Source organism: Microcoleus sp. B3-D2 (assembly GCF_036705345.1).
In the GTDB taxonomy this organism is placed as follows: Bacteria; Cyanobacteriota; Cyanobacteriia; order Cyanobacteriales; family Microcoleaceae; genus Microcoleus.
In genome coordinates this window covers 19,695-114,044 of record NZ_JAUBUG010000012.1, presented here as the reverse complement: position 1 = coordinate 114,044, position 94,350 = coordinate 19,695, and the positions used below count along the sequence as shown (strand labels likewise).

Below are 94,350 nucleotides of genomic sequence, written 5' to 3'. Positions count from 1 at the left end.
TTCTTCCTTCTTCCCTCTTCCTTCTTCCTTCTTCCCTCTTCCTTCTTCCTTCTTCCCTCTTCCTTCTTCCTTCTTCCTTCTCCCCACTTCCAAAACCTCAATAATATTAGCAGCTTGCGAGGTGCTACCGCTCGCATTCTCAGTATAAAATTGTGCAGTATCTCTACCTTGCGGCAAGTGGTTAATAAAAGGCGAAATATCAACTCCTGCAACACTTCTGCCATCTTCCGCTCTAATTTTAACCGCCGCCGGATTAGTCACCACAAATTCCCTACCATCTCCGGGGATTCGGTTGTAAACTCCCAACTCAATCGCCCTGAGTAAAGTTGATTTGCCGTGATAGCCGCCCCCAACAATCAAAGTAATGCCAGCGGGAATACCCATACCGGAAATCCAACCTCGATTCGGACAATTAAACTCAACTTTTAACGACTGCGGCGATTGAAAAGCCACAGCATTATTTAACAAAGGGCGATGGTCAACACCGCTGCGGCGGGGCAAAATAGAACCGTCCGCAACAAACGCAACTAATCCGTTTTCAGCTAACTGTTTCCGCAGCCAGTCAGCATCTTCTACAGTTTCAACGTGACGGCGACATTCCGCAGCATTTAAGTTAGCATACTTCAGAGATTGACTGACAATTTGCGGGATATCTTCGCACAGCATTTCAGCAGCTTGTCGCCCTAAAATACTGCGCCCGCCCGCTGGAAGTCCGACGGCAAATCGCAGTTCAACTCCTCCTAAATCTTCGATATCGGATGTATTTGAGGAAATGATAAATGCGGAAGTTCGCTCTAAAACTTCTTGTCCGAAGCGAGTCACTGCAATCATACCGCTTTTGCCAGTGCCGCGTTTGCTGCTGATGCTGTATGCGGCTTTGTCAAACTCGCGAATTAGGTAATCTCGCAAGGCTATTTCTCGACTGCGAGAATTGAAAAGTTCGCGGGGAATTTGAGCAATGTTTGGCGGAACTATGACTCTAAATTTACTGGGAGAAGCAAACGGATCTCCCTGAACGTAATCAATAATTAATGTGAATTCAGAAAAGTCGTAATTACCTTTAATGTCTTTGTAGGCTTTGTAGCCTCGATTGTCTAGTTGCAGTAAATGCCGTTGCAGGCTTTCTTTGTTAGTCATTAGTCATTAGTTATTAGTTGGCAGTTGGCAGTTGGCAGTATCAATAACAGTCATCATGCCCAATGCCCGATGCCCGATGTCCCATCCCCAATTCCCAATGCCCATGCTCAATTCCCAATTATTAATTACCTAATTCCAATAATTTAGCCACGGCATTGACAACAATTTGAGCAGAACCGGCGAAAAAAGGTCGATCGATAGTTGCTACTGTATCGCTAGATTGGTGATAGTGGGGCGATCGCAAATTTGCAGTATCCGTCACCAACACAGCACCAATTCCTTTATACCAGAAAGGCGCGTGGTCGCTCCGCAAAACATCGGGAGTCAGCAACCCTTTCAGGGGAACCGGCAGCGCCACCACCGGCGGCAAATCGGCTTTTCCAGACTCCGCAAAACTTTTCAATAGCAGCGGATGTTCCGCATCCCCAATCACAGCGATAAACTCGCCTTTGTCGGGAGAAGTTACCCCCGATGCTTCTAAAAAAGGTTGCGCTGTCAATCCTTCGGGATATTGCTGGCATCCGGGCGTGCGGCAGGCATAACCTACCATATCTAGGACGATCGCTCCCTGCAAATTTTTTAACCGCGCGTCGCTACCTGTAAACGCTAAACTGCCTAAAAGTCCGAGTTCTTCCCTGTCGAAAAATGCTACTTGCAATGTCCGAGGCGTGGGGCGAGAACCCAGCAATCTTGCTACTTCTAAAACTACTGCAACTCCCGTCGCATTGTCGTCAGCGCCCGGGGAGTTTGGTACAGTATCGTAGTGTGCTGCGACTAAAATTGCACCGGCGTTTGAGTCAGTACCTTTTCTCTCAGCGAAGACATTGATTCCGCGATCGAACGGCTGCAACTCTGCGGAAAATCCTAATGTTTGCAGTTGTTGGGAAATGTAGTCTCTCGTAAAAGAGCGAGATTGTTCTCCATCCCGTTCTCCTGCTAAACTATCGACGTGTTTCCACAAGCGGGACGGGTCAATTTTGGGCTGAAAAAAAGTATTTTTTTCAGCAGGAAGCGGTAAGGGAGACGGGTTTTGGGAAGTGTGGATATTGCGATCGAGCCCTAATTCGGGTACACCCGACAACCGCTGCCACGAGTCAGAACGCCAACCCACAGCCGCCACCGCAACTAGAATAAATAGCGCTATCCAAATCAATTTTTTCATCAGTAAGTCTATTTGAGATTTTAGACAGGGCTTACGCACTCCTCGCTCTCATCAACCGTTTTTTTGAGCAGGAGAGAGGACTGCAACGAAGTCTTTTCGTACAACCCGGTTTATCTGTCTAGGACTGTTAGATTTTAGATTTTATCTTAATACCCGAGTTCAAAATAAACCTGTTTCCAAAAATGAAACTCAAAACTCTTAATATTAGCTGTCGCTGAGGCAGTTTTGTGCTTTTTTTTACCTACTAATAAACCAGGTAAAATTATTTGAATGTCGCCGTCAAAGGTTTCTTGCTTATTCGAGTATTCGACGGCGACATTCACCTTAATAATTTACCTTTAACCTTCACAACTCAAAACTACTTTTTTTCCCACTCAATCTCCTTATTCTCCAAAATCAAGCCACTGCTGCTGGGAAAAGCATAAGGAATAGTTTTTGCCGAAAATTCAACTATTTGAGTTGGTTGTTGAAACCACTCGGAATAACTCGGGTTGAGTTGGTCGTACAGTGCTTTCAAAGCTTGGATTTCTGTCTCTAGCTGCGCTGCTGCTTGATTGATTCTGCGAGCTTGTGCTTGCAAGCGTTTTTCCCCGGTTTGAACGTTGTTTTCTACTTCTTGCCAGTGCTGTCCGGCAACCAATTTTTCTAGTTCACCTTGTTTGTAATTGAGTAAAGCCTGTTTTTGTTCCAGTTGCTTTTCAATATTTTTAGTCTCTCGGTCAATTTCCTGGACTTGCTGCAACCACTGCTCCCCAAAAGCAGCAGTTTGCTGGTGGAACTCAGCAATGGCTTCAGGAGTATTATTTTTGGGAAAACTGACTGCCACTCGGCACTCAGAGCGCTGTACGCCAAGTTTTTCCCGCGACTCTTGCAGGGCGGTAATTTCTGCTTGCAGCGCGCGGACTTCTTTTTGGAGTTCTGGGATGGTCTGACTCATGGGTTCAATTAGTGGACCTCTGCATCGATTTTAAGCTAATTGTTTATTTTTCTAACAAATCCCGGTCGCCTCTTTGCGGGAATTATCTAATTTTAGCGCGCTCTCACCCGGTGTCTAGGCAGAATGGCGGATAATTTGTGGCACAATGGCTGATGACATATTTTAGATTAAGATTAAAATTGTAATTAGTTATAAAGCTAAATTATTATCTTGGTAAAAGTTAATTTACAAATCCACATAAATTCCGGATGGCTGGGTTTTCCTATCGTAGAGAAAGTTCTGCTAAACTTTTGAAAATTTATGATTCCTAAAAAATTATTTAAAATTAGGAAATAGAGCAAATGAAAATAATTTTTCAATTAATATTGGGATATTTCGCGGTTGCTATTTTTGGTGTGGAATGTGGCATAAATCCAAAAATGTTACCGACAAGTCTAGGAGATGGGCATGGCACTCTCCTTGTAGAATGGATTTTGATTCGGTCTCAGAAACATAGCTATTTGCGCTCAGCATTTCGCCCCCTTACTTCTGCAAGTGCCACATTATTTTTGGATGATAAATCATCCCCAATAGAGCCAGTACAATTACCGACTTACAATTCTATACTATCTCAGAAAAATCAGATAAAAGAACCTAATTTTAGCTTAAAAATAATCGGTAATTATCTGGTTTTTATTTGTTTATTAATCTCCTTATTGATTAGGGATAAAAGAGTAAATATATTATCCAAGACTATGAGGTTAATTAAAACGAAGTCTGAAACAGATAATGACAAGCTACCAAAAGGAGAAAAAGTGTTGTATCCAAAAAAAGAACTGGATATCTGGCATACTATTGCCCAAATGACCCAAGATTTGCAGCAAGCTGCCGAATATGCTCTCGATATTTGCGAGGAAATGAACCTCTCAATAATTGCGACCACCCCGGGCGGTCATATCCTGTCGTTAAACCAAGCTACCTGTCAACTTTTGGGATACTCTAAAACAGAGTTGTTAGGGAAACCAATAGACGAACTTTTTAAGAAAACTGAATCACCACCACCAGAGTTAGAGTTAGCCAGTTTAACAGCCGAAGGTTCTGTCCGCAACGTCGAAAAAGTCTACCTTTCTAAAGAGCGAAAAAAAATAATTGTACTGCTTTCTATTTCAATTATTCGCGACGGTCAAGGCAAGGTCAGCGGCAAGTTATATATAGCACAAGATATTACTGATAGCAAGCGGGCAGAAAGAAATTTGCGGCGCAGTGAAAAAAAGTTTCGGCAACTGATAGAAACTGTGAATGCTGCGGCTTTTATCTATCACCGCCGAGAGTTGCGCTATGTCAATGCTCAGACAGAAGCTCTGACAGGATATACTCGCGAAGAATTGCTAGCATTGGATTTATACGACTTAATCCATCGAGATTTTATAGAAATAGTTAAAAGCTGGGGTAAATCCAGCCACGCACGCTCAAATGCAGGGTCAAAATATGAATTAATAATAGTCGCGAAAACCGGAAAAATGCGCTGGATTGAAGCAACTGTAGATATTATAAAATTTGAAAAAAAAGCCTCAATATTAATCACAGCATTTGACATCAGCGATCGCAAATTAGCAGAGTTAGAACTAGAAACATCTCTTTCGTTGCTTCAAGCAACCATTGAATCTACTGCTGACGGTATTCTGGCGGTTGACAGTACAGGAAAAGTTCTTACCTTTAACCGCAAGTTTGCCGAAATGTGGCAGTTGCCGGCTTTCCTGCTGGATTCGAGAGATAACAATCTAATTTGGGGGTTTGGAATCAACCAGTTAAAATACCCGGAAATATTTCTCAACCGCGCTAAAGAATTGTCCGATCGCCCCGCCGCAGAAAGTTACGATATCATAGAGTTTACAGATGGCAGAATCTTGGAGCGCTACTCGCTGCCACAGCGCACCGGAGGCAAAATTACTGGTCGGGTATTCAGCTTTCGGGATGTAACGGAACGGGTGCAATCCGAAGAAAAACTACGCAAAAGCGAAGAACGCTTTCACCTGTTGACGCGGGCGACAAATGATGCCGTATGGGATTTTGATTTATTAAAAAATGAGTATTGGTTAAGCGAAGAATTTGAAAAAGTTTTTGGATACAAACTCAATGAAAGTCAGACGATAGGATTAGAATCTTGGTGGCTAAATATTCATCCTGAAGAACGGGAAAGAGTGATGTTAAGCTTCAACGAAGCAATGAATTCAGACGCTCAATGTTGGTCGGAAGAATACAGCTTTCACCGTGCAGATGGGGGATATATTTTTGTGCTAGATCGCGGCTATATCATCCGTAATGAAAGTGGCAAAGCAGTAAGGGCGATCGGCACTATGATGGACATCACTCAGCGCAAGCAAGCTGAAGAAATTATTCGCTATCAAGCTGTTTATGACCAACTCACAGGTTTACCGAACCGGATACTTTTTAACGAGCGGCTGCTGGCGTCATTAAGAGAAGCTAAAAAAACAAAAAAAATGCTAGCAGTGATGTTTTTAGACTTGGACAGGTTCAAAAAGATTAATGATACACTAGGTCACGCTGCGGGCGATCGCCTGTTAGAAGGTTTTGCCGGACGCATCAGCGACAGTTTGCGATCGACTGACACGGTAGCCCGCTGGGGAGGCGACGAATTTACCATACTGCTCCCCGAGATCAATTGCTTAGAAGATGCAGTTAAAACAGCTCAAAGAATATTCAACAATTTAAAGCCAGCATTTAAACTAGAAGGACAACCGTTTCACGTCAGCAGCAGCATCGGCATTGCCCTTTATCCCGATGACGGTGAAGATGCCGAAACTTTAGTCAAAAATGCCGATACCGCCTTGTACCGCGCTAAAGAAATGGGAAGAAATAACTACCAGTTATATACTTCAACGATTAATCCCCAAGGCAGCCAGTTACTAACTATAGAACACAGGCTGCACGAGGCTTTAGAACAGGGAGAATTTGAGGTTTTCTACCAGCCAAAAGTCAACATTACTACTTGGAAAATTCAGGGCATGGAAGCCCTGCTGCGCTGGCAACATCCACAATTAGGTTTAGTTACTCCCGCTACATTTATTCCGATCGCCGAAGAGAACGGGCTCATTGTAGCTATTGGGGAATGGGTGCTGCAAACAGCCTGCACTCAAAATAAAGCTTGGCAGGATGCTTTGCAGCCAGATTTGCGGGTAGCAGTCAACGTTTCGGCTCGGCAGTTCCAGCAATTTAATTTATTAGAAATGGTAGCGAAATGCTTGGAAAAAAGCGGTTTAGCACCCAAGTATTTAGAGTTAGAAATTACCGAGACTACAGCCATGCAAGATGTGGATTATACCACAAAAGTTCTCAGGGATTTGCAGAACATGGGAGTGCAGATTGCGCTGGACGATTTCGGCACGGGTTATTGTTCTCTAAATTATCTCAAAAAGTTTCCCTTGAATATCTTAAAAATAGATAAATCCTTTGTCAGCGGACTGACGACCGATCCGTGCGAACGGGCGATCGCCAAGGCTGTAGCGACGCTGGGGCGAGATTTGAACTTGAGCGTAGTAGCCGAAGGAGTAGAAACTAAAGAGCAGTTGGAGTGTTTGCGCGAACTCCACTGTCAAGAAATTCAGGGTTATTATTTCAGCCCTGCCCTCTCGGCTGGCGATGCTAGCAAACTGTTGGTAAATTCTCAGTTAAGTAAAGTGAAAATTGCTTAATTAGTCATTAGTTATTAGTTATGGTTCTTGACCGCGAATCTTAGTCTCGCGACTTATTTTCCTCCGCTACACCCCCAACCTCATCACTGCTAAAGCGCTGCGGCGGGCCTAAGTTGTCGGGCAATTCGTTAAGATTCTTGCCCCAAGGGTGATACAGCGCTTTAACTTGAGAAATTGTCAGCTCAGGGGCCTCAAGTCCTAAATCCCGCCACGGCAGTTAAAACCTTAGCTAGGTTAGGGACACGGCACGGCTTCGTGTGCTTAATGATGGTCGATCGCGATCGCCCCCGCTTGTTAAAACTTAAAATAGTGTGCAGAATAACCCACTTGCGGCTAAAGACAGAGGAAAATATCGCTACTCCAACATAAAGGCTTTGTCTATGCAGCCGATTCGCACATTTAACGTTTCCCCCTCGCTACCGACAATTCTCGAACCCCTCCGCAAGCTTGCCTATAACTTGCACTGGGATTGGAACGTCGATACTAAAGACCTTTTCCGCCGCCTCGATCGAGACCTGTGGGACTCCAGCAACCAAAACCCGGTGCTGATGCTCGGAACCATATCTCAAGAGCGACTGCAAGAAATGGCAGAAGACGAAGGCTTCATTGCCCAAATGAACCGAGCAGCCCAGCAGTTAGACGATTATCTCAAAAATCGCGCCTGGTACCGCAAACAGCGCGGCACCGAGCAGCAAGAATGCTACGCTTACTTTTCGATGGAATTCGGCTTAGTTAAAGCCCTACCAATCTATTCGGGCGGTTTGGGTGTACTCGCAGGCGACCACCTCAAATCAGCTAGCGATTTGGGATTGCCCTTAGTCGGCGTTGGTTTGCTTTACCAAGAAGGCTATTTCTCGCAGTATCTCAACGCCGACGGGTGGCAGCAAGAACGCTATCCGCTCAACGATTTCTACAATATGCCACTCCACCTGGAACGCAATCCCGACGGTTCGGAATTGCGGATTGAGGTAGACTATCCCGGCCGCAAGGTGTACGCCCGGATTTGGCGGGTACAAGTGGGAACGGTTCCTTTGTACCTGATGGATACAAATATTGAACCTAACACCCGCTACGACCAAGATATTAGCGACCAACTGTACGGCGGTGACAAAACCCTGCGGATGCACCAAGAAATCATGCTGGGCATCGGTGGCGTGAAAATGCTCAAGGCATTGGGGCTGACAGTTACGGCTTATCACATGAATGAAGGCCACGCGGCTTTCATGGCTTTGGAACGCATACGGATGCTGATGGAGGAATATCACCTGAGTTTCGTGGAAGCGGAACAGGTGGTGGTTTCGAGCAGTATGTTTACGACTCACACGCCGGTGCCTGCTGGGTTTGACTTGTTCGAGCCGGATATGGTGATGCACTATCTAGGTCAGTATCCCAAGATGTTTGGCTTGTCGCAAGATGAGTTTTTAGGATTGGGCCGGGAGAATACTGGCGATTTGTCCGCACCTCTGAATATGGCAATTTTGGCAATTAAAATGTCTAGTTTTGTCAACGGGGTGGCCGCTTTGCACGGCGTGGTGTCGCGCCCGATGTTTCAGGGTTTGTGGCCGGGTTTGCCGCAGGAAGAAGTACCGATTACTTCGATTACCAACGGGGTGCACGCTCGCAGTTGTGTGGCGAAGTCTACTCAGGAGTTGTACGATCGATACCTCGGCCCGGATTGGGAAATGACCGGTAAGGACGATCGTCTCTGGGACAGGCTTCCGTCTATTCCTGATGAGGAATTGTGGCGCAATCACGAACGCTGCCGGTCGGAGTTGGTGGTGTTCGCGCGGGAGTGGCTGCAAAAGACTTTGCGCGAGCGCGGTGCGGCCCAAACGGAAATCGAAAACGCGCGGGAGGCTCTCGATCCGAAGGTGCTGACGATCGGGTTTGCACGCCGCTTTGCTACTTACAAGCGGGCGACGCTGTTTTTGCGCGATGTCGATCGAATTATGCGGATCATGCGGGACAAAAACCGCCCGGTGCAGTTTGTGATTGCTGGGAAAGCTCACCCGATGGATATTCCGGGTAAGGAATTGATTCGAGATATCGTTCACTTCATCCGCGAGCACGAGACGATGAGCTCGATGGTATTTTTGCCGAACTACGACATTAACGTTGCTCGGATGATGGTGTCGGGCTGCGATGTGTGGCTGAATACGCCGCGCCGCCCCCGTGAGGCTTCGGGTACTTCCGGGATGAAAGCTTCGATGAATGGTTTGCCGAATCTGAGCATCCTTGACGGGTGGTGGGATGAGGCTGATTATGTTCGTACCGGTTGGCCGATCGGACATGGCGAGTTTTACGAAGATACTAAGTATCAGGATGAGGTCGAGGCGAATGCTTTGTACGACTTGATGGAAAAGGAAGTTGTACCCCTATTTTACAACCGGGATGCTGATGGAATTCCCCGCGGTTGGACGGCGAAAATGAAGGATTCGATTCGCTTGAATTGTCCTTTGTTCAATACTGCTCGGATGGTGAAGGATTACGCGCGGCGGGCATATTTCCCGGTGAGCGATCGCTACCACACCATGACTTCGGATAATTGCGCTCCGGCGAAGGAGTTGTCTCATTGGAAGAAGCACGTTCTCGCGAAGTGGAACGACATTAAGATTGAGGCTGTTGATATTTCCCAGGATAAGGAAGTTAAGGTCAATCAGTCGATCGCTGTTAAATCTCGGATTAATCTGATGGGATTGACGCCTGCAGACGTGCAAGTTGAACTTTATCAAGGTTCGGTTGATGCTAACGGAGATATTGTCGGCGGCGTGCCGGTGGTGATGGAGTATTTGGGAGAAGATGCTAACAATGCTAGCCTTTATACGGCTGACATTACTTATACTTCTAGTGGTTTGCAAGGTTTGTCGTTGCGGGTTTTGCCGAAGCACGATAATCTCAGCAGTCCTTATGAAGCTGGCGTGATTCTCTGGGCACATTAAAGGAAGGAAGAAGGAAGAAGGAAGAGGGAAGAAGGAAGAAGGAAGAGGGAAGAAGGGCACGGATACACGGATGAATTTAACTGTGTTTCCCAATTCTCCCCCTCTCCCCCTCTCCCTCTGGCTGTCTCCTCGTCTCTCTCGCACTCTTTATGGAAGTTCGGGAATGACTATGTAGCCGATTGTGCAACGATCGCCCAATACCACATTCCGCTCTATTTCCTAGTACCACCAGTGAACCCGTATATAAGCGTACAGCAAGGCATCTAGCTGGTCTTCTAAGGCTTTGAGGGTGGCAACACTGGTCGGGATTTCGGGGAGATTTGAACCACCTATGAACGCTGATTCTTATGCAGGATTTTTGCGAAATTCAGAGTGGGTTCGAGGATTGCTCAATATCTACAATAGACTGGCATAATTTCATCAATTAGAGTTGACCTTCTGCCAGTTTTTCTTGTTCTTGGCGTTGCTGAATACAGGTATAAATTCAAGATTGCGGAATTTTTCTAAGCCCAGTCGGGTGAGTTTTGTAACTTCCGATAAAAGTTGATTCATACCGTGAATCAGCAAAGCCCAAAATTTATATCCATCACTATGAAAGCCGCCGAGCAAAATAGTCATGCCACAATAGTCACACTTTTTCACACTGCCATTTCATAAAATTGAAGGAAGCCTTGAGACACCTCTAGTTTAGGTTATTTACCCACACCCGCTGGCTGCTGACGGTTTCGCACTTCCAGAAAAATCAACAAAGCATTAACATCAGCCGGATTCACCCCACCAATTCTGGCCGCTTGGCCAATAGTCAGTGGCTGCACTTTAGTCAACTTTTCCCGCGATTCTTTGGAGAGAGTTGTAATTGCCATGTAATCCAAATCCGCAGGCAATTGTCGGCGTTCATGTCTGACAATTTCATCAATTTGATTTTGCTGTTTTTGCAGATAGCCAGAATATTTGATATCAATTTCCGCACCATCTTTCTCAGCCAACTTCAGACTATAATTGCCTAAATTGTAGCGTTCCAAGTCCACATAATGAAAACCAGGACGACGCAACAAATCAGCGAGAGTAATTGAACCTTTAATCGCTTGTTGAGTATCAGCCAAAATTGCCTTGCCAACTTCCTCGTGCTCTTTCACCCGCGTCGAGTACAAGCGTTCCTTCTCTGCCACAATATTAGCTTGTTTGCGATCGAACAACTTCCAGCGGCGATCGTCAATCAAACCAATTTCCCGTCCCAGCGGCGTCAAGCGTTGGTCAGCATTGTCCGATCGCAATAATAGCCGGTATTCCGATCGCGAAGTCAACATCCGGTAAGGTTCCCGCAAATCCTTCGTACACAAATCATCGATCAAAGTGCCGATATAACTTTGCTCGCGAGGAAACACAATCATCTCCTGATTTTTCGCAAACCGAGCTGCATTAATCCCCGCCACGAGCCCCTGTGCAGCCGCCTCCTCATATCCAGTTGTACCGTTCACCTGACCCGCGCAAAACAGCCCTTCGATCTTCTTAGTCATCAGCGTGGGAAAGCACTGAGTAGCAGGCAAATAATCGTACTCCACAGCATAAGCAGGGCGCATCATCTCGCACTTTTCCAAACCCGGAAGAGTCCGCAGCATTTGCAATTGCAAATTTTCCGGTAAACCCGTAGAAAATCCTTGGATATAAAGTTCAGGAATATCTCTACCTTCCGGTTCAATAAAAATCTGGTGACTTTCCTTATCCGCAAACCGCACAATCTTATCTTCAATACTCGGACAATAGCGCGGCCCCTTCGCATCAACCCAGCCGCCGTAGACTGGAGAAAGATGCAAATTGTCTCTAATTAACTGATGAGTAGCTGGCGTAGTTCGAGTTAAATAACAAGACATTTGTTCCCGTTCGATCCAAACTTCTGGATCGAAACTAAACCAGCGAACCTCTGCATCTCCCGGCTGCGGTTCCAGGTTGGTATAATCCAGAGTACGCTTGTCAACTCTTGCGGGAGTTCCTGTTTTTAACCTCCCTGTTTCAAAGCCCAAACGATTAAGAGTTTCCGTCAAGCCAACGGCGGCAAATTCTCCGGCGCGTCCGGCGGGCATTGACTTATTACCTACCCAAATTGTGCCACCTAAAAAAGTGCCTGTGGTCAGAATTACTGCTTTGCATTCAAAGGCGACGCCAAAGTATGTTTCAACTCCGATTACTTCTTCGTTTTTGCCCAAAACTAAGTCTGTAACCATCGCTTCCCGGATGGTTAAATTCTCTTGATTTTCGACAATATTATTCATTACAGCGGCGTATTCCCGCTTGTCAGTTTGTGCTCGCAGGGCCCACACTGCGGGACCTCTCGAAGAGTTGAGGACGCGCTTTTGTAAGTAGGTGCGATCGGCCATTTTGCCAATTTCCCCGCCTAACGCATCTACTTCGTTAGTAAGTTGGGTTTTAGCCGGGCCGCCGACAGCGGGATTGCAAGGTTGCCACGCAATTTTGTCGATGTTGAGGGTGAGGAGAAGGGTGCGACAGCCGAGGCGAGAAGTAGCGAGGGCGGCTTCGCAGCCGGAGTGTCCGCCACCTACTACGATGATGTCGAAACTGTCTTGGAATTCTACGGGTGTTTGTGCGGTCATGGTCTGCGTTTGAGCGGCAAGGACTCGTACTTTATTTTAGCAGTAATGGCGATCGTTTTGGGATTGGGTTTTTGGCAAAAATATTCATGGGGGATTTTTAACCGCAGATGAACGCAGATGAACCCGGATGGAGGTTGGGTTTAATCTGAATTTGGCTGGTTGATTAGGCTCAAATTCATGCAGATTAATCGCGATTAACATTATGCTCGATAATGCGATCGACAGCCAGCGACCAAAAGAGCAAAATTACCACAACCTTGTTAGGATCGCAATACACATTTGAATGGTTAGAACTTTCTAACCCAAGAGAGCCGCTGTGATGAGTATTCCTCCTCGAAATGCTGGGAACTGCACTCGACTTTAAAAACCTAAGATTGGAGGTTTTGCCGATTAGCCAGACCGAAACTTATCTGACTATTCTGTAAATTTATCCCCAACAGCTAGCAGATTACCTACATCTTCTCAACTCTTCCTTCGCGTCCTAGCGCTTACGCGCGGCTTCGCCTAACGCGCCTTCGCTTCAATAATTCCGTAATCTTGCAGTTTTGCGCTATGTTAGACAAAAAAATCTCAACAAGCGTACACAAGTGAAATACTTCTTCTTATCCGACGGCTGGAAAGTTGGGCGCGTCTGGGGCGTAGGTGGCGAGTGGAGTCACGCCGCCTGGAGGCGCTCGCCGGACATCCAACAGCTAAACCTCTGTCTTGTCGATCGCAACGAAAAAATGTGGCTCTACCGCGTAGAAGACGCCGTACTCATGGTAGAAGTCCAACCAGGAGTCCGTCCCGATCCCGCCGATCCCGCCAAAAATATCGGCAACGTCACCCTCACCAGACTGATCGATGCCGAGCAAGTCCTCGAACGCCTCGGGACGATCGCCGCCCGCTGCGAAATGGGCAACCCACAACTAATGTAATGCCCAACATATTGCAATCGGTTCTAACACTCGATACACTTCTTTAAATAACTTTCATTTTTATGCCTCCACCTTTGAAGGTAGATGGCAGTCGGCAAAAGGCAGAGTTTAAACCCTGCAGGTAACTGCTGGGGATTCAGAATCTGAATTTTCCGTAAAAATAGACATCATCACTTACACCTTGGAGAACCGCAGTCAATGGGACTACCCTGGTATCGCGTACACACAGTCGTCTTAAATGACCCAGGCCGATTGATTTCTGTACACTTAATGCACACTGCCCTCGTGGCAGGTTGGGCCGGCTCAATGGCCCTTTATGAACTAGCAGTTTTTGATCCCACAGACCCAGTTCTGAACCCGATGTGGCGTCAAGGGATGTTCGTGTTGCCCTTCATGACTCGCTTGGGAGTTACGGGTTCTTGGGGCGGTTGGAGCATCACCGGCGAAGGTAACGTCGATCCGGGCTTCTGGTCCTTTGAAGGCGTCGCCGTTGCTCACATCATCCTCTCTGGCCTGCTGTTCTTAGCAGCAGTTTGGCACTGGGTATTTTGGGACTTAGAACTTTTCAGAGACCCTCGCACCGGCGAACCCGCCCTCGACTTGCCAAAAATGTTTGGCATTCACCTGTTCCTCTCCGGCTTGCTCTGCTTCGGCTTCGGCGCATTTCACCTTTCGGGACTTTTTGGCCCCGGAATGTGGGTGTCCGACCCCTACGGCCTGACCGGTCACGTGCAGCCAGTGGCACCTTCTTGGGGCCCTGAAGGCTTTGACCCGTATAATCCGGGCGGCATCGTGGCTCACCACATTGCAGCGGGCGTAGTCGGCGTAATTGCCGGTTTGTTCCACTTGACAGTGCGGCCGCCGGAACGTCTTTACAAAGCCCTGCGGATGGGGAATATCGAAACTGTACTTTCTAGCAGTATCGCTGCCGTGTTCTTCGCAGCCTTTGTGGTTGCGGGTACGATGTGGTACGGTTCTGCTGCTACTCCGATCGAACTTTTTGGCCCCACTCGCTATCAGTGGGACAGCGGCTATTTCCAACAAGAAATCGATCGCAGAGCTCAAGCTACCTTGGCCGGTGGCCAAGGCTTCCAAGAAGCTTACGAACAAATTCCCGAGAAATTGGCTTTCTACGACTACGTGGGCAACTCTCCTGCTAAAGGCGGTTTGTTCCGCGCCGGCGCGATGGTCAATGGCGATGGTATTGCTAAATCTTGGCTGGGCCATCCAGTATTTACTGACAGCGAAGGTCGGGTATTGTCGGTTCGCCGCCTCCCCAACTTCTTTGAAACTTTCCCAGTAATTTTGACGGACAAAGATGGGGTCGTTCGCGCTGACATCCCCTTCCGCCGTGCTGAATCAAAATACAGCTTTGAACAAAGCGGAGTTACCGTCAGTTTCTACGGCGGCGAACTTAACGGTCAAACCTTTGATAATCCTCAAGATGTTAAGAAGTTTGCTCGCGCCGCTCAAAAGGGTGAAGTATTTGAATTCGATCGTGAAACCTTGAACTCGGACGGGGTGTTCCGCACTTCGACTCGCGGTTGGTTCACTTTCGGTCACGTTTGCTTTGCTTTGCTATTCTTCTTCGGCCATATCTGGCACGGTTCTCGGACTATTTTCCGCGATGTGTTTGCTGGAGTTGAGGCTGACTTGGAAGAACAAGTCGAGTGGGGCCTGTTCCAAAAGGTGGGCGACGTAACCACAAGAAGAGAAGAATCTATCTAGATTTCGCCAGCCTCTGGGTACGTGGGAAACTTCCCCGCTACACAAAAACCCGGTTTCTTGAAGAAACCGGGTTTTTTTAGTTAATAATAAAACCAACAATTAAGATAAAATAATACGGCAAGGGAAGATAGGGAAAATTTAACATGGAAAGTGTTGCTTACATTTTGATTCTGGCTTTAGCCATAGGCGTACTATTTTTTGCGATCGCCTTTCGGGAACCTCCCCGGATTGGCAAATAATTAGCTATACGCCTCCAGCAAGTCCAAAATATCTTGAACCGGACTGCGGTTAGCCCGCATCATAGGAATCTAATTTGATGCGGGACTATTTCACCGCTGTGTGCTAAGTGATTTTTCTTGTCCAGCCATTCATCAGACCCCAGGCGGTTAGATGAATGGCAATTTGCTGGCAACGCCTGTTAAAATCAGCAATCATGCGCTGTACCTCCTGCCAACACACAAATAGCCGCGTTCTAGAATCGCGTTCAGCCGAATCAGGTCAAAGCATCCGTCGGCGGCGCGAGTGTTTGAGCTGCCAGCACCGCTTCACAACTTACGAACGCATAGAATTTGTGCCGATTACGGTGATCAAGCGGGACGGCAAGCGCGAATCTTTTGACAGGTCAAAATTAGTCAGGGGATTGATTCGGGCCTGCGAAAAAACCGGTTTGTCTTCCGGGCATCTCGAAACTCTGGCCGAAGAAATCGAGGCCCAACTCCAAGGTCGATCGCTCCGAGAAATCGCCAGCTCAGAAATAGGGGAACTGGTGCTGTTGCACCTGCGGCCGCTCAGCGAAGTCGCTTATGTCCGTTTTGCCTCCGTATATCGGCAATTTCGAGGGATCCGAGATTTTGTAGATACCCTAAATCACCTTCAGAATCCCCTCAACGAAGCTGAAGATGCAGAAACTAGACCGAATTTTGACGCAGATTTGCCGGATTCGGAATCAGCCGATCGAGAAAGCCCAGCATCCTGCGCTAGTCCCAGCTAAGCTCGCTTAAATTAATTTATAGAAATATTCTGGGAGATTGAAAACCGTGTCGCGAGGAAGGCCCGGAGGAATAGCGACTCAAGGGACTCTCATTAGAGCGAGTGTTCTTTTTTCTCAGTAAGAGTGCTGGGTGTGATATGATCGTCATCGGTCTAAAATAGAGTATAACTAGACAACGTAAAAACTTAACTGGATTAGTTGAGTGCGTAGTCACACCTAACGGTGTTGCAGTTTAGGAAAGCTCGGATTTGAACAAAACCTAACTAAAGATCGGTGACTAATTAAATACGGTAGGGCATACCGAAATTTACGCTTCTGGAGAAACCGACCTCTACTTAGACTGGAGTCATCCTGTCGCCAGCAAGTCGGCTCGTTGAATGAAGAATCTCAGTTTATTTATACCTGAGAGTGTCAAAATAGTCTACTTGACTCGGAATGTTAAGATTAAACGTTTTAACACAGAGTATGGAGTAACAGTAATGGCAAGCGCTGGTGTGCAGTTGCACCCGGCAAAAGTTAGCAAAAACTGACTTTAGTAAAAGATTTGGAAAAAAGTTAATCGCTTTTTCACCAACATCTCTAATATCTGCCGGCACAAACGAAAAACATGAAGGAGAGAAATCCTAGGAAACTATTCGCATGGTCAATCTCAAAACCACAGTCAAAGACATCGGCTTTACTCACGAAGATTTTGCAGCCCTACTTGATAAATATGACTATCACTTTAGCCCGGGCGATGTAGTAGCGGGTACAGTTTTTAGTATAGAACCGAGGGGCGCTCTGATTGATATCGGTGCTAAAACAGCAGCGTACATTCCCATTCAGGAAATGTCGATCAATCGAGTCGAAACCCCTGAAGAGGTATTGCAATCAAACGAAACTAGAGAATTTTTCATCCTCACCGATGAAAATGAAGACGGACAATTAACCCTGTCCATCCGGCGCATCGAGTATATGCGGGCGTGGGAAAGAGTGCGACAACTGCAAGCAGAAGATGCCACAGTACGATCGCAAGTATTTGCCACCAACCGTGGCGGCGCACTCGTGAGAATAGAAGGCTTGCGAGGCTTTATTCCCGGTTCTCATATAAGTACCCGCAAACCGAAGGAAGAATTAGTCGCCGAAGAATTACCATTAAAATTCTTAGAGGTAGACGAAGACCGCAACCGCCTAGTGTTGAGTCATCGTCGCGCCTTAGTTGAGCGCAAGATGAACCGCCTCGAAGTCGGGGAAGTCGTCATCGGTACAGTACGCGGTATCAAGCCTTACGGTGCCTTTATCGACATCGGCGGCGTCAGCGGCTTGCTGCACATCTCGGAAATTTCACACGATCACATCGATACGCCTCATAGCGTCTTCAATGTCAACGACGAAGTGAAAGTGATGATCATTGACTTGGATGCCGAGAGGGGCCGGATTTCTCTCTCCACCAAGCAGTTGGAACCGGAACCGGGCGCGATGGTCAAAAATCGCGAATTGGTGTACGAAAAAGCTGAGGAAATGGCAGCTAAGTTCCGGGAGAAAATGCTCGCTCAAAAGCAAGCTAAAGCAGGCATAGACGTTCCTGTAGACTCAACTGATGCTGATGATGACTTCTCCGACGAACTCGAAGATGTGCCCTCAGCAATGGAAGAGGATCTGCCGGAAGTAGCACCCGAAGTAGCACCCGAAGCAGCACCTGAAGCAGCACCCGAAGCAGTATTAGATGTAGAGGAAGAAATCCCTCCTGCGACGGAAGAATAATATCGTAGTTAGTGTGATTAAAAGAGGGAAAATTCCCTCTTTTTTTTTAGTTAGTCATTAATTATTATATCAATTCCGGTTGCACCGGAATTATTGTTGACTGTTGACTGTTGACTGTTGACTGTTGACCGAAAGCATCTAGGATACAAGCCCCTAGATTCATCCGTGGAGAAATAAAAAACGTGTCTCCGATAAACAAGTCCCCGAATTTATCCGTGGGGTCAATGCTTCAATTATTTAATCTTTAATCTTTAATCTAAAATCTTTAATCGATTGACTGTTGACCGAAAGCATCCAGGATACAAGCCCCTGGATTCATCCGTGGAGAAATAAAAAACTTGTCTCCGATAAACAAGCGCCCGAATTTATCCGTGGGGTCAATGCTTCAATTCTTTAATCTTTAATCTTTAATCTTTAATCTTTAATCGATTGACTGTTGACCCAAAGCATTCAGGATACAAGCCCCTGGATTCATCCGTGGAGAAATAAAAAACTTGTCTCCGATAAACAAGCGCCCGAATTTATCCGTGGGGTCAATGCTTCAATTATTTAATCTTTAATCTTTAATCTAAAATCTTTAATCGATTGACTGTTGACCGAAAGCATCCAGGATACAAGCCCCTCGATTCATCCGTGGAGAAATAAAAAACTTGTCTCCGATAAACAAGCGCCCGAATTTATCCGTGGGGTCAATGCTTCAATTATTTAATCTAAAATCTAATATCATTTCCGGTTACACCGGAATGAGGTTGACTGTTGACGGGCGGGTCGCAAAACTGAATGGTTGAGTGTTAACTGTTGACTCGATTTTATTATTCCGATGCCACCGGAAACGATATTAGTCGCTGCTGGGCGGTTGACAATTCCCAATTCCCAATTCCCAATTCCCAATTCTTAATTACCGAGATTTAAGATATTTCTGTAGACCGATGCAGCGATCGCACTTTGAATTAAAACAAATGACAGCGCGATCAATCTGCCTAAATAGGCATGGCCTTCATGGTGCTAATTTGTTAAGATTTATCAAGGGCAGAGAAATCCGCACAGGTGCAAACTCATCAAAATTCTCACGCCAGAACCAACCAGACGAGCAAAGTATACAACAAAATTCTTATAAATTTCTTGCCCTGAGGCTCAAAGGCAAGTGGATCATGAACATCGAACTATTAAAAGAAAAATTAGAACAGCTAAAAAAACGTCCCAATGCTAGCAAAGGAACGATCGACCAAATCGGAAATTGGTTAACCGGTTCCCACATTTTGCAGAGATTGAGAATTAATCCTTACTACGTAGCAGGGGATACAGTCAAGAATGTTAAAAAAATTACTTCGGAATTTCTGCACGGAGTGAAAGCCGGTGTCTTTGACTTGCACTGGGATATTCACTGCCCCCACTGCAACATGATTACAGAAGAATTTAAGGATTTGGCAGACACATCAGAAATGTCTTTTTGCCCGATGTGCGAGCGCGAGTTTAAAATTGATTTGCTCGATCGTGTCGAAGTCACTTTTTCGTTGAACAAAGAAATCGAAGACCCGCAACTGCGGCCCGTCTGCGCTCCCCCTCCCGTACTCCAGAGCAAACTGCAACTGGTAACGCCTTTATACTGCACCGAATCCGAGATAGTTAGCTTAGAAAAAGGTCGATACCGCTACTGCTGTCCCCTGACTTTAGCTAAAGGCATTTTAAAAGTTGAAGGCGAAGAAACAGAAGAGATACAAGAAATTCAACTCCAGCAGTTGGCCGGCCCAGATTTCGATAAAAAAGAGCTTGCCGTGCGTCCGGGAAAACTCAAGATAGAATTAACTAATACCGAACACAATTTGTCGGGGCTGATTTTGCATTCAGATGAATTGCCCGATGAATTGAAAGTAGAACAACTGCCCCTGCGACTGTCAGGAATCCAACTGCTTCATCACCCGGATTATAAGCGTTTGTTCGGCGATCAAGTAATATCGGAAAGAGAGCGAGTCAAGATTCGGGCGATTACTATTATGTTTACTGATATTACCGGTTCTACCAGAATGTACGAGACACTGGGAGATACTAAAGCTTACAATATTGTGCGCGACCATTTTGAAATTTTCTTTGAGTCGATCGAGAAATTTGGCGGTAAAGTCATTAAAACCATCGGCGATGCCGTCATGGCTTCCTTTATCAGCAACGAACAAGCAATTATGGCTGCCGCTGGTGCTGTAGCCTGTTTGAGAGAGTATAACTCCACTCGCCAACCACAAGAGTGGATTCAAGTCAGAATTGGCATTCACCGAGGTACAGCTTTGCTGGTAAATCTTAATAATGCGATCGACTATTTTGGCTCTACAGTCAACAAAGCCGCCCGAATTCAAAATCTTTCTAAAAGTGACGAAGTTTCGTTTTCCGAAGATGTTTACAGCGACGCAGCATTTTTAACAGCATTAAAAGCTGCTGGAGTCTCCGAAATTCAAAAACGAGTAGAAGATTTAAAAGGAATACAAGGCGCACAAGTCGCTTATACTGCTAGAATTAATACGGAATCAGTAATCCCGCTGTCTGCTACACTTGTCGCTGAAAAAAGCTAAGTACATAAGCAGATATACTACTTGGTTATTGCCAGCCTCTCGTTGCGATCGCCCCAACAGCAGATAGACTTGTTCGAGAGCGCTCAGATCATGGCTCCCACAGTGTAGCTCATTTTTAAGGGAGCTTCATAATGCCGATAACTTAAGTAGGCTTTGATAAAAATAGTCCGAATTACTCAGCATTACGCTTGCCAGGTATGTATTCTACTAAATAACAGAAGTCGAGGACTTCACATCATGACTTCTCCTCAATTATCTCCAGAAAATACACTCGAATCGATCGCACCAGTCGCCCTCGATTGCGAACAATTAACCGAAACCGATGCCCCCTTTCCCATTGTTGGGATTGCCGCCTCAGCAGGAGGTTTGGCAGCATTCACGGGGTTACTGAGCCATTTACCGACCGATACGGGTATGGCGTTTGTGCTGATTCAGCATTTAGAGCCCAATCACAAAAGTCTGCTGAGCGAGATTCTCGCGAGAACTACGCAAATGCCTGTTAATGAGGTAAAAGACGGCGTAGCTGTAGAACCCAATCAAGTCTACGTTATTCCGCCCAACACCAAGATGGTGGTATGTAAAGGCGTGCTGCAACTATCACCGCGCGAGAAGGTTTATGGCAAATATATGCCGGGAGATGCGTTCTTTACCTCATTGGCGATCGATCGCGGGCACAAAGCAATCGCCGTAGTTTTATCCGGGGGAGACGGAGACGGTTCACTCGGGCTCAAGGCAATCAAAGCAGCCGGAGGCATGACTTTTGCTCAATGTCAAGGCACAGCAAAAGTCGATAGTATGCCGAATACCGCTGTTGCCACAGGCAATGTCGATTTCGTTCTGCCACCGGAAAAAATTGCCGACGAACTGGCAAACTATAGTCACCATCCCCTTCTGACTGGCCCGCTTCCCCTGACAAAAGTTGAGGAATCCCCCGAACAGGGAGATGCCCTGCCAACTATTTTTGCGCTGCTGAAATCCACCACAGGCGTTGATTTTAGTCACTACAAACCCACGACGATCTCTCGACGCATCCAGCGACGGATGGTGTTGTACAAGCTGGAAAGCTTGAATGATTACGCCCAACATCTTCGACACAATTCGGCTGAAGTCACAGCCCTGTATGAAGAAATCCTGATCCACGTTACCAGTTTCTTCCGTGACGCCGAAGCCTTTGAAAAGTTAAAAGACCTGGTTTTCCCCAGGATTACCCAAAATAAATCGGCCGAAACTCCGATTCGGATTTGGGTGGCAGGATGTTCGACAGGTGAAGAAGTTTATTCGATGGCCATTTGCTTGTTAGAGTTTTTGGGCGATCGAGCCATCCAGCCACCGATCCAGATTTTTGCCACGGACATTGGCGAACAGGCTATCAACAAAGCGAGGTCTGGCGTCTACTCAGAAAACCAGATGGTAGATGTTTCACTAGAACGACGTACTCGCTTCTTTATTCCCGAAGTAGGAGGTAGCTATAGAATCAGCAAGGCAATCCGCGAACTTTGTGTATTTGCCCGACAAGATTTAGGCAGCGACCCGCCTTTTTCCAATATCGATTTAGTTAGCTGTCGCAATGTGCTGATCTACTTGGGAGAGTCATTGCAAAAAAAAGTGATGCCGATTTTCCATTACAGTCTCAACCCAACGGGCTTTCTCCTGTTAGGCACTTCTGAGAGTACCGGAGAATTTTCCTACTTGTTTACTTCAGTGGATAAAAAGTCTAAAATTTATGCCAAAAAGTTGACTGCGACTCGTCCCAATTTTTCGTTTACGCCGAGTTCCTATCCCGTAGCTAAAGCACCTGAACGGCAGGAAGTGAAGGACAATTTTACGAATAGCTTGGATTTACAACAAGAAACTGACCAACTGATTTTAAATCGATATGCCCCAGCCAGTGTGGTTGTCAACGAGCAGATGAAAATCCTGCAAGTGCGGGGAGACATCGATCCTTACTTGAGAGTGGTAGCCGGAACGCCCGACTTAAACTTGCTGGCAATGGCAAGGACAGGCTTGCTGGTTGAACTTCGCACCGCGATTTATCAGGCACAAACGCAGAACGCAACCATTAGGAAAGAAAGGGTCTTGCTTGAAGTGGGCGGACGATCGAGTATCGTCAATTTTGAGGTGATTCCGTTCCAGCCACAGGCCGTCGAAGGACGCTACTTTTTGGTGGTATTTGAAGAGGCTTCACCCACGGTGCTTAACCTCAGCATCCTCACTTCTGAAAGCTTAGATCAAGCTGATCTATATCCTGAAATTGAGCTGCTGAGGCAGCAAGTTGCAGCCGCTAACCAAGAAAAAACTGCGGCTCAAGCCCAACTGCAAGCGGTGATCCAGGATCAGGAAAGTCTCAACCAAGACCTCAAAGTTGCGAACGAAGAAATCCTATCGAGCAACGAGGAGTTGCAAAGCACCAACGAAGAACTAGAAACCGCCAAAGAAGAGATTCAAGCCACTAACGAGGAACTCACCACCACTAACGAGGAACTTCGCAGTCGAAATATTGAACAAAGCCTGGTCAATAACGATCTGACCAATTTGCTGGCTAGTATCAATATTCCTATCTTAATGCTGACCAACGATTTACAAATTCGACGCTTTACGCCAACGGCGCAGGAACTTTTTAATCTGATTCCCACAGATATTGGACGACCTTTTAGCGACATCCGATCGACTCTTGACGTTCCTGACTTGGAACAGATGATGTTGGAGGTGATTGATACTCTCCAGACGCAAGAACAAGAAGTCCAAACTTTATCGGGATATTGGTACAACATCCGCATTCGTCCTTACCGCACAACGGAAAACCAGATTGATGGTGTGGTGATGGTTTTGATCGATATTGATTCTCTAAAACGCAGTGCCAGAACCTTGGAGGCAGCGCGAAATTATGCTGAGGCGATCGTGGAAACTGTGCAAACGCCTTTAGTCGTGCTAGATGCTGATTTCCGAGTGAATAAAGCAAATCGCTCGTTCTATGAAACGTTTCAGGTTTCATCCTCAGAAACAGCGCAATCTTCGCTGTTTGAGCTAGGAAACGGGCAGTGGAATATCCCCCAATTACGATGGATTTTGGAAGATATTCTGGTTAGTGATGTTCGGCTTCAAAACTTTGAGTTGGATCACGTGTTTGAGCAGATCGGGCCCAGAACCATGCTGCTTAATGGTTGTAAACTTCAACGAGAAGATCGAGCTTTAATGATTCTGTTGTCGATCGAGGATATCACTGAGCGCAAGCAGTTGGAGATACTACGATCGCAGTTATTGCAGCATGAGCAGTTGGCCCGCCAACAAGCAGAAAGTGCTAACCGTGCTAAAGATGAATTTCTCGCGAATCTCTCCCACGAGCTCCGCAATCCCCTGACTCCGATCCTGGGATGGGCACAAATCCTGCGCTCCGGCGTGCTTAAGGAAGCAGCGGCTAATCGCGCTCTAGAAGTGATCGAGCGCAGCGCTAGGACGCAATCTCAGTTAATCGAAGATCTCCTGGATATTGCCAGGATTACGAGCGGCAAGCTCGCTCTTAATACCAATTTGATGGATCTGGTTTTGGTGGTGCAAGCTGCGCTGGATGGGGTTCAATTATCAGCGGATGCCAAAAATATTCAACTTGTTTCGCAGTTGAGTTCTGCCACTGTTTTAGGCGATGCTGATAGATTGCAACAAGTTGTGTGGAATCTTCTGTCTAATGCAATTAAGTTTACTCCGGCGGGAGGAGGAGTGGAAGTAACGCTGTCGGCGATCGAGAATCAGGCTCAACTTCAAATCAGCGACACGGGAAAAGGCATTCGGGCAGACTTTTTGCCGTATATTTTCGATCGTTTCCATCAAGTCGATTCCAGCAGCAATAAGCGGAATCAAGGGCTAGGATTGGGTTTGTCGATCGTGTGTCATCTGGTAGAATTGCACGGAGGAACGGTGGAAGCGGATAGTCCGGGTGAGGGACAAGGAAGTACAATGACTCTGAAATTGCCGCTGGTAGCCTTGCCTCAAAAGTTGACATCGGCTATCAATTTAAAAACAATCGCTTTGGCTGCGCCTTTGAAGGCCTCTACCGATATTGTCCCCTCTCTCGAAGGCTTGCACGTTTTAGTTGTAGACGATCTGAGCGATACGCGCGAACTCTTAGCATTTGTGCTAGAAAGCTACGGGGCTGAGGTTTTGACGGTTGCATCTGGCAGAAGTGCGATCGCCGCTTTGACTCAAAATCCCGGCCAATATGACGTGTTAATATCTGATATCGGAATGCCAGAGGAAGATGGGTATTTCTTAATTCGAGAAGTGCGAACTCTTGCTGCGGAAGCCGGAGGAGAAATCCCAGCGGTTGCGCTGACTGCTTATGCGAGCGATAAAGAACGCGAAAGGGCGATAAAAGCGGGTTTTCAAACGCATATTTCCAAACCAGTGCAGCCCGTTCAACTAGCATTAATGGTTGCCAATTTAGCGGGACGATTTTAATTTATTGATTGTAGGGACAAAACAATGTTGTGTCCTAAATTTGTAGGGACACAACAAGACTCATCTCCAAAAAAGCCTGTTTTGAACAGGCAAGAGGGCTGTTCAAAAATAATTATTGGAGATGTCTAATGTTGTATCAGGATTTTGTAGTAACACAACGATTGCGGGCAATTAAGAATTGCCAAAAATAGCGCAATATGGGAAAATAGAAAAAAATATAAAAATTACGGAGTTCAGATTCTTGGTAAATATTAAATGTCGGGGTATTACCTTCTCAAATATCGAAGCCGTAATCTTTGACAAAGACGGCACTCTAGAGGATTCTCAAGAATTTTTGAGACTCTTGGGGATGAAGCGATCGCGCCTCGCAGACGCTCAAATTCCGGGCGTTGGAGAGCCTTTACAAATGGCTTTCGGCATCGAAAGCGGCAGCATCGACCCCACGGGCTTGCTAGCAGTCGGTAGTCGCAGGGAAAATGAGATTGTTGCAGCGGGATACATCGCGGAAACCGGCCGCGGATGGCTGGAATCTTTAACTATTGCGCGCCGCGCTTTTGACGAAGCTGACGAAATGTTTAAAAATAGTGCTGTTTCTCCTTTATTTGTCGGCAGTTTGGAGGTGCTGAAATATCTTTCGGAAGCTGGTTTAAAGCTGGGAATTCTTTCGGCGGCTACGACGGAGGTTGTGCAGAAATTTGTGAAACACCACGCATTAGGTGACTACATTCAGTTAGAAATGGGAGTGGATTCAACGGTTCACAAACCCGATCCGAAATTGTTTTTGGAAGCTTGTGAGAAACTCGGAGTAAATCCCGCAGCAACTTTGATGGTGGGAGATTCAGCGGGCGATATTCAGATGGGTAAAAATGCGGGCGCGGCTGGTTGTATCGGGATTTGTTGGGGGAAGGCCCAGGTTAGTCATTTGGAAAATGCTGATGTGGCGATCGCATCTTTGGATGAAATTAAAATTTTAGCAGATTGAGGTAGAGGAACGGCAATGCCATTTCCTCCACATTAGGACACGGCATTGCCGTTTCCCTACAAATCAAGACACGGTGTTGTCGTTTCCTTCAAATTAGGACACTCCAAGAGCCCATTGGTGACAACTTAACGTACAACCGATAGTCCGGCAGGGGTTGAAACCCCTGCCTCAAAGCTAAAGTCCTCTTAAGAGGACTGAGAAGAAAAATTTAAGATTCATTAGTCCTCTTAAGAGGACTTTCGCTATTAGACAGGGAATTCATTCCCTGGCGGACTGACGGGCGGACGGAAGGATTGGGCGGACTGACAGTTTAAGTTGACACCAATTGGCATTGCCGTTTCCCTACAGCTAACAACGCAAACCGAGAATTACGACATCTCTTTCAACACCGTCAAGTTCGGCAACTTGCGGCAGATATCCCCACCGCTGAAAGCCAAATTTCTCAAACAATCTTACACTGGGCTGATTGTGAGCAAAAATTATTCCTATGAGAGTTTTAAGCTTCAATTCTGGACTCCGCACAATTGCCGATTGCAATAAATTTTGTCCGATTCCGCAGCGTTGGCGATCGGGTGCGACGTAGATGCTAACTTCTGCTGTATGCTGATAGGCGGCGCGTCCGTAAAAAAGCTGAAAACTCAGCCAGCCAACAATATTTTGTTCTGATTCCATTACCAAAATCGGCCAGGAAGTGGGGCAGTGTTCTCTGTACCAAGGGAGGCGGCTTTCGACTGAGACTGGTTTTAAATCTGCTGTGGCCATTCTGCCCGGGATTGCTGTGTTATATATTTGGACAATTGCTGGCAAATCGCTTTCTTCTGCGTCGCGGATTTTCATCGTTGGGTTGAGGGTTGACTGTTGACTGTTGGCTGTTAACTGTTAACTAATGACTAATAACTAATGAGTATTGTACAGTTCCATAATATCGCTGAGGGCCATCCGCGAATTTGCTCCCAAAGTCAGCGGCGATGTGTGTCCTCGCTGCAAGTGTTCTGCCGCCGCACAGCCGATCATTGCTGCGTTGTCTGTACAATATTTTAATGGCGGAAACAATACTCGCAAGTTGTGTTTTGTGGCTGCTGCTTGTAAATTTTTTCGCAGTCCGCTGTTTGCTGCAACTCCGCCCCCCACTACAATAGTGGTAAGCCCGAAATTTACGGCGCAGTCGATCGCTCTTTTTGTTAAACCCTTGGCTACTGTTTCCTGAAAGCTGGCAGCAATATCATTAATTGTAGAGTCAGGCAAGATGCCTTCCGCACCCACATTGTTATTTTGTTTCTTGAGTTTCTGCACTAATTGCAAAACTGCGGTTTTCAAGCCGCTAAAACTGCTGTCGTAAGGATGGTAGCCGCCACCAGGCAAAGAAATTCTGCCTTCTGGTAGAGGGTATGCTTGGGGATTGCCAAGGGCGGCCAATTTGTCAATCAGCGGCCCGCCGGGATATCCTAGCTGCAACAGTCTCGCAACTTTATCAAAAGCTTCGCCGGCGGCGTCGTCGCGCGTGTGTCCTACAGTTTCATAAACGCCGCAATCTTTGACGTAAATAAAGCTAGTGTGTCCCCCGGAAACTAACAAACACAAAAACGGTGGCTGCAAGTCGGGTTCGGTAAGGTAAGAAGCGTAGATGTGCCCTTCGAGGTGGTGGACGCCTAAAAAAGGTTTTTGATGGACTATTGCCAAGCTTTTCGCCGCTGTCAGCCCGACTAACAATGCACCTACTAAACCGGGGGCACAAGTCGCTGCAATGCCGTCAATTTCTGACCAACTCAGGTTTGCTTCGCCGAGACACTGGGCAATTACCTGATTTAGCATTTCTAGGTGACTCCGCGAAGCCACTTCCGGCACTACTCCGCCAAACTGCTCGTGGATTTTAATTTGCGATGCTACAACATTGCTGCAAACTTGACGATTCTTAACAATTGCTGCTGCTGTTTCGTCACAACTTGTTTCGATTGCGAAAATGGTTGCCATTAACTGGTAATTTTATTTGATAGGTTAGTTATTGCTAGCTTAACTAATTCGGCGCAAGTCCCCCGCTCTACCTGTACTCAGGTTATTGTTAAGGGATTTTTGCCCGATCGACAGGTAAGGCCATCATCTGATGCAATGAAGGAATATCCTCGCGGCATTGCTAGCTCAGCATTGACCTATCAAAACGCGAATCCCTCATTCTATTGGGATTTGCCACATCAATGATGGATACTTTACACTGTCAACAAACACGGTAATCTGGGTTCCAGATTGGCAAGTTGAAATGCTTGTACAAAAACTTATTGTTTTGTAACAAAAGGAAACAATTCCATGCGACGATTGTTTGCTGCAATTTTAGTGTTGAGTGTCTGGTTCAGTTTTGCTCCAGTTGCTTCGGCTTACAATTTAGTGCCGTGCAAAGACTCTCCCGAATTCCAGGAACTGGCTAAAAATGCGCGTTCTACGAATGGCGACCCGGCATCTGCGAAAGCACGATTCGATCGCTATTCTCAAGCTATGTGCGGCCCGGAAGGATACCCGCACTTAATCGTAGACGGCAACTTGAGCAGAGCAGGGGACTTTTTGATTCCTAGCATACTGTTCTTGTATATGGCAGGTTGGATTGGTTGGGTGGGCCGTTCTTATCTGCAAGTTACCAAAAAATCAGCAACACCAGAGGAAAAAGAGATTATTATCGACGTTCCTTTGGCCATCAAATGTATGCTGAGCGGCGTTTTATGGCCTCTGGCAGCTATCACATCAATCACCAGCGGTGAAATGTTTGCCAAGGAAGACGAAATTACTGTTTCCCCCCGCTAAAATTGGGAAATGGAGAAGAGCTAATAGCTAACAGTTAAGTAATTAACTGCAAAGTAGCAATTAGGCGTAGACCGATCGGCAATTACCAACTGTCTCGAATTTTCAGGAGCAGAATTCATGCAATACTTTGTCAAGTTTCTTTCGACCGCACCAGTATTGGCTATCCTTTGGCTATCTATTCAAGGCGCGGCTTTAATTGAATTTAACCGCTTTTTCCCCGACCTGCTTTTCCATCCGATGCCTTAAGATTTGAGGGAAATTAGGTTGCAAAACCTAGGAGTTAAAAGTTGAGAGTTTTGATTTTTGAATTATGAGTTACAGGTTAATTTAAAACTCAAATATCAAAACTCTCAAACCATACCAGTTCATGCTAGACAGCGCATAAATAGGTAAAATCCAAGGATATCAACTATTTAGTTATCAAATTAGTTACCAATGACTAATGATTAATGACTAATGACTAATGACTAATGACTATTGACTATTGACTAATATTGTGAATCGATGAAGTCTTATATCGCCGCAGCAATTCAAATGACTAGCTTGCCTGACCTGCAAAAAAATTTGGTTCAGGCAGAGGAATTAATCGACCTGGCAGTGCGTCGGGGTGCGGAGTTAGTTTCCTTACCAGAAAATTTCTCGTTTATGGGAGAAGAGGAGGAAAAGATTGCTTCAGCAGAGGCGATCGGACTCCAAAGCGAAAAATTCCTCAAAACGATGGCCCAACGGTTCCAGGTAACGATTCTGGGCGGCGGATTTCCAGTGCCGACTGCAGGGGGGAAGGTATACAATACTTGTTTGCTGGTAGACCCAAACGGCACTGAAGTGGCAAGGTACAGAAAAGTACATTTGTTCGATGTGGATGTTCCCGACGGCATTACTTACAGGGAATCGAACACTGTGAAAGCTGGTGAAGATTTGCCGTCGGTTTATGTGTCGCCGGAGTTGGGGACGCTGGGACTTTCGGTGTGCTATGACGTGCGGTTCCCGGAAGTGTACAGGCATTTGTCGTACAAGGGGGCTGATATTTTGTTCGTGCCGGCGGCGTTTACTGCTTACACTGGCAAGGATCACTGGAAGGTTTTGTTGCAAGCTAGGGCGATCGAAAATACTTGTTATACGATCGCCCCTGCACAAACTGGCCGCCACTACGGCCGCCGTCAAACACACGGTCACGCGATGATTGTAGACCCTTGGGGTACGGTTTTGGCGGATGCTGGAGAGGAACCGGGTGTGGCGATCGCAGAAATTAATCCCGATAGATTAGAACAAGTCCGCCGCCAGATGCCGTCGCTGCAACACCGGGTTTTTATTTGAAGGAATTTGGAGATTAATTAATCTCCAAATTTCAGTCCCCGTCAACGACAAGACCTGAAAAGTTTTTATTCTAGCGAGGAATTGTGTCGGTTCGTACACAAAAAAACTTAGATCGTGTGCGCCCAGAACTGAGTTGGGGCGGGTTTACGGTTGAGATAAAGCCGATCCCCCCTAACCCCCCTTAAGAAGGGGGGGACAGGAGTGTTATCAAAGTCCCCCTTCTTAAGGGGGATTTAGGGGGATCGAGACGGGTAAAAGCGAAATTGATCGAGGGTTTTTTTCCCAGGAGATGAACGGCCAATAACTCACGATAAAATATCTAATGCAGGTTCAATGGGCGTGCACTTCTGCTAAAAGGCGAATTGGCGAAAGTAGAATTGCACGAAATGCGTCTTTTTGGGATAAATGAAACACACTCTTTCGGTTTTAGTTGAAGATGAAGCGGGTGTCCTCACTCGAATTGCTGGTTTGTTTGCCCGTCGGGGTTTTAATATTGAAAGTCTGGCCGTTGGCCCGGCGGAACAAGGGGGAGTGTCTCGGATTACGATGGTTGTACCGGGAGATGACCAAATTATCGAGCAGTTGACAAAGCAACTGTACAAGTTGATTAACGTGCTTAAAGTTCAGGATATAACGGAAATTCCCTGTGTGGAACGGGAGTTGATGTTGCTGAAAGTTAATGCTGCTAGCGGGACGCGATCGGAGATAATTGAGTTAGCTCAAATTTTTAGAGCGCGAGTTGTGGATATTGGTGATGATACGCTGACATTGGAAGTTGTGGGAGATCCCGGTAAAATGGTGGCGATCGTCCAGGTTCTAAATAGATTTGGGATTAAGGAAATTGCTCGTACTGGGAAAATTGCCCTGACGCGGGAGTCGGGGGTCAATACTGAGTTTCTCAAGTCTTTGGAAGCGAAACTTTAAGGAAGTTGACGGTTGACTGTTGACTGTTGACTGTTCACGGTTGACGGTTGACGGTTGACTGTTCACGGTTAACTTGTATGGGTTATTAATTAATTGTTGGCTATTAATTATTTAAAGAAGCTAATATGGAAAGCTTTCAACAGCTACAAGTTTATCAATTAGCTGAAAAAATATCAAACGAAATATGGTTTATTGTTAAAAAATGGGACGAGTTTACGAAGGATACGATGGGCAAACAAATAGTGCGATCGGCTGATAGTGTTGGTGCTAATATTGCAGAAGGACATGGACGCTATAGCTGCCAAGATAATCAGCGTTTTGTTAAAATTGCCAGAGGCTCATTAAACGAAACAAGACACTGGTTAAGACTTGCCTACGCTCGAAATCTTTTAACTCAAGAACAGAGCGATCGCCTGCATCCCTTATTAAATGAACTTTCCCCAAAACTGAATGCCTATCTTAATTCACTCAAACAAAAAGCCAAAGGTTAACAGTCAACCGTCAACAGTCAACCGTCAACAGTCAACCGTCAACAATCCAATTACCATTTAGGTTGACTTTCTATCAAAAGTGTGGCTGCCATGCTGTCTATCGGCTTTGAGAAAAAGTATCCTTGTCCGTATTCGCATTGCAGCGCTCTGAGTAAATTAAGCTGTTCGCTGGTTTCGATTCCTTCAGCAATTACATCCATACCTAAATGACTGGCTAAAATTAAAATTGTCTGTACGATGGCTTCGTTGCCTTCATCTTCAGTCATGCGGCTAACAAAAGCTCGATCAATTTTTAAAGCATCAGTTGGAAAAGTGTGCAGGCGGCTTAAAGAAGAATAGCCAGTGCCGAAATCGTCAATATATAATTGAATTTCTAATTTTTTCAATTCCGCGAGGATAGCGACTGCTGATTCGGCATTTTCCATGATGACGCCTTCAGTAATTTCTAACTTTAAACTGCGGGGGTCAAGCTGAGTTTCTTGTAAAATTTCGCGTATGCGATCGATTAAATCCGGTTGTTTAAATTGTTGGTTAGAAAGGTTGACGCTGACAGTCAGCGGCGGATTTGTTGGGAATGTTTCGTGCCACTCGTGGATCTGACGGCAAGCCGATCGCATCATCCACCAGCCCATAGGTATAATCAATCTAGTTTCTTCAGCTACTAAAATAAACTCGCCAGGAGATACGACACCCCGCTGCGGGTGATACCACCGCAGCAGCGCTTCAAAACCGCTGATTTTACCGCTGATTAGAGAGACGATGGGCTGATAGTAAAGCTGAAATTCCTGGGAGTCTAAAGCGCGTCGCAGGTCGTTTTCCAGTTGCAAAAGGGCGACGGCGCGAGTGTGCATACTTAAGTCAAAAACTTCGTGGCGAGCTTTGCCCAATCCCTTCGCATGATACATGGCAGCATCTGCATCTCGGAGCAGTTCTTCAGGTCGATCGTACAACATGGGTAAGGGGGCAGGGGGAACAGGAGAGTCGGAAGATAAGCAAGACAAAGAAGTTTCCCGATCGATATTTCCCAGATTTTCGAGGCTCGACAGTTTGCTGGTTTCCCTTGGATACGTAGGAAAACCAGAACAAACAATCCCAATGCTAGCACTGGTAAAAACTTGATACTCGTTAAGGTAAAAAGGCTCTGCCAGTTCCGCTTGCACTCGTTCGGCAATCACGATCGCATCCTCGGTGCTTTTGATATTTTCCAGCAAAATAGCAAATTCGTCGCCGCCGAGACGGGCAACAGTATCTCCAGCCCGCAAACAGATTCCCAGGCGCTGGGCGATCGCGATCAGCAACCGATCGCCCACTAAATGCCCCAAACTGTCGTTAACAACCTTAAAGCGATCGAGATCGATAAACAGCACCGCAAACAAAATCTCGGGACGGCGTTTTGAAAGAGCGATCGCGTGCCCCAAGCGATCCATAAATAAAGCTCGGTTGGGCAAACCGGTTAGCATATCGTGCAAAGCATCGTGTACTAACTTATCTTCTGCTATTTTGCGGAGGGTAATATCTTCGACAGTGCCTTCGTAGTAAAGTAAATTTCCGTCAGGGTCGCGAACTGCCCGGCCGTTCTCGGAAACCCAGATAGTAGTGCCGTCAGCCCGGTAAACTTGGGACTCGAACTCAGACACAAAACCGTGTTTTTCGATCGCGCGCAAAAACTCGACCCGCCGGTTGGGATCGACGTAAAGTTGGCGGTCTATGTCTTGGATATTCGCGATCAATTCGGCGGCCGACTCGTAGCCGTAAATTCTCGCCAAAGCAGGGTTAGCGCTGAGGTAGCGTCCGTCGGGCGTTGTCTGAAAAATGCCTTCGATCGCATTTTCAAAGATACTGCGGTATTTCTCTTCCGCCTGTTGCAGCGCGAATTCTGCCTGCTTGCGATCGGTGATATCCGTCAACGTGACGAGATAGCCTAGAACTTCACCGCTTTTGGTCATTTCTGGCACTGCTTGCCAAAAGACCCAGGTTGTGAAGTCACCCTTGCAAAAACGGTACTCTAACTTACAGGGCAACTTGTCTGTGACAGCGCGATACCACTGGCTCAAAACACGCTCGCGGTCTTCCGGATGCACACTTTGTGCCCAACCTTCGCCTATTGCCTTTAGCGCAGTCAGTCCCGCCATCTCCAAAAATCGCTCATTGACGTACAAGCAATCTCCAGCAGCGTCGGCGCGGAAAATCCCCACCGGCAGTATTTTTGCCAAGGTGTAATAGCGGTATTCGCTTTCTAGCAGCGCGCTGGCTGCTACTTTAGTCTCTGTGATGTCAAACATTGCCCCTTGAAGAATGACAGACTTGCTTGCTTCATCGCGAACTGCGGTCGCTTGATCGCGGAACCAGACGACTCGACCGTTGCGGGCGATCGCGCGGTATTCTGAAACCAGCGACCCCTCGCAGAAGATATCTTCTCCATCAGTGAATTTCTGTGTGGCGTTTTCAACTAACACGCGGTCACGGTCTTCTGGGTGAACGAGTTTCAGCCACAGGTCGGGATCTGCTCTCCATTCAGCTACAGAATAACCTAGAAAAGTCTCAATTTGCGGGCTGATGTAAAGTTTGGCCGCCTTGCGGTTGAGGGGAGAAATGTAGGTGACAGCGGGCATTTGTTCTACCAGCGCGCAGTATTTCGCTTCTACAGTGGACAGTGCTGCTTCTAGGCGCTGCCGCTCTAATTCGGCGGCGGCCCGTCCGGCAAAGATGCTGAGAATTAATCGGAATTTGGCAAGATGTGCTTCGACCAGGGGTCGATCGTGAAAAATACAAATAATGCCTAAAGGTTCCCCGTAAGAGTTTTTCAGCAAGACTCCCAGGAAACTGCGCGCACCTGTAACTATCGGTCTGCGGTCTTCTGGAAAGGTTTCCCAGAGGTAGTCGGGACACGAATACATTCCCGCCTCCAGCACCCGCGCTTCGGGAGTATTGGCGGTGTCGCACTCAAAGTTTGGCTGCTGCTGCTGCTGTCCGTCGCTCCAAAAACTGATAAGTTGCAATCTATTGGCCGCAGCATTGGTGCGTGCCTTCGACTTAATCGATTGGGCAGCGACGGCGGTGCGAACTCCTAGTGCTGAGGCTAAGTGGCAAACTAAGGCATCAAAGAATTCAGCTCCCCCCGGCGAATCAGTAGCTGCTAGGATTTCGCCCAGCAAATGTTCCTCTAATTGCTCGGAAGCAGTAACTTTGGGAGGATTCTCGGCATTCGGGCGATCGAGATTTTCTCCCATCGAACCCGAAATGCCCAGACTTAGGCTTTTGCAGGTTCCAGGCCCCACAACAGGCGAAGAATTCACGCTTAGACGCTCTTGCTTGGCGAAGAATACAGCGCGGCCCATACCTAAAACTTTACCCAAGAAGCTGTCAGTTGCCGGCCACAGATTTGAGTTCGGGAAAGTCAAAAAGTTTTTCCGCATTTTCAATCCCGCAGATAAATCGTTGGGCTTTAATTCTGCCAACTGCCGTTGCTCTTGGGCTAGCGGTAGACTAGATGGCCTTCGGTGGCACTTGAGATAAATCACGGACACCAAGGCTAAAGTCGCCGATAATCCCAGAAGATATACAAGAATCTCAAAGTAAAAAAATAAATCTAGCTCGAACATCGATTAGCACCGCTCGACAATTGTTGTAGTTATCTGAAGCCAATCTATTTAAAAATAACTAAGTATCGCCACGGATGAGTAACGAATACAAGGTCAGATCGCCGTAAAAGCGACAAGAGAGTTAGCAGTTCACAAAAAACCGGGCAATACTTGGCATTACCGAACTTTTTGTGGTTATTTTCGTACAGGATAAACCCGTACAGGTGAAATGGCAGACATATATATACGGTTGTGGCACTCCTCTAAGGGTGAGTTTGCGTTTACTTTTATAATCGTATTTAACGCTGCATTCACATCAGCATTAATCCGACTTTCCTTGAAAAACCTAAACCACCCTCGTTTACCTCTCTTACCCTGGTAAGACTCTTGCTTACCTACAGGCTCTAAATCCCCAAACCTGCGCTTATTTGTATAAGATGCTTGTGTAACTATTACCTTGATACCGAATAACGCAGTTTGGTAAGTAATAAATTTTATGAGCTGGGTAGGAGGAATTACTACAAAATTCTTATGCTTGTTTTGTAATTTTATATATTGTTTATTCCTCACATTTGTACCAACAATTAACGGAATTATTTTCTCATCCACCAACCGCTTGATAATCAAAATGGTGGTTTGATGAAGGTAGTTTTCTAATCGCTTGTTTCGATTAAAGGTGATTTGCTGGATTTGGCGCGTGGTAGATTTTCCCTGGTCAAGTTTTGACTGTAAAAATGCTCGGCGCTGATTGAAACCTTGATTAATTGATTTGAGATGTTTTTTATCATATATAGTTGGAGTAACTGTTGGGTTATTGGATGCCAAAACTACGAGGTTATCAATCCCTAAATGTCTACCTGGTCTGAGGTGGCAATTTAAATCCACCAACGTTACAGGCTTTTGATTGGCAAACTTAATAAAGTATATCGCTGCTGTAAAACCTCTCCTTACCTTGATTAAATTTGGAAAGTTTGTAGAAATTATTATGTCATTTTGAGATAAATGAAGTAGTTCATTATTTTTGTCACCTCCCCTTTTTTCTAGCGATTGGTTATCATGAATGAACAATTTACGGTCCCAGATTTTATCTTGGTATTGGGGGAGGCTGGGGAGAAATGAAAATCGAGGTAGATTTCGGTCATAAGCTATTCTTGACTTTTGGCAATCCTCCCTATCGTGAAGAAATTGTTTGAGAACTTGATTGCTAATTTTAGCAAATGATTGAGAGCCGTATGTAGGTTTTAAGATGGCAGATAACTGTCTGATAATTCTGGTACTACCAACTTTAGATCCAGAAGTAAAAAAGTATTTTCTCATATAATATTTACCCTGATTGTAGAGATTTATCGACAGAATCGATAAGTCATCAAACTGTTTATAAAACTGATGCTGTCCATCTATGTAAGGCCTTTCAACAACAATCATAAATTTTGAGATAAACGAAAAGTTTTTTGTTGCTTTGCTAAGCAATATACAATAAAGTCTAGGGATTATCCGATCTAGTGTAACACCCATGATGAAAGCGATCGTTTTTCAAACGCCCGGAAGCCCGTCCGTATTGAAGCTGCAAGATATCCCCGCCCCTACTATACAAACAGAAACTGATGTTTTGGTACGCTTGCGAGCGGCGGGTATCAATCCGATCGATACTAAGTTGCGATCGCGCGGCACTTTTTACCCCGATAAAGCTGCTCACGTTTTGGGGTGCGACGGTGCTGGAGTCGTAGAGGCTGTCGGTGCTGGTGTGCAAAGTTTCCAAGTGGGAGACGAGGTTTTTTTCTGCAATGGCGGTTTGGGCGGGTCGATCGGTACTTATGCTGAGTTTGCCGTTGTAAACGAACGCTTTCTCGCCCTCAAGCCTGCTGCTTTAAGTTTTGTTGAGGCGGCGGCGGCACCGTTAGTTTTAATTACAGCTTGGGAATCGCTGTACGATCGAGGGCGCTTGCAAGCCGGCCAAAAAGTGCTGATTCAAGCTGGTGCAGGCGGTGTCGGCCACGTCGCGGTACAGTTGGCGAAGTTGCAGGGGGCAGAGGTTTGCACGACTGTCAGTTCTGAGGAAAAAGCCAATTTTGTCAAGCCCTTAGGTGCAGATTCAGTTATTTTATACAAAAATACCAATGTTGTCGATGAGGTTTTGACTTGGACTCAAGGACAAGGAGTTGATTTGGCTTTCGATACAGTCGGGGGAGAAACTTTTTACCAAACTATTCCGGCTGTGAAGATTTATGGAGATTTGGTAACCATTTTGGAACCCGATCCAGCTTTGGGCAATTTGAAAACAGCGAGAATGCGGAATCTGAGAATTAGTCTGGAATTAATGTTAACACCGATGCTGGAAGGTTTGGTGGAGGAACAGGAACAGCAGGCTCATATTTTGCAGAAGTGTGCTCGTTTGTGCGATCGCAACTTGCTAAAAATTCACGTCAGCAAAACTTTCCCTCTCGAAGAAGCGCAAGCCGCTCACGAACTGTTAGAAACAGGCTCAGTAACTGGTAAAATAGTGCTTGAAATTGGGGGTTAAAAATGCGGATGGTTAAATTTGCGGGTTGAAGAATCGCAGGCGATTGAGAATTGGGGGCGATTTTCCCGAGACTGTTGGCGAATTTAAAAAGGGTGAAACCAAACATCCCATAATCATCGCAAGAGAACTATAGCAATCATTGCAGGAGTCGTAAAAAGATGTAGGGGTAGTGCCTTTCTTTGCCTACCCCGGCCTCATGGGGCAACCACGGGGGGTTTGCCCCTACAAGAATTACACAAATGATGCGAGGATTGCTATATAAACAAGAGCGAAAACCCCATAGGAAAAATGCCGCTGTCGATCGAGAAATTTGGGGGTTAAGTGCTGAAGTTGACACGACGCAAGGCACGGCGGCGTGTCCTAATTGTGAATAACTAACGGCGATTCACTTGTAACCAAATTTCCAGCGTCACCAGCAGCCACAGCTTCAGTCCATAGCGGGGAAAAACTTCTCCACGATAGTTTAGCCACTCGCGGATTAGTGTTCGATCGAGGTAAGGCGCGATCGCCGCATGACGATTCAGCAGCAACGATCGCGCTTGCCGCTGCCAATCCCTCAAAAACCACTGCTGCATCGACATCACCATCCCACTTTTCGGACGGTTGACAATGACATCGGGCAGCAAATCCGCCACAGCAGCCTTGAGAACCGCTTTTTCCTGCGCGCCCGAAAGCTTATATTCTGGCGGAATTTGCAAACTCAGCGCCACCATCCGCGCATCGAATAGGGGCGATCGAGCTTTTAGTCCCGCCGCAGCCGTGAGATTATTCACCTTGGTCAAAATGTAATCGGCTCCTTTAAACTCAATGTTGAGCCGCATCAGCCGATTCAAAAACGTCGTTTCTGTCTGTTGCAATTCCTCAGCAAAGACGGAAGGCGCATTCTTCACCTTTTCCCAAACCTCCGGCTTCAGCAAACGTGGCAAATCCACATAGCATTTTTGAAACGAAGTCAAGTAAGCTGCGATCGGCTCGGCTTTAACCTGAACCGAACCGTACAAACTATTCAGCAGCATCGGCTTATTTTTCGGCCCGCCAAAGCACGGATCGCCGCCTTCGCCATTCAGTACCACGTCTGCGAATTGCTTTGCCGATCGCCCCAGCAGCAAATTGGGAACCGTCAAGCCTTCCCCCACCGGATCATCCATCGCCGCCAGCGTTTCCGGTAGCAACTCCCAAATTTGTTTTGGCGAAACTTCTAAAATATGGTGCTCAGTGCCACAATGTGCTGCGACGATGTTGGCAAATTCAATCTCGCTGGGATATTGAGCGCCAAAGTGCATCGAAAAAGTGTGTACCGGGCGATCGTGCAGCCTTGTGGCGATCGCCGTGACGCAACTTGAATCAATACCACCCGAAAGATATGCTGCGACTGGTTCTCCCGCTGGTAGCGCTTCCTGCACCAGTTGTTCCAAAAGCGATCGCACTTGTTGACTGTGCCATTCCAAAGGGCGATCGGCGTTAGTAATTTGCTCCTGTGGCTGCCAGTATCTCTGCGCCTCAATATCGGGTAAGTACAGGTAGCTACCGGGCCGCAACTCTCGCACGCCTTCCCACAGCGTTTGTGCTCCGGGTACAAATGCACAGCACAAATAGTCGCGCAAAGCAACTAAATCAAGTTCTCGATCGTGATACGGATTGAGCGATCGCAGTCGAGGCGCGATCCAGCGAGTCGTTCCTGCACGGGTGTAATAGAGCGTTTTGGCTCCCACGCGATCGCGCCCCAGACACAAGGTTTGCTCGTCTCTATCCCACACAGCAAGGGCAAATTGTCCTTCCAGTAAGCTCAAAGTTTGAGGGCCTGACTGTTCCCATAGCCGCCCGACGATCGCCAAATCGGTCAATCCATCTGTGTCAATCTGTTGTTTGAGCGTGGGGGTGCGATCGAAGCAGCAGTCACCTACCAGCACAAATCGCTGATCGGGGCTGAAGGTGGGTTCAGCTCCGATTATGGCAAAACCGGAAGTTTCCCAAGTTGCAGGGCGCGATCGGGCTGCAGGGCCCCAAGCAATGACCCAATTCGGGTAGATAGACTTCTGAGTCTGCATTTTAAATTAGACATCTGCTACACAAAACTTGGCTAAACTTATTTAAGTCTCACCATTCAATCAGAATTACTTCTGAAGGGTCTGCTTCCTGTTTCATCCAAGGGAGTCGGCCCCTTCTTGTCCACAGGCGTTAATTCGGGCGTAGCCCACCCTAATTGGTTGAAGCTTTTAGCTATGAGTCATCCACTATTTTCAACCAATTTAACGAAGCGCGGACTCCCGTTCGACCTTGTAACAGGCTGGTCAGTTTTGACAAAACCGTGGTTTACAAACCAGATAATTAAGCCTTTTGTAGGCATTGGTGTAATCATACTGCCCAAAATGTTAATCAGTCAAGTTAAGTATGACCAATTTTTGTAAACTGACTTTCTGAGTAAATGCGCTGGTTTCCTAGTGTTCTGTCAGGGATTAACTTGCCTTCACTTTCAAAGGCGCCGTAACGTAGAACATGAGGACTCCTACTAATTTTGCGAACTCTGCCACTTTCCACATAGAACTTTCTCTCAGCAATCAACTGTGGGTAAGTTTGGGAAACTATTTGGCACTTAATTTTTGCTCCCATAATTATTGTGGAACAGGCATCTTGCCTGTTCAAAACAGGCTTTTCTGGAGATGACTATTACATTAAAAAACGTTTGAAAGTAACTTATAAATTAAGCGGAAAATAGCTGTTCCAGCGATCGCACCCAAAGCACCCAACCATCCCACAAATAACACGCCAGTGATCGGAGAATTCGGATAAATCGCAAGTGCCGCCGTCTGCAAAGCCGGGAAAAACCACAGCAAAGCCACAGTACCTCCACCAATAATCAACATCTCAGTTTGTTCGATCGCCCTGCGGTACTGCCCGTAAATCAAACCCGCCACAATCATCCCCAACAATCCGATACTCAAGCCTGGAGATGGCAGCAAACTCGTCAGGGCGATCGCCAGCACCCCTCCCTCAAAACCGGTAAACGCCGCCCCCGACAAAACCTCCCAAATCGAAAAAGTCGCTCTCTGCGAAGGTTGCAGCCCTCCTGGAGGAGTCGCAGGAACAGGTACAGGAGGCTGCTGAGTCGGTGGTAGCTGCTGAGTCGGTAGGGGAGTCGGAGTCCGTAGGGTCGGCGGCTGCACCACGATGTTAGGCTGTTGAGGTCGAGCCATCAAAGCCGCTTCCACCTCACTCGCAGATTGAAAACGCTGGCTGGGAGCTGATAATAACATTCGATCGAGAACGTGAGCCAAACGCGAACTTACCTGCACCCGCGACTGCCAATTCCACTCGTTTCTGTAACTATCAAAAAGCTCCGTCGGCTGCAAACCGCTCAGCAAAGTAATACAAGTCACAGCCAAAGCATACAAATCCGTTGCCGGATAAACTTCTTGCCCGCTCATCTGTTCTGGCGGAGCGTAACCCAAAGAATAAATACCAGTCGAAGCTTTTGCACTCCCAACACTTTGTGTTACTTGTTTAACAGCCCCAAAATCTAATAAATAAAGCCGACCGTTTTTACCCCGCATAATATTAGCAGGTTTGATATCTCGGTGAATCGAACCGCGAGAGTGTACAAAATCGAGAACCTTCAAAATTTCCCGCAGCACCTCCACCGTTTCCGCCTCCGAAAACCTGCCTTTAACAGCCTGTTCATCCTCCAAGTTTATACCGTCAATAAATTCTTGAACCAGATAGAAAAACTGATCGTTTTTTCCCGGCTGCAAACTCGTAACAGTCAGCTCAAAAAAAGCCAGCAAACTCGGAATTTGGGAATGTTCGTTTCCCAGTTCTTCCAGTACCGCCGCTTCCCGTTCAAACAGAGTTTGAGCGATTTTTAGCTGGGGCGGAGTCAGACTTACCGACGGCTGCAAAAGTTTAGCAACGCACTGCCGCATCGCGGGAGTATAGCGGTCTCTGGCCAAAAATGCCGCCCCAAAACCGCCTTGACCCAACAACCTTACGGGCAAATAGCGCCCGCTCAAAATCATGGGCATCCCGCAAGCGGTGCAAAACTTTTGCTGCACGGTTTTCAGCCGCGAACTGTCATCGAGGTCGGGAAAAAAGTTTTGAGGGCGCGGGCAGCCCGGTCGGGTGCAGTAAACTTCCATTTTTGTTTGGTAAGAAGAAGGAAGAGGGAAGAAGGAAGAGGGAAGAAGGAAGAGGGAAGAGGGAAGAAAAAGTGATTGTTAAATCAGATTTCGATTTCTCAACTAACCGCGAACTGCTAACTGCCAGCGACCTAAGAGATTAACTTCCCGCCGAGTTGGGAGTTGCTATTTCTATGAATCCCAAATCGAGAGCCGGGGGTTCTTTCTTCTCCAGGATGGTCGAATAAGTAGCAAACTGGGGCAAAATTTCATTGCTGAAAGCCTCTGCTGCTTTAGAACGGTAGCGGTTGGGGTTGTAAATCAGCGACAAAATGCGAGTTACTAAAACTTCGTCCATTTGAGATTTGTGCAAGACGCCCATGAGCAACTCTTTTTCGATCGCCGAAACCGAGACAAAAGCAGCTCCCAGCCCCGACTGAACGGCATTTTTAATGGCTTCGATCGAATTTAGTTCCATCTCTATTTTCAAGCGGCGCGTGTCTATGCCGCAGCGAGTCAGTACCTGATCGATTACTTTGCGGATCGTAGACTGCGAATCGAGGGATATAAACTGCAATTTGTAAAGGTCTTCTTTTTGGATAGTTTCTTGTTGTACCATCGGGTGAGATGGAGGGAGAATTAAAGCCAGTTCGTCCTCAGCGTAAGGAACAATTTCTAAAGCTTCTACAAGTTCGGTAGGAATCTCTCCGCCAACAATTGCCAAATCGATTTGCCCGTTGGCCACACTCCATGCCGTGCGGCGGGTCGAGTGAACGTGAAGCTGTACTGCTACATCCGGGTACTTCTGCCGAAACATTCCGATCATCCGGGGCAGCAAATAGGTTCCTGTTGTTTGAGAAGCGCCGACGATCAAAGTACCGCCTTGGAGGTTTTGCAAGTCTTCCAGAGCTCGACAAGTTTCCTGGCAAAGCGATAAAATTTTCTCGCCGTAACTCAGCAGCAGGTGTCCGGCTTCGGTCAGTTGCGCCCGCCGCCCCCCCCGGTCAAACAGCGGCACGTCCAACTGTCTCTCTAAGTTTTGCACCTGCAAGCTAACTGCTGGCTGGGATACATAGAGGCTGTCCGCGGCGCGTTTGAAGCTTCCTTCAGAGGCGATCGCCTTGAGAATGCGTAACTGGTCTAAAGTGAAAGGAAGGTCAGACATATATCTAAATTGTCAGTTGTCAGTTGTCAGTTGTCAGTTGACGGTTGACGGTTGACTGTAGGCAGCGAACAGCAAACAGCGAACAGTCAACAGCGAACAGTCAACAGCGAACAGCGAACAGTCAACAGTCAACAGCGAACAGTGAACAGTTAACTGACTGATAACCGCTGAATGCTCCCATAGATACTTTGTGACACAAATTGGCCGAGAATCAATAACTTTTCTTAATATTTGCAATGACGATCGACTTGGCGCTCGACTCCCACTTAGTTATTCTGGGCCTGTTACTGGTTTTTGCGATCGCCCACAGCGGTTTAGCAGCCCTCCGGCCCAAAGGTGAAAAGCTAATCGGGCCTAGACTTTACCGCGTTTTTTTTGCCCTTGTCAGTTTGCCGCTAGCCGTCATTCTGATTGTCTACTTTTTCAACCACCGCTACGACGGCCTGCAGCTTTGGCAAGTACAGGGCGTCCCCGGAGTTAAACCCGCAGTTTGGATACTTTCGGCAATTTCCTTTCTGTTTCTGTACCCAGCAACTTTCAACCTCCTAGAAATTGCCGCCCTCCAAAAGCCCCAAGTTCACCTCTACGAAACTGGCATCATTCGCATCACCCGTCACCCGCAAATGGTGGGACAGGTGATTTGGTGCGTCGCCCACACCCTGTGGATTGGCACTAGCTTTACCCTCGTCACTTCCATCGGTTTGGTACTTCACCACCTGTTCGGAGTGTGGCACGGCGACAAGCGGCTTCAGGCTCGTTTTGGAGAATCCTTTGAAACCATCAAATCTCGAACCTCAATTATTCCTTTTTTGGCAATCCTACAAAAGCGTCAAACCCTTGAGTTGCTTGAGTTTTTGCGCCCTTCCTATGTAGGGGTTCTCCTTTTTACGGGCCTGCTGTGGGAAATTCATCCTTTTTTGATGCGTGTAACTAGGAACATATACTGGTAGCATGATCCCTAGGATAGAAAAAAAATTATTAAATTTTGAGGGCTCATGGTGTTGTCGGTTAGCGAACGCACTTTTGCACAAGAGGTGTTTCAAGCCTCTACCCCCGTTTTAGTTCACTTTTCGGCTCCTTGGTGCGGTTTGTGCCGCGCGATCGACCCCACCCTTAAGACTTTTGAGGCACAGTGGGCCGAAAAAGTCAAGCTCGTAGGGGTGAATGCCGATCAATGTTTCAAGTTGGCCCACACTTATCGGCTGACAAGTCTGCCGACGCTGATTTTGTTTGAGGGCGATAAAGTTCGATTTAGATTGGAAGACTACAAAGGACGCGAGGAACTGCGGCGGACTCTGGATTCCTGGATGCTGGCGGCTCACGTAGCTTCCCCATCTCAACGGCTGCAACTTCAGGAAGTCGCCAACAGATAAGGGTTCCAAGGCATTCTGCTCTTGTTTAGAAGGCCTTCGGCTTTTATGTCGGAAGCAGAAGGCATTCCCCATTTGTCCATCAACCATCCCACACCAAAATAAATCTCGCCGTCTTGAAGGTACAGGACTGTGAGATTTGTCGTATAGTTTTAGTTTGCACCGGAATAATTTTCGGCGTTTATGGCGCTCGTCTCGCCTGCGATGAAAAAAGTAGTGCGATCGTCTCGCTCGCGATGGCACTCGGCTATAGCAATACTTAAAGAATTGGATCGAGTATTTTGGCCCAGTCGCGCAGCCGTGTGCCACAATTTGTAAAGAATTGTGGCAATATCTAGTAGAAACTTTAAATTACCTATCAGTCATGGAACTGCTTTATCAATACGCTTGGCTGATTCCAGTCCTGCCGCTGGCAGGCGCAATGCTAGTAGGTCTAGGCTTAATCACCTTTAACCAGGCAACCAACAAACTTCGACAAGCAAATGCGATATTAATCGTCTCCGCACTCGGAGGGTCAATGGTACTCTCTTTCGCATTGCTGTGGAGTCAACTACAGGGCCACGCACCCTACACCCGCACTATTCAGTGGGCTTCTGCTGGCGACTTCTCGCTGAATATGGGCTATATCATCGACCCCTTGACAGCGGTAATGCTGGCGATCGTCACTACGGTCGCCTTTTTGGTGATGATTTACACCGACGGTTACATGGCTCACGATGACGGGTACGTGCGCTTTTACGCCTACCTGAGCATCTTCAGCGCGTCGATGTTGGGTCTGGTAATCAGCCCGAACATCGTTCAGATTTACATTTTTTGGGAACTGGTAGGTATGTGTTCGTACCTGCTAGTCGGATTTTGGTACGATCGCAAACCCGCTGCTGACGCTTGCCAAAAAGCTTTTGTCACCAACCGCGTCGGCGACTTCGGCCTGCTGCTGGGCATCCTCGGCATTTACTGGGCCACCGGCAGCTTTGAATTTGAGGTGATGGGCGAACGCCTGCACTCCTTAGTCGAATCCGGCGCCCTTAGCGCGACTCTGGCGACACTCTTCGGCGTCCTCATATTTTTGGGGCCAGCAGCCAAATCCGCTCAATTCCCCCTCCACGTCTGGCTGCCAGACGCAATGGAAGGCCCGACACCGATTTCTGCTCTGATCCACGCCGCGACAATGGTAGCCGCTGGCGTATTCCTGATCGCTCGGATGTACCCAGTGTTTGAAGGGTTGCCGGCAGTCATGAATTTGATCGCCTGCACCGGCTGTTTTACGGCATTTATGGGTGCTTCGATCGCGATTACCCAAAATGACATCAAAAAAGGCCTCGCCTACTCCACCATCTCCCAACTCGGCTACATGGTGATGGCAATGGGCGTCGGCGCTTACAGTGCCGGACTTTTCCACTTGATGACTCACGCTTATTTCAAAGCAATGCTGTTCCTGTGTTCAGGTTCAGTGATTCACGGTATGGAAGCAGTTGTAGGCCACAACCCCGCTCTCGCTCAAGATATGCGAGTCATGGGCGGTTTGCGGAAATATATGCCGATTACCTCTGCTTGCTTTTTAATCGGAAATTTGGCAATCTGCGGAATTCCGCCGTTTGCTGGTTTTTGGTCAAAAGACGAAATCCTCGCCAGCGCCTTCGCAGCAAATCCCGCTTTGTGGGCTGTTAGCTGGTTGACGGCCGGGATGACCGCGTTTTATATGTTCCGAATGTATTTCAGCACCTTTGAGGGCGAATTCCGGGGCAATGACAGCGCTATCAAGCGGCAACTCCTGCAACCCGGTGTTGTTTTTGGCCCGGGAGCGATGAACGTTAAGGAATTGGAATCAACTGGCGACAGTCACGATGAGCACGACCATTTGCCTCACGAATCTCCTCTGACAATGGCTCTGCCGTTAGTCTTGCTGGCAGTACCTTCTGTGTTTATCGGTTTTCTCGGTACGCCGTTTGCCAATTATTTCGAGCAGTTTGTTCGCGCTCCCGGCGAGTCTCTCGAAGAAGTTTTGGCACACGCTGCTGAGTTCAATTTGACGGAATTTTTGATTATGGGCGGAAGCTCTGTAGGTATTGCTTTGCTGGGCATTACTTTGGCTTCTCTGATGTATTTGAGCCGTAAAATTGACCCAAGTGCGATCGCCCAAAAAATCAAACCGCTTTACGAGTTCTCCCTCAACAAGTGGTATCTCGACGATATCAACGAATTTCTCTTTGTCAAAGGCAGTCGCCGTTTAGCGCGGCAAGTCATGGAAGTGGATTTGCGAGTCGTCGATGGTGCCGTCAACTTAACAGGGTTTCTCACTCTGGTTAGCGGCGAAGGTTTGAAATACTTTGAGAGCGGTCGCGCTCAATTTTATGCCCTGATTGTGTTTGTCGCAGTTCTGGGTTTTGCGATCTTTTCAGGAGTCAGTTAAATGGGTAGGGACACGGCATGATCCTTTAGTGTCAACAAACAGGTAAAACCGATAGTCCGACAGTCCGACAGGGAATGAATTCCCTGTCTCAAAGCTAAAGTCCTCTTAAGAGGACTGAAGAACTCCTTAAACCTCTTATTGTGGCACAGGCATCTTGTCTGTTCAATACTGGCTTTTTTGGAGATATCTATTAGTCCTCTTCAGAGGACTTTCGCTATTAGCCAGGGGTTGAAACCCCTGGCGGACTCGCGGAATTGCAGATGATCGGCTTAAGTTGACACCAATGGGCAATGCCATTTCCCACCAGAAGATATTTTAAGAACGGGTATTAGCTCAAGAACTCACAATTGACAATTAGCAAATAGAAATAAATCTTTCATTCAACTTAACTGTTGCGATCGCATAAATTGTCCAAATAATAGCAAAAAAAAATGTTCCGTCTAAAGAAAGTATAAAATTTAGGCTAAAATTGGCAAAATGTGTTTAAACCTAATAACTGATGGATCATTTTAAAACGCAATGGATACAGCTAACTTTCCCTGGTTAACAACAACAATTCTGTTTCCCATTGCTGCGTCCTTGCTGATTCCTTTAATTCCCGATAAGGATGGCAAGACGGTGCGGTGGTATGCCCTAATTGTGGGTTTGATCGATTTTGCCCTACTTGTTTACGCTTTTTACACTCAGTACGACTTCAGCAATCCAAATTTGCAACTGGTAGAAAGTTACTCTTGGGTGCCGCAACTCGATTTAAATTGGTCTGTGGGTGCTGACGGTTTGTCGATGCCGCTGATTTTGCTGACGGGTTTTATTACTACTTTAGCTACTTTAGCAGCTTGGCCAGTCACTTTTAAACCGAAGCTTTTTTACTTTTTGATGCTGGCGATGTACGGCGGCCAAATAGCAGTTTTTGCCGTGCAGGATATGCTGCTGTTTTTCCTGGTTTGGGAACTGGAATTAGTGCCGGTTTACCTGATTTTGTCGATTTGGGGCGGCAAAAAGCGCCTTTACGCAGCAACTAAGTTTATCCTGTACACGGCAGGAGGTTCGCTGTTTATTTTGGTTGGCGCGCTGACGATGGCGTTTTACGGCGATACGGTGACTTTCGATATGCGGGCGATCGCAGCTAAAGATTACGCCCCCAATGTAGAATTGCTCCTGTACACAGGTTTCTTAATAGCTTACGGCGTCAAACTGCCAATTTTTCCCCTGCACACTTGGCTCCCTGACGCTCACGGCGAAGCAACCGCACCCGCCCACATGTTGCTAGCAGGAATTCTGCTAAAAATGGGCGGTTACGCTTTACTGCGGATGAATGCGGGAATGCTCCCGGATGCTCACGCTACCTTCGCACCCATCTTGGTAATTTTGGGTGTGGTTAACATTGTTTACGCGGCATTAACTTCTTTTGCTCAGCGCAATTTGAAGCGGAAAATTGCTTATTCTTCGATTTCGCACATGGGGTTTGTGCTGATTGGGATAGCTTCGTTTACCGATTTGGGAACCAGCGGTGCAATGCTGCAAATGGTTTCCCACGGTTTAATCGGGGCGAGTTTGTTCTTTATGGTGGGCTGCACTTACGATCGCACTCACACGCTCATGCTCGATGAAATGGGCGGTGTAGGACAGAAAATGCGTAAGGTTTTCGCCATGTGGACTGCTTGTTCTATGGCTTCTTTGGCTTTGCCTGGAATGAGCGGTTTTGTAGCAGAATTGATGGTGTTTGTGGGTTTTGCAACGAGCGATGCTTACAATCCTGTTTTTAAGGTTTGTGTGGTATTTCTAGCTGCTGTAGGGGTGATTTTGACTCCGATTTACCTGCTGTCGATGCTGCGCGAAATCTTTTACGGGCCTGAAAATAAGGAATTGTCGGAACACGAGGAATTGGTGGATGCGGAACCGCGAGAAGTGTTTGTTATTGCGGCTCTGTTAGTGCCGATTATTGGCATTGGTTTGTATCCTAAGATGTTGACTCAGGTTTACGATGCGACTACTGTACAGTTGACTGCAAAGTTGCGCGATTCTGTGCCGTCGCTTGTGGCTAAGGCTGCTGCGGATAAAACTGTCTCTCTGCGTGCTCCGGCGATCGAGCCGAGTAAGTTGTGATTTAAACTGGATTTAGGAAGAAAACCCCCAAACCCTTTTAAGAATAGGGTTTGGGGGTTTCTCTAAAGCAAACACATTATCGCAGACTTAGGAGACTGACTTTTGAATAGGCTACAAAGATTAACCCTCAATGGATTTAAGTCTATTAAGGCAATAGATATTGAGTTGCATCCCCTAAATATCCTGATTGGAGCAAATGGAGCAGGCAAGAGCAATCTGATCTCGTTTTTCAAGATGCTCAACGAGATGATGGCTGGACGCTTCCAAATCTACATTGGCACGTCCGGGAGCGCCCAATCTCTCTTGCATTTTGGACCTAAGATAACGCCCCAGATAGAAGCAAAGCTGGAATTTGAAGTTGACAATGGGGTAGATACCTACCATATGCGGCTGTTTCATGCGGCTGGTGATACGCTGATATTTGCCGAAGAAACCTTGAGCTTTTTACAAACGGGTTGGCCATCCCCTAGAACTGACGAACTGGGTGCAGGACATAAGGAAACCCAAATCATCAAAGCAGCAGAGGAAGGCAAGCAAACGGCTAAGACGCTCAGATACTTGCTCAACCGCTGCCGTGTGTATCACTTTCACGACACATCATCTACGGCAGCCGTGCGTCAATCTTCTTATATTGGCAATAATCGATGGTTAATGTCTGATGCTGGCAATGTAGCTGCATTACTTCTGAGGTTTCGTGAAGAGAATGGGGGTGCAGCTTATCAGCGCATTATCGGAACCATCCGTCTTATTGCACCGTTCTTTGATGACTTTGTTCTTGAGCCAGACGCATCTAATCATGTCATTCTCAACTGGCGAGAAATGGAGTCAGATCAGGTATTTGGGCCGCATCAATTTTCAGATGGTACTTTACGTGCCATCTGCCTTGCCACGTTGCTCTTACAGCCAGAAAATGAACTTCCAGAACTTATTGTTGTTGATGAACCGGAGTTGGGGCTTCATCCCTATGCCCTAAATGTTGTGGCTGATTTGTTGAGTAAGACTGCACTTCATACACAAATTCTCATTAGTACCCAATCTAGTTCTTTTTTGGATAATTTTGATCCTGAAGATATAATTGCGGTGAACCGAGAGGGTAAGGAGTCGCAATTTAAAAGGCTAAATCCCACAGAATTAGATGCTTGGCTCGACGAATATAGTCTGGGAGAAGTTTGGGAGAAAAATATCATTGGGGGAGGTCCACATTAATGGTGCGTCTCTACCTATTTGCCGAAGGACAAACCGAGCAGACATTCGCTGACACTTTGATCAAACCGCACTTAGCTCTACATAAGGTGTTTATGAATCGTCCTAGGCTAATTGCTCATGCTAGGAAAAATGGGAAAGTGCACCGCGGTGGTGGACGCAATTATGCACCGATGAAAAACGATATCCTGCGCTCGCTCAAGGAAGATAGCAATTCCGATGTATTTTTTACTACCATGATTGATTTGTATGCTATTCACCCTGATTTTCCGGGATTAGCTGAATCTGAGCGTATGCGTCAAGATCCGATACGGCGGGTTGAATTTTTAGAGGAACGCTTTGCAGCAGATATTGGTGACTATCGGTTCATTCCTTATATTCAGTTACATGAATATGAAGCATACCTCTTTTCTGCCCCAAAGTGTTTTGAATATCTTGATGCCGGACGCACAAAAGAGATTGAAGCTCTCCAAGCTATCGCTAGTCAATATCAGACACCTGAGTTAATCAATGATGGGCCGCAAACAGCACCTAGCAAGCGTATCATAGCGCAGTTTCCTGATTACGGAAAAGCGAAGTCTACTTTTGGACCACAGTTAGCTGAAAAAATTGGATTGCAAGTAATTCGGAGCAAATGCTCTCACTTTAACAAATGGTTGTCACGACTTGAATCTTTGAAGGGGGAAGCCATTAGTAGTTGATTGTCTAGCAAACCCATACACCGGACGGATTGTTAACTCTTGGCTTCGTTTCTGTTTTGCCTGCTACCGGTGATGCTAACCGTTATACCGTGTGAGTTGTCTTTTGAGGCATAGTTGTAAGGTTACTGGTGGGTAATCAAGATTTATGAGCTATTCAGAAGCATTTTCACCCAACTACATTACTGCACGAGAGCGATTTCGAGCAGCATCTTCATCTTTGGGTTATCAGCACACAGCCTATCCAATTGATCGGGTTAGTCCAACTGATGAAGAATTAACTATTGATCTGGCGATCGGTGGTTCTTCAAACCCACGACGATGTGTAGTCATTTCTAGTGGCTTGCATGGAGTAGAAGGGTTTTTGGGATCGGCAATCCAACTTACCTTGTTAGAAAAGCACCAACTTCTCACATCGTTGTCACCTGATATTAAAGTTGTACTTATTCATTCTCTGAATCCTTATGGTTTTGCATGGCGACGACGTTGGAATGAAAACAACATAGACTTAAACCGTAACTTTTTATTGTCTGAAGAAGTTTTTGAGGGCAGCCCAAAGGATTATCCTAAATTCAATTCCTTTCTCAATCCCATTTCACCTCCCTCACGAATTGAACCCTATATTCTTCAAGCTCTCTGGCTTATATTGAGATATGGAATGACCAGTTTGAGAAACACTCTTCCTGTAGGGCAATACGATTTTCCAAAGGGGCTTTTCTTTGGTGGTCATGCTCCATCCAAAACTCAAGAGATTCTAGCTAGCAATTTGCCCCAATGGATTGGCCATGCTTCAGAGGTAGTGCATATTGATTTCCACACAGGTTTAGGACGCTGGGGAACTTATAAGCTTTTGCTTGACGGATCTGCAACATCAGAATCTTGTTCAAGACTAGCTCAACGATTTGGAGCAGAAACAATAGAACCGAACAATACAGAAGGTGTGTCATATCCAATTCGCGGTGGATTAAAAACTTGGTGCCAAGCTCTTCTACCAGAGTGTCGCTATGATTTACTAACTGCAGAATTTGGCACTTACTCAACGATTAAAGTCTTGAAGGCATTGCGGGCGGAGAATCGTGCTTACTGGTGGGGTAAGTCAGACGAAAGCTATGAATGGACAACAGACCAGTTGGTAGAAATGTTTGCACCCATATCTCGCAAGTGGCGAGAACAATGCTTAACTCAAGGACTTGATCTTTGTAAACGAGCCTTGATGGACTGAAGGAGTTGCGACGGTAAGCGATCGCAATACCCAATACTTCAAAATTACCATTTGGTCGATCGCCCTTCAATTCGGTACAATCGCTCTCTTAGTTTGTAGCGTTATTTTTCTGCCAACAGTGCGATATTTGTCAAGGGCGATCGCACCCTCGCAAGTTGTAATTTGAACCGGATGCGAGGAAGAAAACCCCAAAACCTCGATTATTAAACGGGTTTTGGGGTTTTCTATATTTTTTTTCGAGCTAGCTTTTAGGATTCTTATTACTTTTGTTGGGCCCGAACCCAGTAAGTTTTGAAGCAAGGTGCTAAAATCCAATTCAGATAGCTATTAAAATACAGATTGCAAGCTTATTGGCTGTCCAGAATGCAAAATCAAGAGTCATCTATCGTTTTCGATCGAGAACGCGCTTCTTCCTACGACAAAAGATTCGCTAAATTGGCTCCGATGCGCGACGCACTTCATTTACTGATCGGCCTGGTACTTTCCGAACTTCCTGCAGATGCACGGATTCTCTGTGTCGGCGCAGGAACGGGTTTGGAATTGATTTATCTCGCCCAAACCTTTCCACAGTGGCAGTTTACTGCGGTAGAGCCTGCGGCACCGATGCTTGACCTCTGTCGCCAACGCGCCGAAGAGTGTGGTATCGCGTCACGTTGCACTTTTCACGAAGGCTATCTCGATTCACTGCCCGCATCGCACTCTTTCGATGCTGCGACTTGCCTTCTGGTTTCTCACTTCTTTATGCAACAAGATGAGCGGCGCAACTTTTTTAGTCAAATTGCTTCACGACTTTGCCCTAACGGATATTTGGTCAGTGCGGATCTGGCTTCCGATATGTCTACTTCAGAGTACCAAAGCCTTTGCGAGGTTTGGCGGCGAATGCTGAGGTATGCCGAAGTGCCTGCTGAGGAGATTGAAAAGTTTCGTGATTCTTATGGTCGAAATACTGCTGTGCTACCGCCAATTGAAGTCGAATCAATAATTGCATCCAGTGGCTTTGATACACCTGTATTGTTCTTACAGACCCTTCTGATTCATGCCTGGTATGCTAGGCGAACACCACCCTCGCTAGAAGTGTAGTTATCAACAGCAGCCGAAAAATCTCGTGAAGTGGACTGACAAAAACCAAGTGTGAGGGTGCTTTCGTTTTCTGGAAGCCCCAGAACCGAGTCGCGCCGAAGAGCGATCGCAAAACCCAATACTTCAAAATTACCATTTGGTCGATCGCTCTTCACTTCGGTATTGCGATCGCTCTCGGGGTTTCTAGCGTTAAGTTTATTGGTGGGTGTTCTGCATCAAGTTGGATGGAGAGCTTTTTACACTTGGCAAATTATATTTGGTCGCGGAAAGCTGTGCAACCATTTCTGCACGAGACGAAACCTCAAGCTTGCGGAACATTCGCTTCAAAGCTTGCTTGACTGAATTCTCAGTGATCCAAAGTTCCCTCCCGATTTCTGCGTTGGTTCGCCCCAAAGCAACCAATTCGGCAATTTGCAATTCACGAGGCGTTAGGCGTGAGGTCTTGAAAGGTTGGTGTTGCGATTCCCTACCGGATAGCTTCGCTTCGCGGACTGTTGCAGCCCAAACAGACAAGTGCAAACAGATCGCACTCAAATCGGCTAAATTTTGTGTATCAAAGGCGGGCATTGACTGTTCTCGGGTACAGCCCACTACACCCGCTAATTTACCGCTATTTACGATCGGCCCCGCCATCACGTGCCAATGATCGGGTCGGGGACAAATTATTGTCCAAACCTTGGGAGATGCCACCAATGCTTCATGGACAGGAGCGTGACGCTCCACTAGATAACGCACAACAGGATTATGTTCGATTGATAGTCCAATTTGCAGTGTTTTCTGAAGATTACTATCTACCAAGGGCAGTCGATCGAAGAAAAAGATTCCCGATCGCTTAGCTGCAAAATACTCACCGATTTGGGGCAGGACTTGCGATCGCAAATCTTGTTCGTCCTTTACCTGGTCGATCGCTTCAAATAAAAGCTGCAAGGGACTTTTCATGGTCATGGTCTCAAAAAGAGTACCCGATCGAGGTCTAGAAGCATTGGAATACTCGAATTATATTACCCTTGTAATCTCAAAAGCAACTTGACATGACAACCTGTTCTGAAACCGACCGCGAGCGCACTCCCACACGTTGGATACAGATCGGCTTTTACGCGACTTCAATAGTCTTTAATGTCTGCTTAATTGCTCAGTTATTGACGGTTGGAGTTGCCTACTTCAATAATCCTGCATGGTGGAATATTCATGTTTGGCTAGTGCGAGGGTATGGTGGGCTGTCATTAGTATTACTGGGAGGGTCGTTTATCGCCCCATTCTCACGCAGAATACGACATCTCGCCACCAGTTTGCCCGTGCTGCTCGGACTACAATTTGCCAGCATTCATCTCAAGAGTCCTCTTCACCTAGAGATACTACATCCTCTGATTGGATTTACGTTGCTGTATGTTTCTTCAAGCCTTGTACATCGCATATCGTCCACTTTATCGTCCAGCAACTATCAAAATAATCAAATTGAAGAGGTATAAATGACCCAAGAAGCAATCTTTACTCCCTTCTTTGCCACAGTGTTTCTAACACTCCTAGTCTGGGTGTATATGTACATCCGCCGTATCAGTTTTATCACAACTAGAAAGCTCGGTCAAAAGGATTTTGCTGTACCGGGCGCACTGGCACAAATCTCGCCACCTAGCGTATCCAATCCATCGGATAATCTAAAAAATTTGTTCGAGATTCCGGTACTTTTCTATGCGCTTGTCCTATACCTCTTCATCACGAAGCAGGTGGATGCAGTGTATGTAAACGCCGCCTGGGTCTTCGTTGTGTTTCGGGTATTGCATAGCGCTGTCCATTGCACATTCAATCTCATCATAGTTCGGTTCTACCTCTACCTATTTTCCACGCTCGCGGTGTGGTTCATCGCGCTCCGCGCAGCACTTATCCACTTTGGCACAATTGATTAACCTCGCTCAAATGAGCTAGAAGTTATCAACAGTCGGCGAACAATGAGCGTGCAGCGGAAAGCCCGCTCTGTTTCTGCGTGTGTGTTCGGTGTCTTGGGGGCGGTCTGCCACTGAACCGAGTCGTTAGGTCCCGATCGCAATACCCAATACTTCAAAATTACCCGTAGGTCGATCGCCCTTCAATTCGGTGCGCTCGCTCTCTTAATTTCTATCCTTATTGTTATGCCAAGAGTGCGATTTTTGGAAAGGGCGATCGTACCGAGCAAGTTTTGATTCGATCGAGCTCTTATAGACAAAAGACCTAGCAATAAAACCCCCAAATTAGGTTTAAAAAAGGGGTTTGGGGGAATGCGTTGAGGCGGGGAAGCATTCTCTTCCTGCTGATCTCGTTATTGAGCGGGATCTTGGACGGAATCTTCCCATGTGAATGAACCGTGGATGGCAGCGGCCCCGGAACCGCCAGAGCAACGAACCCCTCAACTCCAGGAAGCGATTCGCATCGCAAGATCGGCGTTGTGTAGAAGTTCTAACCACATTTGCCTAGAGATGAATCGGTGAATTCTTATGTGCGGGGATCAGCGACGATTTCTTGACTTTGGTTGGATTTGGTAATGAATTATAAGCGAGCAGAATAGTTCTATTTTACATTTGTTTTAGGCGTTTTTTCAGGGAATGACATCCAGAAAAGTTCTTGCTATCATCGACGAACAAGAGCATTGAGGCTGCATAGATGACTGGCAAAGCTCAGACCGGGACTAGACAATTATTGCGTAGGTGTTGGTTGACCTTAACGAAATGGCGATCGCTCAGTGCCCTCTGCGTTTTGACACTGGCGGTTAGCCTGATTGTGAATGCTTGTAGCCTTGCACCACAGCAACTAGCTCCTATGCGCGTTGGCATCACCAGTTGGGCAGGATTTGATATTGTACTTTATGCTCAGGAAGCAGGCTTATTCAAACAGCGCGGATTGGACGTGCAACTCATTCGATTTGAGAATCAACAAGATTCGACTCGCGCCATGCTGCGCGGTACTCTAGACGCGACTTTTGTCTCTTTGTGGGATGTGGTGCAGTCTGATTCGCGTAGTGACAAGCCTGCGGTGCTGATGGTAACAAATATTTCTCATGGGGCTGATGGTATTGTTGCTCAACCTGCAATCAAGTCAGTGGCAAACCTTCGCGGTAAAAGAGTCGGAGCGAAACTGGGAACAGTGAATCATCTGATTTTATTGGAAGCCCTCAAGTTGCACCAGATTAAACCCGAAGAGGTCAAGATTGAAGATATTTCTAACGAAACAGCGGTTGATTTGATGCAGCAGGGACGTTTAGATGCCGCCGTGATCTGGCAACCGCTTCTAGGCGAAACTGCCCAAGCAATCAAGGGGAATATTATTTTTACCACTCAGGAAGTTGATAGTTTAGTTATTGATACGTTGGTTTCTAGGTTAGCTCTTACTCCCACAAAGAAAGCTGAATTGAAGCAATTTATCATTGCTTGGTTTGATATTATGAGTGCGGTGGAAACAAAGCCTAATGTCGTGTTTCAAAAAGTTGCTCAAAACCTGGGACAGAAGGATGAGGCTTTTGCTAAAGATTACGCTGGTCTGAAAAAGGGTGATATTGCTATGCAAAAACAGATGTTTAAGTCTGGTCGCTTGTCAGAGGCGATCGCTCAAATGGCTGAACTATTAAAATCTGACCCCCGTGCCGGACGGATGCCGCGTCAGGATGTGGAGATTAACACTGAGATTGTAACTACAGCAATCAATGAATGGAAATTATGACGAAATTCGTGCATCCCCATAGCTTGTCGCAGCGCTTGCTGGTTAGCGTTGGGTTGTCGATTACCACAGTTGGACTGGCAATTCTGGGACTTAACTATCGGCTGATGCAGTCTGACTTAGAAACGCAAGTTCATAACCGGGCTCAATCAATTACACAATCTCTGGAGTTTTCTACAGAAGGCTTAGTAGAGTTGGAGAATAAAAGCATTCTGCGACGGGTTGTGCAAAATTTTGCCACGATGCCCGGTGTGCTGGAAATTGCGATTGTCGATCCATCTGGAATGGCGATCGCGCGCAGCCCTCAGAATGCGACTAATCAGCCATACACTTCGATCTATCCGCAACTCGCGCAAGCGATCGACCAAGCGGCAACCACAAGCGTCGAAGTCAGCTACGATATCGTACTAGATGGCAAGCCTGCGATCGCACAAATTATGCCTTTTAGCAGTACCTTATTTGGCACATCCCAACGACGGGGAGTAGCGATCGCGCTACTCGATCTCAACCAAATGAAGCAAGCTGCCGACAGAACTTTCATTACCTCAACATTGTTATTGCTAGTTGGCATCATCACAATTTTGTTACTCATGGGGATACTCCTTCAGAAGAATGTATTGCAACCCTTGCGGGACTTGACAGAAGCAGTTTTCCAAAGTAAAAAAACTGGCATCTTTCCTATGCCAAAGACGATTCCAGCTAACGAAATTCTATTTTTGGCAAGCACATTTGAGGAAGTATTCCGACAATTGGAAATCCACGAGCAACTCACCGCAGAAATAGCTCAACGTAAACAAATAGAAGTCACGTTACGGGATAGCGAAGCCAGAGAACGAGACAAATCTCAGCAGCTTGAGCAGGCAATTGAGAATTTAAAACGAACGCAATCCCAACTGATTCAGACAGAAAAAATCTCATCCTTGGGGCAATTAGTTGCAGGAGTAGCCCATGAAATTAACAATCCGGTCGGCTTCATTCATGGCAATCTAATTCATGTACAATATTATGCTGACAGTCTCTTAAATTTGGTACACTTATATCAAAAGCATTATCCAAACCCAATTGGCGAAATTGAGGAAGAAGCAGAAAATATTGAGCTGGATTTTTTGCAAGATGATTTACCTAAAATTCTGAATTCAATGAGAATTGGTACCGATCGCATTCGCCAGATTGTGCTGTCACTCCGCAATTTTTCCCGGATGGATGAGTCAGAATTTAAAGCAGTTGATATCCATGAAGGAATTGATAGCACGCTGTTAATTTTGCAACATCGTCTCAAAGCGCGGCCAAAATATCCAGAAATTAAAGTCATTCGAGACTATGGCGATTTACCGCTAGTTGAGTGTTATGCCGGACAACTTAACCAAGTATTTATGAATATTTTAACAAACGCTATTGATGCACTCGAAGAAATAAATACTCAACCGGTAGCTTGCTCGATCGAGAAGCACCCATGTTGTATTACAATTTGTACCTCGGTGGTATATTCGCAATGGGTTAAAATTGCGATCACCGATAGTGGCAATGGAATTCCAGAATCAATTCAAACACAGATATTCAATCCATTCTTTACAACAAAGCCTGTAGGGAAGGGAACAGGAATGGGAATGGCGATTAGTTATCAGATTATTACTGAAAAACATGGTGGGACGCTTAGGTGTTTTTCGACGCCAGAAAAAGGGACGGAGTTTGAGATTTGTATTCCTGTTCAGCATTAGGGGTTGGCAATATAGAATTGTTTATTAAACAGGCGGTATTTTTGAGTATTAATAAGGGAGGCGCGATCGCCATGACCCGAAATTGACAATCGATCATAATTGTGATATTCTTTTTATAAGCTGAAGTTAATCCCTTAATGCAACTCTAGAAAAAGCCACGATTAAAAGCTAGAAGCTTGACTTGATGGCTCGAATCAATAGGACAATCAAATGAACACAAGTAATATAAAGTCTTTTTCAGTTCATGGTCTTTTCGGCACAATCGCTCGTTAGCTGGCGATCGCAATACTCAATACCCAATACTTCAAAATTACCTGTGGGTCGATTGCCCATCAATTCGGTATTGCGATCGCACTTGCGGGTTTCTATCCTTATTGTTATACGGAGAGTGCGATCTTTGGACTGGGGCGATCGCGCTTCTAAGATTCTTACGGCTTGATATCGAGCAGTTGGCGGTAATTAACACCCCGATCGATTATGGTACCGCCTCAGATTGTTTGAGGGCTGCACTGAACGCGAAGTGGTTAAGATTCAGCAGGGATCGGGAATCCTGAAATTGTCTGTTGCCGAATGGGGATCTGAATCACAAACTCAGTGCCTGAGCCAGGTGTAGAACAGCACTTGATTGTACCGCGATGTTTTTCAGTAATGATGTGATAACTAATCGACATCCCCAAACCAGTACCTTTAGCGATGGGTTTGGTGGTGAAAAACGGGTCAAAAATCCGCTGCTTCACTGGGTCTGGCATACCCATGCCGTTGTCAGCGATCGCCACCTCGACCCATTGATTGTCGATCGCAGAAGTCCGAATTGTAATCTGAGGCGGGGTGTCTTTAAGCTCCTGATAGGAGCGTTTGGTATTCATGTCCTCAATGGCATCCAGAGCATTCACCAAAATATTCATGAATACCTGATTGAGTTGTCCGGGGAAACATTCCACCTTGGGCAATTTGCCATAGTCTTTGATTACTACGACGGCTCGACGATCCGATCTATCTTTGATCCGGTGTTGCAAAATCAGCAATGTGCTCTCAATTCCCTCATGGATATCAACATCTTTGAAATCTGCTTCATCCATGCGAGAAAAGTTCCGCAACGAGACGACAATACCGCGAATTCGCTCGGTGCCTACCTTCATAGACGACACGATTTTTTGGATATCTTCAGTGACGAACTCCAAGTCGATTTCCTCTGCCATTGCTTGCACGTCTGGATCGTTGCTGGGATGGCGCTGTTGATAGAGTTCTATCATCCGCAACAGATTTTGGGTATATTCGTCCAGGTGGGTAAGATTACCGTGGATGAAGTTGACCGGGTTATTGATTTCATGGGCAATTCCCGCAACCAACTGTCCCAAGCTAGACATTTTTTCGCTTTGGATAACTTGCATCTGGGCTTTTTTCAGTTCGTTTAGGGTCGTTTCCAGTTCTTTAGCTTGCGCTGTCGAGGAGATTGCTAATTCTTCGATCGCAGCAACCTGGGGCAGAGTTGTCCAGCAAGCAATCGCCACTCCCACAAATGCCAGTGTCATCAACACAATAATCAGCAGATAGGGATTGTTGGTTCCGGCTTCTACCCGCAGCCTGGAGCGGATCAGCCAACTGATCGTCGCTGTACCACAAATCAGCGCAATCAAAATTCCGACCTGAAGAACCACAAAGTATTCGTTTTTAGGAGGAGTTACTGGCTTGGTATGGAGTCGATCCCACCACGGTAAATGCAAAGATGCCCAAGGAATCCGCAGAATCGCAGCGTCGATCGCTATCACTACTAACGGCAACAGCAATCCCAGACCAAAATCCATCCATCCCCAGGCAAAACCACCCACCACCAGGGAAATGAACTCCACCACCAGTAATGCTAAGGATAGTCGCCCCCAACGCACGACTGGATCGTTGCGCTGCATCCACAGCCCCAAGTGCAACCCCATGATAGAAATGAAAAAACTCACGCCTGACACCACGACAATTCGAGTGGTGTTGCCCCATACTAAAAATCCTAAACTACAGATAAAGGTTAGCAGCAGCGCGGGTTCTAGGGAACCTCGACGGGACACTGCGCCAAACACCGGAGACAACAGCCCATCCTGCGCGAGTTGGAAAAGGATGCGGGGCGTATTGCAAACGCTAGTCGCAGATCCCAACAAACAGCTAGCGGCAACCAGCAACGTGACTAGGGCAGGGGCAGCGTCTCCCCAGAAAGGCTTGGCAGCCGCCAGGAAATTGCCGTACAAATTGCCTTCTAAACCGGCAGCGGTTGCCAACTGCACCAACACTAAAGGGCCACCCACAAACACTAGAGGCATGAACCAGGCAACCCAAGACAGCGCCTTGAGGGTGTCTTTTGGGTGCACACTGTCTGCTACAAAGGATGAAGCTGTATCACAGCCATAGAAGCTATAAGCGGCAAACAAGTACCATTTGAGCCAGTCCTGGACACTGATGGCATCAATGCTGCTGGGCAAGAGTCCGGGGCTTTGGGGCGAAAAGGCAAGCCAGCCTAAACCCTGAACGCAGAAGAGGAGTAAAAAGCCGATCGAAGGAAAGATAAAAAAGAGGTGCAGAATGGCGACGGCGCGGGTGCCACTTAATGCTAAAAAGTAAGCGATCGCAGTAAAACCGATCTCAAACACTTTTTCTGGAATATTCAGCCCCATCGGTTCTAAATGGAATTGAATCAAGTTTGTGAGAACGATCGCATTAATGGCCGGAAAGGAAACCCACCCCAAGTAGTAGGCAATGCCCAAGTAGCGGGAAAGGGCAGGGTAACGATGGAGCAATCGCGTGATGTAATTTGGTGTTCCTCCAGATACATCTGGGTATTTCTCACCCAAACTCTGAACTTGAAGGTTAAACAGAATTCCGACGATAACACCAGGAATCCAGACCCACAGCGATGCAGAGCCAATTTCTGCTTGGATCAACGGCGCTAAGGTAAACCACATCAGATATCCAACCACACTAAACCCCCAAGCTTCCGCAGAGGACATGGTGCGCCGGAGGCGATTCAGAAATGGCACACGATCTATTTCCATAACAAGCAGATAGGGGTAATCCTATTGTGATACAGTTGCAATTTTTACACTCAATAAAAAAACAAATACCTAGTCTTTTTTTCTAGTGATGAAAATTCTCAGATCGAGCTGATGTAGCGGTGAAAGATTGAGGCAATCAGTTGAGGTTGCTAGCGATCGCAATCTTGAGCACAACAACTCGTTGGAAGTGATATCTTGTACCAGTTGCAATAAGCCTTTCACGGGCGGGCTAGAAGAGCAACGGCTCACAATAAAATTCACTTTTTGTGGAAATGGATTTATCGTATTCATATCACCACATCTCAAAGAAACCATACTAGCATTATTATGCTGTGTTCTGTTTCTATCAGCTATTTTAATAGTCAAATTATTCAAGAATAAAGTTATTTAGCAGGAGCAGGAAAGTTTTAAAAAGGCAGCAAAAATATGACATTTCAGGCTGTAATTCCCCCGATAGCATTTAAGGAAGATCGAGCTGGTAGAATTATTACGTCCTGATGAAGCGATTGAATTGCTGATGGAAAGCGCTTTTTTAGTTTCTAGTCCGAGGGTTCTTTGAGTGCGATCGCTTTTTGGTTGGGCGATCGCCGAGTTGTACTATACTGGCCTCTGTAAAGAAATTACCAAGATACCCAGACGAATATCGGCGGTAAGCGGGTTGCTACAATCAGTCGATCGCGCTGGCATTTTTTGCCCTCAAATCCCTTTCTTTGGATTAATAGGCGTTTTAAATTCTGCCTTCTACTTTCTCCCGTGGGGCGATACAAGTGGCGGGTAATCCCCTCCCTACGGTCAATTGTCAATAACCCATTATTAATTGTTAATCTTCCAGGAGGAAGCCGAAAAGATATATCATAACCTTAACCAGATCATTTCTTCCCAGATATGTTCTACTGTTCTAATCCCAGGTGTCCTCATCCTTTCAATCCCGACAACTCTAAATTTTGTCAAAGTTGCGGCCAGTCCGACCTCACGCCTCTCTTCAGAAACCGCTACCGCGTGATTCGACTGTTGGGGGAAGGGGGATTTGGCAGAACTTATGAAGCGGTAGATACCGATCGCATGGACGATCCCTGCGTAATCAAGCAGTTTGTACCCCAATTTCAAGGAACCTCAGCACTTGAAAAAGCCGCAGAATTGTTTAAGCAAGAAGCGAAACGACTTTACGAACTCGGGGAACATCCCCAAATTCCTCGATTAATTGCTTATTTTGAGCAAGACAAGCGACTTTATTTAGTACAAGAGTTGATTGAGGGGCAAACTTTACTGGCTGAATTAACTCAGCAGGGCGTTTTTAGCGAAGAAAAAATTTGGCAGTTGCTGGCAGATATTTTGCCAATTCTGAAATTTGTGCACGATCGCAATGTCATTCACCGAGACATCAAACTTGAGAATATCATGCGCCGCCGCACCTCTGTTAGCTCCTCCCTGCCAAAGGCGGGAAATTTTCGCAATTCAGCTTTCCGAAGAGGAGGGCGCGGAGAGTTAGTGTTGATAGATTTCGGCATTTCCAAACAAGTGACGGGCTCGCTGATGAGCAAAGTAGGTACGACGGTAGGAACGCCCGGATATTCGCCGATAGAACAAATGCGCGGTCAAGTTTTCCCCGGAAGCGATTTGTACAGTTTGGGGATAACTTGCCTGAGATTGCTAACTCAATGTTTACCAAAAGTTGACGGTTCCGATGACCTTTATGACCCGATAAACGGCGGCTGGATTTGGAGAAAACGGTTGCCCGCCGGCACAAAAGTCAGCAGCGACTTGACAAAAATTTTAGATAAGTTAATTGAAGATTATCTCAAAAATAGATATCAATCGGCTGATGAAGTAATCAAAGCTTTAAATCTCTATTCTTTACCTCCCCAACCCCCTTTTGTCAAGGGAGGACAACTTGCTTTAAATTCTTCTGTGACAAAGGGAGGGCCACTTGCTTTAAATTCTTCTGTGACAAAGGGAGGGTCACTTGCTATTAATACTCCCCTCAATCAAAGCGGGAAAATCAATAGCAATGTATCTGTCAGTCCCACAGGAAAACCCAACACCAATCCACCTCCCAACAAGGCACCGCAGAGAATTGCCCCTGTCAAAAGCACTTTTGAATTTCAGGTGGTGACAGTAGACAAGCGCGGGAAGCAAACTAATGTTAACAGGGGCAAAGCGCGTTTTTTTGAAGAACATCTTGGTAGCAGTACAGTGCTGGAAATGGTATCTATTCCTGGCGGTACTTTCCTCATGGGTTCTCCAAAAGAACGGGGTGATAGCGACGAAAAACCGCAGCACCCAGTAACTTTAGGATCTTTCTACATTAGCAAATTTCCAGTTACTCAGGCTCAGTGGACAGCAGTTGCGGCGCTGCCGGAAATTAAAATATTTCTCAATCCCGATGCAGCCCGTTTTAAAGGTGCAAATCGACCTGTAGAAAATGTATCTTGGTACGAGGCTGTGGAGTTTTGCGCTAGACTTTCTCGCAAAACGGGTAAGAATTATCGCTTGCCTAGCGAAGCCCAATGGGAATATGCTTGCCGGGGGCAAACTACGGGGCCGTTTCACTTCGGGGAAACGATTACCAGCGAGTTAGCCAATTACAACGGAAATTCTAATTACGCTGATGCGCCGAAGGGAGTTTATCGCTTTCAAACGACAGATGTTGGCAGTTTTAAACCTAATGCTTTTGGATTGTACGATTTCCACGGAAATGTTTGGGAATGGTGCGCGGATTCTTGGCACAATAATTATAACGGTGCGCCTGCTGATGGTAGCGTTTGGGAGTCTGACGGGGACTCTTCACTGAGGTTGTTGCGGGGGGGTTCTTGGAACGATCATCCTCCGAATTGTCGCAGCGCGTGCCGCCTCAGATATCAGCCGGATTGTAAGGCTAGTATTGTGGGTTTTCGAGTGGTTCTTTCTGTTGTTTAAGCATGGCGAGCGCTCTTTTTAACTTAACTAAAACTCAACCAGCTAAAAACTGTTTCAACAGTCAATTGTAACTCAATCCCATTAAGTATTGGCAAATCAGTTGCACCTTCGTACAACTCCACTCTTTGCCCGGGAAATACCGCTAAAATACTTTCTTCTTCGGGAATCATTAACCACCCCAATTCAGTGCCTTGTTGCGAACAAGTAAGTAATTTAGCAAGCACTTTTGTCGGGCTTTGTTCGGGAGAAAGAATTTCAATCGCCCAGTCTGGATAACTTTCAAAGCGGTTAGCAATTCTACCAGATGGTAGAAAGGGAATTCTTTCCCACCGGAATACTGCTACATCTGGGACAAGTGATGCACCGCCGAAAGTGCAACGCAACTCGGGAAAAGCATAAGCAATCTTTGGTGTTTCGACTATTTGGTTGATGACATTGCAAAGCTTACCCTGCAATCTGCTATGTTCACCTTGAGGCCTGGGTTTTTGAATGATTTCTTTGTTGATATATTCGGAAGCTGGCTCCGTTTCTGGAAGTTTTAGGAAATCCTCTAAGTTGGGCGATATTGTAATGACTGTAGTCACAGGTAAAGTCGATTTTAGATTTTAGATTTTAAAGTGGATATATATCAGAACCCCGACTTGGAAAAAATCGGGGTTCTGATATCTATTATGAAGGAGAAATTCAAGCCTTAACTAGCCTTCTTCTGAGGAGCCACTATGCGTTCCACACTCATAGCAGCCACGCTCAATGTCACCACAGCCATGCCGAGAATTGCCACAGGCTGCAACTTCTCATTGATAATTAGAAACCCGAAGAGTGCGGTCATCGCCGGCCCCAAAGTGCCAATTACTGACGCTAAGGCTGCCCCCGCAAAGCGGATGGCAAAATTATTCAAAAGATAGCTAAACAGCGTCAGCACCCCTAAAACAACGCCTCCCAAAATCAAACCCGGCCAAACATTTTGGTCGATTTTAGGAGAAAAATTTTCCGACAGGGGCACCCACAAACTCAGGGAGGAAAATACAAAAATTGCTGCGAAATTAACTAAACTAAAAGGAATTGGGTGCAGCTTGCCCGCAGCCATTTGCGTCAGCAATACGTAACCTGCAAAGGTAATCCCAGAAGCCAGTGCAGCCGTGACTCCCACCCCGACATTGCCACCGCCCGGAGCTGGGGCCGCAAAACTCGGCCACCCAGCTAAAATCAAACCTGCGGTAATCCCGACTATCGCCAAAAAGCCGACTGTGCTGGGGCGAGAGCCAAACAAGATCCAAGAACCCAGTACGGTGACGATCGGATAAATAAAGAAAATCGTAATCGCAATCCCCGCTGGGATATTGCCGATCGCCAAATAAATCAAAACCTGAGACAAAAACAGAAAAAATGCGCTTCCTAAAACTTTACTCCACAAAGCTCGATCGCCCGACTCGAACAACCGTCTAATATCTTTCCACACAGAAGGATACAGAAATGTCGCCAATATCGGCATCAAAGCCATCACCACGATCAGCCGCATCAACAAAATCAACAAAGAATTTCCAAAACCCGGAGTCACAACCCCCGGAAATTCAAACACGCCAAAAACCATCCGAGGATTTTTGCTTTTAATCAGAATTCTCAAACAAACATTAAACAGCGACAATACCACCGCCGAAGACAAAGCCAGTACCAAACCTGTCTGTACTTGAGAAGGTGCTTTAGCGGTTGCCGTCGGCGGCACTGAAGAAGGCTGTGGTACAGATTCCCGTCGCGCATCAGCAGGTGTTGGCTGCATAACTTGCGGGCGGACAGAATTAACAGAATTAGTTGATTCCTCGGGATAAGAATCTTGAGCATCGAAAGGATTCTCAAGATATTCTTCTTCTGATTCAAGTTCTTCCCTGATGCGGTTTACGAGATTTTGTAACAGCTCTTCCCCTTGCCGCTCTAGGGTTTGCATATTGTTGAGCCGCACGGAAAGCTCGCTTTCATAGCTGCTCAAATCTTGTTCCAGCATCTGGAAACTGCGATCGATCCTTTCATCCAGCGCCGCCAGCAACTCCGACGCTCGTTCGTCGTAGTTGCTCGGCGGCAGGGGTATCGGGAACTCACCGCTGGGAATAGGGCTGCTGAGAGAATTTCCCGAGTTAGCGCTGAGTTCGTTGAACCGCTGCACCAACAAATCCTGCAAATTGTGAGCCAAAACTTGAGCCAACTGCTTCAGCCACAATTGCTGCTGCTGAATGTATCGCCCAGACAGAGATTCCATTTGCTGAGACTGCAATTTGCGATATTGCTCCCGGAGGTCTTCAATATCTTCAATCAGGTGATTTTTTTCAGTTTGCAGCCGAGTAATGTCTTGATTTAACTGACCTTTGACATTTTGATGCAAAGCTTCCAGTTCTTGCATTACTGAGTGGAGGACTTCTTCTGGTGATTGTGCATCCTCTGGCTCGTCCTTTGACGAGTATACGTTCCGCTGCGCCATTAGCCTATAACCTCTAATTTAAACTGCACGTTCAGTGTTCTTAAGTATGTTGACAAATCAGGTCGCAACTTTTAGTGAGTTGATCTAAGAGATTGCGAACACTGTTTAATCAATAGTAGTCGCTAAGCTAGAAATGTGAGAAAATTGCGTGAAGCAAAGCTATCCCGCAGGGCATCCCCCCAAGAACACTTTGTGCAATTAAAAATCATACTACAGCTTGACCACTCCACGGATTGCTCCCGGTAATTCTCGCATTTAACTCACCCGATTGCACCCGAATCACAAGCGTGACAGCGCGTTCCGCGACTAAATTTGATTGGGGGGTGGCACTCCTAGCCCCTCAATGGATAACTTGATGCGGCAGCCAGAAATCCGGTTTCTTTTGCCCGCCTTTCTCCCGCACTCCCGCACCCAGGTTTATGATTTTAACAGTTCCGATCTTTTGCTCGCGAAAGTTTTAAGAGGCGATCGCACCCTGAAAAAGCCACCCCGCGCCATCAAAAAATTAACACATCCCATCCCCCAAGAGCAACAGATATGGCCTCCGAAATTTATGACAATTCCTTTACAAGCGATCGACAAAGCCTGAATATTTCTGAGGATGCGGAAGTGTGTGTCTTTCCGGCATCATTTGCCCAGCAGCGCTTGTGGTTTCTCGACCAATTCGCACCGGAAAACCCTTTCTATAATGTAGTAACAGCACTGCGCTTAACTGGTTCCCTCAACTTAACAGCCTTAGAGCAAACCTTCAACGAAATAGTGCAGCGGCACGAAACTTTGCGAACCACTTTTGCAGCGGTATCAGGTCAACCAGTACAGATAATCTCTCCCGCTTTCAAGACTAATTTAAAACTATTAGAACTGCAACATTTGCCCCCCGAACAACGGCAAACAGAAGCAAAGAAACTCACCGCAGCAGAATCTCTTCGCCCTTTCAATTTATCCACCGGGCCGCTGATGCGAATCACCATCCTGCGGCTGACAGAAACCGAGCATATTCTCTTGCTAAATATGCACCACATAGCCTCCGATGATTGGTCGATCGGTGTGCTAATTCGAGAACTGGAGGCTATCTATACAGCTTTGATAAATCAACAGCCATCTCCTCTCCCAGAATTATCACTTCAATATGCCGACTTTGCCGAGTGGCAGCGCGAATGGCTGCAAGGTGAAGTATTAGAAACTCAGCTAGCTTATTGGCGGCAGCAATTGCACGGGATTTCAGTGTTAAATTTGCCGACCGATCGCCCTGCACCAGCTAGGCAAAATTATCGGGGAAAAACTCAATATTTAGAACTGCCTAAAAAGCTAAAAAACGCACTTTTAGCGCTCTCGCAGCGAGAAGGAGCGACTTTATTTATGACAGTGCTCGCAGCATTTCAAACTTTGCTTTACCGCTACTCGCAACAAGAAGATATTGTTGTCGGTTCGCCGATCGCCAATCGCAACCGCAGCGAAATAGAAGCATTAATCGGTTTTTTTGTCAATACTTTAGTGCTGCGAACAGACTGCTCGGGAAACCCGACATTTCGAGATTTTTTGGGCCGGGTGCGGGAAGTAACCCTGGGAGCTTACGCTCACCAAGATTTGCCTTTTGAGAAGCTAGTCGAGGAATTGCACCCAGAGCGATCGTTGAATCGCCACCCGCTGTTTCAGGTGGTATTCGGACTGCAAAATGCGCCTGTGGAGGAGCTAGAATTGCCAGAATTAAAGTTGAGTTCTTTCCATTTAGAGACTCAAACAACCCGCTTTGATTTAGAGCTGCATTTGTGGGAAGCTTCTGATAAGTTTAGGAACAGATACGGCGAACATTGGAAAGATTCGGAAGGCCTCAGAGGCGTAGCTGTGTACAATACGGATTTATTTGATGAAGTTACGATCGCCCGAATGCTGAGGCATTTTAAAACGCTGCTGGAAAGCATTGTGACTAATCCAGAACAAAGAATCGCTAACTTACCTTTATTGAGCGAGGATGAAGTGAATCAATTATTCAGAGAATGGAACGATACTCGGACAGATTATCCTCAAAATAAGTGCATTCATCAGTTATTTGAAGAGCGAGCCCTGCAGCATCTGGAGGATGTCGCCCTAACTTTCGACAGCCAGCACCTGACTTACAGAGAACTCAACAGTCGCAGCAACCAACTGGCGCGCTACCTGCAAAAAATGGGCGTGGGGGCGGAGGTTTTAGTGGGGCTTTGTGCAGAGCGCTCGATCGACCTAATTGTCGGGATGTTGGCTATACTGAAAGCGGGAGGAGCTTACCTACCGTTAGATCCGAGCTATCCGCGCGATCGGCTAAACTTGATGCTGGAAGATGCTCAAGTTAAAGTCTTGCTAATTCAAGATAAATTGATTGAGAATTTCCGAGACTTCTCAAACTCGGTGATTTACTTCGATCGCGACTGGGAACACATAGCCAAATCAAGCGCCGAAAATCCCGCCAACACCGTAACAGCAGACAACCTAGCTTACGTTATTTACACATCTGGCTCAACAGGAAAACCCAAGGGAGTTGCTGTCACCCACAAAGCAGTAAATCGGCTGGTACTCAACACCAACTATATAAAAATAGAACCTACCGATAAAATTGCCCAAGCATCAAACGCTTCATTCGATGCAGCCACATTCGAGATTTGGGGAGCCTTGCTTAACGGCGCTCAACTCGTGGGAATTAGCACAAATATTACCCTTTCGCCTCACGATTTAGCCTTAGAACTGCGCCAACAAGGCATCACAGTTTTGTTTTTAACAACTGCCTTATTTCAACAAATTGCTAGAGTTTTACCGCAAGCTTTTGATTCGCTGCGCTGCTTGCTGTTTGGCGGAGAAGCGGTCGATATGAGATGGGTTAAAAAACTTCTCAAACAAAAGCAAACTACTAAATTAATTCACGTTTACGGGCCTACTGAAAATACCACATTTTCGGCTTATTATTGCGTGCAAGACGTACCCGAAACCGCAACATCTATCCCCATCGGCCGCCCGATCGCCAACACGCAGATTTATCTCCTGGATGCGGATTTGCAGCCAGTGGCGATCGGTGTTATAGGTCAATTGTACGTCGGCGGTGACGGATTGGCGAAAGGCTACCTCAACCAGCCAGATTTAACTGCTGCTGCATTCATTCCTAACCCTTTTAGCAATAAATCAGGTTGTAGCCTTTATAAAACAGGTGATTTAGGCCGCTATTTAGCTGACGGCAACATCGAGTTTTTAGGTCGCGTTGATGACCAAGTAAAAATTCGCGGCTTCCGCATCGAATTGGGAGAAATTGAAGCGGCTTTGTGCCAGCATCCACAAGTGCGCGAAGCAGTAGTAATTGTGAGGGAAGACATCCCAGACGATAAACATTTGGTAGCTTATGTTATTCCTGACGGCATCAATGAAAAATTAGAAATTCCAAATCTCAAGTCAAGTGACTTGCGCCAATTTTTGAAAGAAAAGTTACCAGGATATATGGTTCCTGCAACTTATGCAGTGTTGGAGTCCCTGCCACTAACGCCTAATGGCAAAGTAGACCGCCGGGTATTACCTAAGATAGATACAGACAGCGAGGATATAACAGAAAATTATGTAGCGCCTCGGACTGAACTCGAAAAGGCGATCGGGAAAATTTGGGCTAAAGTTTTGGGAAAACAGCAGGTTAGTATCTACGATAATTTCTTTGAACTCGGCGGGCATTCCCTGCTAGCAACTCAGTTGATTTCTCGCATCCGAGACGCTTTGCAAGTCGAGTTATCGGTCAGCAATTTGTTTGAGGCTCCGACTGTGGCGAGTCTGGCAAAATACATTGAAACAATGCGCTGGGCTGCGAAAGGTTTGGATACTCCCAGAACTGACGAAAATGAGCGCGAAGATGTGGAATTTTAAAGCCTTACATAATTGGAGGAGGATTTTGATTGTTTTGTGGAATGACCGTCCAAAAGTGGGGAGCATCTCACTTTTGCAGGCAAGCTAGAAATTGGAGTTTTGAGGCAGGAGGCAGGAGGAAAGAGGAAGAAGGAAGGAGCCAGAAAAAGTGTTTTTACAAATATGAGATGCTCCCAAAAAGTGTGTGTCTAAGTGCAATCAAATTGGTGGCAGGAAACCAGAGGAATAGAACTCCAACAGATGTAATTTTTGGCATCTAAATGTTGAGCTAATTTGGGGACTGAATCCTCGCTAGAAAATTGAAAAATCAAGAAACTGTGGTAGTAGGAATTGACCAGGCTGTGGGCGCATTTATCGGTCTGTTTGAGGGAAAAAATATTGGCAAGATGGTGGTGAAATTGGATTAGGTGGCGACCAATTGATTAGGCCATAGTCGTAGATAATTATTTGACGTTATAGCAATCGCCACATCGGTTAGGGCATCAATAACCTAATGAATAGAGTCTCAAAGGAGCGCTAGATCGACGGTTTAATTCGGGCACCATAACTGTCAACTGTCAACTGTCAACTGTCAACTGCTATATTTGGTTTAACAAATTATGGATCTCAAACTATCAGGAAAGGTGGCATTGGTCAGTGGTTCAACAGGTGGAATTGGACTGGCAATCGTTACCGCACTTGCTGAAGAAGGAGCGACGGTCATTGTCAATGGCAGAACGCAAGAGCGCGTCAACAATGCGATCGATCGCATTCAGCAAACAGTCCCTAATGCCAAACTTCAGGGAATTGCTGCCGATTTGGGAACGCAAGCAGGCGTTGAATTGTTACTTCAAAAAGTGCCATTCGTCAACATTTTGGTGAATAACTTAGGAATTTATGCCTCCAAAGCTTTTGAAGATATCTCCGATGAAGCGTGGATGAATATTCTGGAAGTGAATGTGATGAGCGGTGTTCGCCTCTCGCGCCATTATTTGCCGCTGATGCTGAAGCAAGATTGGGGACGAATTATTTTCATCTCTAGTGAATCTGGCTTGAATATTCCCGCCGAAATGATTCACTATGGCGTTACCAAAACTGCACAATTGGCGTTGAGTCGTGGTTTGGCGGAAACAACTGCGGGCAGCCATGTGACTGTCAATACGGTATTGCCTGGTCCAACTCGTTCCGAAGGGGTGGAAGACTTCATCGAGGGATTATCTAAGGAGCAAAATATTTCGATTGAACAAGTTGAGAAAGAGTTTTTTACCAAGATGCGTCCATCTTCGCTAATTCAGCGATTTGCTTCAACGTCAGAAGTTGCTGCGTTAGTTGCGTTTGTTGCCAGTCCCTTAGCTTCTGCGATTAATGGTGCAGCCCTGCGAGTTGAGGGTGGAGTGGTGCGATCGATTGTGTAGCGAAGTTTTTACCTTGATGTGCTTGGAAAATCTCTCACTCCCTACATTTCCGAACAGAATGCTTTCGTTCAAACAAAAATAAGGAGCGTTACATTTCATTAACTCACCCTAAAGCGATCGCTATTCCTGTGAGTCGTGATTTTTAGGCGATCGCACTTAACAATTATTTATCTTTCGCGATCGCTATTCTTGTGAGTCGTGATTTTTACGCGATCGCACTTCACCCACATCTCCAAACAGCGATCGCACTAAACTATTCTAAAAAACAAAGTATTAGATGTCATCTGCAACTATGCTTCTTCATCAAAGATTGCAATTAATAAAACTTCATTAGAGGTTGTGAGACTGACAATATTTTTATAATGTTTTGAACCTGCAAATGTGCGAACAGAGATAACTTCACTATTAAATATTGGGATGAATTTTCCATGTGCAAATAAAAGAACTTGTTCGTCCATTTCTAAAATTATCCCAGCCTTTCTTACACCAAGTGTATGAATACTAGAAACTGAGCTTCCCAGTCCTGTGTATTTGGCCTCATAGGAAATTCTAGGAACAGAAGAATTATCATTCTCTAAAACTAATGTAAATAAGCTACCATCATAGCTACATAAAAATAATGATCTGGAACTATTATAGACAAATTGGATATTCTTCAAATCTATGCTGTCACGAAATTTTGAATTGACAAATAGATTATTAAAATTAAATTCGCTTTCTTTTAAATCTGTAACAATCCAGCTTTCTTCCTCAAAGTTTTTTCTTGGTTCAATAATTTCTTGTTGAAACTGAGTTTTAAGACTATTAAATAAAGTTGTGGCAGTAGGTGTCGAATAGTTTACAACATCAAAATTAAGCCAAGCCGTTCGCAGTGAGTATTCTGGAAGATGTTTTTCCTTGCGAGTCTTGTTCATTCCCAAATCAAAATCATCAAGAAATGAGAATAATCCTTCAGAACCACAGGAAGCATTGACTGTCCCAAACTTAGTTGTTGTATTAATACACTTTGCTTCAAGACGCTTTTGAGCTTTATTAATTGGTATAGTGTTTTCTGATTCCCAATCAAGATCAAGATGATAAAGTCCTGTATTTGTACCAACATACAATCGACGATTGTATATATTTAAGTCAAGTAAAAAATCTGCCTTTATTTTCAGATCCCATTCAACAGTTTCCAGAAAATCTTCATCAATTGGAATTGATTTTGATTCAATTTTGTCAACAGCTTTGATAAAATCAGCTTTCCCAGACTCATCATGTAGCTGATTACGAAATTGCTCCTGATCAATTAAATCATTTCTCAAAAATAATAATGTTGGTGCATCAAGTAAATTCTCATCTTCTTGAAGTTTACTTACAATATTTTTCATATCATAAATACGTACTGAGTGGTTCTCAGTGATTGTAATAAGCCGTCCCATATATAGGAACGCATCTTCAAAATTTCCTGGAAATCTTAGTGATACAACTTTCATATTTTTTCCTTCTGAATTTTCCGACCAACTGTTTTATCAATAACTTCATCTTTAATCCACTGCTCAACTAATAAATCGAAATCAGGAGGTAAAGCATTTCGTTTTCTTTCTTCTAGAGGTGAAACTGGATACCCATGCCAAGGATCTTGAATATTAGATGTACATGGAAATTTTGATAGTCTCTCTCCATTTGTACCAAGTGTTGCTTTTCCTGTTTGTAGAACTCCCCAGTAATCCTGATTTGCGTCACGGAGATTATGCTTGTCAGAATTATAAAAGATATCGTACTCAGTATCAGGTGGGATGCACCACATATTTTTGTGCTGTAGAGAACCATTACCTCTGTGTTTGTATTTTGATAAATACATTTTCCCCGTGACTGTAGGGCCGTACTCTAGCCCAGCAGATGTGCTTTGTTTTGCAGGCATTTTCTTTTTGCTTTTCGTTCTATATAAAGATAAAGAATGCTATGGAAGTGCGATCACCGATCTTGCATCTTGGGTTAAGGAACGCAACTTAACTAGGGGAAATAATAACCTCATTGGTGGGTTACTGCGTGCTGACTCAAGTTCGATCACCGATCTTGTAGGAGAATTATAACTCTGTTTTTGGCAAATTCGTCGAGTTTCTGCGATCACTTTCTCTGATGAAGTGCGATCGCCTCAATTATCTATCTGCTAAAGGTTTTGTAGTATGCGATCGCTATTCCTGTGAGTCGTGATTTTTAGGCGATCGCTCAAACCCAGTAAATTTATCCTAGTTTGATTATTTATCAACATTCTAATCACTATCTTGCTCTATTCGTGTATATCATACCACAGCGAGGTTTTAATGTCAAAGATGCGAGGGTATCCTTTAACTCCAATGGTGAACCCATCTATTTAACAGCTAGCAGCGATCGCGGCACGAATATTCAAGGACTTTTGCAGGCGAACGCAATACTTGAAAGTAATCAGTAAAGATTGCTGGTGATGGAGCAATTTATGGAACGAGGGACGATGTTGCGCTACTACTCCTTGCCGATCGCGCTGCCATCTTTCCTGGACACAGTTTGACACACCTGCTATTTTTCAAAGCCAAGATTTAGAAAGCAATGCCTGATGTCTAGCTACCTAGAATCAAAATCTCATCCTTCAGAGAGGTAGCAAGCTGCTAGTTTACTGCCAGCATTGGGGTGAGGTGGAGTCGATTGAAGCAAATCTCAAAGCGGCTTTAGCAAAGGTTCAAACTGAGCAGGAAGTTCAGGTAGGATAGCCTCACTTTTTTTGCGACGATCCTCCGCGCCGCCTTCTTACGATCGCGTAACCGCCCGATGGGTGCGATCGCAGCCTACTTAGTTGCAATAGCACGCTCGAATCGACTTGTAGGGTGCGTCAAACTTTGATTATAAACGGATTATCAAGGGTTTCGGATCTGACGCACCTTACTAATTGTGACACTTCCGTAAGTCCTGGCTCTTAATTTGTGCGCCGGTGGAATTTCTTTTATTGATTTGCCCAAGTAATGACAGGATGACTCAAAATGCCCGATCCAAAAATTATGAATCTTTTGAACTTGATTGATTTCAAAATTATAAAGTCCAGCTATTCCAGTGTTATCAAGACCTGATATTCTAAGCTGAGTTTATTGGTGCAGCTTCTTTTGCCTCCAGACTTTTGCAAGAGGTCTATTGTTAATTGTTGGCTGTTATTGTTGGTAAAACCCACCCCGGAGAATGAATTATTTGCTGTATTTTGGATTGGGTGGGGCAGGTTTTACCAGTGAGGTTGACGGCCGCTAAAAATCACGAAATTTCTGTGCAGAATGCCCTGACAGCATCTGCAAACTGCTGGTTATGCTCGATTAATGCCATGTGTCCTCCTTTCTGTATAGTAACTAGCTCTGCTTGAGGTAATTCTGCTTTCATTCGCAGGCTAGCTGGGGGAGTAGTGGCGATATCTGAATCGCCGCAGATCACCAACACAGGAATGTCAATTGATGGCAAAGTTTTTGTTTCGTCAAATTTGAGCATTCCCAGTGTGCCGCGAGCGAGAACGCCGGGAGAACCCAAGGCTGATAAGAAAGCTGAGAACTCTAATTGACCGCGCGTTTCAGTGCCTTTAAATCCCGATAATTCTACACTGATGTGCAATGAACCATTGAGATAGCTCAGCCAAGTCATTCCCCACATAATCGGTTCAAGAGCTATGGTGAGATAGAGCATAGGTTGAAGCAGCGGCTTTTGCAAAGCGCGTAATAAACCGCTAAAAATAGCGGTTTTGAGAGGATTAGTATAAGTCGTATCTACCAGAATTAAACCAGCTACTCGACTACCGAGAAGTTCTGGGAAAAGCCGACTGAATGTTAGAGAAATCATGCCGCCCATGCTGTGTCCGAGTAGGATAACAGGTTTATTTCCTGCTATGGCAATGACGGCTTCGAGATCGCGGGCAAATTTTTCTAGGGAGTAGTCGCTGTTTTTTGGTCGAGTGGATTTTCCTAAACCTGGAAGATCCCAAACAATCACTCGGAAGCGATCGCTTAGTTGCCGTTTCGCGTAATACCAAACCATACTGTTCGGCCCCCAACCATGTGAGAGAATAATCGGCTGTCCGTCCTCTGGGCCGTAGAATTCTACTTGTAAAATAGTGCCATCAGGCCTCTCTACCCGCTGCACCGTACCCGTCCGCGTTGGCTTGGGTTCGTCAGCACCGGGGCGGCGGAACAGCGGCAAACTGATAAAGCGGCCGCCAACAGACCAAAGAACCATCAAGATTCCGCTGACTAAGTAGGAAATCCCTACAAGTGCGCCGATGTACCATTCGTAAATAATGTATATACCTCCGCCAAGGACCCCGATGGATAGCAGTCCCACCAGCCATAGGAACAGGAAATTGAAGGGCATGAACGGCATAAGCTGAAACCTTGGGTAGGATTTTGGTTGCGGATTCAAACAGAATCATACTCAGGTTAGGCCACAGTCGGCAAGCGGTAAGTTAAGCTCTTAATTTGTGCGCTGGTAGAATTTCTTTTATATTTGCCCAAGTAGTGACAGGATGACTCAAAATGCCCGATCCAAAAATATCGAGTTCATCGCCAAATGCCAGAGATTCTGTCACGGTGGAGTTAGTTGAGTTTTTATCTTATCTTCGCAGTCTAGATATTAATATTTTTGTTGAGGGCGAGATCCTGCGCTGCAACGCTCCAGAAGGAATTATTACACCGGAAATACGGGCAAAAATTTCTCATAAAAAAGCAGAAATTATTTCCTTTTTAAAAGCAGCTAATCGTACTTCTAGTTTCACTCATGCACCGATTGTTCCTATGGGGCGGGACGGAAATCTACCGCTCTCCTTTGCACAGCAGCGCTTGTGGTTTCTCGACCAATTAGTACCGAACAATCCCTTCTATAATGTTCCTGCAGCCTTGCGTTTGACAGGTTCGCTCAATTTTGCGGCGCTGCAAGAAACCTTCAATGAGATTGTGCGCCGCCACGAAGCTTTACGCACGACTTTAGCATTAGTTTCGGGGCAACCTGTTCAGAGAATAGCTGCTGCTTTCCACCTCCCGATTAATGTAGTGGACTTGCGAAATTTGCCAAAGGAATCTCGACAAACTGAAGAAAACCGGCTCACCGCTGAGGAAGCGCAACGCTCTTTCAATTTGTCCAATGACTTGTTGCTGCGAGTCACATTATTGCAGTTAGATGATGCCGAATATTTACTAATGCTGAATATGCACCACATTGTCTCCGATGGTTGGTCTATCGGAGTGCTAATTCAGGAATTAGGCGCACTTTACACGGCATTTGCTAGCGAAAAACCTTCGCCTTTACCGGCTTTGTCGATCCAGTATGCTGATTTTGCAAAATGGCAGCGGGAATGGCTGCAAGGGGAAGTTTTAGAAACGCAGCTTGCTTACTGGAGACAGCAGCTAAACGGCATTTCTATGCTAAATTTGCCTGCGGATCGACCCAGGCCAGCAATTCAAAGTTACCGAGGCAAAAGGCAATTTTTACAACTGTCAAAACAACTGAGCGAGGCTTTAGAAACGTTGAGCCAGCGCGAAGGAGTGACGCTGTTTATGACAATGCTGGCAGCTTTTAAAACGTTGCTTTACCATTACGCGCAGCAAGAAGATATTGTAGTAGGTTCGCCGATCGCCAATCGCAACCGCAGTGAAATAGAAGCATTAATCGGTTTTTTTGTCAACAGTTTGGTGTTGCGTACAGATTTGTCGGGAAATCCAACTTTTCAGGAACTTTTAAACCGAGTCAAAGAGGTAGCATTAGGAGCTTACGCTCACCAAGATTTGCCGTTTGAGAAATTAGTAGAAGAACTGCACCCCGATCGCGCTTTGAACCAAAATCCCCTATTTCAGGTGGCGTTTGCGCTGCAAAACGCGCCCGGGAATCAGTTAGAATTGCCAGAATTAACACTCAGCCCGCAGCAGTTAGATGTGGGTACAGCGCGGTTTGATTTGGAGTTTCATTTGTGGGAGCGATCGCCCAACAGCTCGGGAAGCAACCAATCGCCCAGCAATAAGCTGTGGGTTGATAGCTCGGAGGGTATCAGCGGCATGGTTATTTACAGCGCCGATTTATTTGATGAAGCTACGATTTCCCGAATGTTAGGGCATTTTCAAACTCTGTTAGAAAGGATTGTGACAAATCCCGAACAGCGAATTGCCAACTTGCAATATTTGAGCGACAAAGAGCGTTATCATTTGTTAGTTGAATGCAACAACACTCAGGCCGATTATCCGCAAGATTTGTGCATCCATCAGCTATTTGAAATGCAGGCAGATCGGACACCGGATGCGGTGGCGCTGGTATTTGGAGAGGAGCGAGTCACCTATCGAGAGCTAAATCTCCGCAGCAACCAACTAGCACGTTATCTGCAAAAAATGGGGGTTGGCGCGGAAGTTTTAGTCGGGCTTTGCTGCGGGCGATCGCTCGATCTGATCGTGGGGATGTTGGGTATCCTGAAAGCGGGAGGAGCTTACTTAATTTTAGATCCGAGCTATCCTGCTGAGCGATCGAGCTTTATGCTAAAAGATGCTCAAGTGTCAGTATTGCTTACCCGCCAGGGAATAAATTCCCTGTCTAATAGCGAAAGTCGTCTAAAGACGACTGAAGGAGGACAAGTTTCCAGTCGGCTTCAGCCGACTTCAGCTATGAGCCAGGGAATTTATTCCCTGGTGGATGATGGCGAAGTGCAAAATTTAGAAACACAGTCAGATGATAAAATTCACCATCCAAGGGTTGTTTTTCTAGACACAGACTGGGAGATGATTTCCCAAGAAATCGCCGACAATCCAACCAGCGCAGCCACAGCCCCAAATCTGGTTTACGCGATTTACACCTCCGGTTCCACGGGAAAGCCGAAAGGAGTGGAAATTGAGCACGGGAGCTTGTTAAATCTCGTTTTTTGGCATCAAAGAGAGTTTGGGGTGTCAGCGGGCGATCGGGCAACGCAAATAGCAGCGATCGGCTTTGATGCTTGCGGGTGGGAAATTTGGCCTTATCTCGTCGCAGGAGCTAGCATCTACTTTCCAGAAGATGACATCAGGCGAGATCCTGAAAAACTGCAAAACTGGTTAGTATCAAAAGCCATCACCATTAGCTTTTTGCCAACACCTTTAGCCGAGAAAGTTTTGCTATTAGATTGGCCTCAAAATACAGCTTTGCGAATATTGCTCGCAGGCGGCGAAAAACTGCAACAACATCCTTTAAAATCCCATCCATTTAAGCTAGTAAATAATTACGGCCCAACCGAAAACACCGTCGTCACAACTTCCGGTTATATTCCTGTAACAGAGCAAACAGACATCGCCCCGACAATTGGCCGCCCCATTGCTAACACTCAAATCTACATATTAGACAAATATTTGCAGCCCGTACCAATGGGGGTTGTTGGCGAATTGTACATCGGCGGAAACGGACTCGCTCGCGGCTACCTCAACCGCCCAGATTTAACCGCAGAACGCTTTATTGTCAATCCTTTTAAACCAAATTCAGAAGAGCGAATTTACAAAACCGGCGACTTAGTACGCTACGGAGGCGATCGCAACCTTGAATTTTTAGGACGCATTGACGAACAAGTAAAAATTCGCGGTTTCCGCATCGAATTAGGAGAAATCGAGACACTATTAACTCAACATCCGGCCGTGCAGCAAACTGTAGTAACAACTTCGGAAGATGGACAGAGAGATAAACGTTTAGTAGCTTATATTGCCCTGAATCCTGAATATAGCGTTGCCCGCGAAAAAAGCCAAATAATGCAATTGCAGGACGAACAGGTTTTGCAGTGGCAAATGCTCTACAATGAAACTTACAATCAGCCTGTTGTTGAGTCAGATCCAACATTTAATATTGTCGGCTGGAATAGCAGCTATACTAATCAGCCAATCCCAGCAGAACAGATGCGCGACTGGGCGAACAATCAAGCAGCCCAAATTTTAGCTTTGCAGCCTAGCCGAGTGTTAGAAATTGGCTGCGGCACAGGTTTGTTGCTGTTCCAAATTGCCTCTCGCTGCACTCAATATTGCGGCACAGACTTTTCACCTATTTCGCTCAACTATATTCGGCAGCACTTGGCAAATCAACAGTTAGCTAATGTAACGCTGCTTCAGAAAATGGCGACAGACTTTGAAGGAGTAGAGACAGCAGCTTTTGACGCAGTAATTCTCAACTCAGTCGTGCAATATTTCCCGACTATCGACTATCTCGTGCAGGTGCTAGAAGGTGCGGTGAAAGCAACTGCTCCCGGCGGCTTTATATTCATCGGAGATGTCCGCAGCTTGCCGTTGCTGGCAGCTTTTCATGCTTCGGTACAACTGTATCAAGCCGAACCTTCTCTCGCGGGCGAACAGTTGCAGCAGCGAGTACAAATGCAAATTTTTCAAGAAACAGAGTTAGTTATCGATCCAGATTTTTTTAGCGCATTAAAGCACCGCTTTCCGCAGATTGGCGGCGTGGAGATTCAATTAATGCGCGGTAGTTATCACAATGAGTTAACTGATTTTCGGTACAATGTTATTTTGCATATTGCGTGTGAAACAGCACGCCCCAAATCATCGGCCAAAGGGGAGTGCGGCGCCGAAAAACTGCTGGATTGGTTGGATGAAAATCAGAATCTGAGTGTTACCAAGGTGCAACAAATATTATTGGAAAATCAACTCGATGTTTTAAGAATTGCTAATGTGCCTAATGCGCGGGTAACGGCAGCAGTTAAGGCGGCAGAATTGCTGTCTGTTGTCGATAAATTTCCAACAGCAGGTCAGTTGCAGAAAGCCGTGGAAAAAGTCGAGGATTTAGGAGTCGATCCCGAAGCGTGGTATGCTTTGGAAGTTCCGTATAATGTTAATATTAGTTGGTCTAATTCCGACGGTCAAGGGCGCTACGATGTAGTGTTTGCACGGGGCGAAACCAGAGATTTTGTGCGAGAAACCCGAAGCGATAACTTGCGTCCTTGGCGCTCTTATGCTAACAATCCCTTACAAGCTAAAGCAGCACGGAAATTAGTGCCACAGTTGCAGGCTTATCTAGCAGAAAAACTGCCGGAATATATGGTTCCGTCGGCTTTTGTGGTGCTGGAATCGCTACCGGTGACGGCTAACGGAAAGGTCGATCGGCTCGCTTTGCCTGCACCGGAACCGATTAAGTTAGAATGGGCTGGCGGTTATATTGCGCCTCAGACTTCTATTGAGGAAGTTTTAGTGAAAATTTGGGCTGAGGTTTTGGGGATAAAGCGAGTGGGTATCCGGGACAATTTCTTTGAGTTGGGAGGCCATTCGCTGCTGGCGACTCAGCTTGTTTCTAGAGTGCGAGATGCTTTCGGGGTAGAGTTGCCTTTGCGCCGGGTTTTTGAAGCACCGACAATTGCAGAATTATCTAAGATTGTGGAGAACTTAAAAGAGAGCGATGCTAATATTAAAGCTCCTGCTTTAGTGGCGATTTCTCGGGACAGTCGGCGGATGAAGCTATCATCTTTTAATCAAGAAAGTAAATAAAAAGGAGCGCTGTTGAACAGGGTACACTTTCGATAAATATGCAGCAAGAAACAGAAGTTTTCGTCTTCCCGGCATCCTTTGCCCAGCAGCGGCTTTGGTTCCTCAATCAATTAGCACCGGGCAATCCTTTCTACAATGTCTCAACAGCGCTCCGCTTAACAGGTTCCCTCAACTTCAGATCCTTAGAGCAAACCTTCAACGAAATTGTGCAGCGGCACGAAACTTTACGCACCACTTTTACGCTTTTGGAAGGGGAACTCGTACAAATTATTGCTCCCATTTTAACCGTATCCCTCCCCACAATCGACTTACAAAATCTCTCGCCAAATCAGCAGGAAACCGCAGCGCTGCAACTCGCAACCGATGCAGCGCAATGCCCTTTCGATTTAGCCGCCGGGCCGTTATTCAAAGTAACGCTCCTACAGCTCAGTGAAACAGAACATATATTGTTGCTGAATTTACATCATATTGTGGCTGATGGTTGGTCGATTGGAGTGCTAATTCGAGAGCTGGGAACGCTCTACACAGCATTTGTAAAAAATGAGCGATCGCACTTACCAGCACTGCCCGTGCAGTACGCCGACTTTGCAGAGTGGCAGCACCAATGGTTGCAGGGCGAAGTATTAGAAACGCAGTTAGCTTATTGGCGGCAGCAGTTAAACGGAATTACCGCACTCAATCTACCAACTGACAGGCAAAGACCAGCCGTTCCATCCTACCGCGGCGCCAAACACTTTATAACACTATCACCTGCTTTGAGCGAGGCGCTAAAGTCATTTAGCCAGCAAGAAAGCGCGACTTTATTTATCACTCTACTAGCCGCTTTTCAAACTTTGCTGTACCGCTATACAGGACAAGTAGATATTGCAGTAGGAACGCCGATCGCCAATCGCAACCTGAGCGAAATAGAAGCATTAATCGGGTTTTTTGTCAACAGTTTGGTGCTGCGTGCAGATTTATCAGGAAATCCAGCTTTTCGGGAACTATTGCATCGGGTAAAAAACGTCGCAATGGCAGCCTACGCTCACCAAGATTTGCCCTTCGAGAAGTTGGTTGAGGAATTGCACCCCGATCGCGAGTTGAGCCGCAACCCCCTATTTCAAGTTAGTTTCAGCCTGCAAAACACTCCTGTAGCAGCGCTAGAATTGCCGGGAATCGCTGGAGAGGCGATCGACTTTGACGCGGGAACCGCCAAGCTCGATTTAGAGTGCCACTTGTGGGAAAATGCAGGAAGTATTCAAGGGCAATTTGTCTACAGCACAGACTTATTTGATAGCGCCACAATTGCGCGCATGGCGGGACATTTCCAAACGCTGCTCGAAGCCATTGTTGCCAATCCCAAACAGCACCTCAGCGACTTGGCTTTGCTGACAGCGCCAGAATACCAGCAATTATTAATCGATTGGAATGACACTCAGAGAGATTATCCGCAAAACCAGTGTTTCCATCAGCTATTTGAAGAGCGAGTCGCGCGATCCTCTTCGAGGGCTCCGCTAACGCCCGATGCTGTAGCCGCCGTCTTTGAAAACCAGCAGTTAACCTACCGCCAACTCAACAGCCGAGCCAACCAACTTGCACATTACTTGCAGGAATTGGGAGCAGCACCAGAAGTTTTAGTGGGCCTTTGTGTAGAACGTTCCTTAGATGGGATCGTCGGATTGCTAGGCATTATCAAAGCAGGCGCAGCCTACCTGCCTTTAGATCCAACTTATCCTCAAGAGCGGCTTAACTTCATGTTAGAAGATGCTCAGGTGTCGATTTTGGTAACTCAGCAGCACTTAGCAAAAAACTTGACGCAGCCGGAAAATTACGGAGTTTTTTCAGTAGTGTGTTTGGACTCTGACAGAAAAATTATTGCTCAACAAAGCCCCGAAAATCCAACTACAAATATCCTACCGGAAAACCTTGCCTACGTCATCTACACATCGGGTTCAACCGGAAAACCCAAAGGCGTTTTAATCGAACATCGGGGACTATACAACTTAGCCCTAGCTCAAAAAGAAGCTTTTAACTTAAACTCAAATCACCGCATTTTGCAATTCGCATCCCTGAGTTTTGATGCCTCAATCTTTGAGATTGTCATGGCCTTGGGAACCGGAGCAACACTTTACTCAGCCAAGAAAGAATCTTTGTTGCCCGGACAAACATTAATCCAATTTTTGCAGGACCATGCTATTACTCACGCTACCTTCCCGCCCTCGCTGCTAGCTGTCCTTCCAAACGCCAAACTTCCCGCACTGCAAACAATCATCTGTGCGGGCGAATCCTGTTCCCCCGATGTTGTTAAACGCTGGGCTTCTGGGCGCAGATTTTTTAACGCTTACGGCCCTACAGAAGCGACAGTCTGGTCAAGTTTGGCCGAAATTGGCGATTGCAAAAAACCGCCCATCGGCCGCCCAATTGCCAACACTCAACTCTATATTTTAGATGAAAATTTACAGCCTGTACCGGTTGGAATTCCCGGTGAATTGTACATCGGCGGCAGCGGATTGGCGCGAGGCTACCTGAACCGCCCCGAATTAACCGCCCAGCGATTTATTGCTAATCCGTTTAGCCAGAAAGCAGGAGAACGAATTTATAAAACTGGTGACTTAGCTCGCTATTTTCCAAACGGCAATATTGAGTTTTTAGGCCGCACTGACGAACAAGTAAAAATTCGCGGTTATCGAATAGAATTGGGAGAAATTGAAGCGCTGCTGCTTCAGCATCCAGCAGTCAAAGAAACAGCGGCGGTTGCTGTAGATGATTTGTCGGGCAACAAACGGCTAGTTGCTTATGTCGTCCCCAATCACAATCAGCCGCTTAATCCCGGGGAAATACGCAATTTCCTCAAACAACAACTGCCCAATTACATGATTCCCAGTGCTTTTGTGGCGATGGATTTTCTGCCCCTAACTCCCAATGGTAAAATCGACCGCCTGCGCCTACCTGCACCGGGAAATCTAACTAGCAATTCAATAGATAAAAGCTGCATTGCACCTCGCACACCAACCGAGTCAACCCTCGCCAAAATTTGGGCAGAAATCCTCAACGCAGAGTGCGTTGGCATTCGCGACAACTTCTTCGATTTGGGTGGAGATTCCCTGCTGGCAATCCGCCTCATCAATGAGATTAACCAGCAATTTGAGCGCGAATTGCCGCTGTCTGCTCTTTTTTTAAACCCCACAATTGAAGGTTTAGCCGATTCGCTATCTTCAGAAACAAATTCTCTGGAATGGTCGCCTTTAGTTGCAATTAAGCCTCGCGGTAAAAATCCCCCGTTCTTCTGCGTCCATCCCATCTTTGGCGTGGTATTTCCTTATGTCGAGTTAGCGTTTCAGCTAGGAGAAAATCAACCGTTTTACGGGCTGCAACCTAAAGGGATTGACGGCGAAAGTTCTCCGCTAACTAGGATTGAAGACATGGCGGCTGACTACATCGCAGCCTTGCGTACAGTTCAACCAAAAGGGCCTTATTTTTTAGGAGGCTGGTCTTTTGGAGGTTTGGTTGCTTTTGAGATGGCTCAACAGTTGCTCGCCGCGGGGGATGAAGTGGCTTTACTTGCTGTGCTGGATAATTTAGCGCCGGTTTCTGCTAACAAACCTTCTTTGTGGGATGGTTGCAAGTTTCTTCTGACTACTGTTTCGCGCTCTATCTGGCCTTTTGTAGTAGATTATTTTCGCTTGGTGGCTGCTGCGGAAAATGTTCAAAGTGGCGGTATTGCTGGCAGGTTTCCGAAATTAAATAAGATGCTTAATTTGGCCGCTAATTTTTTGCATCGCTGGAATTGGAAACAGGCTGTTATGGTTAGCATCCTATCTCAGGAGTCAAAAAAACCCAACTGGCGCGAGCTGGCAATTCCTTCGATGTTTACTGTATTTCAGGCTAACAGTCAAGCAACTATCAGCTATGTACCGAAAATTTATCCGCAGCGAATTACTCTGTTTAGATCGAGGGAACAGCTAAGCATGAATCATCAAGATCCGACTCTTGGCTGGAGCGAATTAACCACGGAAAAAGTAGAGGTGATTAGAGTTCCTGGGAATCATCTTACTATGCTGAGAAAGCCCTGCGTCGAGGTGCTGGCTCAACAGCTAAAGCATTGCTTGGAGAAGTAATTAAGTGATTGAGGAACCCGCGTGCTTGTGTGTCGCAACCGGGTTTGATGTGCGAAAGCGCTATTAGTCCTGAATCTGATCTTCATCTGCGTGAATCAGCGTCAATCCATTGTCATCTGCGGTTAACAAATTCTCTTTTTTTAACCGCAGATGAGGGCAGATAAACACAGATTAACGCAGATTAATTCAATCAATTCCGGTTGCAGCATCCATCCGTGATTGTTGACTGATGACTGTTCTGAAATGCCTCAATCTAAAATCTAAAATTGCCCAATGGATTGCGCGATGCTGAAGATGATAGCAGCCAAACCTGCTGCGATCGGAATTGTCACCAGCCAAGCCGAACCAATTGACAGCAAAGTTTGCAAGCGTACTGTTTTCCAAGCTTTGATCAGCCCGACTCCGACAACTGCACCGACTAAAGCGTGGGATGTGGAAACTGGCAAACCGAAGCGGGATGCTAGCAAGACTGTGGTGGCTGTGGCTAATTCCGCGCAAAATCCGCCGCTTGGTTGCAGTTCGATGATTTTTTCGCCGACTGTGGCAATTACATTTTTGCCCCAGATGGCTAAACCGATGACTATTCCTGCGCCTCCGACGACTAAAATCCACAGGGGAACGCTGAAATCTTCTGAGGGAAAGGAACCTGTGCGCCGGATGTAGGCGATCGCAGCTAGGGGAGCAACTGCATTTCCTACGTCGTTGGAACCGTGGGAAAATGCTACAAAACAGGCGCTCAAGACTTGAAATCTCGCCATTTGTTGCTCGATGGGAGAGTGGGGGAGTTTCGGAGTGGGGGAGGAGTTTGTACTCGGGCCGAATCCCTTATCTCCTCTTCCTTCTTCCTTCTTCCTTCTTTCTTCTTCCTTCTCAACTGATTCTAATTTCTTCCAGCTATTGAGTGTCAGGGCGATCGCCCCAATACTCCCAATGCCAATGACAATATCGTGAATTGGCAGATTCCAGCCAAATCGATCGTGCGCGGCGGCGATCGCCCCTGTCTGCACCAAAGCAACATCCACAACAGACGGCAGTACAATTATCCCAAATACGCTCAGCATTGCTGCACTCAGCCAAGGTATCCACTCGCGCATTTGAGATAGAGGATCTGGCCGATCGAGAATCGAATACTTCACCACAGTGTAAAATAGCGCGGCTAAAGCACCGCTAGCAACAGGTGTCGCCACCCAAGTTAGGGAGATAGTGCCGATGGTTCGCCAATCAACTGCATTAATTCCGGCTGCAACACAGCTAAAACCCGCGATCGCGCCCACCACTGCATGGGATGAAGAAACTGGCAAACCTCGACTGGTAGCGATTTGCAGCCAGATCCCGCAAGCTATCAGCACTGACACCATCCCGATTAAAAATACTTGCGGTTGGGCAGCGAACACTTGTGCATTCACAACTCCTGTTGCCAGAGTTTCGGAAACCCCTTGCCCGAACAGCACTGCGCCGGAAAACTCCAGTATGCCTGCAACAATTATTGCCTGCCGCAGCGTTAGGGCCTTCGAGCCTACGGATGTCCCCATCGAGTTAGCGACATCGTTGGCCCCCAAGTTGGCGGCGACGTAGAAGGCGAGTGCAGCCATTGCCCCCAGTTGCAGAAATACGACCTCAGAGGTATTTAACATAGAATTTTTTTGACATAAAACGGGCATTTCGATATATGATAAGGGATTGTGAGTTTTGGTAAATCCCATGAAAGGCGCAGAAATAATCCGTTCTATCGAAACGGAAGAAATAAATAGAGTCAAGCAAGAACTTAATAAACAACTCCCGGAAATTTACGTGGGCGACACAGTGCGAGTCGGCGTGAAAATTAAAGAGGGTAACAAAGAACGGGTTCAGCCCTACGAAGGGACTGTGATTGCCATGCGTAACGGCGGGATTAATGAAACAATCACCGTCCGCCGCGTGTTTCAGGGCGTCGGAGTGGAACGGGTGTTTTTGATTCACTCGCCCCGCATCGCGACGATCCAAGTGATGCGCCGCGGGAAAGTCCGCAGAGCAAAACTTTACTACCTGCGCGATCGGGTGGGCAAAGCTACTCGCGTCAAACAGCGGTTCGATCGCTCCCTGTAGGAATGCACCCAGCTTTCCCTTGGTTCATGGTTCATGGGAAATTGAAAAATTTCAAAAAAAAGTTTCCCATTTATGAGCGCACTGTGTTAAAATAGAAATCTAGGGGTTAAGCGAATTTCAGCAACCTCACCTGTGCGCTCTTAGTTCAGTTGGTAGAACGCAGGTCTCCAAAACCTGATGTCGGGGGTTCAAGTCCTCCAGGGCGCGCTGAATCACCAAACTTTAAATTCTGCCCGAAAGCGCCCGGATTATTGGCTGGCAACAGTCAAAACCGCAAACTTTCGGGTAGAATTAATTTTTGTGGGCGGTTCGCAAAAAATGCCATCAACAAATGCTCGGTGTCGCTTCTCGATCGTCGGTTTCGGCGATCGGCAGTTACACAGTTGATAGGTTGGGCTTGTAAAAAAGTCGTGGCTTTAGATTTGAGATTTGGGACTTGGGCGTAAGTGGTTAGTGTCACAAAATCTGAGAGCCGCGGGCCACTCACACCATCTAAAATCTAAAATCTAAAATCTAAAATCGCAAGGAGGATGGAATCGTGGCGAAAAAAGACCAAGCTCAAGAAACTCAAGAAATAACGGCGCCTGGGTTTAATCCTGCGGGTTTTTTAAAGGAAACTAGAGAAGAACTCGACAAAGTGGTTTGGCCCAGCAGGCAGCAGTTAATCAGCGAGTCTTTGGCCGTGCTTTTGATGGTAATCCTCTCAGCAAGCCTGATCTATTTGGTGGATAACTTCTTTAACTGGGGCGCGGGAAAGGTGTTTGGGCCATGACTTTTGCATCAGAAGAATCTGAGTATTCCACAGAAGCGACGGGACAGCCAGCATCGCCAGATGTGCCGGAGATTGATGCTCGCTGGTATGCTGTTCAAGTTGCCTCAGGGTGCGAAAAGCGCGTGAAGGCAAACTTGCAGCAGCGGATTCAAACTTTGGATGTTGCTGATCGCATCGTTCAAGTGGAAATTCCGCAAACTCCCGCAATCAAAGTCGGCAAAGACGGTTCCAGGCGGCAGTCAGATGAAAAAATCTTTCCCGGCTACGTACTCATCCGTATGTTTATGGACGAGGATACGTGGCAGGTGATCAAGAATACCCCGAATGTAATTAATTTTGTCGGGGCAGAGCAGAAACGCCGCTACGGGCGCGGCAGGGGTCACGTCAAACCGCTACCTCTGAGTCATTCAGAAGTAGAACGGATCTTCAGAAACGCTCAGGAATCAGAACCGGTTGTCAAAGTATCGATGTCTACTGGAGACCACGTTGTGGTACTTTCCGGGCCGTTTAAGGATTTTGAAGGTGATGTGATTGAAGTTAGCCCGGAACGAAACAAGCTCAAAGTTTTACTCTCGATTTTTGGGCGCGATACGCCTGTAGAATTGGAGTTCAATCAGGTTCAGAAACAGAACTAACTAATGGCAAAGAAAGTTGTTGCAGTAATTAAGTTGGCGATTACGGCGGGAAAAGCCAACCCAGCTCCTCCGATCGGCCCAGCTCTGGGTCAGCACGGCGTCAATATTATGATGTTTTGCAAGGAGTACAATGCTAGAACCGCAGACCAAGCGGGTCTGGTGGTTCCGGTAGAAATTTCGGTTTTTGAAGACCGCAGTTTTACGTTTATTCTCAAAACTCCGCCGGCGTCGGTTTTGATTCAAAAAGCGGCTGGCATTGCTAAAGGTTCGGGAGAACCTAATCGCAAGCAAGTAGGGACGATTACACAGGCTCAGTTGCGAGAAATCGCTGAAACCAAAATGCCTGACCTCAATGCTAATGATGTTGAGGCTGCTATGAAAATTGTGGCAGGAACGGCTAAAAATATGGGCGTGGCGATCGCGGATTGAAGGAAGAAGGAAGAAGGAAGAAGGAAGAAGGAAGAAGGAAGATTTTTCCTAGTCCAAGTTCCAAATTGCTAATCCAAAATTCCTGATTTTGAAGCTCAAATCTTCAATCTAAAATCCAAAATCCAAAATCCAAAATCGACTCGGTTCAGGGGGAGAAGCAAAGCTTCGCTAGTAACCGAAAACGGGTAGATTTTAAGATTGTCCGATAGGTTCAATCTAAAATCTAAAATCTAAAATCTAAAATCTAAAATCGACTGACCCCAGGAGATAACAATGGCCAAGAAAGTATCGCGAAGACTGCAAGAACTTCAAAAGAAAGTTGAAGACAGACCTTATCTACCGCTGGAAGCTCTGCAACTTTTGAAAGAAACAGCAACCGCTAAGTTTGGCGAAGCTGCTGAAGCTCACATCCGTTTGGGAATTGACCCGAAATATACTGACCAACAGTTGCGGACAACTGTATCGCTACCAAAAGGAACTGGTCAAGTAGTCAGAATTGCGGTGATTGCTAAGGGCGAAAAAGTTAAAGAAGCTCTGAATGCCGGCGCGGATATTGCTGGTTCTGAAGAGTTGATCGATGAAATTCAGAAGGGCATGATGGACTTCGATTGCCTGATTGCTACCCCAGACGTGATGCCGTTGGTGGCAAAATTGGGCCGGTTGTTGGGCCCGCGCGGTTTGATGCCTTCTCCGAAAGGTGGCACGGTGACGACTGACATTGCTCAGGCGATCAACGAGTTTAAAGGTGGTAAACTAGAATTCCGTGCCGATCGAACTGGCATCGTTCATGTTATGTTTGGCAAGGCAGCTTTCTCAGCGGAAGATTTGCTGGTCAACCTTCATGCTTTGCAAGAAACTGTTGACCGCAACCGTCCTTCTGGTGCTAAAGGTCGCTACTGGCGCAGTTTGTACGTATCCGCAACAATGGGCCCGTCGATCGAAGTCGATATCAGTGTCCTGCGCGATACCAAACTTGATGCTGCGTAGAAAGAATTAAGCAGAAGGCAGAAGGTAAAAGACAGCTTCGGCTGTCTGTGTAAATCTCTCACAAGACTTACGCCAGACCCTTGCTAATCTCTGCCTTCTGATGATAGCCTAATCAAAAATCAATAAGCTGAAGACCGCAGGTGCCGACCGCTTAATTTCCTGCCGAGGCTGAAGAAATAAAAACTCAAGACTCAAAGATTAGAAATTTTCTATTTTTAATTCTGACTTGTTAATTTTTAATTCTCTGCCCCGGCTCTAAGGTCGGGGTTTTTGGTGGGCAGTTTTCGATCCTAAAAGGAGGTGAAATAAGTATGGGCAAAACTTTAGCAGTAAAAAATGAGATTATTGCAGACCTCAAGCAAACCTTGAGCGAATCTCAACTGGCGATCGTGATTGACTACACGGGCTTAACTGTTGCTGAAATCACAGATTTGCGTCGGCGTTTGCGTCCCAAAGGCAGCAGTTGCCAAGTGGCAAAAAACACGCTGATGCGAATTGCGGTTGAAGGCAACGAAACCTGGCAGCCGCTACAGGAATTGCTGACGGGTACGTCGGCGTTTGTGTTCGTGCAAGAAGATATTGGCGGGGCGATTAAAGCTTACCAAGAATTCCAAAAAGTCTCTAAGAAGACTGAACTTCGCGGCGGCGTGATGGAAGGACGGGTACTGAAAGAAGCTGATGTTAAAGCATTAGCTGATCTGCCGTCGAAAGAACAACTCATGGCTCAAATTGCTGGCGCTATCAACGGTGTCGCAACCAAGTTGGCTGTGGGTATCAATCAAGTTCCTACTTCGATCGCTCGCGGTCTTAAAGCTTATGCTGAAAAAGACGGCGATTCCGCAGCAGTAGAAGCAGAAGCACCAGCACAACCTGAAGCAGAAGCACCAGCACAACCTGAAGCAGAAGCACCAGCACAACCTGAAGCAGAAGCACCAGCACAAACTGAAGCAGAAGCACCAGCACAACCTGAAGCAGAAGCTGAAAGCACATCTGCGTAAGTCATTAGTAATTAGTCACGAGTCAAGAGTCGTTAGTTTTGAGAAACAAACTCATGACTGGAGACGAGAAACTCATAATTAATGAGTAATCCACAATCCACAATCCACAATCTACAATCGAACTAGGAGTTCAAAAAATGTCTACTGCAACTGATGAAATCTTGGACAAACTTAAGTCTTTGACTTTGCTCGAAGCATCTGAATTGGTCAAGCAAATTGAAGAAGCTTTCGGCGTCAGCGCTGCTGCTCCTGTAGGCGGCATGATGATGATGCCCGGTATGGGTGGTGGAGCGGCTCCTGAACCAGTAGAAGAGCAAACCGAGTTTACTGTGATGCTCGAAGAAGTTCCTGCTGACAAGAAAATCGCCATTCTGAAGGAAGTCCGCGCAATTACCGGTCTGGGTCTGAAGGAAGCAAAAGACTTGGTAGAAGCCGCACCGAAGGCAGTTAAGGAAGCTATTGCTAAGGAAGCTGCTGAAGAAATGAAGAAACAGCTTGAAGCTGTGGGCGCAAAGATTTCTATCAAGTAGTCAGAGAATGTAGTTGATATCAATTCCGGTGACACCGGAATGATGGTTAACTGTTGACGGTTGACTGTTGACTGTTGACTGTTCCCTAAAATTAATCGCGCGATAGTTACATCTCTCGCGCGATTAATTATTTTTGGGGTAGGGAAACGGCATTGCCGTGTCCTCTTAGATTTTAGAGGCGGCTTCCATTTGTCGCACTACTGTTAAAGCAGAATAGGAAACACCGGCAGTGCCTTCTCCGGGATGGGTGGAGTCACCTACTAACCACAAATTTTTAATTGGTGTGCGGTTGGCAAATCCGAAGGGCCCGAAGGTTGGTATTCGCTGGCCAATGCCACCCACAACACCTCTATCTCTCGCCGTGTAGCGCGCAAAGGTGCGGGGTGTGGCGGCTTCTTGGTGTACGATCGACTCTGGCGTCAAATTGAAATATTCGCTCAAACGGGCGATCGCCCCGACAGTATATTTTTGCTTCAATCCTTCATAATCAACCGAATTCCACCACATTCGAGTATCAGTAAATGACGAAGCGATAATTGTCGCCATTCCCTTCGGTGCTCGGCCATCTCCCGGATGGCTGACTGAAACAAATAATGAATTATTCTCCCCAATCTCGCCGTCGTAATCGTAGAGAAACTGAAGGTGCGGCGGACAATTGGCCGGAATTGCGCTTTCATGCACTCCCAAATATATCACGAAAGCACCGGATGCGGGCGGCAATTTATCAACTCGATATTTGTAGCCTGCCATTTGATTTGGGAGTTGGTTTTTTGTCTCTGAACTCTCTGATTTAACGGATAAATTATCAGTTAAATTATCAGTTAAATTTCCGACAATCGGCTCGCTTGACAACAATTTTACTAAATTTTGCGCGGTCACGTTGGCAACAATGCGATCGGCAGTTTCTGTCCAAACTTCGCCTGTTTTTTGATTGCGAATCACTGTACCGGTGGCTTTGCCGTTGGCTGTGACAATACTTTCAACTGTGTGCCGCAATAATACTTGACCGCCGTAGAGTTCGATCGCCTCTACAAGTCGATCGCTCAACACCTGCATACTTCCTTGTAGATGATACAATCCCTGTGGCTCTTGCGAAACTCCTAAAGCCGTCGCCGCGTAAAGTAGCGCCGTTTCTTCGGTATCAACTTGAGAATACAATTTTAACTGCAAATCCAGAAAAGTTCTCAAGCGCAAATTGTCGCCCAACCCACAAAGCCGCAAAGCATCTCCCACTGTCATAAAAGTGAAAGGCAAAGTAATTAGAGTATCGGGGCGAACTGCTTGAATTAATTGCCAGAAATCCCAGAAGTTTCTGGGCGGTAAAACTGGATCGCGCCCTTGAAAGTTCCAGCTAGCTTTGAACAATGCCGACAATAATTGCCAAAAAGGTTCGCTTCCGGGAAACTGCCGCTGCCTTTCTTGCTGCCACTTTTGCGGATCTCGCCACACGCTAATCGGTGCGGTTTCTCCCGGCAAAAACACCGCACAAGCGGGATCGCAGGGTGTGGCGGCGGGAAGTTCTATGTCTAATTCTGAGAAAATTCGGTGGTGAATGCCTCCGGGTTCCAATCCTGCAACCTGCGTGGCGCCGACATCGAAGGTAAAGCCTTTGCGCTTGAAGGTGGAAGCGCATCCGCCGGGGACGATCGCCTGGTCTAAGACTAGCACTTTGTATCCTCTGCGGGCTAGCAGGGCTGCTGCTGTCAGCCCGCCGATTCCGCCTCCAATTACCGTGACGCGGCCCTTAGTGTCTGCTGGATTGGATTTGCCTAAAGGGGTGCGATCGCCTGTCATAAATTTATTTATTGTAATATTTCTTAATAGTATGCTCATATTTGGCAATAAAAAGCTCTTGTAGCGACAGGTTGAAATCTATCGCTACAAGAGGAAGGAGGCCGAGTTGACAGGACATTTCAGGGGTAAGGTGCAGCCGGATGGTCCAAAGCAACCCGAGTTTTTGCCGTAGCCGATTGGAGAATCAGGGACGCCGCCACTTGTTGAGATAAGCTTCGCCAATCCCCGCGACAGCCTGCATTTGAGCTAGCTGTTCCCGTAAAGCTTTGATGGTTCTTAGCTGTTCTTGAGACTGTTGCTGCAAAGCGTCGTAATTTCGCTGTATCGCCGCACTCTGGCCCAATTCATTTTCCAGATATTGCAACTTGGTCAATTTAACTTGGAGGTCGCCGATCGCACTTGACTTTTCTGCTAACTCGTGCTGCAAAGATTCGTAACTCGACTTCGACACGGTTTCCTGGAATTGGCTTTCGAGATTTTGCTTTTCGGTGGCGAATTGCTGCTGCAAAGATTCCAGAGCACTGGATTTTTCGGCGAGTTGCTGCTGCAAAGATTCCAGAGCACTGGATTTTTCGCCTAGCTGTTGCTGAAACTCGTGTTCCCGGTGTTCTCTTTCGGCCAATTGC

General features: G+C 46.3%; 64 protein-coding genes, 1 tRNA gene, 2 pseudogenes and 1 other annotated feature. Of the genes and pseudogenes, 43 read left to right on the top strand and 24 right to left on the bottom strand.

Annotated elements, in window-relative coordinates:
- From QUB14_RS07220 to QUB14_RS07205, 4 genes are all read right to left on the bottom strand, one after another.
- Positions 1-1,137: ABC-ATPase domain-containing protein (locus tag QUB14_RS07220; protein ID WP_333297136.1), on the bottom strand; the 1,137-nt coding region annotated here is incomplete at its 3' end.
- A 121-nt stretch (positions 1,138-1,258) separates the two neighbouring features.
- A complete protein-coding gene (locus QUB14_RS07215) occupies positions 1,259-2,299 on the bottom strand; it encodes a M28 family peptidase (RefSeq protein ID WP_333214825.1) in 1,041 nt (346 codons plus the stop codon).
- Between the two features lie 146 nt (positions 2,300-2,445).
- Positions 2,446-2,622 (bottom strand): hypothetical protein, encoded by a 177-nt coding sequence (locus QUB14_RS07210; RefSeq protein ID WP_333214821.1) that lies wholly within the window; start codon positions 2,620-2,622, stop codon positions 2,446-2,448.
- Positions 2,623-2,657: 35 nt separating this feature from the next.
- On the bottom strand, positions 2,658-3,236 hold the full coding sequence (locus QUB14_RS07205; RefSeq protein WP_190663868.1) for a hypothetical protein: 579 nt from the start codon (positions 3,234-3,236) through the stop codon (positions 2,658-2,660).
- 794 nt (positions 3,237-4,030) lie between these two features.
- Between QUB14_RS07205 and QUB14_RS07200 the strand changes: the two genes are divergently transcribed.
- Together QUB14_RS07200 and glgP are read left to right on the top strand one after the other, a co-directional pair.
- Entirely contained in the window at positions 4,031-6,928 is a 2,898-nt protein-coding gene (locus QUB14_RS07200) for an EAL domain-containing protein (RefSeq protein ID WP_333214818.1), read from the top strand.
- Positions 6,929-7,308: 380 nt separating this feature from the next.
- Positions 7,309-9,867, top strand: a complete 2,559-nt coding sequence (glgP, locus tag QUB14_RS07195) for an alpha-glucan family phosphorylase (protein ID WP_333214882.1) — start codon at positions 7,309-7,311, stop codon at positions 9,865-9,867.
- A 420-nt stretch (positions 9,868-10,287) separates the two neighbouring features.
- On the opposite strand, the gene QUB14_RS07190 is transcribed toward glgP, so the two are convergent.
- Positions 10,288-10,509, bottom strand: a complete 222-nt coding sequence (locus tag QUB14_RS07190; protein WP_333214816.1) for a hypothetical protein — start codon at positions 10,507-10,509, stop codon at positions 10,288-10,290.
- Positions 10,510-10,559: 50 nt separating this feature from the next.
- Positions 10,560-12,476 carry a tRNA uridine-5-carboxymethylaminomethyl(34) synthesis enzyme MnmG gene (gene mnmG / locus QUB14_RS07185; protein WP_333214814.1) on the bottom strand — a complete coding sequence of 639 codons (1,917 nt, stop codon included), beginning with the start codon at positions 12,474-12,476 and terminating at the stop codon, positions 10,560-10,562.
- 587 nt (positions 12,477-13,063) lie between these two features.
- On the opposite strand from mnmG, the gene QUB14_RS07180 reads away from it, so the two are divergent.
- The 8 genes from QUB14_RS07180 to QUB14_RS07145 all read left to right on the top strand — a co-directional run bounded on the left by QUB14_RS07180 (position 13,064) and on the right by QUB14_RS07145 (position 25,850).
- Positions 13,064-13,393, top strand: a complete 330-nt coding sequence (locus QUB14_RS07180) for a hypothetical protein (protein WP_333214812.1) — start codon at positions 13,064-13,066, stop codon at positions 13,391-13,393.
- A 198-nt stretch (positions 13,394-13,591) separates the two neighbouring features.
- Positions 13,592-15,121 (top strand): photosystem II chlorophyll-binding protein CP47, encoded by a 1,530-nt coding sequence (gene psbB / locus QUB14_RS07175; RefSeq protein WP_333214810.1) that lies wholly within the window; start codon positions 13,592-13,594, stop codon positions 15,119-15,121.
- A 143-nt stretch (positions 15,122-15,264) separates the two neighbouring features.
- Positions 15,265-15,360 (top strand): photosystem II reaction center protein T, encoded by a 96-nt coding sequence (locus tag QUB14_RS07170; RefSeq protein WP_006635641.1) that lies wholly within the window; start codon positions 15,265-15,267, stop codon positions 15,358-15,360.
- A gap of 194 nt (positions 15,361-15,554) precedes the next feature.
- A complete protein-coding gene (gene nrdR / locus QUB14_RS07165; protein WP_333214880.1) occupies positions 15,555-16,112 on the top strand; it encodes a transcriptional regulator NrdR in 558 nt (185 codons plus the stop codon).
- A 639-nt stretch (positions 16,113-16,751) separates the two neighbouring features.
- A complete protein-coding gene (locus QUB14_RS07160; RefSeq protein ID WP_333214808.1) occupies positions 16,752-17,855 on the top strand; it encodes a 30S ribosomal protein S1 in 1,104 nt (367 codons plus the stop codon).
- 1,151 nt (positions 17,856-19,006) lie between these two features.
- Positions 19,007-20,416, top strand: coding sequence for an adenylate/guanylate cyclase domain-containing protein (locus QUB14_RS07155; RefSeq protein ID WP_333214806.1), 1,410 nt, complete (start codon positions 19,007-19,009; stop codon positions 20,414-20,416).
- Between the two features lie 237 nt (positions 20,417-20,653).
- Positions 20,654-24,868, top strand: coding sequence for a chemotaxis protein CheB (locus QUB14_RS07150; RefSeq protein WP_333214804.1), 4,215 nt, complete (start codon positions 20,654-20,656; stop codon positions 24,866-24,868).
- A gap of 241 nt (positions 24,869-25,109) precedes the next feature.
- Entirely contained in the window at positions 25,110-25,850 is a 741-nt protein-coding gene (locus QUB14_RS07145) for an HAD family hydrolase (RefSeq protein WP_333214802.1), read from the top strand.
- Between the two features lie 348 nt (positions 25,851-26,198).
- Here QUB14_RS07145 and QUB14_RS07140 read toward each other — a convergent pair whose 3' ends face one another.
- Together QUB14_RS07140 and tsaD are read right to left on the bottom strand one after the other, a co-directional pair.
- A complete protein-coding gene (locus QUB14_RS07140) occupies positions 26,199-26,687 on the bottom strand; it encodes an N-acetyltransferase family protein (protein ID WP_333214800.1) in 489 nt (162 codons plus the stop codon).
- Positions 26,688-26,747: 60 nt separating this feature from the next.
- A complete protein-coding gene (gene tsaD / locus QUB14_RS07135) occupies positions 26,748-27,821 on the bottom strand; it encodes a tRNA (adenosine(37)-N6)-threonylcarbamoyltransferase complex transferase subunit TsaD (RefSeq protein WP_333214798.1) in 1,074 nt (357 codons plus the stop codon).
- 330 nt (positions 27,822-28,151) lie between these two features.
- Between tsaD and QUB14_RS07130 the strand changes: the two genes are divergently transcribed.
- The 5 genes from QUB14_RS07130 to QUB14_RS07110 all read left to right on the top strand — a co-directional run bounded on the left by QUB14_RS07130 (position 28,152) and on the right by QUB14_RS07110 (position 31,372).
- Positions 28,152-28,640: a Photosystem I reaction center subunit III gene (locus QUB14_RS07130; RefSeq protein WP_333214796.1), complete on the top strand. Its 489-nt coding sequence runs from the start codon at positions 28,152-28,154 to the stop codon at positions 28,638-28,640.
- A 117-nt stretch (positions 28,641-28,757) separates the two neighbouring features.
- Positions 28,758-28,886, top strand: a complete 129-nt coding sequence (gene psaJ / locus QUB14_RS07125) for a photosystem I reaction center subunit IX (RefSeq protein WP_106151078.1) — start codon at positions 28,758-28,760, stop codon at positions 28,884-28,886.
- Between the two features lie 258 nt (positions 28,887-29,144).
- The gene (locus tag QUB14_RS07120; RefSeq protein ID WP_333214794.1) at positions 29,145-29,957 is read left to right on the top strand and encodes a carbon-nitrogen hydrolase family protein; all 813 of its coding nucleotides are present in this window, start codon (positions 29,145-29,147) and stop codon (positions 29,955-29,957) included.
- 405 nt (positions 29,958-30,362) lie between these two features.
- Entirely contained in the window at positions 30,363-30,881 is a 519-nt protein-coding gene (gene ilvN, locus QUB14_RS07115) for an acetolactate synthase small subunit (RefSeq protein ID WP_039887977.1), read from the top strand.
- A gap of 125 nt (positions 30,882-31,006) precedes the next feature.
- Positions 31,007-31,372, top strand: a complete 366-nt coding sequence (locus tag QUB14_RS07110) for a four helix bundle protein (RefSeq protein WP_333214792.1) — start codon at positions 31,007-31,009, stop codon at positions 31,370-31,372.
- Positions 31,373-31,422: 50 nt separating this feature from the next.
- Here the strand turns inward: QUB14_RS07110 and QUB14_RS07105 are convergent, their stop codons facing one another.
- Both QUB14_RS07105 and QUB14_RS07100 read right to left on the bottom strand, forming a co-directional pair.
- Positions 31,423-34,974 (bottom strand): EAL domain-containing protein, encoded by a 3,552-nt coding sequence (locus tag QUB14_RS07105; protein WP_333214790.1) that lies wholly within the window; start codon positions 34,972-34,974, stop codon positions 31,423-31,425.
- Between the two features lie 174 nt (positions 34,975-35,148).
- Positions 35,149-36,378 carry a transposase gene (locus QUB14_RS07100; RefSeq protein WP_333214788.1) on the bottom strand — a complete coding sequence of 410 codons (1,230 nt, stop codon included), beginning with the start codon at positions 36,376-36,378 and terminating at the stop codon, positions 35,149-35,151.
- A 91-nt stretch (positions 36,379-36,469) separates the two neighbouring features.
- Between QUB14_RS07100 and QUB14_RS07095 the strand changes: the two genes are divergently transcribed.
- Positions 36,470-37,474: a zinc-dependent alcohol dehydrogenase family protein gene (locus QUB14_RS07095; RefSeq protein WP_190738818.1), complete on the top strand. Its 1,005-nt coding sequence runs from the start codon at positions 36,470-36,472 to the stop codon at positions 37,472-37,474.
- Positions 37,475-37,848: 374 nt separating this feature from the next.
- Here QUB14_RS07095 and QUB14_RS07090 read toward each other — a convergent pair whose 3' ends face one another.
- The 3 genes from QUB14_RS07090 to QUB14_RS07080 form a co-directional block, all read right to left on the bottom strand.
- Positions 37,849-39,522: an asparagine synthase-related protein gene (locus QUB14_RS07090; protein WP_333214786.1), complete on the bottom strand. Its 1,674-nt coding sequence runs from the start codon at positions 39,520-39,522 to the stop codon at positions 37,849-37,851.
- Between the two features lie 624 nt (positions 39,523-40,146).
- Entirely contained in the window at positions 40,147-41,607 is a 1,461-nt protein-coding gene (locus QUB14_RS07085) for a serine/threonine-protein kinase (protein WP_333214784.1), read from the bottom strand.
- Positions 41,608-41,746: 139 nt separating this feature from the next.
- Positions 41,747-42,751 (bottom strand): LysR family transcriptional regulator, encoded by a 1,005-nt coding sequence (locus QUB14_RS07080; protein ID WP_015174889.1) that lies wholly within the window; start codon positions 42,749-42,751, stop codon positions 41,747-41,749.
- Between the two features lie 236 nt (positions 42,752-42,987).
- On the opposite strand from QUB14_RS07080, the gene QUB14_RS07075 reads away from it, so the two are divergent.
- From QUB14_RS07075 to QUB14_RS07040, 8 genes are all read left to right on the top strand, one after another.
- Positions 42,988-43,701: an NnrU family protein gene (locus tag QUB14_RS07075; protein ID WP_333214782.1), complete on the top strand. Its 714-nt coding sequence runs from the start codon at positions 42,988-42,990 to the stop codon at positions 43,699-43,701.
- Positions 43,702-43,746: 45 nt separating this feature from the next.
- Entirely contained in the window at positions 43,747-44,124 is a 378-nt protein-coding gene (locus tag QUB14_RS07070) for a thioredoxin family protein (protein ID WP_333135247.1), read from the top strand.
- A gap of 361 nt (positions 44,125-44,485) precedes the next feature.
- Positions 44,486-46,531, top strand: coding sequence for an NAD(P)H-quinone oxidoreductase subunit 5 (locus tag QUB14_RS07065; RefSeq protein ID WP_333214877.1), 2,046 nt, complete (start codon positions 44,486-44,488; stop codon positions 46,529-46,531).
- Positions 46,532-47,050: 519 nt separating this feature from the next.
- A complete protein-coding gene (ndhD1, locus tag QUB14_RS07060) occupies positions 47,051-48,637 on the top strand; it encodes a photosynthetic/respiratory NAD(P)H-quinone oxidoreductase subunit D1 (RefSeq protein WP_445251811.1) in 1,587 nt (528 codons plus the stop codon).
- 102 nt (positions 48,638-48,739) lie between these two features.
- Entirely contained in the window at positions 48,740-49,843 is a 1,104-nt protein-coding gene (locus QUB14_RS07055; RefSeq protein ID WP_333214780.1) for an AAA family ATPase, read from the top strand.
- Positions 49,843-50,541 carry a DUF4276 family protein gene (locus QUB14_RS07050; protein WP_333214778.1) on the top strand — a complete coding sequence of 233 codons (699 nt, stop codon included), beginning with the start codon at positions 49,843-49,845 and terminating at the stop codon, positions 50,539-50,541. Before QUB14_RS07055 ends, QUB14_RS07050 begins: the two co-directional genes overlap by 1 nt.
- A 145-nt stretch (positions 50,542-50,686) precedes the next feature.
- A complete protein-coding gene (locus tag QUB14_RS07045) occupies positions 50,687-51,760 on the top strand; it encodes a M14 family metallopeptidase (RefSeq protein ID WP_333214776.1) in 1,074 nt (357 codons plus the stop codon).
- Between the two features lie 363 nt (positions 51,761-52,123).
- Positions 52,124-52,840, top strand: coding sequence for a methyltransferase domain-containing protein (locus QUB14_RS07040; RefSeq protein WP_333214774.1), 717 nt, complete (start codon positions 52,124-52,126; stop codon positions 52,838-52,840).
- Positions 52,841-53,035: 195 nt separating this feature from the next.
- On the opposite strand, the gene QUB14_RS07035 is transcribed toward QUB14_RS07040, so the two are convergent.
- Complete coding sequence (locus QUB14_RS07035; protein ID WP_333214772.1) at positions 53,036-53,779, bottom strand: LuxR C-terminal-related transcriptional regulator; 744 nt, start codon at positions 53,777-53,779, stop codon at positions 53,036-53,038.
- A 92-nt stretch (positions 53,780-53,871) separates the two neighbouring features.
- Here QUB14_RS07035 and QUB14_RS07030 point away from each other — a divergent pair, with 92 nt between their 5' ends.
- The 4 genes from QUB14_RS07030 (at position 53,872) to QUB14_RS07015 (ending at position 58,242) form a co-directional block, all read left to right on the top strand.
- Entirely contained in the window at positions 53,872-54,309 is a 438-nt protein-coding gene (locus QUB14_RS07030) for a DUF6220 domain-containing protein (protein WP_333214770.1), read from the top strand.
- Positions 54,310-54,744, top strand: coding sequence for an MAPEG family protein (locus QUB14_RS07025; protein WP_333214768.1), 435 nt, complete (start codon positions 54,310-54,312; stop codon positions 54,742-54,744).
- Positions 54,745-55,525: 781 nt separating this feature from the next.
- Positions 55,526-56,527 carry an ABC transporter substrate-binding protein gene (locus QUB14_RS07020; RefSeq protein WP_333214766.1) on the top strand — a complete coding sequence of 334 codons (1,002 nt, stop codon included), beginning with the start codon at positions 55,526-55,528 and terminating at the stop codon, positions 56,525-56,527.
- Entirely contained in the window at positions 56,515-58,242 is a 1,728-nt protein-coding gene (locus tag QUB14_RS07015) for an ATP-binding protein (RefSeq protein WP_333214764.1), read from the top strand. Before QUB14_RS07020 ends, QUB14_RS07015 begins: the two co-directional genes overlap by 13 nt.
- Positions 58,243-58,766: 524 nt before the next feature.
- Here QUB14_RS07015 and QUB14_RS07010 read toward each other — a convergent pair.
- On the bottom strand, positions 58,767-61,277 hold the full coding sequence (locus QUB14_RS07010) for an ATP-binding protein (protein ID WP_333214762.1): 2,511 nt from the start codon (positions 61,275-61,277) through the stop codon (positions 58,767-58,769).
- Positions 61,278-62,162: 885 nt separating this feature from the next.
- Between QUB14_RS07010 and QUB14_RS07005 the strand changes: the two genes are divergently transcribed.
- Positions 62,163-64,193 carry a bifunctional serine/threonine-protein kinase/formylglycine-generating enzyme family protein gene (locus QUB14_RS07005; protein ID WP_333214759.1) on the top strand — a complete coding sequence of 677 codons (2,031 nt, stop codon included), beginning with the start codon at positions 62,163-62,165 and terminating at the stop codon, positions 64,191-64,193.
- A 23-nt stretch (positions 64,194-64,216) separates the two neighbouring features.
- Here the strand turns inward: QUB14_RS07005 and QUB14_RS07000 are convergent, their stop codons facing one another.
- Positions 64,217-64,777 carry a Uma2 family endonuclease gene (locus tag QUB14_RS07000; protein ID WP_333214757.1) on the bottom strand — a complete coding sequence of 187 codons (561 nt, stop codon included), beginning with the start codon at positions 64,775-64,777 and terminating at the stop codon, positions 64,217-64,219.
- Positions 64,778-64,884: 107 nt separating this feature from the next.
- Positions 64,885-66,663 (bottom strand): EamA family transporter, encoded by a 1,779-nt coding sequence (locus QUB14_RS06995; RefSeq protein ID WP_333214755.1) that lies wholly within the window; start codon positions 66,661-66,663, stop codon positions 64,885-64,887.
- 343 nt (positions 66,664-67,006) lie between these two features.
- On the opposite strand from QUB14_RS06995, the gene QUB14_RS06990 reads away from it, so the two are divergent.
- The 3 genes from QUB14_RS06990 (at position 67,007) to QUB14_RS06980 (ending at position 71,930) form a co-directional block, all read left to right on the top strand.
- Positions 67,007-67,252: a hypothetical protein gene (locus tag QUB14_RS06990; RefSeq protein ID WP_333214753.1), complete on the top strand. Its 246-nt coding sequence runs from the start codon at positions 67,007-67,009 to the stop codon at positions 67,250-67,252.
- Complete coding sequence (locus tag QUB14_RS06985) at positions 67,201-70,536, top strand: amino acid adenylation domain-containing protein (RefSeq protein WP_333214751.1); 3,336 nt, start codon at positions 67,201-67,203, stop codon at positions 70,534-70,536. The genes QUB14_RS06990 and QUB14_RS06985 overlap by 52 nt, the downstream gene beginning before the upstream one ends.
- A gap of 599 nt (positions 70,537-71,135) precedes the next feature.
- Complete coding sequence (locus QUB14_RS06980; protein WP_333214749.1) at positions 71,136-71,930, top strand: SDR family oxidoreductase; 795 nt, start codon at positions 71,136-71,138, stop codon at positions 71,928-71,930.
- Between the two features lie 290 nt (positions 71,931-72,220).
- On the opposite strand, the gene QUB14_RS06975 is transcribed toward QUB14_RS06980, so the two are convergent.
- The 4 genes from QUB14_RS06975 to QUB14_RS06960 all read right to left on the bottom strand — a co-directional run bounded on the left by QUB14_RS06975 (position 72,221) and on the right by QUB14_RS06960 (position 76,298).
- Positions 72,221-73,405, bottom strand: a complete 1,185-nt coding sequence (locus QUB14_RS06975) for a hypothetical protein (RefSeq protein WP_333214747.1) — start codon at positions 73,403-73,405, stop codon at positions 72,221-72,223.
- Positions 73,402-73,833 (bottom strand): hypothetical protein, encoded by a 432-nt coding sequence (locus tag QUB14_RS06970; protein ID WP_333214745.1) that lies wholly within the window; start codon positions 73,831-73,833, stop codon positions 73,402-73,404. The genes QUB14_RS06975 and QUB14_RS06970 overlap by 4 nt, the downstream gene beginning before the upstream one ends.
- A gap of 453 nt (positions 73,834-74,286) precedes the next feature.
- Positions 74,287-74,463 (bottom strand): hypothetical protein, encoded by a 177-nt coding sequence (locus QUB14_RS06965; protein WP_333214743.1) that lies wholly within the window; start codon positions 74,461-74,463, stop codon positions 74,287-74,289.
- Between the two features lie 725 nt (positions 74,464-75,188).
- Positions 75,189-76,298, bottom strand: coding sequence for an alpha/beta hydrolase (locus QUB14_RS06960; protein ID WP_333297133.1), 1,110 nt, complete (start codon positions 76,296-76,298; stop codon positions 75,189-75,191).
- A 152-nt stretch (positions 76,299-76,450) separates the two neighbouring features.
- Between QUB14_RS06960 and QUB14_RS06955 the strand changes: the two genes are divergently transcribed.
- Both QUB14_RS06955 and QUB14_RS06950 read left to right on the top strand, forming a co-directional pair.
- The gene (locus QUB14_RS06955) at positions 76,451-81,397 is read left to right on the top strand and encodes an amino acid adenylation domain-containing protein (RefSeq protein ID WP_333214739.1); all 4,947 of its coding nucleotides are present in this window, start codon (positions 76,451-76,453) and stop codon (positions 81,395-81,397) included.
- Between the two features lie 38 nt (positions 81,398-81,435).
- Positions 81,436-85,494 (top strand): amino acid adenylation domain-containing protein, encoded by a 4,059-nt coding sequence (locus QUB14_RS06950; protein ID WP_333214737.1) that lies wholly within the window; start codon positions 81,436-81,438, stop codon positions 85,492-85,494.
- Positions 85,495-85,754: 260 nt separating this feature from the next.
- Here QUB14_RS06950 and QUB14_RS06945 read toward each other — a convergent pair whose 3' ends face one another.
- The gene (locus QUB14_RS06945; RefSeq protein WP_445251810.1) at positions 85,755-87,155 is read right to left on the bottom strand and encodes an inorganic phosphate transporter; all 1,401 of its coding nucleotides are present in this window, start codon (positions 87,153-87,155) and stop codon (positions 85,755-85,757) included.
- Positions 87,156-87,195: 40 nt separating this feature from the next.
- On the opposite strand from QUB14_RS06945, the gene rplS reads away from it, so the two are divergent.
- The 9 genes and pseudogenes from rplS (at position 87,196) to rplL (ending at position 91,930) form a co-directional block, all read left to right on the top strand.
- The gene (gene rplS, locus QUB14_RS06940) at positions 87,196-87,579 is read left to right on the top strand and encodes a 50S ribosomal protein L19 (protein ID WP_172186532.1); all 384 of its coding nucleotides are present in this window, start codon (positions 87,196-87,198) and stop codon (positions 87,577-87,579) included.
- Between the two features lie 134 nt (positions 87,580-87,713).
- Positions 87,714-87,786, top strand: a tRNA-Trp gene (locus tag QUB14_RS06935).
- Complete coding sequence (locus tag QUB14_RS06930) at positions 87,757-87,966, top strand: hypothetical protein (RefSeq protein WP_333214733.1); 210 nt, start codon at positions 87,757-87,759, stop codon at positions 87,964-87,966. The genes QUB14_RS06935 and QUB14_RS06930 overlap by 30 nt, the downstream gene beginning before the upstream one ends.
- A 151-nt stretch (positions 87,967-88,117) precedes the next feature.
- Entirely contained in the window at positions 88,118-88,351 is a 234-nt protein-coding gene (secE, locus tag QUB14_RS06925; protein ID WP_006635590.1) for a preprotein translocase subunit SecE, read from the top strand.
- Entirely contained in the window at positions 88,348-88,986 is a 639-nt protein-coding gene (gene nusG / locus QUB14_RS06920; protein WP_190738541.1) for a transcription termination/antitermination protein NusG, read from the top strand. The genes secE and nusG overlap by 4 nt, the downstream gene beginning before the upstream one ends.
- Positions 88,987-88,989: 3 nt before the next feature.
- The gene (gene rplK, locus QUB14_RS06915) at positions 88,990-89,415 is read left to right on the top strand and encodes a 50S ribosomal protein L11 (protein ID WP_006635588.1); all 426 of its coding nucleotides are present in this window, start codon (positions 88,990-88,992) and stop codon (positions 89,413-89,415) included.
- A 273-nt stretch (positions 89,416-89,688) separates the two neighbouring features.
- Positions 89,689-90,402 carry a 50S ribosomal protein L1 gene (gene rplA / locus QUB14_RS06910; protein WP_333214729.1) on the top strand — a complete coding sequence of 238 codons (714 nt, stop codon included), beginning with the start codon at positions 89,689-89,691 and terminating at the stop codon, positions 90,400-90,402.
- Between the two features lie 109 nt (positions 90,403-90,511).
- Positions 90,512-90,684, top strand: a sequence feature (ribosomal protein L10 leader region).
- 29 nt (positions 90,685-90,713) lie between these two features.
- A pseudogene (rplJ, locus tag QUB14_RS06905) lies at positions 90,714-91,247 on the top strand (50S ribosomal protein L10); the annotation flags it as partial.
- A 290-nt stretch (positions 91,248-91,537) separates the two neighbouring features.
- Positions 91,538-91,930, top strand: a complete 393-nt coding sequence (gene rplL, locus QUB14_RS06900) for a 50S ribosomal protein L7/L12 (protein WP_039887983.1) — start codon at positions 91,538-91,540, stop codon at positions 91,928-91,930.
- A 165-nt stretch (positions 91,931-92,095) separates the two neighbouring features.
- On the opposite strand, the gene QUB14_RS06895 is transcribed toward rplL, so the two are convergent.
- Together QUB14_RS06895 and QUB14_RS06890 are read right to left on the bottom strand one after the other, a co-directional pair.
- Entirely contained in the window at positions 92,096-93,724 is a 1,629-nt protein-coding gene (locus tag QUB14_RS06895; protein ID WP_333214874.1) for an FAD-dependent oxidoreductase, read from the bottom strand.
- Positions 93,725-93,908: 184 nt separating this feature from the next.
- Positions 93,909-94,350 (bottom strand): annotated as a pseudogene (locus QUB14_RS06890) (CopG family transcriptional regulator); the annotation flags it as partial.

Coding starts and splice junctions, on each gene's coding strand:
- psaJ (WP_106151078.1), top strand. CDS start 28,758: ATGCAATACTTTGTCAAGTTTCTTTCGACCGCACCAGTATTGGCTATC.
- QUB14_RS06985 (WP_333214751.1), top strand. CDS start 67,201: ATGGCCTCCGAAATTTATGACAATTCCTTTACAAGCGATCGACAAAGC.
- QUB14_RS07215 (WP_333214825.1), bottom strand. CDS start 2,299: ATGAAAAAATTGATTTGGATAGCGCTATTTATTCTAGTTGCGGTGGCG.
- QUB14_RS07005 (WP_333214759.1), top strand. CDS start 62,163: ATGTTCTACTGTTCTAATCCCAGGTGTCCTCATCCTTTCAATCCCGAC.
- QUB14_RS07030 (WP_333214770.1), top strand. CDS start 53,872: ATGACAACCTGTTCTGAAACCGACCGCGAGCGCACTCCCACACGTTGG.
- QUB14_RS06960 (WP_333297133.1), bottom strand. CDS start 76,298: ATGCCGTTCATGCCCTTCAATTTCCTGTTCCTATGGCTGGTGGGACTG.
- QUB14_RS06950 (WP_333214737.1), top strand. CDS start 81,436: ATGCAGCAAGAAACAGAAGTTTTCGTCTTCCCGGCATCCTTTGCCCAG.
- QUB14_RS07035 (WP_333214772.1), bottom strand. CDS start 53,779: ATGAAAAGTCCCTTGCAGCTTTTATTTGAAGCGATCGACCAGGTAAAG.
- QUB14_RS07025 (WP_333214768.1), top strand. CDS start 54,310: ATGACCCAAGAAGCAATCTTTACTCCCTTCTTTGCCACAGTGTTTCTA.
- QUB14_RS06995 (WP_333214755.1), bottom strand. CDS start 66,663: ATGGCGCAGCGGAACGTATACTCGTCAAAGGACGAGCCAGAGGATGCA.
- rplA (WP_333214729.1), top strand. CDS start 89,689: ATGGCCAAGAAAGTATCGCGAAGACTGCAAGAACTTCAAAAGAAAGTT.
- QUB14_RS07100 (WP_333214788.1), bottom strand. CDS start 36,378: ATGATTGTTGTTGAAAGGCCTTACATAGATGGACAGCATCAGTTTTAT.
- nusG (WP_190738541.1), top strand. CDS start 88,348: ATGACTTTTGCATCAGAAGAATCTGAGTATTCCACAGAAGCGACGGGA.
- QUB14_RS07205 (WP_190663868.1), bottom strand. CDS start 3,236: ATGAGTCAGACCATCCCAGAACTCCAAAAAGAAGTCCGCGCGCTGCAA.
- QUB14_RS07170 (WP_006635641.1), top strand. CDS start 15,265: ATGGAAAGTGTTGCTTACATTTTGATTCTGGCTTTAGCCATAGGCGTA.
- QUB14_RS07150 (WP_333214804.1), top strand. CDS start 20,654: ATGACTTCTCCTCAATTATCTCCAGAAAATACACTCGAATCGATCGCA.
- QUB14_RS06970 (WP_333214745.1), bottom strand. CDS start 73,833: ATGCCTGCAAAACAAAGCACATCTGCTGGGCTAGAGTACGGCCCTACA.
- mnmG (WP_333214814.1), bottom strand. CDS start 12,476: ATGACCGCACAAACACCCGTAGAATTCCAAGACAGTTTCGACATCATC.
- QUB14_RS06980 (WP_333214749.1), top strand. CDS start 71,136: ATGGATCTCAAACTATCAGGAAAGGTGGCATTGGTCAGTGGTTCAACA.
- rplK (WP_006635588.1), top strand. CDS start 88,990: ATGGCAAAGAAAGTTGTTGCAGTAATTAAGTTGGCGATTACGGCGGGA.
- QUB14_RS07080 (WP_015174889.1), bottom strand. CDS start 42,751: ATGTCTGACCTTCCTTTCACTTTAGACCAGTTACGCATTCTCAAGGCG.
- QUB14_RS07010 (WP_333214762.1), bottom strand. CDS start 61,277: ATGGAAATAGATCGTGTGCCATTTCTGAATCGCCTCCGGCGCACCATG.
- glgP (WP_333214882.1), top strand. CDS start 7,309: ATGCAGCCGATTCGCACATTTAACGTTTCCCCCTCGCTACCGACAATT.
- nrdR (WP_333214880.1), top strand. CDS start 15,555: ATGCGCTGTACCTCCTGCCAACACACAAATAGCCGCGTTCTAGAATCG.
- QUB14_RS07095 (WP_190738818.1), top strand. CDS start 36,470: ATGAAAGCGATCGTTTTTCAAACGCCCGGAAGCCCGTCCGTATTGAAG.
- QUB14_RS06895 (WP_333214874.1), bottom strand. CDS start 93,724: ATGACAGGCGATCGCACCCCTTTAGGCAAATCCAATCCAGCAGACACT.
- QUB14_RS06945 (WP_445251810.1), bottom strand. CDS start 87,155: ATGCCCGTTTTATGTCAAAAAAATTCTATGTTAAATACCTCTGAGGTC.
- QUB14_RS07110 (WP_333214792.1), top strand. CDS start 31,007: ATGGAAAGCTTTCAACAGCTACAAGTTTATCAATTAGCTGAAAAAATA.
- QUB14_RS07015 (WP_333214764.1), top strand. CDS start 56,515: ATGGAAATTATGACGAAATTCGTGCATCCCCATAGCTTGTCGCAGCGC.
- QUB14_RS07070 (WP_333135247.1), top strand. CDS start 43,747: ATGGTGTTGTCGGTTAGCGAACGCACTTTTGCACAAGAGGTGTTTCAA.
- QUB14_RS07065 (WP_333214877.1), top strand. CDS start 44,486: ATGGAACTGCTTTATCAATACGCTTGGCTGATTCCAGTCCTGCCGCTG.
- QUB14_RS06975 (WP_333214747.1), bottom strand. CDS start 73,405: ATGAAAGTTGTATCACTAAGATTTCCAGGAAATTTTGAAGATGCGTTC.
- tsaD (WP_333214798.1), bottom strand. CDS start 27,821: ATGGCAACCATTTTCGCAATCGAAACAAGTTGTGACGAAACAGCAGCA.
- rplL (WP_039887983.1), top strand. CDS start 91,538: ATGTCTACTGCAACTGATGAAATCTTGGACAAACTTAAGTCTTTGACT.
- QUB14_RS07120 (WP_333214794.1), top strand. CDS start 29,145: ATGAAGTCTTATATCGCCGCAGCAATTCAAATGACTAGCTTGCCTGAC.
- QUB14_RS07085 (WP_333214784.1), bottom strand. CDS start 41,607: ATGGAAGTTTACTGCACCCGACCGGGCTGCCCGCGCCCTCAAAACTTT.
- QUB14_RS07160 (WP_333214808.1), top strand. CDS start 16,752: ATGGTCAATCTCAAAACCACAGTCAAAGACATCGGCTTTACTCACGAA.
- ndhD1 (WP_445251811.1), top strand. CDS start 47,051: ATGGATACAGCTAACTTTCCCTGGTTAACAACAACAATTCTGTTTCCC.
- QUB14_RS07045 (WP_333214776.1), top strand. CDS start 50,687: ATGAGCTATTCAGAAGCATTTTCACCCAACTACATTACTGCACGAGAG.
- QUB14_RS07105 (WP_333214790.1), bottom strand. CDS start 34,974: ATGTTCGAGCTAGATTTATTTTTTTACTTTGAGATTCTTGTATATCTT.
- QUB14_RS06930 (WP_333214733.1), top strand. CDS start 87,757: ATGTCGGGGGTTCAAGTCCTCCAGGGCGCGCTGAATCACCAAACTTTA.
- ilvN (WP_039887977.1), top strand. CDS start 30,363: ATGAAACACACTCTTTCGGTTTTAGTTGAAGATGAAGCGGGTGTCCTC.
- QUB14_RS07090 (WP_333214786.1), bottom strand. CDS start 39,522: ATGCAGACTCAGAAGTCTATCTACCCGAATTGGGTCATTGCTTGGGGC.
- QUB14_RS07050 (WP_333214778.1), top strand. CDS start 49,843: ATGGTGCGTCTCTACCTATTTGCCGAAGGACAAACCGAGCAGACATTC.
- psbB (WP_333214810.1), top strand. CDS start 13,592: ATGGGACTACCCTGGTATCGCGTACACACAGTCGTCTTAAATGACCCA.
- QUB14_RS07155 (WP_333214806.1), top strand. CDS start 19,007: ATGAACATCGAACTATTAAAAGAAAAATTAGAACAGCTAAAAAAACGT.
- QUB14_RS06955 (WP_333214739.1), top strand. CDS start 76,451: ATGCCCGATCCAAAAATATCGAGTTCATCGCCAAATGCCAGAGATTCT.
- QUB14_RS07040 (WP_333214774.1), top strand. CDS start 52,124: ATGCAAAATCAAGAGTCATCTATCGTTTTCGATCGAGAACGCGCTTCT.
- rplS (WP_172186532.1), top strand. CDS start 87,196: ATGAAAGGCGCAGAAATAATCCGTTCTATCGAAACGGAAGAAATAAAT.
- QUB14_RS06990 (WP_333214753.1), top strand. CDS start 67,007: ATGGATAACTTGATGCGGCAGCCAGAAATCCGGTTTCTTTTGCCCGCC.
- QUB14_RS07130 (WP_333214796.1), top strand. CDS start 28,152: ATGCGACGATTGTTTGCTGCAATTTTAGTGTTGAGTGTCTGGTTCAGT.
- QUB14_RS07075 (WP_333214782.1), top strand. CDS start 42,988: ATGACGATCGACTTGGCGCTCGACTCCCACTTAGTTATTCTGGGCCTG.
- QUB14_RS07140 (WP_333214800.1), bottom strand. CDS start 26,687: ATGAAAATCCGCGACGCAGAAGAAAGCGATTTGCCAGCAATTGTCCAA.